This window comes from Kitasatospora sp. NPDC048296 (assembly GCF_043201815.1).
Taxonomy (GTDB): Bacteria; Actinomycetota; Actinomycetes; order Streptomycetales; family Streptomycetaceae; genus Kitasatospora.
In genome coordinates, this window is the sequence record NZ_JBICZB010000004.1 from 167560 (window position 1) to 250824 (window position 83265).

76 protein-coding genes and 1 pseudogene (1 of these 77 only partly in view) are annotated in these 83265 nt (G+C 72.0%); 39 read left to right on the forward strand and 38 right to left on the reverse strand.

The genetic code is table 11. The annotated features are described in order from the left end of the window. Positions 1 to 774, forward strand: partial view of a stealth conserved region 3 domain-containing protein gene (locus ACGF12_RS04940; protein ID WP_393025552.1) — the 3' portion only. 945 nt of this gene lie to the left of the window's left edge; only the last 774 of its 1719 coding nucleotides appear in the window; the start codon falls outside the window, past its left edge; the stop codon is at positions 772 to 774. A 156-nt stretch (positions 775 to 930) separates the two neighbouring features. Here ACGF12_RS04940 and ACGF12_RS04945 read toward each other — a convergent pair whose 3' ends face one another. Together ACGF12_RS04945 and ACGF12_RS04950 are read right to left on the reverse strand one after the other, a co-directional pair. Beyond that, positions 931 to 3441 (reverse strand): CDP-glycerol glycerophosphotransferase family protein, encoded by a 2511-nt coding sequence (locus tag ACGF12_RS04945; protein ID WP_393025555.1) that lies wholly within the window; start codon positions 3439 to 3441, stop codon positions 931 to 933. A gap of 280 nt (positions 3442 to 3721) precedes the next feature. Next, entirely contained in the window at positions 3722 to 7294 is a 3573-nt protein-coding gene (locus tag ACGF12_RS04950) for a CDP-glycerol glycerophosphotransferase family protein (protein WP_393025558.1), read from the reverse strand. Between the two features lie 135 nt (positions 7295 to 7429). Between ACGF12_RS04950 and ACGF12_RS04955 the strand changes: the two genes are divergently transcribed. Both ACGF12_RS04955 and ACGF12_RS04960 read left to right on the forward strand, forming a co-directional pair. Further along, positions 7430 to 8428 (forward strand): glycosyltransferase family 2 protein, encoded by a 999-nt coding sequence (locus ACGF12_RS04955; RefSeq protein WP_393025561.1) that lies wholly within the window; start codon positions 7430 to 7432, stop codon positions 8426 to 8428. Between the two features lie 100 nt (positions 8429 to 8528). Continuing rightward, entirely contained in the window at positions 8529 to 9452 is a 924-nt protein-coding gene (locus ACGF12_RS04960; protein ID WP_393025564.1) for a YihY/virulence factor BrkB family protein, read from the forward strand. Between the two features lie 39 nt (positions 9453 to 9491). Here ACGF12_RS04960 and ACGF12_RS04965 read toward each other — a convergent pair whose 3' ends face one another. Then, on the reverse strand, positions 9492 to 10682 hold the full coding sequence (locus tag ACGF12_RS04965; protein ID WP_393025567.1) for a D-alanyl-D-alanine carboxypeptidase family protein: 1191 nt from the start codon (positions 10680 to 10682) through the stop codon (positions 9492 to 9494). A gap of 144 nt (positions 10683 to 10826) precedes the next feature. Here ACGF12_RS04965 and ACGF12_RS04970 point away from each other — a divergent pair, with 144 nt between their 5' ends. Beyond that, positions 10827 to 11084: an SCO4848 family membrane protein gene (locus ACGF12_RS04970; RefSeq protein WP_393025570.1), complete on the forward strand. Its 258-nt coding sequence runs from the start codon at positions 10827 to 10829 to the stop codon at positions 11082 to 11084. Between the two features lie 94 nt (positions 11085 to 11178). Continuing rightward, entirely contained in the window at positions 11179 to 12792 is a 1614-nt protein-coding gene (locus tag ACGF12_RS04975) for a hypothetical protein (RefSeq protein WP_393025573.1), read from the forward strand. 67 nt (positions 12793 to 12859) lie between these two features. On the opposite strand, the gene ACGF12_RS04980 is transcribed toward ACGF12_RS04975, so the two are convergent. The 7 genes from ACGF12_RS04980 to ACGF12_RS05010 form a co-directional block, all read right to left on the reverse strand. Then, positions 12860 to 13630, reverse strand: a complete 771-nt coding sequence (locus ACGF12_RS04980) for a succinate dehydrogenase iron-sulfur subunit (RefSeq protein ID WP_393025576.1) — start codon at positions 13628 to 13630, stop codon at positions 12860 to 12862. Continuing rightward, entirely contained in the window at positions 13630 to 15372 is a 1743-nt protein-coding gene (gene sdhA / locus ACGF12_RS04985) for a succinate dehydrogenase flavoprotein subunit (RefSeq protein ID WP_393025579.1), read from the reverse strand. Before sdhA ends, ACGF12_RS04980 begins: the two co-directional genes overlap by 1 nt. A gap of 51 nt (positions 15373 to 15423) precedes the next feature. Beyond that, positions 15424 to 15915 (reverse strand): succinate dehydrogenase, hydrophobic membrane anchor protein, encoded by a 492-nt coding sequence (gene sdhD, locus ACGF12_RS04990; RefSeq protein WP_393025582.1) that lies wholly within the window; start codon positions 15913 to 15915, stop codon positions 15424 to 15426. Positions 15916 to 15923: 8 nt separating this feature from the next. Then, a complete protein-coding gene (sdhC, locus tag ACGF12_RS04995) occupies positions 15924 to 16304 on the reverse strand; it encodes a succinate dehydrogenase, cytochrome b556 subunit (protein WP_350503491.1) in 381 nt (126 codons plus the stop codon). Between the two features lie 623 nt (positions 16305 to 16927). Beyond that, positions 16928 to 17413 carry a 2-oxo-4-hydroxy-4-carboxy-5-ureidoimidazoline decarboxylase gene (locus ACGF12_RS05000; protein WP_393025586.1) on the reverse strand — a complete coding sequence of 162 codons (486 nt, stop codon included), beginning with the start codon at positions 17411 to 17413 and terminating at the stop codon, positions 16928 to 16930. A gap of 296 nt (positions 17414 to 17709) precedes the next feature. Then, positions 17710 to 19374, reverse strand: coding sequence for an alpha/beta hydrolase (locus ACGF12_RS05005; protein ID WP_393025589.1), 1665 nt, complete (start codon positions 19372 to 19374; stop codon positions 17710 to 17712). Positions 19375 to 19442: 68 nt separating this feature from the next. Beyond that, the gene (locus ACGF12_RS05010; protein WP_393025592.1) at positions 19443 to 20198 is read right to left on the reverse strand and encodes an SDR family oxidoreductase; all 756 of its coding nucleotides are present in this window, start codon (positions 20196 to 20198) and stop codon (positions 19443 to 19445) included. Between the two features lie 125 nt (positions 20199 to 20323). Here ACGF12_RS05010 and ACGF12_RS05015 point away from each other — a divergent pair, with 125 nt between their 5' ends. From ACGF12_RS05015 to ACGF12_RS05050, 8 genes are all read left to right on the forward strand, one after another. Further along, the gene (locus ACGF12_RS05015; protein ID WP_393025595.1) at positions 20324 to 21949 is read left to right on the forward strand and encodes a methylmalonyl-CoA mutase; all 1626 of its coding nucleotides are present in this window, start codon (positions 20324 to 20326) and stop codon (positions 21947 to 21949) included. A 219-nt stretch (positions 21950 to 22168) separates the two neighbouring features. Then, entirely contained in the window at positions 22169 to 23422 is a 1254-nt protein-coding gene (locus ACGF12_RS05020) for an amidohydrolase (RefSeq protein ID WP_393025598.1), read from the forward strand. 254 nt (positions 23423 to 23676) lie between these two features. After that, positions 23677 to 24735 (forward strand): BMP family protein, encoded by a 1059-nt coding sequence (locus tag ACGF12_RS05025; protein WP_393025601.1) that lies wholly within the window; start codon positions 23677 to 23679, stop codon positions 24733 to 24735. Positions 24736 to 24785: 50 nt separating this feature from the next. Continuing rightward, entirely contained in the window at positions 24786 to 26612 is a 1827-nt protein-coding gene (locus tag ACGF12_RS05030; protein ID WP_393025604.1) for an ABC transporter ATP-binding protein, read from the forward strand. Positions 26613 to 26615: 3 nt separating this feature from the next. Then, positions 26616 to 27779 carry an ABC transporter permease gene (locus ACGF12_RS05035; RefSeq protein WP_393025607.1) on the forward strand — a complete coding sequence of 388 codons (1164 nt, stop codon included), beginning with the start codon at positions 26616 to 26618 and terminating at the stop codon, positions 27777 to 27779. Then, positions 27776 to 29041, forward strand: a complete 1266-nt coding sequence (locus ACGF12_RS05040; protein WP_393025610.1) for an ABC transporter permease — start codon at positions 27776 to 27778, stop codon at positions 29039 to 29041. Before ACGF12_RS05035 ends, ACGF12_RS05040 begins: the two co-directional genes overlap by 4 nt. Beyond that, a complete protein-coding gene (locus ACGF12_RS05045; RefSeq protein ID WP_380610532.1) occupies positions 29038 to 29430 on the forward strand; it encodes a cytidine deaminase in 393 nt (130 codons plus the stop codon). Before ACGF12_RS05040 ends, ACGF12_RS05045 begins: the two co-directional genes overlap by 4 nt. A 119-nt stretch (positions 29431 to 29549) precedes the next feature. Then, positions 29550 to 30827: a thymidine phosphorylase gene (locus ACGF12_RS05050; RefSeq protein ID WP_393025613.1), complete on the forward strand. Its 1278-nt coding sequence runs from the start codon at positions 29550 to 29552 to the stop codon at positions 30825 to 30827. Positions 30828 to 30857: 30 nt separating this feature from the next. Here the strand turns inward: ACGF12_RS05050 and ACGF12_RS05055 are convergent, their stop codons facing one another. Both ACGF12_RS05055 and ACGF12_RS05060 read right to left on the reverse strand, forming a co-directional pair. After that, a complete protein-coding gene (locus ACGF12_RS05055) occupies positions 30858 to 31412 on the reverse strand; it encodes a Uma2 family endonuclease (protein WP_393025616.1) in 555 nt (184 codons plus the stop codon). Between the two features lie 25 nt (positions 31413 to 31437). After that, entirely contained in the window at positions 31438 to 32721 is a 1284-nt protein-coding gene (locus ACGF12_RS05060; RefSeq protein WP_393025619.1) for an MFS transporter, read from the reverse strand. A 92-nt stretch (positions 32722 to 32813) separates the two neighbouring features. Here ACGF12_RS05060 and ACGF12_RS05065 point away from each other — a divergent pair, with 92 nt between their 5' ends. The 3 genes from ACGF12_RS05065 (at position 32814) to ACGF12_RS05075 (ending at position 35631) form a co-directional block, all read left to right on the forward strand. Continuing rightward, on the forward strand, positions 32814 to 33782 hold the full coding sequence (locus tag ACGF12_RS05065; protein ID WP_387616829.1) for a LysR family transcriptional regulator: 969 nt from the start codon (positions 32814 to 32816) through the stop codon (positions 33780 to 33782). A gap of 105 nt (positions 33783 to 33887) precedes the next feature. Beyond that, the gene (locus tag ACGF12_RS05070; RefSeq protein ID WP_393025623.1) at positions 33888 to 35045 is read left to right on the forward strand and encodes an adenosine deaminase; all 1158 of its coding nucleotides are present in this window, start codon (positions 33888 to 33890) and stop codon (positions 35043 to 35045) included. Between the two features lie 217 nt (positions 35046 to 35262). Next, a complete protein-coding gene (locus tag ACGF12_RS05075) occupies positions 35263 to 35631 on the forward strand; it encodes an ATP-binding protein (protein WP_393025626.1) in 369 nt (122 codons plus the stop codon). Positions 35632 to 35716: 85 nt separating this feature from the next. On the opposite strand, the gene ACGF12_RS05080 is transcribed toward ACGF12_RS05075, so the two are convergent. Next, positions 35717 to 35902 (reverse strand): PspC domain-containing protein, encoded by a 186-nt coding sequence (locus ACGF12_RS05080; protein ID WP_393025629.1) that lies wholly within the window; start codon positions 35900 to 35902, stop codon positions 35717 to 35719. Positions 35903 to 36250: 348 nt separating this feature from the next. Here ACGF12_RS05080 and ACGF12_RS05085 point away from each other — a divergent pair, with 348 nt between their 5' ends. Then, the gene (locus tag ACGF12_RS05085) at positions 36251 to 37666 is read left to right on the forward strand and encodes an LPXTG cell wall anchor domain-containing protein (RefSeq protein ID WP_393025632.1); all 1416 of its coding nucleotides are present in this window, start codon (positions 36251 to 36253) and stop codon (positions 37664 to 37666) included. Between the two features lie 77 nt (positions 37667 to 37743). On the opposite strand, the gene ACGF12_RS05090 is transcribed toward ACGF12_RS05085, so the two are convergent. Then, on the reverse strand, positions 37744 to 38253 hold the full coding sequence (locus ACGF12_RS05090; protein WP_393025635.1) for a hypothetical protein: 510 nt from the start codon (positions 38251 to 38253) through the stop codon (positions 37744 to 37746). A gap of 145 nt (positions 38254 to 38398) precedes the next feature. Here ACGF12_RS05090 and ACGF12_RS05095 point away from each other — a divergent pair, with 145 nt between their 5' ends. Beyond that, entirely contained in the window at positions 38399 to 39073 is a 675-nt protein-coding gene (locus ACGF12_RS05095; RefSeq protein ID WP_393025638.1) for a PhzF family phenazine biosynthesis protein, read from the forward strand. Here the strand turns inward: ACGF12_RS05095 and ACGF12_RS05100 are convergent. From ACGF12_RS05100 to ACGF12_RS05115, 4 genes are all read right to left on the reverse strand, one after another. Continuing rightward, a complete protein-coding gene (locus tag ACGF12_RS05100) occupies positions 39043 to 39660 on the reverse strand; it encodes a VanZ family protein (RefSeq protein ID WP_393025641.1) in 618 nt (205 codons plus the stop codon). The genes ACGF12_RS05095 and ACGF12_RS05100 overlap by 31 nt on opposite strands. Positions 39661 to 39742: 82 nt before the next feature. Then, on the reverse strand, positions 39743 to 40066 hold the full coding sequence (locus tag ACGF12_RS05105) for a hypothetical protein (protein WP_393025644.1): 324 nt from the start codon (positions 40064 to 40066) through the stop codon (positions 39743 to 39745). Further along, a complete protein-coding gene (locus ACGF12_RS05110) occupies positions 40063 to 41607 on the reverse strand; it encodes an ATP-binding protein (protein WP_393025647.1) in 1545 nt (514 codons plus the stop codon). Before ACGF12_RS05110 ends, ACGF12_RS05105 begins: the two co-directional genes overlap by 4 nt. A 46-nt stretch (positions 41608 to 41653) precedes the next feature. Further along, on the reverse strand, positions 41654 to 42334 hold the full coding sequence (locus ACGF12_RS05115; protein ID WP_355669748.1) for a response regulator transcription factor: 681 nt from the start codon (positions 42332 to 42334) through the stop codon (positions 41654 to 41656). Positions 42335 to 42937: 603 nt separating this feature from the next. On the opposite strand from ACGF12_RS05115, the gene ACGF12_RS05120 reads away from it, so the two are divergent. Continuing rightward, entirely contained in the window at positions 42938 to 43600 is a 663-nt protein-coding gene (locus ACGF12_RS05120) for a SigE family RNA polymerase sigma factor (RefSeq protein ID WP_393025754.1), read from the forward strand. A gap of 236 nt (positions 43601 to 43836) precedes the next feature. Here the strand turns inward: ACGF12_RS05120 and ACGF12_RS05125 are convergent, their stop codons facing one another. The 4 genes from ACGF12_RS05125 to deoC all read right to left on the reverse strand — a co-directional run bounded on the left by ACGF12_RS05125 (position 43837) and on the right by deoC (position 48066). Further along, a complete protein-coding gene (locus ACGF12_RS05125; RefSeq protein ID WP_393025650.1) occupies positions 43837 to 44475 on the reverse strand; it encodes an ATP-binding protein in 639 nt (212 codons plus the stop codon). Between the two features lie 228 nt (positions 44476 to 44703). Further along, positions 44704 to 45606, reverse strand: a complete 903-nt coding sequence (locus ACGF12_RS05130; protein ID WP_393025653.1) for an aldehyde dehydrogenase family protein — start codon at positions 45604 to 45606, stop codon at positions 44704 to 44706. Then, the gene (locus tag ACGF12_RS05135) at positions 45599 to 47074 is read right to left on the reverse strand and encodes an aldehyde dehydrogenase family protein (RefSeq protein ID WP_387616851.1); all 1476 of its coding nucleotides are present in this window, start codon (positions 47072 to 47074) and stop codon (positions 45599 to 45601) included. Before ACGF12_RS05135 ends, ACGF12_RS05130 begins: the two co-directional genes overlap by 8 nt. A 5-nt stretch (positions 47075 to 47079) precedes the next feature. After that, the gene (gene deoC / locus ACGF12_RS05140) at positions 47080 to 48066 is read right to left on the reverse strand and encodes a deoxyribose-phosphate aldolase (RefSeq protein WP_393025657.1); all 987 of its coding nucleotides are present in this window, start codon (positions 48064 to 48066) and stop codon (positions 47080 to 47082) included. Positions 48067 to 48172: 106 nt separating this feature from the next. Between deoC and ACGF12_RS05145 the strand changes: the two genes are divergently transcribed. Further along, complete coding sequence (locus ACGF12_RS05145; protein WP_393025660.1) at positions 48173 to 48847, forward strand: PH domain-containing protein; 675 nt, start codon at positions 48173 to 48175, stop codon at positions 48845 to 48847. A gap of 65 nt (positions 48848 to 48912) precedes the next feature. On the opposite strand, the gene ACGF12_RS05150 is transcribed toward ACGF12_RS05145, so the two are convergent. The 3 genes from ACGF12_RS05150 to ACGF12_RS05160 all read right to left on the reverse strand — a co-directional run bounded on the left by ACGF12_RS05150 (position 48913) and on the right by ACGF12_RS05160 (position 52405). Beyond that, positions 48913 to 50631: a phospho-sugar mutase gene (locus ACGF12_RS05150; protein ID WP_393025663.1), complete on the reverse strand. Its 1719-nt coding sequence runs from the start codon at positions 50629 to 50631 to the stop codon at positions 48913 to 48915. Between the two features lie 365 nt (positions 50632 to 50996). Then, a complete protein-coding gene (locus tag ACGF12_RS05155; protein WP_350511221.1) occupies positions 50997 to 51818 on the reverse strand; it encodes a purine-nucleoside phosphorylase in 822 nt (273 codons plus the stop codon). 149 nt (positions 51819 to 51967) lie between these two features. Further along, the gene (locus ACGF12_RS05160) at positions 51968 to 52405 is read right to left on the reverse strand and encodes a gamma-glutamylcyclotransferase (protein ID WP_393025667.1); all 438 of its coding nucleotides are present in this window, start codon (positions 52403 to 52405) and stop codon (positions 51968 to 51970) included. 97 nt (positions 52406 to 52502) lie between these two features. Between ACGF12_RS05160 and ACGF12_RS05165 the strand changes: the two genes are divergently transcribed. Beyond that, on the forward strand, positions 52503 to 53957 hold the full coding sequence (locus ACGF12_RS05165; protein ID WP_393025670.1) for an NAD(P)H-quinone dehydrogenase: 1455 nt from the start codon (positions 52503 to 52505) through the stop codon (positions 53955 to 53957). A gap of 236 nt (positions 53958 to 54193) precedes the next feature. Further along, the gene (locus ACGF12_RS05170; protein ID WP_393025757.1) at positions 54194 to 55147 is read left to right on the forward strand and encodes a DeoR/GlpR family DNA-binding transcription regulator; all 954 of its coding nucleotides are present in this window, start codon (positions 54194 to 54196) and stop codon (positions 55145 to 55147) included. A 128-nt stretch (positions 55148 to 55275) separates the two neighbouring features. On the opposite strand, the gene ACGF12_RS05175 is transcribed toward ACGF12_RS05170, so the two are convergent. The 6 genes from ACGF12_RS05175 to ACGF12_RS05200 form a co-directional block, all read right to left on the reverse strand. Continuing rightward, positions 55276 to 57051 carry an acetyl/propionyl/methylcrotonyl-CoA carboxylase subunit alpha gene (locus ACGF12_RS05175; RefSeq protein WP_393025673.1) on the reverse strand — a complete coding sequence of 592 codons (1776 nt, stop codon included), beginning with the start codon at positions 57049 to 57051 and terminating at the stop codon, positions 55276 to 55278. Positions 57052 to 57287: 236 nt separating this feature from the next. Beyond that, the gene (locus ACGF12_RS05180; RefSeq protein WP_393025676.1) at positions 57288 to 58022 is read right to left on the reverse strand and encodes a hypothetical protein; all 735 of its coding nucleotides are present in this window, start codon (positions 58020 to 58022) and stop codon (positions 57288 to 57290) included. 93 nt (positions 58023 to 58115) lie between these two features. Beyond that, the gene (locus tag ACGF12_RS05185) at positions 58116 to 58715 is read right to left on the reverse strand and encodes a nucleoside triphosphate pyrophosphatase (protein ID WP_387616862.1); all 600 of its coding nucleotides are present in this window, start codon (positions 58713 to 58715) and stop codon (positions 58116 to 58118) included. A gap of 47 nt (positions 58716 to 58762) precedes the next feature. Further along, the gene (gene mmpB / locus ACGF12_RS05190; RefSeq protein ID WP_380610560.1) at positions 58763 to 58903 is read right to left on the reverse strand and encodes a morphogenic membrane protein MmpB; all 141 of its coding nucleotides are present in this window, start codon (positions 58901 to 58903) and stop codon (positions 58763 to 58765) included. Between the two features lie 342 nt (positions 58904 to 59245). Continuing rightward, positions 59246 to 59467, reverse strand: a complete 222-nt coding sequence (locus tag ACGF12_RS05195) for an acyl-CoA carboxylase subunit epsilon (protein WP_387616863.1) — start codon at positions 59465 to 59467, stop codon at positions 59246 to 59248. 29 nt (positions 59468 to 59496) lie between these two features. Continuing rightward, positions 59497 to 61086 carry an acyl-CoA carboxylase subunit beta gene (locus ACGF12_RS05200; RefSeq protein WP_393025681.1) on the reverse strand — a complete coding sequence of 530 codons (1590 nt, stop codon included), beginning with the start codon at positions 61084 to 61086 and terminating at the stop codon, positions 59497 to 59499. A gap of 222 nt (positions 61087 to 61308) precedes the next feature. Between ACGF12_RS05200 and ACGF12_RS05205 the strand changes: the two genes are divergently transcribed. The 4 genes and pseudogenes from ACGF12_RS05205 to ACGF12_RS05220 all read left to right on the forward strand — a co-directional run bounded on the left by ACGF12_RS05205 (position 61309) and on the right by ACGF12_RS05220 (position 66302). Then, a complete protein-coding gene (locus ACGF12_RS05205) occupies positions 61309 to 62202 on the forward strand; it encodes a biotin--[acetyl-CoA-carboxylase] ligase (RefSeq protein ID WP_393025684.1) in 894 nt (297 codons plus the stop codon). A 173-nt stretch (positions 62203 to 62375) separates the two neighbouring features. Further along, positions 62376 to 63497, forward strand: coding sequence for an adenylate/guanylate cyclase domain-containing protein (locus tag ACGF12_RS05210; protein WP_393025687.1), 1122 nt, complete (start codon positions 62376 to 62378; stop codon positions 63495 to 63497). 391 nt (positions 63498 to 63888) lie between these two features. Beyond that, positions 63889 to 65046 (forward strand): annotated as a pseudogene (locus ACGF12_RS05215) (diguanylate cyclase domain-containing protein); the annotation flags it as partial. An 854-nt stretch (positions 65047 to 65900) separates the two neighbouring features. Further along, positions 65901 to 66302, forward strand: a complete 402-nt coding sequence (locus ACGF12_RS05220; RefSeq protein ID WP_393025690.1) for a hypothetical protein — start codon at positions 65901 to 65903, stop codon at positions 66300 to 66302. On the opposite strand, the gene ACGF12_RS05225 is transcribed toward ACGF12_RS05220, so the two are convergent. After that, positions 66280 to 66900: a TetR/AcrR family transcriptional regulator gene (locus ACGF12_RS05225; RefSeq protein WP_393025693.1), complete on the reverse strand. Its 621-nt coding sequence runs from the start codon at positions 66898 to 66900 to the stop codon at positions 66280 to 66282. The genes ACGF12_RS05220 and ACGF12_RS05225 overlap by 23 nt on opposite strands. A gap of 123 nt (positions 66901 to 67023) precedes the next feature. Between ACGF12_RS05225 and ACGF12_RS05230 the strand changes: the two genes are divergently transcribed. Then, on the forward strand, positions 67024 to 68202 hold the full coding sequence (locus ACGF12_RS05230) for a macrolide family glycosyltransferase (RefSeq protein ID WP_393025760.1): 1179 nt from the start codon (positions 67024 to 67026) through the stop codon (positions 68200 to 68202). 97 nt (positions 68203 to 68299) lie between these two features. Next, a complete protein-coding gene (gene hutH / locus ACGF12_RS05235) occupies positions 68300 to 69892 on the forward strand; it encodes a histidine ammonia-lyase (RefSeq protein WP_393025695.1) in 1593 nt (530 codons plus the stop codon). Between the two features lie 28 nt (positions 69893 to 69920). Here hutH and ACGF12_RS05240 read toward each other — a convergent pair whose 3' ends face one another. Further along, positions 69921 to 70346: a hypothetical protein gene (locus ACGF12_RS05240; protein WP_393025698.1), complete on the reverse strand. Its 426-nt coding sequence runs from the start codon at positions 70344 to 70346 to the stop codon at positions 69921 to 69923. A gap of 230 nt (positions 70347 to 70576) precedes the next feature. On the opposite strand from ACGF12_RS05240, the gene ACGF12_RS05245 reads away from it, so the two are divergent. After that, on the forward strand, positions 70577 to 71446 hold the full coding sequence (locus ACGF12_RS05245; protein ID WP_393025701.1) for a MurR/RpiR family transcriptional regulator: 870 nt from the start codon (positions 70577 to 70579) through the stop codon (positions 71444 to 71446). Between the two features lie 55 nt (positions 71447 to 71501). Then, positions 71502 to 71825, forward strand: coding sequence for a hypothetical protein (locus ACGF12_RS05250; RefSeq protein WP_380610570.1), 324 nt, complete (start codon positions 71502 to 71504; stop codon positions 71823 to 71825). A gap of 1 nt (position 71826) precedes the next feature. On the opposite strand, the gene ACGF12_RS05255 is transcribed toward ACGF12_RS05250, so the two are convergent. Further along, complete coding sequence (locus tag ACGF12_RS05255) at positions 71827 to 72399, reverse strand: Uma2 family endonuclease (protein WP_393025704.1); 573 nt, start codon at positions 72397 to 72399, stop codon at positions 71827 to 71829. Positions 72400 to 72570: 171 nt separating this feature from the next. Here ACGF12_RS05255 and hutU point away from each other — a divergent pair, with 171 nt between their 5' ends. The 4 genes from hutU to hutI are packed head-to-tail and all read left to right on the forward strand — an operon-like array spanning position 72571 to position 78008. Next, a complete protein-coding gene (gene hutU / locus ACGF12_RS05260) occupies positions 72571 to 74241 on the forward strand; it encodes a urocanate hydratase (protein ID WP_393025707.1) in 1671 nt (556 codons plus the stop codon). A 17-nt stretch (positions 74242 to 74258) separates the two neighbouring features. Then, the gene (locus ACGF12_RS05265; protein ID WP_393025763.1) at positions 74259 to 75440 is read left to right on the forward strand and encodes an allantoate amidohydrolase; all 1182 of its coding nucleotides are present in this window, start codon (positions 74259 to 74261) and stop codon (positions 75438 to 75440) included. Beyond that, positions 75431 to 76798, forward strand: coding sequence for a formimidoylglutamate deiminase (locus tag ACGF12_RS05270; RefSeq protein WP_393025710.1), 1368 nt, complete (start codon positions 75431 to 75433; stop codon positions 76796 to 76798). Before ACGF12_RS05265 ends, ACGF12_RS05270 begins: the two co-directional genes overlap by 10 nt. A 34-nt stretch (positions 76799 to 76832) precedes the next feature. Next, entirely contained in the window at positions 76833 to 78008 is a 1176-nt protein-coding gene (hutI, locus tag ACGF12_RS05275; RefSeq protein ID WP_393025712.1) for an imidazolonepropionase, read from the forward strand. A 63-nt stretch (positions 78009 to 78071) separates the two neighbouring features. Here hutI and ACGF12_RS05280 read toward each other — a convergent pair whose 3' ends face one another. The 3 genes from ACGF12_RS05280 to ACGF12_RS05290 form a co-directional block, all read right to left on the reverse strand. Then, complete coding sequence (locus tag ACGF12_RS05280) at positions 78072 to 78272, reverse strand: DUF397 domain-containing protein (RefSeq protein WP_393025715.1); 201 nt, start codon at positions 78270 to 78272, stop codon at positions 78072 to 78074. A 62-nt stretch (positions 78273 to 78334) separates the two neighbouring features. Then, entirely contained in the window at positions 78335 to 78535 is a 201-nt protein-coding gene (locus tag ACGF12_RS05285; RefSeq protein WP_393025718.1) for a DUF397 domain-containing protein, read from the reverse strand. Further along, complete coding sequence (locus ACGF12_RS05290; protein ID WP_393025721.1) at positions 78528 to 79388, reverse strand: helix-turn-helix domain-containing protein; 861 nt, start codon at positions 79386 to 79388, stop codon at positions 78528 to 78530. Before ACGF12_RS05290 ends, ACGF12_RS05285 begins: the two co-directional genes overlap by 8 nt. A 294-nt stretch (positions 79389 to 79682) precedes the next feature. Here ACGF12_RS05290 and ACGF12_RS05295 point away from each other — a divergent pair, with 294 nt between their 5' ends. The 4 genes from ACGF12_RS05295 to ACGF12_RS05310 all read left to right on the forward strand — a co-directional run bounded on the left by ACGF12_RS05295 (position 79683) and on the right by ACGF12_RS05310 (position 81408). Next, a complete protein-coding gene (locus ACGF12_RS05295; RefSeq protein ID WP_393025724.1) occupies positions 79683 to 80045 on the forward strand; it encodes an ATP-binding protein in 363 nt (120 codons plus the stop codon). Next, positions 80042 to 80293: a hypothetical protein gene (locus ACGF12_RS05300; RefSeq protein WP_393025727.1), complete on the forward strand. Its 252-nt coding sequence runs from the start codon at positions 80042 to 80044 to the stop codon at positions 80291 to 80293. The genes ACGF12_RS05295 and ACGF12_RS05300 overlap by 4 nt, the downstream gene beginning before the upstream one ends. Continuing rightward, a complete protein-coding gene (locus ACGF12_RS05305) occupies positions 80290 to 80412 on the forward strand; it encodes a hypothetical protein (RefSeq protein ID WP_393025730.1) in 123 nt (40 codons plus the stop codon). Before ACGF12_RS05300 ends, ACGF12_RS05305 begins: the two co-directional genes overlap by 4 nt. 183 nt (positions 80413 to 80595) lie before the next feature. Beyond that, entirely contained in the window at positions 80596 to 81408 is an 813-nt protein-coding gene (locus ACGF12_RS05310) for an alpha/beta hydrolase (RefSeq protein ID WP_393025733.1), read from the forward strand. On the opposite strand, the gene ACGF12_RS05315 is transcribed toward ACGF12_RS05310, so the two are convergent. Further along, the gene (locus tag ACGF12_RS05315; RefSeq protein WP_393025736.1) at positions 81405 to 82727 is read right to left on the reverse strand and encodes an XRE family transcriptional regulator; all 1323 of its coding nucleotides are present in this window, start codon (positions 82725 to 82727) and stop codon (positions 81405 to 81407) included. The genes ACGF12_RS05310 and ACGF12_RS05315 overlap by 4 nt on opposite strands. Before the next feature lie 244 nt (positions 82728 to 82971). On the opposite strand from ACGF12_RS05315, the gene ACGF12_RS05320 reads away from it, so the two are divergent. Further along, complete coding sequence (locus ACGF12_RS05320; RefSeq protein WP_393025738.1) at positions 82972 to 83118, forward strand: hypothetical protein; 147 nt, start codon at positions 82972 to 82974, stop codon at positions 83116 to 83118. Positions 83119 to 83265 lie beyond the last annotated feature (147 nt).

Consider the following 83265-nt stretch of genomic DNA (forward strand, 5'->3'; position numbering starts at 1 on the left):
GCGCTCGCCTCACACGCTCCGTGGATCCGCCGGACCTTCCTGGTCACCGACAACCAGGTGCCGCACTGGCTGGACACCACGCAACCGGGCCTGACCGTGGTCTCGCACCGCCAGCTGTTCGCCGGCACCGACGCCGGACCGGTGTTCAACTCCCACGCCATCGAAACGCGGCTGCACCTGATCCCAGGGCTCGCCGAGCACTTCCTGTACCTCAACGACGACATGTTCCTCGGCCGCGCACTGGTGCCCGAAGACTTCTTCCTCGGCAACGGAATGCCCCGGTACTTCCCCGACAGCCGGATCATCCCGCCCGGCGGGGCCGAGCCCGGAGAATCGGTCTACGTCGCCGCCCAGAAGAACACCCGAGCCGCCCTGGCCGCCGCCGTCGGACGAACCTACCCGCGCACACTCAAGCATGCGCCGTACCCACTGTGCCGGAGCGTGCTGGCGGAGAGTGCGGAGCGGTTCGCCGCCGAACTCCACGGCACCGTCCGCTCGCCGTTCCGCTCGGCCACCGACCTCGCGCCGGTCACCCTGGCCGTCCACTACGCCCATGCCACCGCCCGCTCGGTGGAGGGGCACCTTTGTGACGGTTACTTCGTCACCGACAGTACCGAGGACCTCGCCCGGCTCACGGCGCTGCACGAGGAGCGCTGGGCGGACTGCTTCTGTCTGGCCGACGGTACCCACGACCTCCTGTCCCCCGCGGAACAGGAGGAAGCCGTCACCGGCTTCCTGAAGGCGTACTTCCCCGTTCCCTCGTCCTTCGAGTAGGCCGACGCGCAAGGGGCGCCTCGGAGGATGCCGGCGACCACTCCGGACGACGCCGAGGCCGGCGCCGAGACGTCCGAGAGCGCCGTGACCGACACCGGCACCGTGGTCTCCCGCGACGAGGAGGGCAAGCCGGGCGTCTCCAGCCTGCTGCGTCAACTACCGTGCACTACAGCCGAGTTCGAGCATCCGGTCGACCACCCGGCGGGCCGCGCCGCCGTCGTCCAGCGTGCAGTGCTCGGCCCGGAAGCGCCGGTAGCGCCCGGCGTACCCGGGCGGCAGGTCGGCGCCGCTGTCGGCGAGTTCGCGCAGCGCGCCGAGCAGTTCGGCCGAGGTCGGAACCAGCGGGCCGGGGGCGTTCGGCTCGAAGTCGAAGTAGAAGCCGCGCAGGGTGTCGCGGTAGTGCTCCAGGTCGTAGGCGAAGAAGTAGATCGGGCGGCCGGTGATCGCGAAGTCGAACATGATCGACGAGTAGTCGGTCACCAGGACGTCCGCGACCAGCAGCAGGTCCTGCGGGTCGGGGTAGTCCCCGCAGTCGTACAGGAAGCCGTCGCCGGCGCCCGGCAGCGGGTCGCGCACGTGCGAGTGCGGGCGGACCAGCAGGACGTGGTCCTCGCCGAGCAGCCGGCGGGCGCGGTCGAGCTCCAGCCGCAGGTCGAGCCGGAAGCCCTCGCCGTCGCCGCGCCGCTGGTCCTCGCGCCAGGTCGGCGCGTACAGCACGATCCGCTTGCCCTCCGGCACGCCGAGCCGGCGGCGCACGGCCGCGGCGGTGCGCGGGTCGGCCCGGGCCAGCACGTCGCCGCGCGGGTAGCCGGACTCCAGCAGCTCCCCGTCGTAGCGGAAGGCGCGCCGCAGGATCGGGGTGGCGAACGGGCTGGGGGAGAGCAGCAGGCTCCACTGGGGGGTCTCCCGGTCGAGTGCCTCCAGGTAGCCGTGGTCGGCCAGCCAGGGGTGGTCGACGTCGTGGGCGATCCGCTTCAGCAGTGAGCCGTGCCAGGTCTGCACCACGACCTGGCCCTCGCGGCGCTCCAGGAAGTCCGGGAAGTGGGTGTTGCCGACCAGGTACCGGCAGGTGGCCAGCGCGCGGTACCACTCCGGGCTCCAGACGCGTACCGGGCGGACCCCGGGCGGCAGCTCGGCCTGGCCGTCGTCGACCACCCACAGGTGCTCCAACTGTGCGCCGCGGCGGACGAGTTCGGCGTGCACCGCGCGCGGGGAGTCGGCGTAGCCGCGGCCGCCGAACACGTCGTACAGCACCGCCTCGCGCAGCGGCTCGCGGCGGGCGGCGGGGTAGTGCTCGGTGCGCAGCCGGGCCTGCGTCCAGGCGCTGCGCTCGGTGGCGTCGAGCACCGGGGTGGAGTCCACCAGCAGGGTGTCGTGCCAGCGGTGCTGCAGCAGCACCTGCTTGCCGCCGACCGCGGCGGTGGCGGGCAGCGCGGGCAGCGCGCCGGGGGCGGCGAGCAGTGGGCGGGCCGGGCCGGAGCGGTCGGCCGGCTCCAGCGCGGTCTCCCAGACGCCCTTGCGCAGCGGCAGCACGGCGCCGTCCGCGCTTGTGCGGGTGGCGGGCACCCGCACCCGGAAGCGGCCGCCCGGCTCGGGCTCCACCGAGGTGCGGACCTCGCCCGCGGTGCCGGTGTGCCGCAGCACCAGCTCCAGCCGGTCGGCGGCCGGGTCCGGGCAGTGGCCGGTCAGCTCGAAGCCGCCGAAGTGGACGGTGATCCGGTCGACCAGGCCGGCCGCCGGCTGGACGCAGACCTGGAGCCGGCCGTCGGCGAGGTGCTTGAGGTAGAGCACCCGGTCCGCCGAGTCCGGCAGCGGGTACTGGCCGGCCACCGGGCCGCCGCGCTCGTCCAGGCAGAGCTGCTCGGTGCTGCCGTCGGGGCGCAGCAGTTCGGCGTCCCAGTGCTCCAGCCGGCCGCGGCCGTGCCCGTCGGCGGTGAGCGGGCGGTACGGAAGGCCGACGGTGAAGGTGTTGCCGGCGCGGGCGAGCGGCCGTTCGAGCACCGCGTCGCTCTGCCGGTGGCGCAGCCGCAGTACGGTGCCGGCGGGGCAGCGGTCGGCGGTGCCGCCCAGTTCGACGCCGTCGGCGGTGGGGGTGGCGCGGTTGATCCGGACGCCCGGGCGCTCCAGTCGCAGGTGCAGCCGGTCGTCCTCGAAGAAGGGCTGGAGGCGGACGTCGTGGTCCACCCAGCGGGCCGGCGGGTATTCGCCCGAGCCGCACCAGTGGGGGGCGAGGGTGCCGTACTGGCGCCGCAGCCGGGTGGGGCGGGGGCGGGTGAAGAGGGTGGCCTCGATCCGCCAGTCGCCGAGCAGCCAGCGGCCGTCGGGGCGTAGTCGGCCAGGCTCGATGAGGGCGGTGAAGCCGGACCAGTCGTGGTTGTACTCGGGCTGGGCGCTGTCGTCGGTGACCTCGGGCATCCTGCGGGGGCGGGAGCGCAGGTGGACGGGCGGCCGGGCCTCGTCCTGGTGGCACAGGGTCAGCCAGGTCCAGGCCGAGCCGGGGCGGCCGGTGTCCAGGTCCAGTGGACGGCCGAAGCCGGTGAGCTCCAGGCCACGGCCGTGCCAGCGGGCGCGCAGCAGGCCGAAGGCCGCGTCCTCGTCGACGGCGGGCCGGGCGGCGGGCACCCCGCGGACGGCGTGCGGCAGGACGAGCCGGGTGAGCACGGGCATGACGGGAGGCCCTTCCGGGGACGGGATCCCGGCCGTGGCGGTGGACCGGGACGAACGCCGAACCGATAACGAAAGGTCCGGGGCCGAATCGACATCCGTGCCGGAATGTCACCCGAGGTCTATCGTGTTGTCCGTCGAAAATTCCTCAGGAATTCGTTAGTGAAACGTGAGTTCGACCGTGCCGTGGGTGAATCGGGGGAATTCCCCCAGGTGATTCCCAGGAAAAAGCGAGGCGCCCGACGCGGATCGCGTCGGGCGCCTCGGCAGGGGCGTGGGAGCGCTACTCCTTGCGGAGCATCGCGTCGACCACCCGGGCGGCGGCCTTGCCGTCGTCCAGGTCGCAGTACGCCTCGCGGAACGCGGCCGCCTTGTCGGCGTGCTCGGCCGCGACCTCGTCCACCCGGCCGAGGGCGGCGACCAGCTCCTCGGAGGTGGCCAGCAGCGGACCGGGCGCCTCGGCCTCGAAGTCCAGGCTGAAGCCGCGCAGGTTGTCCCGGTAGTGCTCCAGGTCGTGGGTGAAGAAGAGCATCGGCTTGCCGGTGACGGCGAAGTCGAACACGCTCGCCGAGTAGTCGGTGACCAGCACGTCCGCGATCAGCAGCAGCTCCGCCATGTCGGGGTAGCTGCCCACGTCCCAGATGTAGCCGTTGCCGGCGCCCGGGATCTGACCGCACATCATGTTGTGCCGGCGCACCAGCAGCACCTGGTCGTCGCCGAGCGCGGCCTTGGCCGCCGCCAGGTCGATCCGCAGGTCGATCTGGTAGCCGCCGTTGGGCCGGCGCCGGTCCTCGCGCCAGGTCGGCGCGTACAGCACGACCTTCTTGCCCTCGGGCAGACCGAGCCTTTCACGAACCTGTTCGGCCGTCTTCTCCCGGTCGGCCGCGAACAGCAGGTCGTTGCGGGGCGAACCGCTCTCCAGGATCTCGCCCTGGTAATCGAACGCGCGCCGCAGCACCGGGGCCGACCAGGTGTTCCCGGCGACCAGCAGGCTCCAGTTCGGGATCTCGCGGGCCAGGCCCTTGAGGTAGTTGGAGTCGGTGAACCAGACCTTCTCGAAGTCGAAGCCGACCTGCTTCAGCGGGGTGCCCTGCCAGGCCTGCAGGACCACCTGGCCGGGGCGGCGGACGAAGAAGTCGGGCAGGTGGGTGCTGGTGACGACGTACTTGGCGGTCGCCAGCGCCTCGAACCACTCCGGGCTCCAGAGCCGGATCGGGGCCGCCGACTGCGGCAGGTCGGCCTGCATGTCGTCGGTGCCCCACAGGTGCTCCAGCGGCAGGCCGCGGCGGACCAGCTCCTCGTGGATCGCCCGCGGCGAGTCGGCGTACATGCTGCCGTTGCCGGCGTTGTACAGCACCGTGTCGCGCACCGGCAGCCGGCGGGCGGCCGGGTAGTCGACGGTGCGCAGCTGGCGCTGGCGGTGGCCGGACCGCTCCTCGGGCAGCAGCACCGAGTGCGACTCCAGCGACAGGCCGTCGTGGTGGCGCCGCTCCAGCACGATGCGCTTGCCGCGGGACTCCACCTCCAGCGGCAGGGTGTCGAAGCAGTCCGGGGTGATCAGCGCGCAGGAGTCCGGGAGCTCCTCGACCGGCGCACCCACCGGGCGGAAGAAGACGTTCCAGGTGCCCTTGGCGAGCGGCACCCGGCCGGCGAAGCTGGCGGTCGGCACGGTGGGCAGCGCGGTGCGGAACCGGCCGTCCGCGATCTCCACCGGGTAGACGTGCTCCTCCTCGCGCCAGTTGTGCCGGACCACCAGCTCCCAGCGGTGCGCGCCGGGCAGCGGGAACGAGCCGCTGAGCAGGAAGCCGTCGGCGCCGCGCGCGGACACCTCGTCCACCAGCGGCTGCAGCAACTGGTCGGAGAGCTGCAGGAAGCCGCTGGGGGAGGGCTTCGAGTACAGCTCCCGGCGCAGGTCGGCCGGGGCCTCGGGGTTCAGCGGCAGGTGCAGCTGCTCCGGCGCGTTGCGCTCGTCCCAGGCCAGCATGACGACGCTGCCGTCGGCGAGCAGCAGCGAGGTGTCCCAGCGGTCGCGGCTGCGGTCGGCGGCCACCGGGTCCAGCTCGGCCCAGGCCTCGCGGACGGCGGTCAGCTCGGCCACCGGGAGGGAGGCGGTGAAGGGCTGCAGCGAGCCGACCGGCGCACCCAGCTCCAGCGGGAAGGTCAGCTCGCGGTCCGACTCGACGTGGGTGAGCCGCAGCCGGGCCCCGGCGAAGTTCAGGCCGGAGCGGGCCGCGCCCGAGACCTCCACCCGGCCGCCCTGCGCGGCCAGGCCGGTCACCCGGGCCTTGACCGTCTCCACCTTCAGGTAGACGAAGTTGTCCCGGATCCACGGCACGATCCGCACGTCCGGCTCGACCCAGTGCGCCGGAATGTACTGCGCCGTGTCGCTCCAGCCGGCCGAGACCCGGCCCTTGTACACCCCGCCCTTGCCCGCGCCGGCCACCAGGACGCGCCAGTGGCCGTCCTTCCACTGGCCGCGGTGCTTGAGCTTCTTCGGGTCGATGGCGACGTTGAAGCCGGACCAGTCGCAGCTGTACAGGTCGTGGCTGCAGCTCGCGGTGGCCTCGGGGCTGTACGTGGTCTTCATCGGCACCGCGATCACCCGGCGGCCCTTGGTCTCGCGCAGCACCAGGGTGCGGACCATGTCGTGCTTGTTCGCCGCGCCCAGCTGCTCGGGGTACGCGTGCCCGATCAGCTCCAGCTTCCCGCCCACCCAGGAGGTCTCGTACAGCCGGCTGCGCATGACCAGCGAGTTGTCCAGCTTGAGCACGCTCGACGGCACGCTCTTGCGCCCACCGCGCAGGAACGGGTAGTCGGCGTACGGGCGCAGCAGACCGCGGGCCTGGACACCGCCGTTGCTCTCGCCCTCGTACTTGATCTGCTCGACGAACTCGTCGATGCGGCCCTGCAGGGTCAGGTGGTACTTCAGCCGCAGCGGCGCGCGCAGCTTGCGGACCTGCTCGGGGCCGATCGCCCGGAGCAGCCGGCTGACGTTGGTCATGTAGGCGTCCCGGTACTCCTTGTCGCCGTCCACGACGGACCAGAAGAACATCGGGATCTCCTCGACGAGGGTGTTCTCGTCGTAGGTGCGCAGGTACTGCGCGAAGCGCGGCTCGGTCTGCTTCTTCAGCCAGCCGCGGACCAGCTCGACCGAGGCGACCCGGTCGATCAGGCCCTTGGGGTTGGTGCGCATCTGCGTGATCGACATCTCGCCGACCTCGCGCTCGCGCCAGTGGTAGATCGGCTCGGAGAGCACGTCCACGCTCTTGGCCAGGTAGTGGTGCGGCACGCTGACCGGCGCGTCCTCGTACAGGATGCCCTCGGGGTACAGCAGCCCGGCCGCGTCGAAGAACGAGCGGCGGTACACCTTGTTCCACGCGGTGCGGTCGGTGACCAGCGCCGGGATCTCGGTGATGTGGGTCTTGAGCCTGGTCTCCTTGAACGGCTTCACGTGGCCGCCGGACTGGTAGTAGCCCACCGCGCGGAAGCGCAGCACGTTGCCGGTGGCGAAGTCCGAGCCGGTCTCGTCCAGCGTGTTGATCATCAACTCGTACGCGCTGGGCGGCATCGAGTCGTCGCTGTCCACGAAGCACAGGAACTCGGCGTCCGGGTCGATGTGCCGGATGCCGGTGTTGCGGGCCGCGCCGAGGCCCTTGTTCACCTGGCGGACCAGCCGGAACCGCGAGTCCTTGGCCGCGTACGCCTCGGCGAGGGCCGCGCTGTCGTCCTTCGAACCGTCGTCGACCATGACGCACTCGAAGTCCGTGAAGGTCTGGGCGGCGATCGAGTCGAGACATTCGACGAGATAGCGCTCGACGTTGTAGATCGGAACGACGATGGAGAGGCGGGGAGCCATCGGCTACGCAGGCCTTTCTCGGTTAGGAGCGTGGCAGCCCGGTGGGGGCCTGACCGCACTTTGAATCGGTGCGTACGTGCGCCCCGATCCTACCTCCGGGCTCCGGAGCCTCCCCAGGCCACTACGCTGGGCGCCGTGCCCCGCTTCAGCGTGATCGTCCCCGTGTACCAGGTCCAGGACTACCTCGCCGAGTGCCTCGACTCGGTCCTCGGACAGGCCGGTCCCGACTTCGAGCTGATCGCGGTGGACGACCGCTCCCCGGACGGCTGCGGCGCGATGCTGGACGAAGCGGCCGCCGCCGACCCCCGTGTGCGGGTGCTGCACCTGCCGGAGAACGTCGGCCTCGGCCGGGCCCGCAACGCCGGCCTGGAGGTCGCCACCGGCGACTACGTGGTCTTCCTGGACAGTGACGACACCCTCACCCCCGGCCTGCTGAAGGCCGTCGACGACCGCCTCGCCGCCACCGGGGACCCGGACGTCCTGGTCTACGACTACGCCCGCACCTACGCCGACGGCCGGATCACCCGGGCCGCCTCCGGCCACGTCTTCGGCGCCGCCTCCCCGGACGTCTTCGACCTCGCCGCCCGCCCTGACCTGCTCGACCTGCTCCAGGTCGTCTGGAACAAGGCCTACCGCCGCGGCTTCGTCACCGAGCAGCAGCTGGTCTTCCCGGCCGGCTACTACGAGGACACCCCCTGGACGTACCCGGCGCTGCTCGCCGCCGCCAGCATCACCCTGCTCGACCAGGTCGGCGTGCACTACCGCCAGCGCCAGGAGGGCGGCAACATCCTGGCCACCGCCAGCCGCAAGCACTTCGACGTGTTCGCCCAGTACGACCTGGTCTTCGCCTTCCTCGACCGCCGCCCCGACCTGGACCGCTGGCGCCCGGTCGTCTACGGGAAGATGCTGCACCACCTCAACACCGTGGTCGCCAAGCCCGGCCGGGTCCCCTCCGGCGACCGCCGCGAGTACTTCCGCCGCGCCGCCGCGCACTGCGCCCGGCTGCGCCCGGAGGGCTACCGCCCGCCGGCCGGCGTGGAGGGCGTGCGCACCGAACTGCTCAGCCACGGCCGCTACGGCGCCTACCAGGCCGTACGCGCCCTCGCCCGGGCCCGCCGACTCGTCAAGCGCTGAGCCGGGTGCCCCGGCGCCGCCCCGCGGGCGCGCGTTCGCGGACGCGCCCTGGTTCGGCGCCTGACGGCCATTCGGGGGACGGGCCGGTATAACCGGTCGGGTGGACTTCCTGACTCGCCTTCCGGTCCTCGGCCCCCTGGTGGCCCGGGTGCTGCGCAGCCGCCCGTACCGGGTGTACGAGTACTTCACCGCGGCCCGCGGCAACCGGCTGGCCGGGGCCGTCACCTTCTTCGGCTTCCTCGCCCTCTTCCCGCTGCTCACGGTGGGCCTGGCGATCGCCGTCGCGACGCTCAACGGCAGCCAGGTGGCCGACCTGCAGAAGCGCATCTCCGACCAGCTGCCGGGCCTCTCGGACGCGCTCAACCTGTCGTCCCTGGTGGCCAACGCGGGCACCGTCGGGCTGGTCGGCGGGGCGCTGCTGCTGGTCTCCGGCCTCGGCTGGGTGAACACCATGCGCACCTCGATCCGGGACCTCTGGCAGCTGCCCGAGGAGAACGGCAACCTGGTGCTGCGCAAGGCCTGGGACATCGCGGTGCTGGCCGGCCTCGGCCTGGTGTCGCTGTTCTCGCTGGCCGCCTCCGCCGCCGGGACGACGCTCGCCGGGCGGATCGCCGAGGACATCGGCCTCGGCAGCGGCTACCTGCTCACCTGGGTCGGCGTGCTGATCGCCATAGCGTCCGACACCCTGCTCTTCGCCTACCTGCTGGCGCCCTTCCCCGGGATCACCGGCCAGCGCCGCCGGGACCTGCTGATCGGCGCGCTGATCGGCTCGGTCGGCTTCGAGCTGCTGAAGCTGCTGCTCGCCTCCTACATCGGCTCGGTCGCCGGGCGGAGCCTGTACGGGGCCTTCGCCACGCCGGTGGCGCTGCTGCTGTGGATCAACTTCGTCTGCCGGCTGCTGATGTACTGCGTCGCCTGGACGGCGACAGCCGACCCGGAGGCCGTCCGGGAACGGACCAGGGCGCACGGCCGGGCGCTGCTGGCGGCGGCCGACGAGATGGAAGCGGCCCGGCCTCCCACGTGAGGCCGGGCCGGGGTGGGGCGATCCTCAGCCGTTCGGGGGCTAGGCCGTTCGGCGCCGCAGAACCACCAGGGCCCACCCGCCCACCACGGCCCCGGCCGCGACGACCGCGAGCCAGCCACCGGCGCTGATCCAGTCGTTCCCGTCGTCCGATGCGGCCGATGCCGCCGGCGCGGGCGGTGACTGCGGCGGCGGCTCGGACAGTGCGGAGGACTCGCCCGCCTGGCCGGTCGGCTCGGCGGCGCCGGCCGACAGTTCGTCCGCCAGCCGGCCCACCGGCTGGACCTTGCCGGCCGCCGAGAAGCCCCAGTCCAGCAGTTCGGCCGTCTCGTCGTAGACCTTCTGGTACGACGCGGGGTGCATCACCGTCACCAGCAGCGTGCGGCCGTTCCGCTCGGCGGCGCCCACGAAGGTCGAGCCGGCATTGGTGGTGGTGCCGTTCTTCACGCCGATCAGGCCGGGGTACTTGCCCAGCAGCCGGTCGGTGTTGGCGATCCCGAAGCTGCCGCGCTGGCCGGTGTTGCGGTCCACCGCGCCCGGGAACATCGCGGACCGGGTCGCGCAGTACGTCCGGAAGTCGGGGTTGCGCAGCCCGGCCCGGGCGAACAGCGTCAGGTCGTAGGCCGAGGAGACCTGGCCGTCCATGTCGTAGCCGTCCGGGGAGATCACCTTGGTGTCCCGCGCCTGGAGGGCGTCCGCGCGCGCCTGCATGTCGGCGACGGTCCGCTGGATGCCGCCGTTCATGTGCGCGAGGACGTGCACGGCGTCGTTGCCCGAGCTGAGGAACACCCCGCGCCACAGGTCCTCGACGCGGTACTCCAGGTTTTCCTTGATCCCCACCAGGCTGCTGCCGGGCCCGATCCCCTGGATCTCCTCGTCCGCGACCTTGTGCACGGCGTTGCGGTCGAACTTGGGCAGCACGGTGTCGGCGAAGAGGATTTTCAGAGTGCTGGCCGGCGGCAGCTGCAGATGGGAGTTGTACGCCGCCAACACGTCCCCGGTGGCGGCGTCGGAGACTATCCAGGACTGACCGGTCAGATCCCCCGGCAGCACCGGCGCGCCGGCCAGCGGCGAGACCTGGACCCCGGACTGGCCGAGCCGAGCGCCCCCGACCACGGTCGACGGGGCCGGCTCGGACGGGGCCGCGACCGCCCCCGGGGCGGCGAGCAGCGCGGGGAGGACGGCGGTGGCGGCGACGAGCCGGTGCGCGAGCTTTCGATGGCGTGCAGTCACCCGCAGACCGTACCCACTCGGCGTCACCGCCGTTCGCCACGCCGCACCGATCGTCCGTTCGAGGGCCCCGCCGTACGCCGATCGGCGGTCCACGCATACTGGGGAGGCATACACCGCCTTCACACCCCCGGCGAGGACCACCCCATGAAGCTCAGCCGCCGCACCTCCTGGTTCCTGACCGCCTTCGGCGTCTGGTCGATCATCATCTGGACCACCTTCGTCAAGAACCTGTGGAAGGACTCCGGCGGCCAGGCCTTCGTGAACGGCGACCACTCCCAGCCCACCGCCTTCTTCTGGGTGCACCTGCTGCTCGCCATCACCTCCTTCGTGCTCGGCATCGCCGTCGGCGCCGTCGGCGTGCGCGGTCTGCGCGCCACCCGGCGCACCCCGGCCGTGGACTGAATTCCCGGTTGCCACTGTCGGTCCCCACTGGCAAGATCCTCACCGCTCTCACGCGCGTACCGGACGCGCTGATCACAAGGGGTGGGGAATCTCCATGACACTTTCGCGTGCCCGCAGACTCGGCGGAGTCACCGCGGCGGCGGTGGCCGCCGGGCTGCTCGCCCCGACGGCGGCCGTGGCCGACACCGCCCCGGCCGTCCTCGGCACCGGCCAGGGCGTCGACTCCTATCACGCCAACGCCTGCGACTCGACCGCCGACCCGACCTGGATCGGCCGGAGCATCAACGGTCCGGCGCTCAACGCCAAGGTCACCGGCACCAGCGCCCGGTTCGGTGTCTGGGACGTGACCACGGGCGCGGAGGAGCCGGTGTTCACCGGCGAGGCCCAGGCCTCCAACCAGCAGGCCGGTCTCAACGTCCCCGGCCTGCTGGACGGGCACAGCTACGCCTGGCACGCCTGGGCCCTGCAGGGCACGCAGACCTCCGCCCCGTCGGCGGATTGCCACTTCACGGTGGACACCACGAGTCCGACCGCCACGGTCAGCTCGACCGACTTCCCGGCGAGCGGCCCCGCCACCAAGTACGCGGGTCAGTTCGGCACCTTCGTGCTCAAGGGCGCCGACCCGGTGCCGTCCGGCGGCGAGGCCTCCGACGTCGCCTGCTTCCGGTACGGCTGGGGCGACCTCGGCGTCGGCGGCTGCGACTCGCCCGACGCCGTCACCCCGGAGAACGACGGCACCGCGACCGTCAACCTGCGGGTCCTCAACTGGGGCACCAACACCCTCAACGTTCAGGTGATCGACAACGCCGGCAACGTCGGCGGGGCGTCCTACACCTTCTACGCGCCGTGGAACCAGAACCCGCCCAAGGCGCTCGGGGACGTCGACGGGGACGGCATTCCGGACGTCCTGCTGCCGGACTCCGTCGGTAACCTCCAGATCATCAGCGGCAACTCGGGCGACACCACCCCGTCCGCCACGATCCGTGCCGTCGTGTCGCCGAACCAGAGCTCCTGGACCAACGTCCAGGTGGCCCACCGCGGTTGGGACGCCAACGCGCACGCGCCGATGGACGACCTGCTGATGCACCCGAGCGGCTCGCCGGCGCTGTACTTCTACAACAACCAGGACTACGCCTCGTTCACCCGCGGCGTGATGCCGATCTCCCGGCCGACCAGCTGCCAGGACGCCGCAGGCACGGCCACCGCCTGCCCGGCCGGATTCGCCGCCGACTGGCACAAGGCCGACCAGATCGCCCTGATCGGCTCGCTGGACACCCGGATGGTCTCGTCCCTCATGACCGTCGAGGACGGCAACCTCTGGCTGTTCGCCAACCCCGGCTTCTCCTACCGGCTGCGCACCGCCCGGCAGCTCGCCACCAACGGCGCCTGGGCCGGCTACGACCTGATCGCCCCGGGCCCGGACTCGGCCGGCAACCTCACCCTCTGGGCGCGCGAGCGGGCCACCGGTGACCTGCACGCCTACCCGATCGCGAAGAAGGCCGACGGCAGCTACGACTTCTCCGCCCTCGCCGACCCGAAGGCGAACGTCGTCGCGAGTGGCTTCACCGTGGACAAGTACCCGACGCTCGGCAGCTCGGGCGACGTGGACGGCGACGGCCAGCCCGACCTGTGGGCCGTCACGGCCGACCGGCACCTGGTGTACTTCAGCGGCTGGAGCGACCCGACCGACGTCGGCGCGCTGCGCTGACCCAACGGCGAAGGCCCCCGTCCGATCGGAGGATCGGACGGGGGCCTTCGCGTTCGTCAGGCGGGGATCAGAAGCGGCGGGTGACCAGCGCCCGCTTCACTTCCTGGATCGCCTTGGTGACCTCGATGCCACGCGGGCAGGCCTCGGAGCAGTTGAAGGTGGTGCGGCAGCGCCACACGCCCTCACGGTCGTTGAGGATCTCCAGGCGCTGCTCGGCACCCTCGTCGCGCGAGTCGAAGATGAAGCGGTGCGCGTTGACGATGGCGGCCGGGCCGAAGTACTGGCCGTCGTTCCAGAACACCGGGCAGGACGACGTGCACGCGGCGCACAGGATGCACTTGGTGGTGTCGTCGAAGCGCTCGCGGTCCTCGGCGGACTGCAGGCGCTCGCGGGTCGGGTCGTTCCCCTTGGTGATGAGGAACGGCATGACGTCCTTGTACGCCTGGAAGAACGGGTCCATGTCCACGACCAGGTCCTTGAGGACCGTCAGGCCCTTGATGGCCTCGATCGTGATCGGCTTCTCCGGGTTGACGTCCTTGATCAGGGTCTTGCACGCCAGCCGGTTGCGGCCGTTGATCCGCATGGCGTCGGAGCCGCAGATGCCGTGGGCGCAGGAACGGCGGTACGTGAGGGTGCCGTCCTGCTCCCACTTGATCTTGTTGAGCGCGTCCAGGACGCGCTCCTTCGGGTCCATCGTCAGCTGGTAGTCCACCCACACCGGGTCCGGGTGCTCCTCCGGGTTGAACCGGCGGATCCGGAAGGTGACGGTGATCAGCTTGGTGACACCGGCCTCGGCCGCGTCCAGAGCGGCCGAGTGCTCCACGGTCGGAGTGCTCATCAGTACTTACGCTCCATCGGCTGGTAGCGGGTCTGTACGACCGGCTTGTAGTCGAGGCGGATGGAGGTGCTGCCGTCGGCGGCGACCTCCTGGTACGCCATGGTGTGCTGCATGAACTTCACGTCGTCACGGGTCGGGAAGTCCTCGCGGTAGTGACCGCCGCGGGACTCCTCGCGGGCCAGCGCGGAGACGGCCAGCACCTCGGCCAGGTCGAGCAGGTTGCCCAGCTCGATCGCCTCCAGCAGGTCCGTGTTGTAACGGAAGCCCTTGTCCTGGATGGAGATGTTCTTGTAGCGCTCCTTCAGCGCGGCGATGTCCTCGACCGCCTGCTTCAGGGTGGCGCCGGTGCGGTAGACCATCGCGTTGGCGTCCATGGTCTCCTGCAGGGCCGTGCGGATCTGCCCCACGGACTCGGTGCCGGTCGACTCGCGCAGCTTGTCGACCATGTCCTGGACCAGCTCTTCCGGGTTCTCCGGCAGCGGGACGAACTCGTTCGCGTTGGCGTAGTCGGCGGCGGCGATGCCCGCGCGACGGCCGAACACGTTGATGTCCAGCAGCGAGTTGGTGCCCAGGCGGTTGGCGCCGTGGACGGACACGCAGGCGACCTCGCCGGCCGCGTACAGGCCCGGGACGACGTCGGTGTTGTTGCTCAGGACCTCACCCTCGACGTTGGTCGGGATGCCGCCCATGGCGTAGTGCGCGGTGGGCTGGATCGGGATCGGGTCCGTGTAGGGCTCGATGCCGAGGTAGGTGCGCGCGAACTCGGTGATGTCCGGGAGCTTGGCGTCCAGCTGCTCCGGCGGCAGGTGGGTCAGGTCCAGGTAGACGTGGTCGCCGTCCGGACCGCAGCCGCGACCCTCGCGGATCTCGGTGTAGATCGCGCGGGAGCAGACGTCACGGGACGCGAGGTCCTTCATGACCGGGGCGTAGCGCTCCATGAAGCGCTCGCCGTCCTTGTTGCGCAGGATGCCGCCCTCGCCGCGGGCGCCCTCGGTGAGCAGGATGCCCATGCGCCAGATGCCGGTCGGGTGGAACTGGAAGAACTCCATGTCCTCCAGCGGCAGGCCGCGGCGGTAGGCCACCGCCTGGCCGTCACCGGTGAGGGTGTGGGCGTTCGAGGAGACCTTGAACATCTTGCCGGTGCCGCCGGAGGCGAACACGACGGCCTTGGCCTGGAAGATGTGGATCTCGCCGGTGGCCAGCTCGTAGGCGACGACGCCGGCCGTCTTGCCCTCGTTGATCAGCAGGTCGAGGACGTAGAACTCGTTGAAGAACTCGACGCCGTGCTTGACGCAGTTCTGGAACAGCGTCTGGAGGATCATGTGGCCGGTGCGGTCGGCCGCGTAGCACGAGCGGCGGACCGGGGCCTCGCCGTGGTTGCGGGAGTGACCGCCGAAGCGGCGCTGGTCGATCCGGCCCTGCTCGGTGCGGGAGAAGGGCAGACCCATCTTCTCCAGGTCGAGGACGGCGTCGATGGCCTCCTTGCACATGATCTCGGCGGCGTCCTGGTCGACCAGGTAGTCACCACCCTTGACCGTGTCGAAGGTGTGCCACTCCCAGTTGTCCTCCTCGACGTTGGCCAGGGCGGCGCACATGCCGCCCTGGGCCGCGCCGGTGTGGGACCGGGTCGGGTAGAGCTTGGTCAGGACCGCGGTGCGGCTGCGCTGCGTGGACTCGATGGCCGCGCGCATGCCGGCGCCGCCGGCGCCGACGATGACGGTGTCGTACTGGTGAATCTGCATGGGGGGTTAACTCGCCTCTGGCCTCTGCCGATGGTCGATGGTGCTCGCGGCTCAGATGTTGGGGTCGAAGGTGAAGATCACCAGGGTGCCGAGCAGCACGGTGAAGACCGTGGCGGTACCCATGAGCCCCTTGAGCCAGAGCCGGGTCGAGTCCTTCTCGGCGTAGTCGTTGATGACCTGACGCATGCCGTTGGCGCCGTGCAGCATGGCGAGCCAGAGCATCAGGAGGTCCCAGCCCTGCCAGAACGGCGAGGCCCAGCGGCCGGCCACGAAGGCGAAGCCGATCTTGGAGACGCCGCCGTCGAGCACCAGCATGATCAGCAGGTGACCGAGGATCAGTACGACCAGGACGACACCGGACAGGCGCATGAAGAGCCAGGCCAGCATCTCGAAGTTGGTGCGGGTGCGGCGCGGGGTCTTCGTGGTCCGCTTGCGCGGCGGCTCGATGACGAAGGCGTCGGCCGGGTTACCGGTGCCGAGACCCTTGCCGGTGTGCGCCTGCTTCGACGGGACGACGATCGCGTCGGAGATTTCCGTGGACATCAGTCAGCTCACTTCCCGAACCAGGCGATCAGCGTGTGCTGCAGGATGCCGTAGAACGAGCCGGCCATCAGGACGACCCAGACTCCGACGACGGTCCAGAGCATCTGCTTCTGGTACTTCGGGCCCTTGGACCAGAAGTCCACGGCGACGACGCGCAGGCCGTTGAGCGCGTGGAACAGGATGGCGGCCACCAGGCCGTACTCCATCAGGTTCACGAGCGGAGTCTTGTACGTCTGAATGACGGTGTCGTAGGACTCCGGCGACACTCGCACCAGGGCGGTGTCCAGGACGTGGGCGAACAGGAAGAAGAAGATGAGGACGCCGGTGACTCGATGAGCCACCCAGCTCCACATGCCTTCCCGGCCGCGGTACAGCGTTCCAGCCGGCACGGAAAAACCCTCCGGAAGCGATTGGGGGCTCGGCCGGCTTCGGTGTCGGTCAGCCCGGCCGGGTCGGTCCACCGGCCGCCAGCATCCTATCGACGCCTTGTCGGGAACCGCCTCCGGGGCCCCCAGGTGTGATCAATCAGGCACTTCTGGCCTAGCGGCACGGGAACCGAGGCCGTTTTGGTCACGTTGAGTGATCGGGCGGCCGCGTTGTGGTGGCGGGACCCGCCCGCCGGCACCCAGTCGAGGCGTTCGTGCCGTTTCGCCCCGCCGATGACGCCCGGTCACGGCGACACCGGGGCGGGCGGCCACGCGGCGGACGGAGCTGGAGAAGCTGTTCGGCCCGTGCGCCTCGTTCACGTCGGCGGCCCCGGCGCCACCGGCGCCACCGGCCGGGAAGCCGGGCGGGAGGGTGGCCATCCGTGCCCTGCCGGCCGAGCCGGCAGGGCACGCCCACGCCCGAGGGAACGGACTCGGCGATCGGATTCACCCTCACGAATGAATCGGGTACCGCCGTGCCGGCTCAGCGTGCCGGACGAGCGGATCGTCCGGCAGCGGGTGGCCGAGCCGCGCGCCGCACAGGCGAGGGGCGCGCAGCCGAAAGACGTTCAGGCGAAGCGCCGGTCCTAGTGCGCCCCGGCCTCGGAGTGGGTGGCGACCAGGTGCTCCAGCCGGGTGAGGGCGATCCGCCGGAGCTCGTCCGCCGAGATCAGCCGCTCCTCGTCCGGGTCGTTGGCCAACCGGGTGCGGATCGAGGAGAGCACGGTGTCGAGCATCTCCTCCGGGTCGACGCCGTCCAGGCAGACCACGAACACGTGGCCGAACCGGGCCTCGTACGCGGCGTGCGCCGCCCGCAGCGCGGTGTGCGCGGCCTGGCTGCCGGGGGCCCGCATGCCGAGCAGCGGCTGCGGCATCCAGCTCTCGTCGGCCAGCGCCTCGGCCAGGTCCGCCGGGCGGAGGTCGTAGGAGGCCTCGCTGGCGGCGGCCAGCAGGGACTCTATGTCGGGGTACGGCCGGTGCGCGGTGAGCCGCAGGGCCCAGCGGTGGCTGCCGCAGCAGGCCAGCAGGGCCTCCTCGGCGGCGCCGGCGTCCGCCTCGTTGAAGCGGTGCAACCCGAGGAGGGTCGGCTCGGTGCTGGCGTCGAGCCGCTGTGGCGGGATGTCGCTGGCCAGCGGGTCCTCCTCGTGAGGGCGGGAAGGTGCCGGTGGAGTGGGGTGGTGAAGCAGGTGGAGTACGGGGCTGCGGGGGGCGCGCGGCGGCGCTCTGGCAGCGCTTCAACGGTAGTTGAGCCGCCATCAGTTGGGGAGGGCGCGCGCGGAATTCATCCGGACGAGCTATCAAGTTGTGACGTTGACACCTTCGCGTCATCGCCCTCCCCGCCTTCCTCCGTTGGTTCACCGCGGCCGGCTCAGGAGCAGCGGGTCCCCTCGGCCGGCATCGTGCCCTCGGTCAGGTAGGCCTCCATGGCCCGGTCGATGCAGGTGTTGCCCTTGCCGAAGGCGCCGTGGCCCTCGCCCACCCGGGTGAGCAGGGTGGCCTTGGCGAAGCCCTTGGCCAGGGACTCGGCCGCGGCGTACGGGGTGGCCGGGTCGCTGGTGGTGCCGATCACCAGGATCGGCGCGGCACCCTCGGCCCGGATGGTGTGCGGCTTCTCGGGGGACTGGTACGGCCAGCCCTCGCAGGCCGCGTCGGTGAAGTCCTCGGCGGTGACGCCCTTGGTCAGCAGCGGGGCCTTCTCCTGGAGCTCCTTGACCGCGGCCTGGGCGCGCTCGGGCGAGGGGGCCGGGGCGGACCCGTCGGCGCAGCCGATCGCGGTGTGGGCGGAGTCCATCGGGGAGTAGTGGCCGTTCTCGTCGCGCTCCGCGTAGCTGTCCGCGAAGGCGAGCAGGATGTCGCCGCGCTTCATGGTCATCGCCATGCCGAGGCCGGCCCGCAGGTACTTCCAGTCCTGGGTCTGGTCGCCGTAGAGGGCCGCGGTGACGCCGCTCCAGGCCAGGTCGCGGCCGACCTTGCGGCCGTCCTTGGTGGGCAGCGGGTGGTCGATCAGGCCGTCCAGGAAGTCGGCGGCCTTCTTGGCGGCCTGGTCCTTGTCCTGGCCGAGCGGGCACTCGTCGGCGTGGTTCTCGACGCAGTCGGCGGCGAAGTGCTCGAAGGAGGTCTCGAAGCCGATCCGCTGCTTGACCGCGGAGTCCAGGTCGTCGGCGGCCGGGTCGACCGCGCCGTCCAGGACCAGCCGGCCGGTGTTCTGCGGGAACTCCTCGGCGTAGAGCGAGCCCAGGTAGGTGCCGTACGAGACGCCCAGGTAGTTGAGCTTGCGGTCGCCGACGGCCGCGCGCAGCACGTCCAGGTCGCGGGCCGTGTTGCGGGTGCCGACGAAGGGCAGCAGCTTGCCGGACTTGGCCTTGCAGGCGGCGATGTACTCGGTGTTCTGCTTCTCCTCGGCGGCCCGGCGGGCGTCCGGGTCCAGCGGCGAGTCCACCTGGCTCTGGGCGTCGCGCTGCTTGTCGTCCAGGCAGAGGACGGGGGAGCTGCCGCCGGTGCCGCGCGGGTCGAAGCCGATCACGTCGAAGCGGTTGTGCAGGGTGCCGGCGAAGTCCTTGGCGCCGTACTCGACCATCTCGACGCCGGAGCCGCCGGGGCCGCCCGGGTTGACCATCAGCGAGCCGACCCGCTGGTCCTGGGTGCCGGCCGGGTACTTGATCAGCGCGAGGTCGATGGCGTCGGCGGTGGGGTTGGTGTAGTCGAGCGGGACGTGCAGCGTGCCGCACTTCATCGTGGAGACGTCGGCCTGGGCCTCCTCGGCCTTGGGGTCGGCCGGGCAGTCGGACCAGCTGATCTTCTGGCCGTAGAAGGACTTCAGGGCCGGGTCGGCCTCGCCGCTCGGCTTGGCGGTCGCGGCGGCCGACCGGCTCGCGGTGGCGCTGGCGCTGGCGGTGGCGCTGGTGCCGGTGGTGCCGGCGGCCTGGTCCTGGGCCGGCTTCGCGGTGTCGTCGCAGGCGGAGGTGAGCAGCAGGGTGCCTGCCGCCAGCGCGGTCAGCAGGACGCGTGGGCGGGCGGCCCGGAAGGTCTTCATCGCACGTGTGTACCACCCGGTGGTGACGTGTCCGACCTGCACCCCGCCGCTCCGCCCGCCCGTCCCGGTCAGCCGCGGTGGACCTTGTGGTTGGCGGCCTGGGCCCGGGGGCGGACCACCAGCAGGTCGATGTTCACGTGCGAGGGCCGGGTGACCGCCCAGGCCACGGTGTCCGCGATGTCCTCCGAGGTCAGCGGCTCGGCCACGCCCGCGTACACGGCGGCGGCCTTCTCCTCGTCGCCCCGGAAGCGGGTGACCGCGAAGCCCTCGGACTTCACCATGCCGGGCGCGATCTCGATCACCCGGATCGGCTCCCCGCACAGCTCCAGCCGCAGCGTGGCCGCGATGGTGTGCGCGGCGTGCTTGGCCGCGACGTACCCGCCGCCGCCCTCGTACGCGGCCAGCGCGGCGGTCGAGGAGAGCACCAGCACCGTGCCGTCGCCGGTGGCGCGCAGCGCGGGCAGCAGCGCCTGCGTCATGTGCAGCACGCCGAGCACGTTCACCTCGTACATCGCCCGCCAGTCGGCCGGGTCGCCGTGCTCGACCGTCTCGGCGCCGATCGCGCCGCCGGCGTTGTTCACCAGTACGTCCACCCGGCCGGCCTCGGCCGCGAAGGCGTCCACGGCGGCGCGGTCGGTGACGTCCAGCGTGACCGCCCTCGCCGAACCGCCCCGGCCGCCGATCTCCTTGGCCAGTGCCTCGATCCGGTCCGTCCGGCGGGCGGTCAGCACCACGTCGAAGCCCTCGGCGGCCAGCCGGCGGGCGGTCGCCGCGCCGATTCCGCTGCTGGCACCGGTGACCACGGCCACCTTCTGCTCGGTCATTGCCACTCCCTGGGGCTCATCGGTCGTTCACCCGATCATCTCAACCGCGTCTGCGCCCCCGCCGCCCGGCCAGGACCTAGATTGCGAGGACCGACCTGTGCCCCGCCGTTCCCGTGGAGGGACCCATGGCAGCCGAGCCGCGCCGCACCGAGTCCGCCCGACCTTCGGAATCCGCCCGTCTTTCCGAATCGGGCTTCCCGATCGAGCCCCTGTACGGCCCCGAGGCGCTGGCCGGCTGGGACCCGGACACCCGGCTGGGCCGACCGGGCGAGTACCCGTACACCCGGGGGGTCTACCCGACGATGTACACCGGCCGGCCGTGGACGATGCGCCAGTACGCGGGCTTCGGCACCGCCGCCGAGTCCAACGCCCGCTACCGGCAGCTGATCGCGGGCGGCGGTACCGGCCTCTCGGTGGCCTTCGACCTGCCCACCCAGATGGGCTACGACTCGGACGCGCCGCTCGCCGCCGGGGAGGTCGGCAAGGTGGGCGTGGCGGTGGACAGCGTCGAGGACATGGCGGTGCTCCTCGACGGCATCCCGCTCGGAGAGGTGTCGACCTCGATGACCATCAACGCGCCCGCCGCCCTGCTCCTGCTGCTCTACCAGCTGGTCGGCGAGGCCCAGGGGGTGGCGCCGTCCGCGCTCACCGGCACGGTCCAGAACGACGTGCTGAAGGAGTACATCGCCCGGGGCACCTACATCTTCCCGCCGCAGCCCTCGCTGCGGCTGGCCGCGGACGTGTTCCGGTACTGCCGGGCCGAGATCCCGCGCTGGAACACCATCTCCATCTCCGGCTACCACATGGCCGAGGCCGGGGCCGACCCGGCGCAGGAGATCGCCTTCACCCTGGCCAACGGCATCGCCTACGTCCGCACCGCGCTCGCCGCCGGGATGGCGGTGGACGACTTCGCGCCCCGGCTCTCCTTCTTCTTCGTGGCCCGCACCACGCTGCTGGAGGAGGTGGCGAAGTTCCGTGCCGCTCGCCGGATCTGGGCCGGGATCATGCGCGATGAGTTCGGCGCGAAGGACCCGCGCTCGCGGATGCTGCGCTTCCACACCCAGACCGCCGGGGTGCAGCTCACCGCCCAGCAGCCCGAGGTGAACCTGGTCCGGGTCTCGGTGCAGGCGCTGGCCGCGGTGTTCGGCGGCACCCAGTCGCTGCACACCAACAGCTTCGACGAGGCGATCGCGCTGCCCACCGAGAAGGCCGCCCGGCTGGCGCTGCGCACCCAGCAGGTGCTCGCCCACGAGACCGACGTGACCGCCACCGTCGACCCCTTCGCCGGTTCCTACGCGGTGGAGTCGCTCACCGATCGGGTGGAGGCCGCCGCGCTGGCCCTGATGGCCCGGATCGAGGAACGGGGCGGCGCGGTGGCCGCGATCGAACAGGGCTTCCAGAAGGGCGAGATCGAGCGAACCGCCTACCGCCTCCAGCAGGAGACCGACTCCGGCGAGCGGACGGTGGTCGGCGTGAACCGCTTCCGGCTGGACGAGGAGGAGCCGTACCAGCCGCTGCGGGTGGACCCGGCGATCGAACGGCGGCAGGCCGAACGGCTGGCCCGGCTGCGGGCCGACCGCTCCTCGACCGCCGTCACCCGGGCGCTGGACGCGCTGCGCCGCACCGCGGAGGGGCAGGAGAACGTGCTGTACCCGATGAAGGAGGCGCTGGCCGCTCGGGCCACCGTCGGCGAGGTCTGCGACGCGCTGCGCGGGGTGTGGGGGACGTACGTTCCGGTGGAGCGTTTCTGAGCAGAACGGATATTCTGAACAGCCGTCAATATCCCGCGCCCGTCAAGTGGGCGGTGGCCGTGACCACCGGCCCGGGTGATCGTTGCACAGGGCAAGCAACCCGGGGAAGGCGACTAAAACGAGATGTCATACCCACCTGTCCGGCCGGTATGCGCCCATCCGGGGACTAATTTTCTGGAAGTCGGGCCAAATCCCCCCAACGGGCCTAGTCTTGGGGAGATGAACCGTCCTGAGCCCGCTCAGTCGGGCGCCACCCTCGCCGCCGCACGCCCCACCGCCGAACTGCGCGCCCGGGTCAGCAGGCTGGAGCCCGAGCTGGTCGCCTTCCGCCGTGATCTGCACCGGCACCCGGAGCTGGGCCGCCAGGAGTTCCGCACCACCAACCTGCTGCGCGACCGGCTGGTGGCGGCGGGCCTGGACCCGCGGGTGCTGCCCGGCGGCACCGGTCTGCTGGTGGACATCGTCCCGGCCGGCACCCTCCCGGGCACCGAGTTCCTGGCCTTCCGCGCCGACATCGACGCGCTGCCGATCGACGACGCCAAGACCGACGTCCCGTACCGCTCGACCGTCCCCGGCCGGGCCCACGCCTGCGGCCACGACGTGCACACCTCGGTGGTGCTCGGCCTCGGCCTGGTGCTGGCCGAGGCCGCCCGCACCGGTGAGCTGCGCCGCCCCGTCCGGCTGGTGTTCCAGCCCGCCGAGGAGGTCATGCCCGGCGGCGCGCTGGACGTCATCAAGGCCGGCGGGATGGACGGTGTCGGCCGGATCTTCGCGGTGCACTGCGACCCGAAGGTGGAGGTCGGCCGGATCGCCCTGCGCACCGGGGCGATCACCTCGGCCTGCGACCGCCTGGTGCTGCACCTGGACGGGCCCGGCGGCCACACCGCCCGCCCGCACCTGACCACCGACCTGGTGACCGCGATCGCCAGGATGGCCGCCGACCTCCCGGGCGCGCTGGCCCGCCGGATGGACCCGCGCTGGGGCGTCAGCCTGGTCTGGGGCCGGATCGCCTCCGGCTCCGCGCCCAACGTCATCCCGCAGCACGCCGAGCTGGAGGGCACCGTCCGCTGCCTGGAGCTGGACGGCTGGCGCGAGGCGCCGGACCTGCTGCACGAGCTGATCGCCAAGCTCGCCGAGACCAATCGGGCCAAGTGGACGCTGGACTACCACCGCGGGGTGCCGCCGGTGGTCAACGAGGCGGTCTCGGTCGCCCGGCTGGACGCCGCGATGACCGCCCGCTTCGGGAGCGACGGCGCCCAGGTGGTGGAGAGCACCGAACAGAGCCTCGGTGGCGAGGACTTCTCCTGGTACCTGGAGCACGCCCCGGGCGCGCTGGCCCGGCTCGGCGTCCGCGCCCCCGGCGACCCCACGGTCCGCGACCTGCACCAGGGCCGCTTCGACGTGGACGAGCGGGCGATCGGCGTCGGTGTGGAACTGTTCGCGGTGCTGGCTCTGGAGGATGACCAGGACTGACCGTTTACCGGCGACTTGTGGTCGGTGCGTGATCGCGTTGGCGAGATCCGGAGTTTCGGGCGGTTCCGTAAACTGGACCGAACCAATCTCGGATCGCCGTCCGTGTACGGGAAAAGGAGCCTTCGGAGGGCCTTCAGACCACGGTTTGATAACAACCCGAACGCTCCGGCAGCCCGTAACCCAACCGTGTTCTACGCGCGTTACGGTGGCGTCCGACCACGCCAAACGGTTGCGTGTCAGAAGGAGAAACTCCCTTGCGCCGTTCAATGAAGCTCGCCGCGGTTGTGCTCTCGGGTTCCCTGGGCATGGCCTCGCTCGCCGCTTGCGGCGCAAAGAGCAATGACAACACCTCCTCCTCCGCGTCCGGTGACGGCTCGCTGAAGGTCGGTATGGCCTACGACATCGGTGGTCGTGGCGACCAGTCGTTCAACGACTCCGCCGCCCGCGGTCTGGACAAGGCCAAGGCCGACCTGGGCGTCTCCGTCACCGAGGCCGAGGCCAAGCAGGGCGAGGCCGAGGCCGACAAGGAGACCCGCCTCAAGAACCTGGTCGACGCCGGCTACAAGACCATCATCGCGGTCGGCTTCGTCTACCAGCCGGCGGTCGACAAGGTCGCCAAGGACAACCCGAACGTCAAGTTCGCGATCATCGACTCGAACGACAAGGACCAGCCGTCCAACGTCACCTCGCTGCTCTTCGCCGAGCAGGAGGGTTCGTACCTGGCCGGTGTCGCCGCCGCGAACAAGTCGAAGGCCCACCACATCGGCTTCATCGGTGGTGTGCAGTCCGAGCTGATCAAGAAGTTCGAGGCCGGTTACAAGGCGGGCGCCAAGTCCGTCGACCCGAACATCCAGGTCGAGACCACCTACCTGACGACCCCGCCGGACTTCAGCGGCTTCGCCTCGCCCGACAAGGGCAAGGAGGCCGCGCAGGGCCAGCTCGACAAGGGCGCGGACGTCATCTACTCCGCCGCCGGTTCGTCCGGCGCCGGCTCCATCGAGGCCGTCGCCAACGCGGGCAAGCTCGCCATCGGTGTCGACTCCGACCAGGCCAGCCAGCCGGCCCTGGCGAAGTTCAAGAACAGCATCCTGACCTCGATGGTCAAGAACGTCGACACCGCGGTGTACTCGTACATCGACTCGGTCAAGAAGGGCACGCCGTTCACCGGCATCAAGCTCTTCGACCTGAAGGCCAACGGTGTCTCGCTCGCCACCACCGGCGGCAAGATCGACGACATCCAGGACAAGCTGAAGGCCGCCGGCGACGCCATCACCAGCGGCGCCACCACCGTCCCGACCGCGCCGGCCCAGTAAGGCCCGCGCGTCTCGGACGCGACATGCGTCGCCGCCTGCCCGGCGGCGCGATGATCGACACGGTAAACGGGAGGGGCCCGGCAGGGTGCGCTCAACGCGTACCCCCGGGCCCCGTCCCGTCTCCACGTTTCCCCACCTTTTGGCCCTCCCAGCGCAACGACGCGCCTCCAGACCACCAGGAGATCGCCATCACCGCATCCGAACCCGTCCCCCTGCGCAAGGACGGCACCCCCAGCGCGGGGACGGCGACACCGGCCGTCGAACTGCGCGGCATCACCAAGCGCTTCCCGGGTGTCGTGGCCAACCACGACATCAACCTCACCGTCCGCACGGGCACCGTGCACGCCCTGATGGGTGAGAACGGCGCCGGCAAGTCGACGCTGATGAAGATCCTCTACGGCATGCAGAAGCCGGACGAGGGCACCATCGCGATCAACGGCGAGCAGTGCGAGTTCCACACCCCGGGCGACGCCATCTCCCGCGGCATCGGCATGGTGCACCAGCACTTCATGCTCGCCGACAACCTCACGGTGCTGGAGAACGTCGTCCTCGGCGGCGAGAAGCTCCACGGCATCGGCGCCAAGGCGAAGGCGAAGATCAAGGAGATCTCCGACCAGTACGGCCTGGGCGTGCGCCCGGACGCCCTGGTCGAGGACCTCGGCGTCGCCGACCGCCAGCGCGTCGAGATCCTCAAGGTGCTGTACCGCGGCGCCAAGATCCTCATCCTCGACGAGCCCACGGCCGTGCTGGTCCCGCAGGAGGTCGACGCGCTGTTCGACAACCTGCGCGAGCTCAAGTCCGAGGGCGTCACCGTCATCTTCATCTCGCACAAGCTGCACGAGGTGCTCGCGGTGGCCGACGCGATCAGCGTCATCCGGCGCGGCACCACGGTCGGCGACGCCGACCCGAAGGCCGTCACGGCCCGTCAGCTCGCCGAGATGATGGTCGGCGCCGAGCTGCCCTCCCCGGAGAGCCGCGAGTCGACCGTCACCACGACCGAGATGCTCAACGTCGAGGGCATGCGGATCGCCAAGACCGACGCCGAGGGCATCGAGCGCGTCGTCCTGGACGACATCTCGCTGCGCATCCACAAGGGTGAGATCCTCGGCATCGCCGGCGTCGAGGGCAACGGCCAGGCCGAACTGGTCGAGGCCATCATGGGCATGCTGCCGCTGGACGGCGGCACCGTCACCCTGGACGGCAAGGACCTCTCCGGCACCCAGACCCGGGCCCGCCGCGAGGCCGGCATCGGCTACATCCCCGAGGACCGCCACCGGCACGGCCTGCTGCTGGAGGCCCCGCTCTGGGAGAACCGCATCCTCGGCCACGTCACCGAGGAGCCCAACTCCAGCGGCCCGCTGCTCAAGCCGACCGCCGCCCGCGAGGACACCTGGCGGATCGTCGAGCAGTACGACGTCCGCACCCCCGGCATCGAGGTCACCGCGGCCTCGCTCTCCGGCGGCAACCAGCAGAAGCTGATCATCGGCCGCGAGATGAGCCACCAGCCCAAGCTGCTGATCGCCGCGCACCCGACCCGTGGTGTGGACGTCGGCGCGCAGGCCCAGATCTGGGAGCACATCCGGACCGCGCAGCGCGAGGGCCTGGCCGTCCTGCTGATCTCTGCCGACCTGGACGAGCTGATCGGCCTCTCGGACACCATCCGGGTCATCTACCGCGGCCGCCTGGTCGCCGACGCCGACCCGGCCACCGTCACCGCCGAGGACCTCGGCACCGCGATGACCGGTGCCGCCGCCGGCCACATCGAGTCCGAGCCGGAGGCCGTCGCCGAGGCGCAGGCCGTCGCGGCCGAGGGCACCGAGGCCGAGAGTGAGCACCCGCACACCGACACCGCCGACGACCCGCAGGCGGGGGAGTAACCCATGACCAGTCCCAATCCCGCCGCCAAGCGCAGCCTGGCGCAGCGGATCAGCGGTGAGCGGATCGTGCTCGCACTGGCGGCGCCGGTGCTCGCGGTCGTGCTGTCCGTCGCGATCTGCTCCGTCCTGCTGGCGACCTCGGGCAAGAACCCGTTCGACGCGTGGAACGTGATGATCACGTTCGCCACCAAGTCGGACGGCCAGGTGCTGATCCTCAACCGGACCACCACCTACTACCTGGCCGCCGCGGCCGCCGCGTTCGGGTTCCGGATGAACCTGTTCAACATCGGCGTCGAGGGCCAGTACAAGGTCGCGGCGCTGTTCGCGGCCTTCGTCGGCGCCAAGCTCGACCTGCCGTCGTTCATCCAGATCCCGCTGCTGCTGATCACCGCCATGCTGGTCGGTGGCCTGTACGCGAGCATCGCCGGTCTGCTGAAGGTCTACCGCGGTGTCAGCGAGGTCATCTCGACCATCATGCTGAACTCGATCGCGGTCGCGATCGTCGGTCTGCTGCTCGTCCCGGGCGTCTTCGCCCCGAAGGTGAGCGGCACCAGCAACTCGATCCAGACCGACCCGGTCTCGCAGTCCAGCCACTTCTTCTCCATGGACACGGCCGGCGGCCAGCTCTGGGGCTTCATCTTCATCGCCGCCCTGGTCGGTGTGGTCTTCCAGTTCGTGCTGACCCGCACCCGGTTCGGCTTCGACCTGCGCGCCACCGGCCGCTCGGAGTCCGCCGCGACCGCCTCCGGCGTGAACGTCAAGCGCATGGTGATCATCTCGATGGCGACCTCCGGTGCGATCGCCGGTCTGATCGGCCTGCCCGAGCTGCTCCAGAACTCGTTCTACTACGGGCAGACCTTCCAGCAGAACCTGGGCTTCCTGGGCATCTCGATCGCCCTGCTCGGCCGCAACAGCCCGATCGGCATGGCCTTCGCGGCGCTGCTGTTCGCTTTCCTGGACGTCACCGGTTCGCTGCTGCCACTGCCCCAGAACGGCGAGTTCCCCTCCGAGATCGTCGACGTCATGAAGGGCACCATCGTCATCTGCGTCGTCGTCGCGTACGAGCTGGTGCGCCGCTACGGCCTGGTCCGCCAGCAGAAGCGGGTCGGCGCCCAGCTCGCCGCCCAGGCTGCGGCGGCCAACGAGAACAAGGAGGTGTCCGCGTGAGCACGGCCACTGCTGCTCGTCCGAAGGCGTCGGGCGCGCCCGCGAAGAAGCGCAAGCTGTCCTGGCCGGTGGTCCTGCTCCTGATCGCGGGCGCCCTGGTCCTGGTCGCCGCCGTGGGCATGGCCACCGGCAACCACTCGCTGACCTCCTCCGGTCAGATCACCGCCGCGCTCAGTGCCGCGGTGCCGATCGGCATGGCCGGTCTGGGCGGTCTCTGGTCCGAGCGGGCCGGCGTGGTCAACATCGGCCTCGAAGGCATGATGGTCGCCGGTACCTTCTGCGGCGCCTGGGCGGGCTACCTGGTCAACCCGTGGGTCGGTCTGCTGGCCGGCATGCTCGGCGGTGCGCTCGGCGGCCTGCTGCACGCGGTCATCACCGTCACCTTCGGCGTCGACCACATCGTCTCCGGCGTCGGTATCAACCTGCTGATCCCCGGCATCTGCGCGTACATCAACCGGATCTACTACAAGGACTACGTCGCGTTCGGCGCCGGGCAGAACCAGTCCCCGCCGGCGGACCCGCTGCCGTACATCACCGTCCCGGGCCTGTCCTCGGGTCTGAAGAGCATCGAGAACCACCACTGGTTCCTCGTCTCGGACGTGGCCGGCGTGCTCGGCGGTCTGGTCACCAACCTCTCGGTGGTCGTGGTGCTGGCCGCCGCGCTGATCGTGGCCAGCTACTTCCTGCTCTGGCGCACGGTGTTCGGCCTGCGGCTGCGCTCCTGCGGCGAGAACCCGACCGCGGCCGAGTCGCTGGGCGTCAACGTCTACAAGTACAAGTACATGGCGGTCATCGCCTCCGGCGCCTTCGCGGGCCTCGGCGGTGCGTACCTCTCGCTGGTCGCCGCGCACTTCTACAAGGACGGCCAGACCCTGGGCCGAGGCTTCATCGGCCTCGCGGCGATGATCTTCGGCAACTGGATGCCCGGCGGTCTCGCCATGGGCGCCGGCCTGTTCGGCTTCACCGACAGCCTCCAGCTGCGCGACCCGGAGTCGGTCCACGTGCTGATCCTGATCGTCTCGATCGCGATGGCGCTGCTCGCCCTGTGGCAGCTGTACCGCCGCAAGTTCACCGCGACGGTGATCTCCTTCGTGGTGGCCGGCGGCCTGGGTGCCTGGTACGCGCTGACCGATGAGGTGCAGCGTCCGCTGATCGTCGCCACGCCGTACCTGATCACCCTGGTGGTGCTCTCGCTGGCCTCGCAACGACTGCGGATGCCCAAGGCCGACGGCCAGATCTACCGCAAGGGCCAGGGCAAGTGACCGCCCCCGCGATCGACTGGGAGCGGCTGCGCGCGGCGGCGCGCGAGGCGATGGGCCACGCGTACGCCCCGTACAGCAAGTTCCCGGTCGGCGCGGCCGCGCTGGTCGACGACGGCCGGCTGGTCAGCGGCTGCAACGTGGAGAACGCCTCGTACGGGCTCGGGCTGTGCGCCGAGTGCGGGCTGGTGTCCGCGCTGCACGCCTCCGGCGGCGGCCGGCTGGTCGCCTTCACCTGCGTCGACGGCGCGGGCGAGCTGCTGATGCCGTGCGGGCGCTGCCGCCAGCTGCTGTACGAGCACGGCGGTCCCGAGCTGCTGATCGACCTGGCCTCCGGCGTGAAGCCGATGAGCGAGGTTCTGCCCGACGCGTTCGGGCCGGAGCGGCTCTAGCATCCCTTCTTGTTACGCGCGTAGAGTGTCGCGAGTCGGCCGTAACCCGGTCATCTCGCGGCACTCTTCGCTTTTCGACGCATCTGTTCGACGCATCTGAAACCCCTCTTGGAGCACGCATGGACGCCATCTCCGTCATCAGGACCAAGCGCGACCGCGGAGAGCTGAGCGACGCTCAGATCGACTGGGTCATCGACGCCTACACCCGCGGCGAGGTCGCCGACGAGCAGATGTCCGCGCTGGCCATGGCGATCCTGCTGAACGGCATGCAGCCGCGCGAGATCAGCCGCTGGACCGACGCCATGATCCGCTCCGGCGTCCGGATGGACTTCTCCTCGCTGCCGCTGCCCACCAGCGACAAGCACTCCACCGGCGGCGTCGGCGACAAGATCACCCTCCCGCTCGCCCCGCTGGTCGCCGCCTGCGGCGCGGCCGTCCCGCAGCTGTCCGGCCGCGGCCTCGGCCACACCGGCGGCACCCTGGACAAGCTGGAGTCCATCCCCGGCTGGCGAGCCCTGCTCTCCAACGACGAGATGATGGACGTGCTGCGCGACGCGGGCGCGGTCATCTGCGCGGCCGGCGACGGCCTCGCGCCCGCCGACAAGAAGCTGTACGCGCTGCGCGACGTCACCGGCACCGTCGAGGCCATCCCGCTGATCGCCTCCTCGATCATGTCCAAGAAGATCGCCGAGGGCACCGGCGCGCTGGTCCTGGACGTCAAGGTCGGCTCCGGCGCCTTCATGAAGAACCTGGACGACGCCCGCGAACTCGCCCGCACCATGGTCGGCCTGGGCACCACCGCCGGGGTCAACACCGTCGCCCTGCTCACCGACATGTCCACCCCGCTCGGCCTCACCGCGGGCAACGCGCTGGAGGTCCGTGAGTCCGTCGAGGTCCTGGCGGGCGGCGGCCCGGCCGACGTCGTCGAGCTCACCCTCGCGCTCGCCCGCGAGATGCTCGCCGCGGCCGGCGTGCACGGCAAGGACCCGGCCGACGCCCTGCGCGACGGCTCCGCGATGGACCACTGGCGCCGCATGATCGCCGCCCAGGGCGGCGACGTCGACGCCCCGCTCCCGGTCGCCCGCGAGCAGCACGTCATCCCCGCCCCCGCCTCCGGCGTCCTCACCACGCTGGACGCCTACGCCGTCGGCGTCTGCGCCTGGCGCCTGGGCGCCGGTCGCGCCCGCAAGGAGGACCCGGTCCAGGCCGGCGCCGGCGTCGAGATGCACGCCAAGCCCGGCGACACCGTCGTGGCCGGCCAGCCCCTGCTGACCCTCCACACCGACACCCCGGAGCGCTACGACTACGCCATCGAGGCGCTGGCGGGCGGCATCGAGGTCGCCCCGGCCGGCACGGCGTTCACCCCGAACCCGATCGTGCTCGACCGCATCGCCTGAGTGATGTGAGGGCTGCTCACGTACGCCGGGTCAGGCGTACGTGAGCAGCCCGCTGGTGTCGAGGGTCCAGGGGCCGACGGCGATCTTGTCGCCGAAGACGAACTTCTCGCGGGACTCGTAGCCCAGCTCGGAATGCACGATGCCGGTGCCGGTGCGGGGATCGACGATCAGGTAGAACGGGATACCCATGGCCGAGTAGTCGCGGACCTTGTTGTGGTAGTCGTTCTCGGGATTGGAGGCGGACACGATCTCCACCACGAGCACTACCTCGTGCGGGAGAACCGCTCGCTGCTCGCCCTCCAAGGTCGCCTCGGGGAAGACCATCAGATCCGGGTTGCGCAGCTGACCGAGTCCGGCGTCCTGCAAGTCCGCACCGTGGTAAGCGATGTGACCCGGGTGAGTGGACGGCAGCTGGGCGTTGAGCTGTCGGGCGATGCGCAGCACGGCGAGCTCGTGGCGTTTCACCGGCGACATCATCATGACAATCTGACCGTCGGCGATCTCAATCTTCCCTATCCCCGGCACCTTCGGCAGCTGATCCGCGATTTCAAGCAGCCTGGTGTACGCAGCAGGATCGATGCTCATACCCGGAGTGTATCGGCGTCCACTGTCAAGCGTCCGCGACCGCTCGCCTCGTGGTATGCGCCCGGCGGGTGGCGTAGAGGGTGACGGCGGCGGCGAGGGTCATGGCGGTGAGGCCGACGGTGGCGGCGCCGGGCCAGCCGGTGGCGTGGTAGGCGTCGGCGCCGAGGGTGCCGCCGAGGCTGTTGCCGAGGTAGTAGGCGATCAGGTAGAGGGCGGAGGCCTGGGCACGGCCCTCGGTGGCGGTGCGGCCGACGGCGGAGGAAGCCGTGGCGTGGCCGGCGAAGAAGCCGGCGGTGATCAGCACCAGGCCGAGCAGCGCGCAGAGCAGCGAGTCGGCGAGGGAGAGCAGCAGGCCGGCGGCGGTGACGCCGATGGAGACGTAGAGGGCGCCGCGGCGGCCGAGGCGGCGGGAGAGGCGGCCGGCCGCGGCGGAGGTGCCGGTGCCGACCAGGTAGACCACGAAGATCGAGGCGGCGACCGACTCCGGCAGGTGGAACGGTGCGGAGATCAGCCGGTAGCCGACGGTGTTGTAGACCGCGCCGAACACGGCCATGAACAGCGTGCCGAGCGCGTACAGCCGCACCAGCAGCGGGTTGCGCAGGTGCCGCCCGACCGTCCGGGCGAGCGCGCGGGCGTCCACCGGGGTCGGGGTGAAGTGCCGGGCGGCGGGGATCAGCAGCCGGAAGGCGAGCGCGGCCAGCAGCGCGAGGGCGGCGGAGGCGGCCATGCCCCAGCGCCAGCCGAAGGCGGCGGCGGTCCAGCCGGAGAGCAGTCGGCCGCCCATGCCGCCGATGCTGTTGCCGGCCACGTACAGGCCCATCGCGGAGGCCAGCGCGCTGGGGTGGACCTCCTCGGCGAGGTAGGCCATCGCGGTGGCGGGCAGTCCGGCGAGGGCGGCGCCCTGCAGGACGCGCAGCGCGACGAGGGTGGTGAGGTCGGGCGCGAAGGGCAGGGCGACGGCGAGGGCGGTGGCGGCGAGGGTGGAGGCCGTCATCACCGCGGTGCGGCCGTACTTGTCGGACAGCGCGCTGGCCGGGAGCAGCCCGAGGGCGAGGCCGAGGGTGGCGGCGGAGGCCGTCCAGCTGGCCTGACCGGGGGTGAGGTCGAGGTCGGCCGAGAGGATCGGCAGCAGGCCCTGGGTGGAGTAGAGCAGGACGAAGGTCGCGATCCCGGCGGCGAACAGGGCGAGGTTGGCGCGGCGGAAGTCGCGCTGGCCGGGGCGGTGGCGGTCGTCCGGGGCGGGGGCGGTGGGGGCGGCGGCGCGGGCATCCGGAGCGGTCGCGGATGCCCTGGTATCGGAGGGCTGCATGTCGTCGACCGTAGGCCCGGCGCGGTTGATGCGTCCAATGCATGAAGGGCGGATGATTGATGCACTGGCGTATGAGTCGAGGTGGTGGCGCGATGGCGGTGCCGGATGTGTCGGACGGTACGGAGCAGCGGTACCGGGCAGCAGAGTTGGGGCCGGACGAGCCGGCCGTCCTGCTGGCGCCCCGGCTGGCGCAGTTCGCCGCGGTGGCCCGGCTGGAGCACGTGACGCAGGCGGCGGCGCTGCTCGGGGTGCCGCAGCCGACGCTGTCGCGCGCGGTGGCCCGGCTGGAGGAGGAGCTGGGGGTGGACCTGCTGGCCCGTCAGGGCCGGACGGTCCGGCTGACCAGGGCGGGCCGGCTGCTGCTGGCCTCGGTGGAGCGGGCGCTGGCGGAAGTGGAGCGCGGTGCGGAGGCGGCCCGGGCGGAGGCGGATCCGGCGGCGGGGCGGGTGGCCTTCGGCTTCCTGCACACGATGGGGCCGGACGCCGTCCCGGCGCTGCTGCGCGGCTTCCGGGCGGCGCACCCGCAGGTGCGCTTCCAGCTGGTGCAGGACTACGGCATGGCGATGCTGGAGCGGTTGCGAGCCGGGGAGTTGGACCTGTGCCTGGTCGCGCCGCTGCCGGACGACCCGGCCTTCACCGCCCGGCCGCTGGACGAGCAGCGGCTGCACCTGGCGGTCCCGGCCGACCACCGGCTGGCCGGCCGGCGGCGGATCCGGCTGGCGGAGGTGGCCGAGGAGCCGTTCGTCGGGCTGGAGCAGGGGTACGGGCTGCGCATGATCACGGACGGCTTCTGCGCACAGGCCGGGTTCGTGCCCCGGCTGGCCTTCGAGGGCGAGGAGACCGAGACGCTGCGCGGGCTGGTGGCGGCCGGGCTGGGGGTGGCGCTGCTGCCGCCGGCGCTGGTGCCGCGGCCCGGGGTGGTGGAACTGGAGGTGACCGCGCCGCGGACCCGGCGGGCGATCGGCCTGGCCTGGGCGGCGGGGCGACCGCTGACCCCGCCGGTGGCGGCGTTCCGGGACTTCGTGCTGTCCCGGCGGGGGCGGCTGCTGCACCACGACTGATTTGGCGGATCGTATGGACCGGTCGGAGGAATTCCGGGTGGAGTTTGGACCATTCGGTACTGTCCCCGGTGGTAGGTCTACGCGCGTAGGGGCTATATTTCCGCAATGGAGAAGCAGATCCCCGTCACCACCGCGGGCACCGGCCCGCGCATCCCCACCCCCGACCAGATCCGCCGCGCGCCGAAGGTCCTGCTGCACGACCACCTGGACGGCGGGCTGCGTCCGGAGACCGTCGTCGAGCTGGCCGCCGCGACCGGCTACGAAGGCCTCCCGACCACCGACGTCAAGGAACTCGGCGAGTGGTTCCGCGAGGCCGCCGACTCCGGCTCGCTGGTCCGCTACCTGGAGACGTTCGCGCACACCTGCGCCGTCATGCAGACCCGTGACGCCCTGATCAAGGTCGCCGCCGACTGCGCCGAGGACCTGGCCGCCGACGGCGTCGTGTACGCCGAGGTCCGCTACGCCCCCGAGCAGCACCTGGAGGGTGGCCTGAGCCTGGACGAGGTCGTCGAGGCCGTCCAGGAGGGCTTCCGCCTCGGCGAGGCCAACGCCCGCGCGGCAGGCAACCGGATCCGCATCGGCACCCTGATCACCGCGATGCGGCACGCCGCCCGCTCGCAGGAGATCGCCGAGCTGGCCAACCGCCACCGGGACCGGGGCGTCGTCGGCTTCGACATCGCGGGCGCCGAGGCCGGCTACCCCCCCACCCGCCACCAGGCCGCCTTCGACTACCTCAAGGGCGAGAACAACCACTTCACCATCCACGCGGGCGAGGCCTTCGGCCTGCCGTCGATCTGGGAGGCCCTGCAGTGCTGCGGTGCCGACCGGCTCGGCCACGGCGTGCGGATCGTCGACGACATCACGGTGAACGAGGACGGCAGCGTCGAGCTCGGCCGGCTTGCCGCGTACGTGCGCGACAAGCGCATCCCGCTGGAGATGTGCCCCACCTCCAACCTCCAGACGGCGGCGGCCGCCTCGTACGCCGAGCACCCGATCGGGCTGCTCAGCCGGCTGAAGTTCCGGGTCACCGTGAACACCGACAACCGGCTGATGAGCGGCACCAGCATGAGCCAGGAGTTCGGCCACCTGGTGGACGCCTTCGGCTACACGCTGGGCGACATGGAGTGGTTCACGGTGAACGCGATGAAGTCCGCGTTCCTGCCCTTCGACGAGCGGCTGGCGATGATCAACGACGTGATCAAGCCGGGCTACGCCGAGCTCAAGGCGGAGTGGCTGTTCAGCGCGGGCGTCGCCAACAGCTGAGCCGGCGCCCCGCTCTGTGTCGGATGAACGCGACTTCCCCGTAGGGAAGTTGGCGTTCATCCGACTACTCACTCGGGTGAGTGAACGCCCTTTGGTTCTCGCGCGAGCCTCTCACTACGGTGTGCCAGTCACCGCTGACAGGCCGTGGCGGCGGTCGCCCGTCCGCCGGTTTCGTGCGCGATGTCGGCCACCGACGAGGATCCAAGGGGAACGAACCATGAAGCAGGCTCTCAAGGCCGCCGGTACCGCGGCGCTCGGCATCGCGATCGCGGCGGTCGGCGCCGGCACGGCCTCCGCGGCCGCCGGGCAGGCGACCGGCGGCCTCGGGCTGCCCACCGGCGCGGTGACGAACCCCGCGGTGACCGGCGCGCTCGCCGACACCGCCGCCAAGCTGCCCGGCGGCGACAAGGTCGCCGGCACGCTCGGCACCCTGGCTCCGACCGCCGGCCAGGCCGCGCCCGCCGCGGAGGCCGCCCCGGTCGCCGGCATCACCCAGCAGCGCGGGGCCCTTCCGGGCATCCCCGGCCTGGACAAGACCCCCGTCGGTGGGCTGGCCAACACCCTGCCGGGCCTGCCGCTGGGCTGATCCGCCCAGCCCGCACGACGACGGGCCGCCCGCCCCCGGAGACCCCGGGAGCGGGCGGCCCGTCGTCGTGCCCGCCCGTACGGCATCACGGCTCCTGGGGGAGCAGCACCCACAGGGCGAGGTAGATCAGGAACTGCGGGCCGGGGAGCAGGCAGGAGAGCAGGAAGATCAGTCGGACGGTCCACGGGGCCAGGCCGAAGCGCTCGGCGATCCCGGCGCAGACGCCGGCGATGACGCGGTTGTGACGGGGGCGGGCGAGACGGGCACTCATGTCGGCTCCTCGGCGGTGGCGACCCGGTCCGGCCGGTCCGGCGGGCGTACTTCCATGCTCCGCCGCCGCCGGGCCGGAAACCTCCGCCCACCAGGCGATTCTTCACCCCGACGGGTCACCGGGGAGGCGTAGGCCGGAGTCGGGGTCCGCCTCAGGGACACCCCTGAGGCAAAGGTCGCGCGGGTGTGGAAAAACCCGTTCGCAAAGCTGTACGGACAGAGAGATATGATTCCGCGGTAGCCGATGGTGGGGGGCGATTCGGCGGCGCCTTCACGGCCTCAAGCGGCCCCTCACGCCTGCGATTTCGCACTCTCTCGGGTTTCCACCCGATTCCTCCGTGAGGTTCCATTGCGCAGTCAGTCCCGCGGATTCCTCGCCGCAGCCGCCACCGCCGCCCTGGTCTCCGGTCTCGCCCTGACCTCGGCTCCGGCCGCCGTCGCGACCCCGACGACCGAGCCCACCACCCCCGCCGCCGTCGCGACCCCGACGGCCGAGCCCACCACCCCGGCCACCAGCGTTCCCACCCAGGCACCGCACGGTTGGGCCTCGCCCGTCGTGATCACCACCAGTGGCTTCCCGACCACGGTGACGGCGGGCAGCGCGGTCGAGTTCACCTCGACCCTCAAGAACACCGCGGACCACCAGCTGGACGTGACGACCGGGTTCAGCGTCGCGGCCGCCGGCAGCGGCCTCAAGCCGAGCCAGCTCAAGCTGGAGTACCAGCGTCCCGGCAGCACCCAGTGGCAGGACGGCAAGGCGAGCAACGTCGACACCGGCGGATTCTGGCAGCTGGACGAGGTCGCCACCCAGCTGCACCTGGCGGCCGGCGCCGAGGCCACCTACCGGCTGCGGCTGACCTTCACCGCCGACGCCGCCCCCGGCTGGACCTCCGCGGGTCTCACCGCGACGGTCTCGGACCCGACCCTGCCTCCGGAGCAGCGCTTCACCCAGGCCTCCGGTGGCGCCCCGAATTTCACCGTCGTCAGCAGCACCCCGACCACCCCGGCCCCGGTCGGGCTCCCGGACGTGAAGGTCGAGGGCGTGCCCGCCTCCTTCATCGCGGGCGGCGAGGCGAGGCCGTTCAAGGTGGTCTACGGCAACCACACCGGCAAGGACCTTCGGATCGTCCCGACGATCGTGTTCCAGGGTGAGGGCCTGCTCCGCGCGGACATGGTGAGGATCGAATTCCAGACCCAGGCGGGCGACTGGATCGCCGGCACGCCGGAATGGCACGACCTCCCCGGCAGCCAGCTGGGCGTGCGGCTGCTCACCGGCTCGAACGACGCCGACGTCATCGCGCTGCCGAACGGCGAGACCCGTACGGTCAACCTGCGCCTCGCCTGGACCACGGCCGCACCGGCGGCGGCCGAGTCGGTGTTCGCCAACGGCTGGAGCCTGGGCGGCCCGGGCCGGCCCGAGCGGGCCGCCACCAGCCCGAAGGCCGCCTTCCGGATCGAGGCCGCCGCGGGCTCCACCGGCACCCCGGCCCCGGCCTCCCCGGCCACCGACGCGGACGCGGCGCCGGCCACCCCGGCCGCCACCACCGACCCGTCCGCTGCCCCGGCCGCCCTGGTCACCACCGCCGCACCGAACCCGACGGCAGGCTCCGCCCCGGCCGCCGCGACCAGCACTCGGCTGGCCTCCACCGGCGACGACTCCTCCTCCGCCCCGATGGCGATCACCGGCGCGATGGCGATCGCCCTCGGCATCGGAACCCTGGTCGTCGCGCGCCGCCGCAACGCCGCGCAGGGCGCGAGGAAGTGACCTGATACGTCCGAAGGCCCGCCCGTCACCCGCTGCGAAGCGGGGACGGACGGGCCTTCGGCCTTCGTGCGGCGGGATCAGCCGGCCGGCTGCTGCGGCGGCTGCGGCTGGGCGTACGGGTTGTCCGCCACCGGCTGCGACGGGACACCCGGCTGGTACGGCGCGGCAGGCGCGGCACCCTGCGGCGGGACGGGCTGGCCCGGCTGGTACGGGGCGTTCGGGTTGAACGGAGCCTGCTGCGCGTTGGGGTTGTACGGCGCGTTGGGGCCGTACGCCCCGACGGGCGGGGCCGTCGGCCGGTTCTTCGCGTTGTTGCGCTCGACGATCGCCTTCACCGAGGCCACGATCATCGCGACCGGCAGGATGAACGCCTTGAAGAAGAGGATGTACTCGGTGCCCTTGAAGACGAACGCGAGGTAGTAGGCGTAGCCCAGGAACCCGAGGCCGAAGAGCACGTTGAGGATCCGCAGGCCGGCCTTCGTTCCGCCGCCGATGGCGCCGAGGACCAGCATGATGGCGCCGCTGAGCGCCAGCAGGACGACGTACCAGGAGAACAGCGGCTCGGCGCTGAAGTCGAGATTGTTCAAGGGGGGTTTCCTGTGAGAGGAAGAAAAACGGCGAGAACCGTTCGGGGACGAGAGCGCACAGTACTGGAGGCGACCGACATCCGTCGTCGTCTTTTCATCACGGTGTCGTTGCGCTGCGCCGGAACGGCAATTGACGAGGTGGCAAATGACTGACTATGAGGTGCTGCGGGTCTTTTGCGGGCCCGACGGGCGGTACGGCAACGAACTCGGGGTGGTGCGCGACGGCTCCGCCGTGCCGGAACGGGCGGAGCGGCAGGCCCTCGCCCGCGAACTCGGCTTCAGCGAGACGGTGTTCGTCGACGACCCGGAGCGCGGGGAGATCGACATCTACACCCCGACGCTGCGGCTGCCCTTCGCCGGTCACCCCTGCGTCGGCACGGCCTGGCTGCTCGGCGTGGACCGACTGGTCACCCCCGCCGGGGTGGTGGCCGTCCGGCGCGACGGCGGGCTGACCCGGATCGAGGCCCGGCCGGAGTGGGCCCCGGGACGCACCCTGCGGCAGTACGGCTCGGCGGCCGAGGTGGACGGGCTCCGGGTGCCGCCACCCGGGGAGTGGATCTACGCCTGGGCCTGGCAGGACGAGGCGGCCGGTACGGTCCGGGCGCGGGCCTTCCCCGGTCGGGGCGACGGGATCGACGAGGACGAGGCGACCGGCGCGGCCGCCCTGCTGCTGACCGCCCGGCTCGGGCGGGCGCTGACCATCACCCAGGGCCGGGGCTCGCAGCTGCTGACCGGGCCGCGCCCGGGCGGGCTGATCGAGGTCGGCGGCCGGGTGATGAGGGCGGAACCTCAGCCCGCCGGCGGCGTCGGCTCCGCGTAGGCCCGCGGACGGACCACGGGCGCGACCGCCACCGTCGGGGCGACGGCGGCGGTCACCGGCGGGCCGGCCAGGACGGCGACCCGCGGTGCCCGCGGCTCGGGCCGGCGCTCCCGCAGCAGGTGGCGCAGGCCGGGGACGAGGGCGAGGTGGGCGATCACCACGCCGATCACGGCGAACAGTATGTGGTCCACGTTGAGGACGTGCCCGGGCGTCCAGGAGGAGAGGAACTCCAGGCCGGTCGCCAGCAGGGCGGAGACGCCGGTGGTGCGCAGGAAGGACGGCAGCCAGGGGGCGCGGATCCGGCCGCCGGCCAGCGGGAGCAGGACGCCGAGCGGGGCGAGCAGCAGGAACTCGCCGACCACCTGCCAGGTGGTGGAGGAGCGGAGCGAGGCGAGCGGCGTCAGGTTGGCGTCGTACACCCAGGCCACCGGCAGGGGTCTGAGCACCAGCCAGAGCGCCAGCGTCAGGTGGAGGGCCAGGCCCGCCAGCCCGGCCAGCCGGAGGGGACGGTGGACGACCGCCGCCGGCCTCGTCTCGGTCCGCGCGCCGGAACGCTCGTAGCGTGTCCTGGTGCCATCTCGCTGCACGGGGGGAAGGACGTGCCCCGGTGGCGCAGCGGTTCCACGCCGGGCGTGAACATTCCCGGACACGCCCCTTCGCGCGGCCTCCTCACTTGCACGGGGAGGCCGTCGGCACCGCGCTGAACACGTTGTCCGGCGGCGGCGAGCCCGGCGTCACCGGGGTGGGCGAGGGGCTCGGACTCGCGCTCGCCTTGGCGGCCGTGCCGCGGGCCGGGGTCGCGGCGGACACCGGGCCGGACGGCGTGGCCAGGGCGGTCGGTATGTGCGGGGTGGCCGGGCAGGCGGTCCGGCTGGCGGGCGCGCCGGCGTCGACCGGGACGGCGGTCGGCCGGATGCCGCAGCCGGAGGCCAGCACGAGCAGGAGCAGCACGCCGGCGGTGCGGCGCACGGTGGTGCGGGTGGGGGAGGTCACGTGGCGTCCTTGTGCTCGGCGGCGTCGCCGACGGGGCCGTCCTCGGCCTCGCCGGCGGACGGCGGAGGCGGCGGGGTCAGCGGCAGCGTCAGGGTGAACACCGCGCCGACCTCCCCGTTCGCCGCGGTGATCGTCCCCCCGTGGATCTGGGCGTTGGCCATCGCGATGGACAGCCCCAGGCCGCTGCCCTCGGAGCGGGCCCGCCCGCGGTCGGCCTTGTAGAAGCGGTCGAAGACGTGCGGCAGCACGTCCTCCGGGATGCCGGGGCCGCTGTCGGAGACCTCGATCACGACCGAGTCGTCGGTCTGCCGGACCTTGACCCGCACCGGCGAGCCGCCGTGCTTGAGCGCGTTGCCGATCAGGTTGGCGAAGACCACGTCCAGTCGGCGCGGGTCGACCACGGCCAGGATGCCGCGCGGGGCGTCCAGTTCGACCGCGTCGTACCAGGCCCGGCCGTCGATGCAGGACATGATCAGGTCGGCGATGTCCACCTCGTCGGCGACCAGCTTGGCGGTGCCGGCGTCGAAGCGGGTCACCTCCATCAGGTTCTCCACCAGGTCGGACAGCCGGCGGGTCTCGCTCACCACGAGCCGTACGGCCGGCTCGATCATCGGGTCCAGGGACTCGGCCTCGTCCTCCAGGATGTCCGTCACCGCGGTCATCGCGGTCAGCGGGGTGCGCAGTTCGTGCGACATGTCGGCGACGAACCGCCGGCTCTGCGCCTCGCGCGCGCTCAGCTCCTCGACCTGCTCGTGCAGCGACTCCGCGGCCCGGTTGAACGTCCGCGCCAGGTCAGCGAGTTCGTCCGAGCCCTCGACCTCCAGCCGGGTGTCCAGGTGTCCCTGGCCGAGCCGTCGGGCCGCCTCACCGAGCCGCTTGACCGGCCGCAGCACGGTCGCCGAGGCGGCCTGGGCGAGCAGCGCCGAGCCGATCAGTGCGAGCAGTGTCGCGATGGCCAGCGACCAGCCCAGCGTGTTGAGATCGGCCCGCTCGTTCTCCAGCGACTTGAACACGTAGGCCGTCGGGCCGTTCGGCACCACCTTGGTGCCGCCGATCACGAACGGGTGGCCCTCCAGGTTCTGCCGCTGCCAGTACAGGTGGTACGGGTACGGGTTGCTCTCGCTGACCTCGCGCGGCTTGGCGACGGTGGACTGCAGCGCCGCCGGCACGTCGGCCAGCGTGTAGTGCTGCGGGTCCGAGGAGGCCGGGCACTCCGGGTGCGCCGGGTCGACCACCACCACGTCGTAACTCAGACCGGAACTCGCCACGTTGGAGGCCAGCGTGGCGAGCTCCGGGCAGCTGGCGTTCAGTGGCAGGTCGGAGACGTTTCGGCTGAGCGAGACCCGGAAGTCGTTCAGCGCGGTGTCCTGGGCGCGCTTGAGCACCGCGTCGCGGTTCAACCAGTACGCGATGCCGGAGGCCGAGACGGCGGCGAGCAGCGCGACCGCCGCGAACACCGCGATCAGCCGCACCCGCAGGGAGCGCAGCTTCCGCCACCGGCCCGCGGAGAACCGTCGGGCAGTCTGCTGATGGTCAGTCACGAGAGCCTGTCGTCGTACGGGAGTTCAGAATTCCTGGGATGAGCGGTCAGACCGTCGGCGGGTCCAGTCGGTAGCCGACGCCGCGCACGGTGCGGATCAGCGTCGGCGCGGACGGCACGTCCTCGACCTTCGCCCGCAGCCGCTGCACACAGGCGTCCACCAGGCGCGAGTCGCCGAGGTAGTCGTGCTCCCAGACCAGCCGCAGCAGCTGCTGGCGGGAGAGCGCCTGGCCGGGGCGGCGGCTGAGCTCCAGCAGCAGCCGCAGCTCGGTCGGGGTGAGCTGGAGGTCCTGGCCGTCCTTGGTGACGGTCATCGCGGCCCGGTCGATCACCACGCTGCCGTACGCGGAGGAGTCCGAGCTCTCCCGCTCCCCGCGCCGCAGCACCGCCCGGATCCGGGCATCCAGGACGCGCGGCTGCACCGGCTTCACCACGTAGTCGTCCGCGCCGGACTCCAGGCCCACGACCACGTCGATGTCGTCCGAACGCGCGGTGAGCAGGATGATCGGCAACTGGTCGGTGCGGCGGATCCGACGGCACACCTCGAAGCCGTCGATCCCGGGCAGCATCACGTCCAGCACGATCAGGTCGGGCCGCTGCTCCTTGAAGAGCTTCAGACCGTCCTCGCCGGAGGCGGCGGTGGCCACGCGGTGGCCCTGGCGGGTGAGGGCGAGTTCGAGGCCGGTCCGGATGGCGTCGTCGTCCTCGATCAGTAGGAGGAAAGGCACGGCCCCATTTTGGCCCACCGGGAGCGTCGAATCACCCCCAGCACCGGTCACCGACCGTACGGGAACCGGAAGAGCGGCTACCGGCGTCCGGTACGGAGGGAGGCGGACCGGGACGAAAGGCCCACCCCTGTGACACCCCTGTGACAGTCGACGGACAGCGCCATCACAACCGCCGGGCAGGATTTTCCATGTCGCCGCAGGACAGCGGGCCGCAAGGGCCGGCTGGAGGGCGGCAACAGGAACCGCTCGTACCGACAAAGGGGGCGCACGATGAACGCCACGCTTCAGACCCGGACCAACCCGGCTCTCCGCACCGCGCGTTCCTCAGCGACCACCCATCGGACCCGGTACGAGATCAGGACCGACGAGAACTCCGGTGCCGTGACCGTACGGGGGTGCGCGCACAGCACCGGTGGAAACCCTGTCGCACGCCGGGTGAGCGGCGGCGGCAGGACGGGGGAGCTGTACGGAGTCGGCCGACTGGGGAGTGCGGTCGACTCCGCCAACACCCTCACGCTGCGGGGGATCCTCCCCGTCCGCGTCGAGGGCAAGGACGCCCTGGGGGGTACCGGGGGGACCAGGGGAACCGGGGGGAACAACGGCCTGCGGACGATCGGTTCGGGGGAGCCGACCGGCCGCGAGGCCGCCGGTGCGACGCTGCTGCGGCTGAACCCCGCACCGGCCCGCACCACCGAGGCGGGACAGGGAGACGCGCAGGGGGAGCACCCGGCCGTCGCGGAGGACCACATCACGGAGTTCACCGCGTACGTGCGCGAGCGCCGCGCCTCCCTGTACGCCACGGCGTACCACCTCACCGGTGACCGCTACGAGGCCGAGGACCTGCTGCAGAGCGCGCTCTTCAGCACCTACCGGGCCTGGGGCCGGATCACCGACAAGGCCGCGGTCGGCGGGTACCTCCGCCGCACCATGACCAACCTGCACATCTCCGCCTGGCGGCGCCGCAAGGTCAACGAGTACCCGACCGAGGAGCTGCCGGAGACGGCTGGCGACACCGACGCGATGGGCGGCACCGAGCTGCGCACCGTGCTCTGGCAGGCGCTGGCGAAGCTGCCGGAGAACCAGCGGACCATGCTGGTGCTGCGGTACTACGAGGGCAAGACCGACCCGGAGATCGCCGACGTGCTGGGGATCAGCGTCGGCACGGTCAAGAGCAGCATCTGGCGCGCCCTGCGCCGGCTGCGCGACGACGAGCACCTGAACAAGTCGGGCGACACCGTCCGGGCGTTCGGCGAGCTGGTCGCGTAGGACTCACAGAGGACTCCCGTCGGGGGACGGGTAGCGGACGGTTGCGGTTCGGGGACGCCGGCTCGGGGGAGCGGCGCCCGTGGGGAGCCGAGAGCCGTTCGGGGGAAGGCGACGGGCCCGGTGCGGGGGAGACGCACCGGGCCCGTCGTCCTTTTCGTTCCAGGGACCCGGGGCCGCCGTCAGGGGTGGCCCCAGGGGCCGCTGCGGGGACTGCTCCGGGCGGCCCCTCCGGCGGCTCAGACCGCTGAGAGCTCCCGCCGCCCGGTCGCGGCGCGGACCCGCCGCTCGGCCTCCGGCCCGGCGCACGGGTGCGAGCCCAGCGAGACCTGCCGCCCGACGATGGAGCGCTCGGCCCGCATCAGCCGGTAGCCCCGGCGCAGCAGCACCGGCAGCGACTTGCGGCCCTCGCGGACGTCCCGGCGCAGTCGGCGCCAGGCCGTGGTGAGCGCGCCGTTGCGCAGGCACAGGGCGTCGCCGAGCAGGCCCTCGGCGGCGCACCGCGCGACGATCTCGGCGGCGAAGATGCCCTCCGCGATGAACGCGGCCGCGCCGCCCAGGTCCAGGGTGCGGGTGTCGATCCGGCCGTTGTCCGGGATCGAGTACACCGGCACGTCCGCGCGACCGTGCTCGTACAGCGCGCGGATCGCGGCGACGGCCTGGTCGCTGTGCCAGGCGAGCGGGGAGTCCCAGTCCACGGCGCCGTCCGGCAGCCGGGGCAGGGTCGGGTCGTCCCCGTCCTTGTAGAAGTCGTCGAGCTGGAGCACCGGCAGACCGCTGCGCTCGGCGAGCGAGGACTTCCCCGATCCGGAGGGCCCGGAGAGCAGGATCACCCGGGCACGGGCCGGCGGGGCGGGATTCATGGGGGAGTCACTCACGGGACACCAGTCTGACGCATCCGGGCCGGTTGCCGAAACCGGTGTGCGCAGAACTTCCGGCTCCGGGCGGCTCGTAGGCGGTGGCGGGACGCAAGTCGCCGGAACACCGACGGACCCGCACCAGGGGGGGAGAGGTGCGGGTCCGTCCAATGACCGTCCGGGCCCTGGGGGGGAGAGGGCGCTGGGGACGGCCAGTCTGTGGAGTTGTGACGAAGCGGCGACGGAGGGTCAGATCCCCATCGGGTGCCAGACCGTCTTCGTCTCCAGGAACGAGAGTAGCCGGTCCGTACCGGGCGCATTCGTCCAGTCCTGGGCGAACGGGTCCAGCTCCGGACGGACCACCCGCTTCAGGGTATCCGCGGCGGCGGCCTCCAGGGCGGGCGCCGCGCCGGGGCCCTCGGCGGCGATGGCGCCGGTGAGGTCCAGCGCGTTGACGTCCTGGTGCGAGGCCAGCGTCGGGGCGATGTCCGCGGTCCGGCCCGAGATGATGTTGACCACGCCGCCCGGGACGTCCGAGGTGGCCAGCACCTCGCCCAGCGACAGCGCGGGCAGCGGGGCGTCCGCGGCGGCCGCGACCACGACCGTGTTGCCGGTGGCGATCGCCGGGGCGATCACCGAGACCAGGCCGAGCAGCGAGTGCCCGTACCCGGCCTGCGGCGCGACGATCCCGACCACGCCGGTCGGCTCCGGGGTGGAGAGGTTGAAGTACGGCCCGGCCACCGGGTTGGCGCCGCCCGCGATCTGGGCGACCTTGTCCGTCCAGCCCGCGTACCAGACCCAGCGGTCGATCGCGGCGTCCACCAGCGCGGCGGCCTTCTTCGGGCCGATGCCCTCGGAGACGGCCACCTCGGCGGCGAACTGCTCGCGCCGGCCCTGCAGCATCTCGGCCACCCGGTACAGCACCTGGCCGCGGTTGTACGCGGTGGTGCCGGCCCAGCCCTTGACCGCCGCGCGGGCGGCCAGGACGGCGTCGCGGGTGTCCTTGCGGGTGCCCAGCGGGACGTTGGCGAGCCACTCGCCCTTGGAGTCGGTCACCTCGTACACCCGCCCGCTCTCGGAGCGCGGGAACTTCCCGCCGACGTACAGCTTGTAGGTCTTGAAGACGTCAAGACGCGTCGCGACATCAGACATCGAGGTAGGCCTCCAGACCGTGGCGGCCACCCTCGCGGCCGTAACCCGACTCCTTGTAGCCGCCGAACGGCGAGGTCGGGTCGAACTTGTTGAAGGTGTTGGCCCAGACCACACCGGCCTTGAGCTTGTTGGCCATCCAGAGGATGCGCGAGCCCTTCTCCGTCCAGATGCCGGCGGAGAGGCCGTACGGGGTGTTGTTGGCCTTCGCGACCGCCTCTTCGGGGGTGCGGAAGGTCAGCACCGACAGCACCGGGCCGAAGATCTCCTCCTGGGCGATCCGGTGGGCCTGGCTGACGCCGGTGAACAGGGTCGGCTTGAACCAGAAACCGGTGCCCGGCAGCTCGCAGGCCGGCGACCAGCGCTCGGCGCCCTCGGCCTCGCCGGCCTCGGTCAGCGCGGTGATCCGGGCCAGCTGCTCGGCCGAGTTGATGGCGCCGATGTCGGTGTTCTTGTCCAGCGGGTCGCCGACCCGCAGGGTGCCCATCCGGCGCTTCAGGGCGTCCAGCAGCTCGTCCTGGATCGACTCCTGGACCAGCAGGCGCGAGCCCGCGCAGCAGACGTGGCCCTGGTTGAAGAAGATGCCGTTGACGATGCCCTCGACCGCCTGGTCGAGCGGCGCGTCGTCGAAGACGATGTTGGCGGCCTTGCCGCCCAGCTCCAGCGACAGCTTCTTGCGGGTGCCGGCCAGCTGCTTGGCGATCGCCCGGCCGACCGGGGTGGAGCCGGTGAAGGCGACCTTGTTGACGTCCGGGTGGGAGGTCAGCGCGGCGCCGGTGCGGCCGTCACCGGTGACGATGTTGACGACGCCCTTCGGCAGACCGGCCTGGCGGCAGATCTCGGCGAAGCGCAGGGCCGTCAGCGGGGTGGTCTCGGCCGGCTTCAGGACGACCGTGTTGCCGGTCGCCAGTGCGGGCGCGATCTTCCACGCCAGCATCAGCAGCGGGAAGTTCCACGGGATGACCTGGCCGGCCACGCCCAGCGGCTTCGGGTTCGGGCCGAAGCCGGCGTAGTCCAGCTTGTCCGCCCAGCCGGCGTAGTAGAAGAAGTGCGCGGCGACCAGCGGCAGGTCGACGTCACGGGTCTCGCGGATCGGCTTGCCGTTGTCGATCGACTCCAGCACGGCCAGCTCGCGGCTGCGCTCCTGGATGATCCGGGCGATCCGGAACAGGTACTTGGCGCGCTCGCTGCCGGGCAGCGCCGACCAGTCGGCGAAGGCCTTGCGGGCGGCGGCGACGGCGCGGTCCACGTCCTCGTCGGTGCCCTGGGCGAACTCGGCGAGCACCTGCTCGGTGGCCGGGTTGACCGTCTTCAGGGCCTCGCTGCCGGAGGAGTCGACGAACTCGCCGCCGATGAAGTGGCCGTAGGAGGTGGCGATGTCACCCGCGGCGGCGGGGGACTCGGGGGCCGGGGCGTACTCGAAGAGGCCGGCCTTGCGCACGGGCTCCTCGATGTTCTTCTTCTTGGCCATGGTGATCAGTCCACCGTCACGTAGTCGGGGCCGGAGTAGCGTCCGGTGGTGAGCTTCTGGCGCTGCATCAGCAGGTCGTTGAGCAGGCTGGAGGCGCCGAAGCGGAACCAGTGCGGGGTCAGCCAGTCGTCGCCGAGGGTCTCGTTGACCATCACCAGGTACTTCATGGCGTCCTTGGTGGTCTTGATGCCACCGGCGGGCTTCACGCCGACCTGGACGCCGGTCTGCGCGCGGAAGTCGCGGACCGCCTCCAGCATCAGCAGGGTGACCGGCGGGGTCGCGTTGACGGCGACCTTGCCGGTGGAGGTCTTGATGAAGTCGGCGCCGGCCAGCATCGCCAGCCAGGAGACGCGGCGCACGTTGTCGTAGGTCTGCAGCTCGCCGGTCTCGAAGATCACCTTGAGGTGGGCGTAGCTGCCGTCGGCGCGCTTGCACGCCTCCTTGACGGCGACGATCTCGTTGAAGACGTCGAGGTAGCGGCCGGAGAGGAAGGCGCCGCGGTCGATCACCATGTCGATCTCGTCGGCGCCCGCGGCCACCGCGTCGGCGGTGTCGGCGAGCTTGACCGGGAGGGCGGCGCGGCCGGCCGGGAAGGCGGTGGCCACGGAGGCGACCTGGACGTCGGTGCCGCGCAGGGCGTCCTTCGCGGTGGCGACCATGTCGGGATAGACACAGATGGCGGCGACGCGCGGGGTGGTCGGGTCGGTCGGGTCGGGGGTCCTGCCCTTCGCGCACAGGGCGCGCACCTTGCCGACCGTGTCCGCGCCCTCCAGCGTGGTCAGGTCGATCATGGAGATCGCCAGGTCGATGGCATTGGCCTTCGCCGTGGCCTTGATCGAGCGGGTACCGAGGGCGGCGGCACGCGCCTCCAGGCCGACCTGGTCGACGCCGGGCAGGCCGTGCAGAAAGCGGCGGAGCGAGGCCTCGGACGCCGCAACGTCCGCGAGGCCGCTGCCCGCAACGCCGGGGGCATTGGCTGCAACAGTGGACATAGTCACCAGACCAGCATATCTACGCGCGTAGTCGACCGCTAGGGTGCCTGCCATTCGTGGCCGGACCGAGACCTGCTGGTGAGGGGCATGGGGCAGAATCGACGCCATGACCGATTCCGACGGCAAGCCCCACCAGGGCTCGGCCGCCCCCGACGGGGAGCCCGAGTACGCGGACCGCGTGTACCGCTCCGTCCCCGGCGTCATCTCCGGCGTGTTCCTGCTGGCCGTCGCCGCCTGGCTGATCGGCGACGCCGTGGTGACCGGCAGCGGGAAGACCCCGTACGTCGCCCTCGCGGCCGTACCGGTGTTCGCCCTCCCGGTGATCGCCTACACCCTGCGCCCGGCGGTGCGGGCCAACAACAGCCGCCTGCTCGTCCGCAACCCGTGGCGGACCATCACCGCCCCCTGGGCCTCGGTGGACGCCCTGCGCGCGGGCTACTCGGTGGAGCTCCTCGCCGGCGACAAGAAGTACCAGGTCTGGGCCGTCCCGGTCTCCCTGCGCCAGCGCAAGCGCGCCACCCGCGCCCAGACCCGCGGCGCCGCCGAGCACGCCTCCCGGATGGGCATGGTCTTCGGCCGCCAGACCAACCCGGCCGTCCAGGGCGCCCCGGACCCCACCCGCGCCTGGTCCGACCAGATCACCGACCTCCTCCAGGAGATGGCCGAACGCAACGCCACCCGCCCGGAAGCCGCCGGCCCCGTCGTCGTCCGCTGGTGCTGGTGGGTCATCGCCCCCACCCTGGTGGGCCTCGTCGCCCTGATCACGGTGATCACGGTCTGACCCGAGCGACACGTACGAAAGGGCCCGCCGGTCGCGCACCGGCGGGCCCTTTCGTACGGGGTGGGTCAGATGCCCGCGGCCTGGGCGAGGTCCTGCTTGATGGTGTCGAGGAGTTCGGCGGCGCGGGTGCGGGTGGGGGCGAGGTCGGCGGCGCTGGCGACCGGGAGGACGACCTCCAGGTAGCACTTGAGCTTGGGCTCGGTGCCGGAGGGGCGGACCACGATGCGCGCGGAGCGGACGGACTCGCCGGCGAGGTAGTAGCGCAGACCGTCGGTGGGGGGCAGGTCGGCGGAGCCGGCCGAGAGGTCGTCGGCGCGGGTGACGGTCAGGCCGGCCAGGACGGTCGGGGGCTGCTCGCGCAGGCGGCGCATCGCGTCGGCGATCAGCGAGAGGTCCTGGACCCGGACGGAGAGCTGGTCGGTGGCGTGCAGGCCGTGCTCCAGCGCCAGGTCGTCCAGCAGGTCGGTCAGGGTGCGGCCGGACTTCTTGAGGGTCGCGGCGAGTTCGGCGACCAGCAGGGCGGCGGTGATGCCGTCCTTGTCCCGGACGCCCTGCGGGTCGACGCAGTAGCCGAGCGCCTCCTCGTAGCCGTAGCGCAGGCCCTCGGCGCGGGAGATCCACTTGAAGCCGGTCAGCGTCTCGGCGTAGTCCAGGCCCGCGGCCTCGGCGATCCGGCCGAGCAGGGTGGCGGAGACGATGGTGGTGGCGAAGGTGCCCTCGGCCTTCTTCGCGACCAGGGCGGAGCCGAGCAGCGCGCCGACCTCGTCGCCGCGCAGCATCCGCCAGCCGGAGGTGCCGTTGCCGCTGCCGGCCGCGTTGGCGTTGGCGGGGACGGCCACCGCGCAGCGGTCCGCGTCCGGGTCGTTGGCGATCACGATGTCCGGGCCGACCGCGGCGGCGGTGCGGAAGGCGAGGTCCATCGCCCCCGGCTCCTCCGGGTTGGGGAAGGCCACGGTCGGGAAGTCCGGGTCGGGCTCGGCCTGCTCGGCGACCACGGTGGGCGCCGCGAAGCCGGCCCGGCGGAAGGCGGCGACCAGGGTGTCGCGGCCGACGCCGTGCATCGGGGTGTAGACCACGTCCAGCTCGCGCGGGCTGTGCTCGTCGACGATGGAGACGGCCCGGGCCAGGTAGGCCTCGATGACGTCCTCGCCGAGCACCTCCCAGCCCTCCTCGGCGCGCGGGACGTCGTTCAGCGAGCCGATCGCGTCGATCTCGGCGGCGATGCCGGCGTCGGCCGGCGGGACGATCTGCGAGCCGTCGCCCAGGTAGACCTTGTAGCCGTTGTCCTGCGGCGGGTTGTGGCTGGCGGTGACGGTCACACCGGCGGCCGCGCCCAGGTGGCGGACGGCGAAGGCGAGCACCGGGGTCGGCAGCGGGCGCGGCAGCAGCGCGGCCCGCAGGCCCGCCCCGACCACCACGGCGGCGGTGTCGCGGGCGAAGTCGTAGGACTTGTGCCGGGCGTCGTAGCCGATGACGACCAGGTCGCCCAGGTTCTCCTTCTTGACGTACGCGACCAGGCCGGCGGCGGCCCGGATCACCACGGCGCGGTTCATCCGCATGGGGCCGGCGCCCAGTTCGCCGCGCAGGCCGGCGGTGCCGAACTGGAGGCGGTCGGCGAAGCGCTCGGCGAGCTCGGCCCAGGCGAGCTTGCCGTCCTCCTCGCCCTCCGGCGCCTCGGCCCGGGCCAGCAGGGCGGTCAGCTCCTCGCGGGTCTGCGGGTCGGGGTCCTCGGCCAGCCAGGTGCGGGCCCGGGCGAGGAGGTCGGTGGTGGGTGCCTGCGTCATCCCAACTCCTTGAGTGGATACCCGGGACACGGCCCGGAGCGTCTGAACGGGTGATACTCTCTGTGTCGCCTCGGTTGCGATAAGTATTCACCGAGGTCTACCGCCGGGCTGGCGGGAAGTCAGGTCTGTGGAGCTGGTGCAAGACCGATGGGCGGCACACCGTCCCCCGCTGGTGATCCAGGTCGGCAACCGGCAGTGAAGCAGAAATGCCCGCTCGCGAGAGAGGGCGGTCGCGACTTCGGGCGCGGCGAGGTCAAGTTGCCTGCTCCATCGGGGCGGCATGCGGACGGGGCCCGCAGGAAGGCGTGATCAGCGGATCACGCCGCCCGTGGGCCCCGTCACTCATGATTCTGCGCCGGGAGGCGTCAGATCCGCTCCAGGACCTTCGCCAGCAGCTCGCCCATGCGCTCGGCGGAGGCCTTGCCGGCCTCCAGCACCTCTTCGTGGTTGAGCGGCTCGCCGGTCATGCCGGCGGCCAGGTTGGTGACCAGGGAGATGCCGAGCACCTCGGCGCCGGCCTCGCGGGCGGCGATGGCCTCCAGGGTGGTGGACATGCCGACCAGCTCGCCGCCGATCACCCGGGCCATGTTGACCTCGGCCGGGGTCTCGTAGTGCGGGCCGCGGAACTGGACGTAGACGGCCTCGTCCAGGCTCGGGTCGACCTCGTGGCACAGCGCGCGCAGGCGCTTGGAGTACAGGTCGGTGAGGTCGACGAAGTTGGCGCCGACGATCGGGGAGTCCGCGGTCAGGTTGATGTGGTCGCTGATCAGGACCGGCTGGCCGGGGGTCCAGCCCTGGCGCAGGCCGCCACAGCCGTTGGTCAGCACGATGATGCCGCAGCCAGCCGCGGCGGCGGTGCGCACGCCGTGGACGACGGTGGCCACGCCGTGGCCCTCGTAGTAGTGGTTGCGCCCGAGGAAGATCAGGGCGCGCTTGTCGCCGATCTTCACCGAGCGGATCTTGCCGGCGTGGCCGGCCACGGCGGGGGCGGGGAAGCCCGGGAGTTCGGTGACCGGGAACTCGGCCACGGTCTCGCCCAGGGCGTCGGCGGCCGGCACCCAGCCGGAGCCCATCACCAGGGCGACGTCGTGCCGCTCGGCACCGGTCAGCTCGCGCAGGCGCTCGGCGGCGGCCTGGGCGGCGGCGTAGGGGTCGGCGGAGACGACCGACTGAGGAGAAGCGTTCACGGGTCCGAGGATAGACGGCTTTCGGCTACGCGCGTAGAAATTCGGACGCGGCGTGCCGGATCGTTACCCGGTTGACCCGAAAACACAGCTCGGCGGCGCCTTTCGGGTGACCGGGTCGTTGATACGTACAGAAAGAAGGAGGCGCGCGTTCAGCAGGGTCGGCGGCGCAGATCCATCACGTAGTCGTGCGGGGCGCCGGCGCTTTCCGCGGCGTCGGCGATCAGCCCGAGGTAGCGGGCCGCGGGCAGGCCGCCCTCGTAGTCGTTGAGTACGTACGTCCAGACCTGGATGTCGCCGTCCAGGGTCTGCGCGCGCAGCTTGGTCTTGCGGTAGATGCCGAGCTGGACGCCCTCCCAGCGGTCCAGGCCCTCCTCGTCCATCGGCGCGATGTCATAGAGCGAGACGAAGACCTGGTGCTTCTCGTCCTCGACGACGGTGGCCAGCGAGCCCTCCCAGCCGAGCTGCTCGCCGCCGAAGGTGAGCCGCCAGCCGTCCAGCCACCCCGTGCCGCGCAGCGGGGAGTGCGGGGCTCGGCGGGTCATCTGCCGGGCATCGAGGTTGGTGGCATACGCGGCGTAAAGGGGCATGGGGGCCAGCGTAGCCCGGTCGGCGCACGCGGCGGGCGGTTGTGCGTCCGTACGGAGCCCGGACCCCGTTGTGGCGGCGCTCTCGGCGTGCGGGACAATGGTGAGCGTGACTCGGATCGTGATCATCGGTGGCGGACCCGGCGGCTACGAGGCGGCGCTGGTGGCCGCTCAGCTCGGCGCGGAGGTGACCGTCGTCGACCGCGACGGTCTGGGCGGATCGGCGGTGCTCACGGACTGCGTGCCGTCGAAGACCCTGATCGCGACCGCGGAGGTGATGACCACCTTCGACAGCTCGTACGAGGAGCTGGGCATCACGGTCGCCCGGGACGGCGCCGGCGAGGCGCCGGAGAGCAAGGTCATCGGCGTGGACCTGGGCAAGGTCAACCGCCGTGTGAAGCGCCTGGCGATCGCGCAGTCCCACGACATCACCCAGTCCGTCACCCGCGCCGGGGTCACCGTGCTGCGCGGCCGGGGCCGGCTCGGCGCCGGCGGGCAGGCCGTGGACGGCTCCCGCGAGGTGCTGGTGGACGGGCCCGACGGCAGCGTCCAGTCGCTGCGCGCCGACGCCGTGCTGATCGCCACCGGCGCCCACCCGCGCGAGCTGCCGGACGCCCAGCCGGACGGCGAGCGGATCCTCACCTGGACCCAGGTGTACGACCTGGAGGAGCTGCCCCGCGAGCTGATCGTGGTCGGCTCCGGTGTGACCGGCGCCGAGTTCGCCGGCGCCTACCAGGCGATCGGCTCCAAGGTCACGCTGGTGTCCAGCCGTGACCGGGTGCTGCCGGGCGAGGACCCGGACGCCGCCGAGGTGCTGGAGGACGTCTTCCGGCGCCGCGGCATGAACGTGATGAGCCGCTCGCGCGCCGAGAGCGCCAAGCGCATCGGCGACCGGGTCGAGGTGACCCTCTCCAACGGCAAGGTGATCGAGGGCACCCACTGCCTGATGGCGGTCGGCTCGATCCCCAACACGGCCGGCATGGGCCTGGAGGAGGCCGGGGTCAAGCTCAACGACTGGGGTCAGATCCAGGTCGACCGGGTCTCCCGCACCAGCGCCCCGGGCGTGTACGCGGCGGGCGACTGCACCGGCGTCTTCATGCTCGCCTCGGTGGCGGCCATGCAGGGCCGGATCGCGATGTACCACGCGCTCGGCGACGCGGTGCAGCCGCTGAACCTCAAGACCGTGGCCTCCAACGTCTTCACCGACCCGGAGATCGCCACCGTCGGCTACACCGCCGCCGACGTGGAGTGCGGCAAGATGGACGCCGTCGTGGTCAAGCTCCCGCTGCGCGGCAACCCGCGGGCGAAGATGCAGGGCATCCGGGACGGCTTCGTGAAGCTGTTCTGCCGCCCGGGCACCGGCATCGTGGTCGGCGGCGTGGTCGTCGCCCCGCGGGCCAGCGAGCTGATCCACTCGATCTCGCTCGCGGTGGACGCCAATCTGACCGTCGAACAGGTGGCCAGCGCCTTCACCGTCTACCCGTCGGTCTCCGGCTCGACCGCCGAGGCCGCGCGGCAGCTGCACATCCGCAAGCGGGCCGACGGCGAATCCTGAGCCCGAGGCGTGAAGTTGGGGGCGGCTGCCGATCGGCGGCCGCCCTTCGCGCATGAGTGATCGTCACCCGGACGGCGGGCGCGGTCCCGGGCTATTGACGGCGCGTATTGTACGGTCACGCGCCGCTCGTGCGCGAGCAATTCCCGCTACTAGCTGCAAACGCCTGAAAGCAGACGGTCACGCGGGTTACCGTCGGTTCTGTGTTTGCAGCAGAACGTCGCCAGTTGATCCTCGAAATGGTGCGCGCCAACGGAGCCGTCTCGCTCCGGGAGTTGGCCCGCGTCGTCCAGACCTCCGAAGTGACCGTGCGCCGCGACGTGCGGGCGCTGGAGGCAGAAGGGCTCCTCGACCGCCGGCACGGCGGCGCGGTGCTCCCCGGCGGCTTCAGCCGCGAACCCGGCTACCCGCAGAAGACCCACCTGTCCGCGGCGGAGAAGAGCGCCATCGCGGACCTCGCCGCCGGGCTGGTGGAGGAGGGCGACGCGGTGGTGGTCGGCGCCGGCACCACCACCCAGGAGCTGGCCCGCAGGCTGGCCAGGGTGCCCGGCCTGACGGTGGTCACCAACTCGCTGCTGGTCGCCCAGGCGCTGGCGCACGCCAACCGGGTCGAGGTGGTGATGACCGGTGGCACCCTGCGCGGCTCCAACTACGCGCTGGTGGGCAGCGGCGCCGAGCAGTCGCTGCAGGGGCTGCGGGTCACCAAGGCCTTCATCTCAGGCAGCGGGCTGACCGCCGAGCGTGGGCTGTCGACCGCGAACATGCTGTCCGCGAGCGTGGACCGGGCAATGGTGCTGGCGGCCGCCGAGGTCATCGTCCTCGCCGACCACACCAAGCTCGGCGCGGCCGGCATGTTCCAGACCGTGGCCACCGAGACCATCACCCGGCTGGTCACCGACGAGCAGGCCACCGCCGACGACGCCACCGCCCGCGAGCTGGACGCGCTGGCCGACTGCGGGGTGCAGATCGACCTGGCGCCGATCGGCGTGGTCCCCGGCGACGCCCCGGTGCACGGCACGGGCAGCGGCCCGGTCCACCAGACCCAGCCCGGCCCGATGGGCCGCCGCCCCGCCCAGGGCCCCGGCGGCGCCCCGCTGCCCGGCCAGCGCCGCCCCGGGGCGCACGGCGGGCCGGTCGGCCCGGGCGGGATGCCGGTCCGGCTGGCCGAGCTGGGCCTGCCGCGGGGGCGCTGAGGCCGTCGCTCGTACGACCGGGAAACACGACCGGTCCGCACCCCCGAAGGGAGTACGGACCGGTCGAAGGATTGACGACCGCGGGTCGGCCCCCGATTCCGCCGGGGCCCGAACCGCTACGGCCTCGGTCAGTCCTTGATCTCGCAGAGCGCGGCGCCGCTGCTGACGCTCGCGCCCACCTCGGCCTTGAGGCCGACGACGGTGCCCGACTTGTGGGCGTTCAGCGGCTGCTCCATCTTCATCGCCTCCAGGACCACGATCAGCTCGCCCTCGGCGACGACCTGGCCCTCCTCGACGGCGACCTTGACGATGGTGCCCTGCATCGGCGAGGCCAGGGTGTCACCGCTGACGGCCGAGCCGGCCTTCTTGGCGCCCACCCGGCGCTTGGCCTTGGCGGCACCCGCCGCACCGGCCGCCGGCGCCGTCGATACGCCCAGCGAGGACGGCAGCGAGACCTCGATCCGCTTGCCACCGACCTCGACGACCACGGTCTCCCGGGTCTCGGCCTCCTCGGCCTCGCCGGCCGAGCCCGCGAACGCCGGGATGGTGTTGTTGAACTCGGTCTCGATCCAGCGGGTGTAGATCGTGAACGGCTCGTCGCTGCCGTGCACCTCGGGCGCGAACGCCGGGTCGGTGACGACCGCCTGGTGGAACGGGATGGCGGTGGCCATGCCCTCCACCTTGAACTCGTTCAGCGCGCGCTTGGCCCGCTCCAGAGCCTGCTTGCGGTCACGGCCGGAGACGATCAGCTTGGCCAGCAGCGAGTCCCAGGCCGGGCCGATGACCGAGCCGGTCTCCACGCCGGAGTCCAGGCGCACGCCCGGGCCGGACGGCGGGGCGAACAGCGTCACGGTGCCGGGCGCGGGCAGGAAGTTGCGGCCCGGGTCCTCGCCGTTGATGCGGAACTCGAAGGAGTGGCCGCGCACCTCCGGGTCGCCGTAGCCGAGTTCCTCGCCGTCGGCGATCCGGAACATCTCGCGGACCAGGTCGATCCCGGTGACCTCCTCGGTGACCGGGTGCTCCACCTGCAGACGGGTGTTGACCTCCAGGAAGGAGATCGTGCCGTCCGTCGCCACCAGGAACTCGCAGGTCCCGGCGCCCTCGTAGCCGGCCTCCTTCAGGATGGCCTTCGACGCGCGGTACAGCTCGGCGTTCTGCTCCGGGGTCAGGAACGGCGCGGGCGCCTCCTCGACCAGCTTCTGGTGCCGGCGCTGCAGCGAGCAGTCACGGGTGGAGACGACCACCACGTTGCCGTGCTTGTCCGCGAGGCACTGGGTCTCCACGTGCCGCGGGTTGTCCAGGTAGCGCTCGACGAAGCACTCGCCGCGACCGAAGGCGGCGACCGCCTCGCGCACCGCGGACTCGTACAGCTCCGGGATCTCCTCCAGGGTGCGGGCGACCTTGAGGCCGCGGCCGCCGCCGCCGAACGCCGCCTTGATGGCGACCGGCAGGCCGTGCTCCTGCGCGAACGCGACGACCTCGTCCGCACCCGAGACCGGGTCCGGGGTGCCGGCCACCAGCGGGGCGCCGGCGCGCTGGGCGACGTGACGGGCGGTGACCTTGTCACCGAGGTCGCGGATGGCCTGCGGCGGCGGGCCGATCCAGGTCAGACCCGCGTCGATGACGGCCTGGGCGAAGTCGGCGTTCTCCGACAGGAACCCGTAGCCGGGGTGGACGGCGTCCGCGCCGGCGTCCTCGGCGGCCTTGAGGACCTTGGCGATGTCGAGGTAACTGGTGCCGGGGGTGTCACCACCCAGCGCGTAAGCCTCGTCGGCCGCGCGGACGTGCAGCGCATCCCGGTCCGGCTCGGCGTAGACGGCGACGCTGGCGATACCGGCGTCCGAGCAGGCCCGGGCGACGCGGACGGCGATTTCCCCGCGGTTGGCGATGAGCACCTTGCGCACTGTGGCTCCCTTCTTGAACCTCGTTGAGTTTATGGATTCCTGGGCAGTACCGGCGAGTAGCCCCAGGTTGTGAACTATCCCACACGCTCGGTGATGGGAATTCGGGCCCCGGACACCGCCCTTGTGGCGACTTCGCAGGTCGAGGCCGGTGCGGTGGGACCGAGGCGGTCGACGGTGGGTGACCGGCGGGCGGCGTGGCGGGACGGTGTCATGGGACACACCTTCCCGCAGCCCGCTTAAGCCGTGGTCGAGGCGGCGGCGGGGCGCCGCAGCGCCTCGGCCGTCACGTCGGCGACGAGCTCCACCATGTCCGGCCCGTACGCCTCCGGGTTGACCACCCGCAGGACGAGCGCGAACGTTCCGTTCCGGCCGTACTTACGGGCGAGTTCGCGGTGGTGGGAGACCAGGTAGCGCACCCCGGCCTGGTTGGCGGTGCCGGTCTGGCCGGAGATCAGGAACACCGGCCGGCCGTCGTCCGGGGTGGCGATCCGGGCCAGCAGGGTGTGCGCCTGGTCCTGGTCGGCGCGGAAGTCGCGGTCGCCCACCACGAGCACGTTGCTGCCCGGACCGGGGCCGGAGGTGACCAGCACCCCCGGCAGGCCCCAGGCCAGGTGGGCGGCCATCCGGTCGTTGCTGACCGGACCGCCCAGGCACAGCTCGGTCTTGGTGCCCAGGCCGCGGTGCGCGGCGTCGTGGGCGACCAGTTCGGGCCGGGCGCCGCACTCCTCGACCAGCCCGGCCAGCCACATCAGCGCGTAGGCGTCCCGGCGGGTCACGGTGTGCGCGTGCGAGCCCGTCCCGATGCTGCGGGGCACCACGATCAGGCACTCGCTGCCGGACGGCAGCCCGAGGAATCCCCGCACCCGTTCGATCCTGCGGCGCCGCCGCAGGGCCTGGGCCAGCCAGCCCAGGCCGGCGCTGATGGCGCTGGCCACCAGGCCGAGCACCACGTTGAGCACGCTGTCGGTCATCGCCGCGTTCCCTCCCCGTTCGAACGCCGCTCAGCTTAGGGGTGCACCGGCCGGGTGCGGCAGGCTGCTCGGTCCACGGATCGGCCCCGGCCTTCAGGCCCAGAGATCGACCAGCCGGACGTCCAGGTCGGCGAGCAGCCGGCGCAGCAGCGGCAGGGACAGGCCGATGACGTTGCCCGGGTCGCCGTCGATGCCGTCGATGAACGGCGCCGAGCGGCCGTCCAGGGTGAACGCCCCGGCCACGTGCAGCGGTTCGCCGGAGGCCACGTAGGCCGCGATCTCCTCGTCGTCCGGGGTGCCGAAGCGGACGGTGGTGGAGGCGGTCGCCGAGGACTGCCGACCGGTGACGGTGTCGATCACGCAGTGGCCGGTGCGCAGCACGCCGGCGCGGCCGCGCATCGACTGCCAGCGGGCCAGCGCCTCGGCGGCGTCGGCGGGCTTGCCGAGGGCCTCGCCGTCCAGCTCCAGGACGGAGTCGCAGCCGATCACCAGCTCGCCGGCGGTCAGTTCGGCGGCGACGGCCTTCGCCTTGGCCTCGGCCAGGACGAGGGCGAGCTCGGCGGGGGAGGCGGCGCTGATCGCGTCCTCGTCGACACCGCTGACCACTACGCGGGGGTCGAGCCCCGCCTGGCGCAGCAGCCCGAGGCGGGCGGGGGAGGCGGAGGCGAGGACGAGGGGGCGCTGGTCGGTCATGCCCACCAGGGTAGGGGGTGCCGGTGTCCGCCGTTCGGGTGAACGGCTCAGGTGAACGACCGGGCGATCATGATCAGGACGGCGCCCACCAGCACCAGGGCGGCGAGCACCTTGCCGGCCCGCTGCATCCGTTCCTGCATGCGGCGGGCCTCGGGCGAGGGCTCATCGCGGGGGTCTGACCAGAGCACCTGTCCAGAGTGCGCCGCGCGGGGGCCGGGCGCCTGAGTATCCGTACTCAGGTTTCGGGCGACGCCGGCGGTCGGACGGGAAGGCAACCGTCCTGAGCCGAGCCGAAGGGGCGCGCTGGGATTCCCGCCCCGAGCCGAAGGGCCCGCCCCGAGCCGAAGGGGCGCGCCGGTGCCGAAAGGGAGAAGCGACAAGCGAGGCACGAGCGCCGGAGCGCCGACCGTCGGCACCGGGTCCAAGCGCCCCGGAGGCGAGCGGGCGAAAAAACAGCCCCGGAGGCGAGCGGGCGACTAGCACAGCGCAGGAAGTCGGACGGGCCGACTTCCTGCGCTGCGCGCGTCAACTCAGTGCGCCCAGCCCGACGTCCGCCAGGCGTTGACGCCCGGGTGGACGGCGGGGCGGAGCAGGCGGGAGCGGTCGTTCCAGGGGGAGGCCGGGCCGACGCCGGCCTGGCGCGCCGCCTCGGCGGCGGCCTGCGCGGCGGCTGCCCGGGCCTGGACCACCGCCAGGACGGTGGCGAGCTCCTCGGGGGTCGGCTGCCCGTGCAGCACGTGGATCGGGGACATGGCGTGTTCTCTCCCGACAGGGATGGGGCCTACAGGGGGATGTTGCCGTGCTTCTTGGGCGGCAGCACCTCGCGCTTGCCGCGCAGGGCCCGCAGACCCCGGACGATGTGCCGACGGGTCTCGCTCGGGGCGATCACCGCATCGACGTAGCCGCGCTCGGCGGCCAGGTACGGGTTCAGCAGGGTGTCCTCGTACGAGGCGATCAGCTCGGCCCGCTTCTCCTCGACGGCGCCGGCCGCCTCGGCCTCGGCGATCTCCCGGCGGTGCAGGATGTTGACCGCGCCCTGCGCGCCCATCACCGCGATCTGGGCGGTCGGCCAGGCCAGGTTGAGGTCGGCGCCCAGGTGCTTGGAGCCCATGACGTCGTACGCGCCGCCGAAGGCCTTGCGGGTGATCACGGTGACCAGCGGGACGGTGGCCTCGGCGTAGGCGTAGATCAGCTTGGCGCCGCGGCGGATGATGCCGTCCCACTCCTGCTCGGTGCCGGGCAGGAAGCCGGGCACGTCGACGAAGGTCAGCACCGGGATGTTGAAGGAGTCGCAGGTGCGGATGAAGCGCGCGGCCTTCTCGCTGGCGTTGATGTCCAGGCAGCCGGCCAGGTCCATCGGCTGGTTGCCGACGATGCCGACCGGGTGGCCCTCGACCCGGCCGAAGCCGGTGATGATGTTGCCCGCGTACAGCGGCTGGGTCTCCAGGAACTCGCCGTCGTCGACGATGTGCTCGATCACCTTGCGCATGTCGTACGGCTGGTTCGCCGAGTCCGGCACGATCGTGTCGAGTTCGAGGTCCTCGTCGGTGATCGACAGGTCGGCCTGCTCGGGGTAGGACGGCGGGTCGCTCAGGTTGTTGGAGGGCAGGTACGAGAGCAGGCTCTTGACGTACTCGACCGCCTCCTTCTCGTCCGTGGCCAGGTAGTGGGCGTTGCCGGACTTGGTGTTGTGGGTGCGGGCGCCGCCCAGCTCCTCCATGCCGACGTCCTCGCCGGTCACGGTCTTGATCACGTCCGGGCCGGTGATGAACATGTGCGAGGTCTGGTCGGCCATCACCACGAAGTCGGTGATCGCGGGGGAGTAGACCGCGCCGCCGGCGCAGGGGCCCATGATCAGCGAGATCTGCGGGATGACGCCCGAGGCGTGCACGTTGCGGCGGAAGATCTCGCCGTACAGGCCGAGCGAGACCACGCCCTCCTGGATCCGGGCGCCGCCGGAGTCGTTGATGCCGATGACCGGGCAGCCGGTCTTCAGCGCGAAGTCCATCACCTTGACGATCTTCTCTCCGAAGACCTCGCCGAGCGAACCGCCGAAGACGGTGAAGTCCTGGGCGAAGACCGCGACCTGGCGGCCGTCGACGGTGCCGTAGCCGGTCACCACGCCGTCGCCGTACGGGCGGTTCTTCTCCTGGCCGAAGTTGGTCGAGCGGTGCCGTGCGAACTCGTCGAACTCGACGAAGGAGTCCTCGTCCAGCAGCTCCACGACCCGCTCGCGGGCGGTCAGCTTGCCCTTGGCGTGCTGCTTCTCCACGGCCTTGGCCGAGCCGGAGTGCACCGCCTCGTCCAGCCTGCGCCGCAGGTCGGCGAGCTTGCCTGCGGTGGTGTGGGGGTCGTACGGGGCCTCGGTCATGCGGTGGCTCTCCCTGATCATGGGCCGCGGCCTGTTCGATTGCGTGCGGGCCGGCGTTGGGGGCTCGCGCATGAGGGCAGGGCGGCGCTGCGAACTACCGTTGGGTAGCGTAGCCAGCGCGCAGGGCGATGTGGCATGTCCTGGCGTTATGGCCATCGACACAGTGTGTTAACGCGCGTCATGCGGGACGATAAGGCGGACTACGCCTCTAGTCTGCTGCCCATGACCGCACCCGACACCCCCCGCCGCAGCGGACTGCGCGGCTTCGGCCGTACCGGACCGTCCCCCTGGACCGACCTGGACCGGCCGCCGCTGGACGAGGAGGCGCTGCGCCGGGACCTGGTCGTCCCGGGCGGGCTCTGGACCTCGCTGGACGTCGTCGCCGAGACCGGCTCCACCAACACCGACCTCGCCGAGCGGGCCCGGGCCGGTGCCCCGCAGGGCGCGGTGCTGGTCGCCGAGGCGCAGAGCGCCGCGCGCGGGCGGCTGGACCGGCAGTGGAGCGCCCCGGCCCGCTCCGGGCTGTTCCTGTCCTTCCTGCTGCGCCCCGAGGAGGTGCCGGTCGAGCGGTACGGCTGGCTGCCGATCCTGGTCGGGGTGGCCGCCGCCAGCACGCTCGGCCGGGTGGCCGGGGTCGAGGCCGGGTTGAAGTGGCCCAATGACCTGCAGGTGGAGATCGACGGCGCGGAGCGCAAGCTCGGCGGCATCCTCACCGAGCTCAGCGGCGGCGCGGTGGTGGCCGGGATGGGGCTGAACGTCTCGCTGCGCGCGGAGGAGCTGCCCGTCCCCACCGCCGCCTCGCTCGCGCTGGCGGGCGCCGAGACCACCGACCGCTCCGTCCTGCTGCGCGCCCTGCTGCGCGAGTTCGCCGAGCTGTACCGCGAGTGGACGGCCGCGGCGGGGGACCCGCACGCGAGCGACCTGATGCGCGCGTACGTGGACCGCTGCACCACCCTGGGCCGCCGGGTGAAGGTGCACCTGCCGGGCGACCGCGAGCTGGTCGGCGAGGCGGTGGCGATCGACGGGGACGGCCGCCTGGTGGTCCGTACCGCCGACGGCGCGCGCCGGGCGGTCGGCGCGGGGGACGTGGTGCACGTCCGCCCCGAAGCCCCCTGAACGGCAGTCTTCACCTCCCCTTGACTCGGGCGGATGCCCCGGATCACGGGATTCCGTGCGAACATTCCACCTGGCAGCGGTGTGAGGCGCGCCACTGCCCGCCCGGGTGGCGGGCGGCGCGCCCGGACAGGTAGGAAACGAGGCAAGTGCGGCAACCGCACGGGGACGGACCGGTGGCAGAGGACGGCGGCGGCGGGACGGCGGGCAACCACGACCAAACGGTCGCGCTCGAACTGGAACGCCTGATCCTGGACGCGCCACGCCGCTACACCCCGTACCAGGCCGCGCGTGCCGCCGACGTCCCGATGGAGCTGGCCACCCGCTTCTGGCGGGCGATGGGCTTCCCCGACATCGGCCAGTCCCGGGCGCTCACCGACGGCGACGTGATCGCGCTGCGGCGCCTCGCCGGCCTGGTCGAGTCCGGTCTGCTCAGCGAGTCGATGGCGATCCAGGTGGCCCGTTCCACCGGCCAGACCACGGCCCGGCTGGCCGGCTGGCAGATGGACACCTTCCTGGAGAACCTCACCCAGTCCGCCGAGCCGGGGCTGACCCGCGCCGACGTCGCGTACCCGCTGGTCGAGCTGCTGCTGCCGGAGCTGGAGCAGTTCCTGGTGTACGTCTGGCGGCGCCAGCTGGCCGCCGTCACCGGCCGGGTGGTGCAGGCCGCCGAGGACAACGAGATCACCAGCGGCCGGCTCGCGGTCGGCTTCGCGGACCTGGTCGGCTTCACCCGGCTGTCGCGGCGGCTGGAGGAGGAGGAACTCGGCGAGCTGGTCGAGACCTTCGAGAACACCTGCTCCGACCTGATCGCCGGGCAGGGCGGCCGGGTGATCAAGACCCTCGGCGACGAGATCCTCTACGTCTCGGAGGACCCGGCGACCGCCGCCGAGATCGCGCTGAGCCTGATCGAGGCGCTGGCCGAGGACGAGACCATCCCGGCGCTGCGGGTCGGCATGGCCTTCGGGACGGTCACCCAGCGGATGGGCGACGTCTTCGGCACCACGGTGAACCTGGCCAGCCGGCTCACCTCGATCGCGCCCAAGGACGCGGTGCTGATCGACGGGCAGTTCGCCGCCGCGCTGGAGCAGAACGGCAGCGTCGCCCCGGCCGACTCGGAGGGGCCGGGTCTGGCGGAGGCGCTGTCGGTGGCCGCCGGGATGCCCGCCTCCGGGCTGCCGGTGCCGGGGCCGGAGGCGGGGGCTCGGTTCCACCTGCAGCCGATGTGGCGGCGGCCGGTGCGGGGGCTGGGGCTGGTCGAGCCGTGGCTGCTGTCGCGGCGGCTGAAGCCGGAGTAGCGGCGGGTGCCTCCTCCTGGGGCCTCCTCCCGGGGCTCTTCCCGGGCTCCTCGGGCGGCCGAGTCGGGGAGGGGCTCCGGGGGTGCTCCGAGGGGTACCCGAGTCCGGGAGGGGCCTCCGAGTGGCCGAACGGTTGAAAGCCGTACGGTCCGCTGCGGGTCCATCCGGGCAAACGGGGCATAACCGAACGAAATCGCCATAGTCTTGGTGCAAGCGGCCGGACGGGTGCGATCGGCTTCGGGGGTCTGGCAGGACCGAGCACAGGGAGCGAGGCGAGCCGGTGAGCAGTGAGGCGATCATGACGGACCGCGGCTGCGACTGCGATGGCCCGCGCCGCCCCGACCCGCTGCCCGACCTGCGGCTGCAGTCGGTGGTCGAACTCGCCCAGGACATGGCCGGCGCGCTCACCCCGCTGGAGGCCGTCCGGGCCGCCGCCGCCCGGGCCACCGAGGCGCTCGGCGCCACCATGGCCGCCGTCTCGGTGTGGGACCGCGAGTCCGGCCGGCTGCGGGTCCTGGTCAACCACGGAGCGCTCGCCCCCGGCGAGGAGGAGCTGCCGGAGGACGAGTCGTACCCGGTCGCGGACTTCCCGGAGATCGTGACCTACCTGGAGGAGCGCTGGACCACCGGGCGCCTGCCCCGCGCCTGGCTGCAGACCGCCGAGAACGTCGAACCGCACGCCGGACACACGCACCCGACCGCCGGCGCGTACTGCCGGGAACGCGCCGCGGCGCTGCGCCGGCGCGGACGGGCCTGCTGCGTGGTCGCGCCGATCGTGCTGCACGGGCAGGCCTGGGGCGAGCTCTACCTCGCCCGGTCGATCGGGACGCCCGAGTTCACCCAGGCCGACGCCGACTACGCGACCCTGCTCGCCGCCCAGGTCTCGGCCGGACTCGCCCAGACCGAGCGCCTCGCCGACCTGCGCAAGCTCGCCTTCTCCGACCCGCTCACCGGCCTGGCCAACCGGCGCGCCGTCGACGCCCGGCTGGAGAGCGCGCTGGAGGCGCACAACCGGGACAACACCGTGGTCTCGCTGGTGGTCTGCGACGTCAACGGGCTGAAGCGGGTCAACGACCAGCTCGGCCACGAGATGGGTGACCGGCTGCTGGAACGCTTCGCCCACCAGCTGTCGCTGGCCGCCGCCAAGCTGCCCGGCAGCCTCGCCGCCCGGCTCGGCGGGGACGAGTTCTGCCTGCTGGCGGAGGGGCAGAAGGCCGACGAGGTGGTCACCGTCGCCGAGGAGCTGTGCGCGCGGGCGCTGGCGCTGTCCGAGGGCGAGGGGGTCGCCTGCGGCGTCGCCTCCACCGGGGACTCCATCGGGCCGGTCACCACCCCCGACCGGCTCTTCCGGCTCGCCGACGCCGCCCAGTACCGGGCCAAGGCCGCCCGCGCCGCCCACCCCGTCGTCGCCGGGCGCAGCCACGGCCCCGGCTTCTCGCCCGACCCCACCGTGCTGCTCGCCGACGCCGCCGACCCGCACCACCGCGCCGACGGCCGCCGCGGCCCCGGTGGGCGGGCCGGTGCGGCGGACCGGCGGCGCTTCCGCGGCGCCGCCCACAGCGCCGACCCCGGGCAGCTGCTCACCGCCGTCCTCGCCGCCCTCGACCAGGCCGCGGCCGCCCGGGCCGTCCACCCGGCCGACACCCTCGCCAAACTGGTCGTGGTCGCCGAGACCTCCGCCCGGCTGCTCGACGCGGTCGGCTGGTGGGTCTCCTACGTCTCGCCCGGCTCCCAGCTGATGCGCACCTCCCAGCACGCCGTCTACCGGATGACCAGCGGGCCCAGCAGCACCCGCGCCGAGACCCAGCGCGCGCAGATCGAGGCCCCGGACGCCGTTTTCGACCTCCGCCACTACCCGATGACCCGTCGCGCCGTCCGGGGCGGTGCCTTCGCGCTCCGCGCGGGCGCGGCGGGGAACGATCCGGCGGAGGAGGCGATGCTGGTCGTCTCCGGTTACCGGGGGATGGTCGCGGCCGGTGGGCAGAACGCGGCGGGGGGCTGGCTGGTGGAGCTCTTCGCCGACGACGCGACGCTGCCGTTGGGGCAGGTCGCCTGCGCGATGCGGGCGGTGGTGGCGGTGGCGTTGGCGGGGGCGGCTTCGCCGCCGGCGATGTGAGGGGACGGGAGATCGCGGTGGGGGTGGGGGCCTGGTGGAGTTCTTCGCCGAGGATGCCGCTGAGCTGATCGGCGACCCGCTCGTGCCGTAGGGCGTGATCCGCGTTGCGCCGGCTGCCCCTTGACGTCCGGGCGTCGCCTGCCGGTGCCCCGTCCGGCGGCGGGGCGGCGCCGCTTTGTGCCGGTTCGGTGACCGGGGTGTCGCGGGTGGGTCGCGGTTGGGGGCGAGGGCTGCCGCGGGTGGGCGGGGCGGTGGGATGGTGGCGGCGGTGGACCGGGGAGTGGGGGTTGGCGGTGGGCGGACGGCTGGTGGGCGCGGCGGTGGCCGGGGCGCTGGTGCTCGGCGGCGGGGTGGCGACGGCCGCCCCGGCATCGGCGGCGTCGGTGGTCCTGCCGGCGGCCCCGGCGGGCCCGGCGGGCCTGGCGGGCCAGACGGGCCAGACGGGCCCGACGCCGATCCGGGCCACACCCGTACGGACGGCCCCTGAGCGGGCGCCGCAACTGCGGGTGGGCCTGCGGGCGCACCGGATCACGGACCATGCCGCGTCGCGGCGCACCCGGAAGGCCCGCCGCAGCGTGGTCGGGCGGGCGCTGGACGCGGTGTTCGGCTGGTTCGCGGTCGCGGCGCTGGTGGTCCTGCTGGTCGTCGTGCTGCTGGTGTACGCGGTCAGACGTCGGAACGGTCGTTAGCGACAGGTGGGTTGAGGGCCCGTAGGGCGGCGTCGACCAGGCGGTCGGCGTGCTCGTGGGTGAGCGGGCCGAGCCGGTACTGCCAGCGGTAGTAGAGCGGGCCGTAGACCAGTTCGACGGCCAGGTCGAGGTCGGCGTCGGGGGCGAGCTGGCCGGCCTCGCGGGCGGTGCGGAGGCGGTCGCGGGTGATCTCCAGCAGCGGGTCCAGCAGGCGGGTGCGGTACTCGGCGTGCAGCGCCGGGTCGTTGAGGATCTCGGCGATGATGGCGCGGTAGGTGCGGTCGGCGCCCGGGTCGGTGAGCTCGTCGCTGGTGGGGCGCAGGACGGCCCGCAGGTCGGCGGCGAGGTCGCCGGTGTCGGGGAGCGCGAGGCCGCCCTCGTGCTCGTTGACGGCGAGGAAGGCGTCGAAGACGACGGCACCCTTGGAGGGCCACCACCGGTAGATGGTCTGCTTGCCGACGCCGGCCCGGGCGGCGATCGCCTCGATGGTCAGCTTGCTGTAGCCGACTTCGGCGACGAGTTCGGTGGCGGCGGCGAGGACGGCGGCGCGTGCGCGCTCGCTGCGGCGGGCGGGGTCGGGGGCGGTTCTGGAAGCCATGGGAAAAATTCTATGCGCAATGACGAGACGAGACGTATTGTCTCTCCAGACATCGCGAGACGGTACGTCTCGTCTCCATCGCCACCCCCGGAGGTGCCCGTGAATCGCCCCGCACACATCCTGATGGTCTCCGTTCCGGCCCATGGGCACGTCAACCCCAGCCTCGCCGTGATCACCGAGCTGGTCGCCCGGGGCCACCGGGTCAGCTACATCAACGACCCGTCCTTCCGCGGGATCGTCGAGTCCACCGGCGCGGCCTTCGTCCCGTACCCGACCAGGCTGCCGCTCGCCGACGACCCCGCCGGCTGGCCGGAGGACCCGGTGGCGATCCAGGACGTGTTCCTGGACGACACGCTGTCGATGTGGTCCGCCCTGCTGGAGGCCTTCGAGGGTGACCGCCCCGACCTGGTGCTCTACGACATCGCGGGCTTCGCCGGACGGGCGCTCGGCGAACGGCTGGGCGTGCCGGTGGTGCAGCTGTCCTCCAGCTTCGTCGGCTGGGACGGCATCGAGGAGGACGTGGCCGCGGTCTTCGAGGCGATCCGCAACGGCCCCGGCGGCCCCGAGCACTACCGCCGGTTCGCCGACTGGCTGGCCGAGGCCGGCGCGGTGGAGCGCGACGTGGAGGCCTTCAAGAACCGCCCCGTCCGGTGCGTCGCGCTCGTCCCGCGCGCGCTCCAGCCCCACGCGGACCGGGTCGACGAGCGGCGCTTCAGTTTCGTCGGACCCTGCTTCGGCGACCGCGCCCACCAGGGGCGGTGGGAGCGCCCGGCGGACGCCGAGAAGGTGCTGCTGGTCTCGTTGGGCTCGGCCTTCACCCACCAGCCCGCCTTCTACCGGGCCTGCGTCGAGGCCTTCGGGGACCTGCCGGGCTGGCGCGTCGTGCTCCAGATCGGCAAGCACGCCGAACTGGCCGAGCTCGGCGAGGTGCCGGACAGCGTCGAGGTGCACCGGTGGGTGCCGCAGCTGTCGGTGCTCTCCCAGGCGGACGCCTTCGTCACCCACGCGGGCATGGGCGGCTCCAGCGAGGGGCTGTTCCACGCCGTGCCGATGATCGCGGTACCGCAGGCCGCCGACCAGTTCGCCAACGCGGACGCCCTGGTGGGCCTCGGTGTCGCCCGTCGGCTGGACACCGGGCAGGCCACCGCGGAGGCGCTGCGTGCCGCGCTGCTGGAGCTGGTCGGAGACCCGGCGGTGGCCGAACGGCTGAGGGCGCTGTCCGCCGCCGGCCGTGCCGAGGGTGGCACCCGGCGGGCTGCGGACCTGATCGAGGCCGAGCTGAAGGGTCGGTCGATGGGGTAGCGGAGACCCCCGGGGTGCGGCGCGGACCGGGGCGTCGGAGAATCCGGATGGTGAGCAGCTGTTGTCATATCTTCATTCACCTGCTGTGATTGTGTATATGGATATGCACAGTGCTGTGGCCCCCGACGCTCCGCTGGTCCAGGTCGGCAAGGCCGACGTCAGTGCGGAGGACGTGCTGGCCGTCGCCCGGGGCAATGCCCGGGTCGAGATCGGTCCCGACGCGCTCGCCGAGATGGCGTCCGCCCGAGCGCGGATCGACGCCCTCGCGGCCGAGCCGCGCCCCGTCTACGGCGTGTCGACCGGCTTCGGCGCGCTCGCCGTCCGGCACATCAGCCCCGAGCTGCGCGCCCAGCTGCAGCGCTCGCTGGTGCGCTCGCACGCGGCCGGCATGGGCCCGGCGGTCGAGCGCGAGGTGGTCCGCGCGCTGATGTTCCTGCGGATGAAGACGCTGGCCTCCGGCCGTACCGGCGTACGGCCGCTGGTCGCGCAGACCATGGCCGCCCTGCTCAACGCGGGCATCACCCCGGTGGTCCGCGAGTTCGGCTCGCTCGGCTGCTCCGGAGACCTCGCACCGCTGTCGCACTGCGCGCTGGTGCTGATGGGCGAAGGCACCGCCACCGGCCCGGACGGGGAGGAGAAGCCCGTAGCCGAGCTGCTCGCCGCCGCCGGCATCGAGCCGGTCGAGCTGCTGGAGAAGGAGGGCCTGGCCCTCATCAACGGCACCGACGGCATGCTCGGCATGCTGGTGATGGCCATCGCCGACCTCGGCCGCCTGTTCACCACCGCCGACATCACCGCCGCGATGAGCCTGGAGGCGCTGCTCGGCACCGACAAGGTGCTCGCCCCCGAGCTGCACGCCCCGATCCGCCCGCACCCCGGCCAGGCGCTCAGCGCCGCCAACATGCTGGCCGTGCTCAAGGACTCCGGCCTCACCGGCCACCACCAGGACGACGCGCCGCGGGTCCAGGACGCCTACTCGATCCGCTGCGCCCCGCAGGTGGCCGGGGCCGGCCGGGACACCCTGGCGCACGCCCAGCTGGTCGCCTCGCGCGAGCTGGCCGCCTCGGTGGACAACCCGGTGGTGCTGCCGGACGGCCGGGTGGAGTCCAACGGCAACTTCCACGGCGCGCCGGTCGCCTACGTGCTGGACTTCCTCGCCATCGCGGCCGCCGACCTCGGCTCGATCTCCGAGCGCCGTACCGACCGGCTGCTCGACAAGGCCCGCTCGCACGGCCTGCCGGCCTTCCTGGCCGACGACCCGGGCGTGGACTCCGGCCTGATGATCGCCCAGTACACCCAGGCGGCGCTGGTCAGCGAGAACAAGCGGCTCGCCGTCCCGGCCTCGGTCGACTCGATCCCGTCCTCCGCGATGCAGGAGGACCACGTGTCGATGGGCTGGTCGGCGGCCCGCAAGCTGCGCCAGGCGGTGGAGAACCTCGGCCGGATCCTGGCCGTCGAACTGACCGCCGCGGCCCGCGCGCTGGAGATCCGCCAGCAGGCCGACCCGGCCGACTCGGCCGGCCGACTGGCGCCGGCCACCGCGGCCGCGCTGGCCGCCGCCCGCGCGGCGGGGGTCGGCGGTGCCGGCCGGGACCGCTTCCTCTCGCCGGACCTGGAGGCCGCCGCGGCGTTCGTCGCCTCCGGTGACCTGGTGCGCGCGGTGGAGCGGGTCACCGGACCGCTGGCCTGAGATGGACGCGCTGCGGGGCGGCCGGGGTTCAGTCCCAGTCGCCCCGCGGTCGGCGGTCGGCGCGGTTCAGCCGGTTGCCCAGGGCGGCGGCGAAGTTGACCCCGACGATGCCGGCCCAGGTGACCAGCAGGGCGGGGAAGCCGGCCCCGCCGGGGCTGCTGTTAATCGCGGTCAGCGGGATGCCGAGGGCCATCGAGACCACCGCCAGCCCGGCGGGGGAGCGCCGGGCGCCCCACCCGCCGCGGCGGTCGCGGCCCCGGTCCCGGTCCCGGTAGGAGGGCGCGTAGTCGTCCATCCGCTCGGCGGCCGAGCGCTCGGCCCGGGCGTCCAGGCGGGCGTCGAGGCGCTTCATGAAGGAGTCGACGAGTTCCTCCTCGTACTCCTTGCCGAGTTCCTTGCGGGCCTGCAGGGTGGCGTCGAGGTCGCGCCGCAGGTCGTCCTGGCGAGTGTCCATGCCCATAGCCTGGGGCCGCCGTAGAGCCCGGTCCATCCGTTCGCGGGGGGAATCCGGGCGGGGTCAGGGAGAAATCAGGGTTACCCCGAGCCCCGCCGGTCCGGGCGGGACCGCTGTCCGAACTCCGGGACGTCTCAAGGGCCGTTCCGCCGTACGAGACGGCTTTGCCAGGCGCGCCGCGCTGCTGCACAGTCGTCGTCCGAACCGCTCGCATCCGGAGGTACCCGCTGATGACCGCCACCGACGAGGCCGGCACCGTCGGCGCCTCCGCCCGGCTGCTGCAGCTCTTCGAAGGGCATCGGCTGACGCCGACCCAGCGGCGGATCGCGCACTCGCTGGTCCGGCACGCCACCGAGGCGCCGTTCCTGTCCAGCGTCGAGGTGGCCGAGCTCGCCGGGGTCAGCCAGCCCTCCGTCACCCGCTTCGCGGTCGCGCTCGGGTACGACGGCTACCCGGCACTGCGCAAGCAGCTGCGCGAACTCGGGGCCGGCGAGCCGGCCGCGCCGGAGACCCCGGCCGACGCGGTGCGCAACGAGCACCAGCAGGCCGTGCTCGCCGAGATCGAGCACCTGCGCCACCTCGCCGAACTGCTCGCCGACCCCGAACCGATCACCCGGGCCGCCCGGCTGCTCGCCGCCTCCCGCCCGCTGCCGGTGCTCGGTCTGCGGGCCGCCTCCGCGCAGGCGGGCGGCTTCGCGTACTTCGCGTCCAAGGTGCACCCGGACGTCCGGCTGCTGGACGAGGGCGGCAGCATGCTCGCCGACCGGCTGGAACAGGCCGCCGCGGCGGGTGCCACCGCGCTGCTCTGCTTCGCGTTGCCGCGCTACCCGCGGGAGTTGATGGACGCGCTGGCGGTGGCCCGGGAGTGCGGACTGACCGTGCTCACGGTGGCCGACAGCGCCTTCTCGCCGGTCGCCAAGCTCTCCGACCTGATGCTGCCGGCGGCCGTCGGCACCGGACTGGTCTTCGACACCGCCTGCGCGCCGATGATGCTCGGCCGGGTGCTGCTGCAGACCATGTGTGACGAACTCCCGGGCGCGGAGGCGCGGTTGGAGGCGATCGAGCAGTCGGCGGCGGCCCGGGGTTTGTTCCTCGAATAAGCGGGAGAGTACTCGGCGCGAACCCGGGCATCCCCTACTGCAGGGGGTGCCGCCCATGCGCGTGATCCACGAGATGAAGTTCGTCGCCCGCCTGGCCTCGGGTGCTGACGAATGGTCCTGCCCCGCCTGCGGACGCCGTGTCACCCTGCGGCGCCTGCCCGATCCCGAACTGACCGTCCTCGACCCGGGCGACGAGTCCGCCGTGCACGTCGGCGTCATCGAACCCGACGCCCGTGCCGCCGCGGCCGCCGAGAGGTACGGCCTCGGGCCCGTCCAGAACATCCCCCGCCCGCCGTCCCCGCCCGCCCCCGACGCCGCCGACCGCCGCTGGCTGGCCGAGATCGGCATCGACTGGGACGGCGGTGACGCCGCCGCGTGAGTCAGCGGCGGGGGGCGTACAGCGGAAGACCGGAGGTGTCCAGCTCGGCGGGTAGCGGCGAGGGCAGCGGGACGGCCTCGCCGTACTTGCCGTGCAGGACGCCTTGGTACTCGCCGTCGCGGGGGTGGGTGTGGAGTGTCCAGGCGCCCTTGCGGGGGTCGACCGCGAGGAGGACCGGCACGCCTGCGATCGCGTACCAGCTGGTCTTCGTCGCGATGTGGGTGACGCGCGAGGGGGTGGGGGTCACCTCGACAGCCAGAACGACGCCACGGCTGTCAGCCAGCCAGTCGTCCTCGCCCGCCCACTCGGTGGGTAGGACGAGCAGGTCCGGGGTCGCGTAGTCGTCCTGGTCGTCCGGCAGGGCGATGGATGACGACTCGTAGACGTCGAGGTCGGTCGGCAGTTGTGGTCCGATCCGTTCGCGCAGGCATCGCACCGTCCCCGCGTGCTTGCCTCGGCGCGGCGGCGACATCAGCAGAGCGCCACCGATGATCTGGACCCGCAGCCCCGTGTGCTGCTCGATCTCCTCTGCGGCGCGACGCAGCTTGCCGGGCCGTACCGGGATGGTGGCCATGGCGTCCTCCACTGGGCTGAGTGGCTGGTCTTTTCAGCCTGAGCGTATGGCTGGCAGGCGTCCCGACTTGGGCATTGATCGGATGGTTCCGGGGTCTGGTCGAAAGCTGGTTGTTTAGATATATTCAGCCGAACCAAGCTTGAATGAATCCATCCGCAGGGAGGCCGGGACATGGTGCAGCAGCAGGCGAGCGGACCGCGAGAGGTGCGTGCGGCGCGCGGGACGGGACTCACGACGCAGGGGTGGCAGCAGGAGGCCGCCCTGCGGATGCTGATGAACAACCTCGACCCCGAGGTGGCCGAGCACCCGTCGAAGCTGGTGGTCTACGGCGGCACCGGCAAGGCCGCCCGCGACTGGCGCTCCTTCGACGCCATGGTGAAGACGCTGCAGGGGCTGAAGCAGGACGAGACCATGCTGGTCCAGTCCGGCCGGCCGGTCGGCGTGATGCAGACCCACGAGTGGGCGCCGCGCGTGCTCATCGCCAACTCCAACCTGGTCGGCGACTGGGCCAACTGGGAGGAGTTCCGCCGCCTGGAGAGCCTCGGGCTCACCATGTACGGCCAGATGACCGCCGGCTCCTGGATCTACATCGGCACCCAGGGCATCCTCCAGGGCACCTACGAGACCTTCGCCGCCGTCGCCAACAAGCGCTTCAACGGCACGCTGGAGGGCACCATCACCCTCACCGCCGGCCTCGGCGGGATGGGCGGCGCCCAGCCGCTGGCCGTCACCATGAACGGCGGCGTGGCGATCTGCATCGACTGCGACCCGTCCCGCATCTCCCGCCGGATCGAGCACCGCTACCTGGACGTCGACGCCAAGGACCTCTCCCACGCGCTGGAGCTCGCCACCGCCGCCCGCGACAAGCGCCAGCCGCTCTCCATCGGCGTGCTGGGCAACGCCGCCGAGCTGGTCCCGCAGCTGCTCGCGATGGACGCGCCGATCGACATCGTCACCGACCAGACCAGCGCCCACGACCCGCTCAGCTACCTGCCGGTCGGCGTCGCCTTCGACGACATGGCCGACTACGCGGCCGCCAAGCCCGCCGAGTTCACCCAGCGCTCGCGCGAGTCGATGGCCCGGCACGTCGAGGCGATGGTCGGCTTCCTGGACCGCGGCGCCGAGGTCTTCGACTACGGCAACTCGATCCGCGGCGAGGCCCAGCTGGCCGGCTACGACCGCGCCTTCGCCTTCCCCGGCTTCGTCCCGGCGTACATCCGCCCGCTGTTCTGCGAGGGCAAGGGCCCGTTCCGCTGGGCGGCGCTGTCCGGCGACCCGCAGGACATCCACAAGACCGACAAGGCCGTCCTCGACCTCTTCCCGGAGAACGAGTCGCTGGCCCGCTGGATCAAGATGGCCCAGGAGAAGGTGCACTTCCAGGGCCTGCCCGCGCGCATCTGCTGGCTCGGCTACGGCGAGCGCGACAAGGCCGGCGAGCGCTTCAACGACATGGTCGCCTCCGGTGAGCTGTCCGCCCCGATCGTGATCGGCCGCGACCACCTGGACTGCGGCTCGGTGGCCTCCCCGTACCGGGAGACCGAGGCGATGCTGGACGGCTCGGACGCGATCGCCGACTGGCCGCTGCTCAACGCCATGGTCAACGTGGCCTCCGGCGCCTCCTGGGTGTCCATCCACCACGGCGGCGGCGTCGGCATCGGCCGCTCGATCCACGCCGGCCAGGTCACCGTCGCCGACGGCACCGCGCTGGCCGGGGAGAAGATCCGCCGGGTGCTCACCAACGACCCGGGCATGGGCGTCATCCGGCACGTGGACGCCGGCTACGACCGGGCCACCGAGGTCGCCGCTGAGCGCGGGGTCCGCGTCCCGATGGGCGAACTGTGACCTCGACGTTCAACGAGATGTGGGCGGAGCTGCTCCCCGTGGGCCGCTCCGCCTCCTCCGGCGGCTACCGCCGCTTCGCCTGGAACTCCGCCGACGCCGAGTGCCGCGCCTGGTTCGAGCAGCAGGCCCGCGGTCGCGGCCTGACGTACGAGCTGGACCGCAACGGCAACCAGTGGGCCTGGCTGGGCGACCCGACCGCGCACGGGGCGGTCGTCACCGGCTCGCACCTGGACTCCGTCCCGGACGGCGGTGCCTTCGACGGGCCGCTCGGGGTGGTCTCCTCCTTCGCCGCGCTGGACGAACTCCGGGCCAGGGGAACCGAGTTCACCCGGCCGCTGGCGATCGTCAACTTCGGTGACGAGGAGGGCGCCCGGTTCGGCGTGGCCTGCATCGGCTCCCGGCTGACCGCCGGGGTGCTCTCCCGCGAGGACGCGTACGAGCTGCGCGACGCCGACGGCCTGCGGCTGCCCGACGCGATGGAGAAGGCCGGCTACGACCCGACCGCGATCGGCGCGGACGACGAGCGGCTGGCCCGGATCGGCGCCTTCGTCGAACTCCACGTCGAGCAGGGCCGCCACCTCACCGAGGAGCAGCCGGTCGGCGTGGCCAGCGCGATCTGGCCGCACGGCCGGTGGCGGTTCGACTTCCACGGCGAGGCCAACCACGCCGGCACCACCCGGATCGAGGACCGCCGCGACCCGATGCTGACCTTCGCCAACACCGTGCTCGCCGCCCGCAAGAAGGCGAAGCTCGCGGGTGCGCTGGCCACCTTCGGCAAGGTCGCGGTCGAGCCCAACGGCACCAACGCGATCGCCTCGCTGGTGCGCGGCTGGCTGGACTCCCGGGCCGCGGACGAGGCCACCCTCACCGAGCTGGTCGCCGAGATCGAGCGGGCCGCCGCCGAGCGCGGCGGGCGCGACGGCGTCCGGGTCGAGCTGACCCGCGAGTCCTACACCCCGGTGGTGGACTTCGACGGCCCGCTGCGCGACCGGCTCGCCAAGCTGCTGGACGCCCCGGTGCTGCCCACCGGCGCGGGACACGACGCCGGCATCCTGGCGTCCGCGGTCCCGACCGCCATGCTGTTCGTGCGCAACCCCACCGGCGTCTCGCACTCCCCGGCCGAACACGCCGAGGAGGCCGACTGCCTGTCCGGGGTCGCCGCCCTCGCCGACGCACTGGAGGACCTGGCGTGCCACTGACCGCATCGACCCCGGTGACCTACTGGGCGCAGTACGCCTGGCTGCCGCACGACGACGGGCCGGTGGTCGGGCAGGACGTGCTGATCGCCACCGGCCCCGGCGGCCGGATCACCTCCGTGACCCCGGACGGCGGTCCCTGCCCGCCCGGCGCCGTCCGCCTCGACGGCCTGCTGGTGCCCGGCCAGGCGAATGCTCACTCGCACGCCTTCCACCGGGCGCTGCGCGGGCACGTCCAGGTCGGCTCCGGGACGTTCTGGACCTGGCGCGACACCATGTACCGGTTCGCCGGCGCGCTCGACCCGGACACCTACCTGGAGCTCGCCACCGCCGTCTATGCCGAGATGGCGCTCGCCGGGATCACCGCCGTCGGCGAGTTCCACTACCTGCACCACGCGCCCGGCGGCGCCCGCTACACCGACCCGAACGCGATGGGCGAGGCGCTGATCGAGGCCGCCGCCCGGGCCGGCATCCGGATCACCCTGCTGGACACCTGCTACCTGTCCTCCGGCTTCGGCGCCGAACCGACGCACCCGCAGCTGCGGTTCAGCGACGGCGACGCCGAGGCCTGGGCGGTACGGGCGGACGCGCTCAAGCCCCGCGAGCACGCCCGGATCGGCGCCGCCATCCACTCGGTCCGGGCCGTCCCGGCCGAGCAGCTGGGCACCGTCGCGCACTGGGCGGCGATGCGCAAGGCCCCGCTGCACGTCCACCTGTCCGAGCAGACCGCCGAGAACGACGCCTGTCTCGCCGCGCACGGCGTCACCCCGACCCGGCTGCTCGCCGACCACGGCGCGCTCGGCCCGCGCACCTCGGCCGTGCACGCCACCCACCTCACCGACGAGGACATCCGGCTCCTCACCGACTCCTCCACCACCGTCTGCATGTGCCCCACCACCGAACGGGACCTCGCGGACGGCATCGGCCCGGCCCGCCGGCTGGCCTCGGCGGGCAGCCCGATCACCCTGGGCAGCGACAGCCACGCGGTGATCGACCCGTTCGAGGAGGCCCGGGCGCTGGAGCTGAACGAGCGGCTGCGCACGCAGACCCGCGGCCACTGGACGGCGGGCGCCCTGCTGCGGGCCGGCGGCGAGGACGGGCACGCCTCGCTGGGCTGGTCCGAGGCCGGGCGGATCGAGGCCGGGGCGCTCGCCGACTTCACGGCGATCGCGCTGGACACCGTCCGTACGGCGGGCCCGCCGCCCCGGCTCGGCGCCGAGATCGCCGTCTTCGCGGCCTCGGCAGCGGACGTGCGGCACGTGGTGGTCGGCGGGCGGCACGTCGTCCGGGACGGCGTGCACCAGCTGGTGGCCGACGTGCCGGGGGCGCTGCGCGCCGCGATCGGCGCGCTGGACTGCTGATTCCTTTGTCCAACTCCCTTCGGAAGGCGTTGTCTTGAGTACCAGGACCACCTTGATCACGGGCATCGGCAGCCTGGTCACCAACGACCCCGGGCACGGCACCGGGCCGCTCGGCCTGCTGACCGACGCGGCCGTGGTGGTCGACGGCGACACCGTCGCCTGGGTCGGCCCGGCGGCGCAGGCCCCGGCGGCGGACGAGCGCTTCGACGCCGGGGGCCGGGCGCTGCTGCCCGGCTTCGTCGACTCGCACGCCCACCTGGTGTTCGCGGGCGACCGCACCGCCGAGTTCAACGCCCGGATGTCCGGGCAGGCCTACTCGGCGGGCGGCATCCGCACCACGGTGGCGGCGACCCGGGCCGCGAGCGACGCCGAACTGGAGGCGAACCTGGCGGGGTTCGTCCGGGAGGCGCTGCGCCAGGGCACCACCACCATCGAGTGCAAGTCCGGCTACGGACTGACGGTCGAGGACGAGGCCCGGGCGCTGCGGATCGCCGCGAAGCACACCCCGGAGACCACCTACCTGGGTGCCCACATCGTGGCCCCCGAGTACGCCGAGGACCCGGCCGGCTACGTCGACCTGGTCACCGGCGAGATGCTGGACGCCTGCGCCCCGCACGCCCGTTGGGTGGACGTGTTCTGCGAGAAGGGCGCCTTCGACGGCGACCAGGCGCGGGCCGTCCTCACCGCCGGCATCGAGCGCGGCCTCACCCCCCGGGTGCACGCCAACCAGCTCACGTACGGGCCGGGCGTGCAGCTCGCCGTCGAGCTGGGGGCCGCCTCGGCGGACCACTGCACCCATCTGACGGACGAGGACGTGGCGGCGCTGGCCGGCTCGGCGACGGTCGCGACCCTGCTGCCGGGGGCGGAGTTCTCCACCCGCGCCGAGTACCCGAGCGGGCGCCGGCTGCTGGACGCGGGCGCGGTGGTGGCGCTGTCCACGGACTGCAACCCGGGCTCCAGCTTCACCAGTTCGATGGCGTTCTGCATCGCGGTGGCGGTACGGGAGATGGGGATGACCCCGGACGAGGCCGTCTGGGCGGCCACGGCCGGTGGCGCGCACGCGCTGCGGCGCAGCGACGTGGGGTCGGTCGCGGTCGGCTCGCGGGCGGACCTGCTGCTGCTGGACGCGCCCTCGCACGTGCACCTCGCGTACCGGCCGGGCGTGCCGCTGACGGCGGCGGTCTGGCGAGCAGGCGTCCGGGAGGTCTAGGACCTGGTCCGGACGGCGGGAGGCCCCCGCGCCCCCGGGGTGGCGGGCGCGGGGGCTTCTTGCTTAGGGGTTGGCGGTCAGGTGGTCGAACTCGCCTGCCTTGGCAGCCTGGAGGAACTTGGCGAACTTGAGGTGCGTGGTGCGGACGATGACGTCGCCCTCGTCGGACTCGCGGAGCTCGATGACCCCTTCACGTGCGCGCACCTCGACGCAGTTGCTGGCTGCTTCGCTGAAGCTGGATTTCTGCCACGCAGAGCTGGTCATGAGAGTCAGGCTAGCCACCGGCGGCCTCTTGCGGGAAGCAAGCGGCCGCCGGAACTATTCGCTCAGGCGTTGGTGATGAGGTAGTCGAACTCGCCGACCTTGGCGCCCTGGAGGAACGCGGCGAAGATGGGACGGGTGGTGCGGACGGTGATGCCGGCGTCATCGGACTCGCGGAGCTCGATCAGCCCTTCGAGTGCGCGTACCTCGACGCAGTTGTTGTTCGCTTCGCTGAAGCTGGATTTCTGCCACTCGGTGCTATTCATACTTGTCGTTCATTTCCTTCGCGATCGAGCGGATATGATCTCGCGACTCGCTCTCCGGGAGCGCGACGGCTTCGATGCGCTCAAAGATTGCGCGATAGCCCGCCAGCTGGGCAGGTGAGTCGAAGATGTGGGAGCCGTGAGACGAGTCGGTCTGGACCGTATCCAGCTCCGGCACTGGCCCTGCCGCGTAGAGCAGGTTCTCGCTGGGGCCAGGGAAGTCGGCTGTATCGAACGGCACGACCCGCAGTGAGACTCCCGGAAGCTCGGAGTCCTTGACGAGGGAATCAAGCTGTTCCCTGAGCGCCGTAGGCCCGCCGTACTGAATGCGTAGCGCCGCCTCGTGGACCAGTGCCACGTACGGTGTTTCACGGGACCGAATGGCCTGCTGTCTCCGCAGGCGAAAGTTCATCCTGCGATCGACCTCGTGATCGGGGAGAGGGGTGAAGCCTCTCGCGAACACGGCAGTGGCATAGGTGCGCGTCTGAAGTAGTCCCGGGATGATGCTGATGGTGAAGCTTTTGAGCCTCGTCGCGTGACCTTCGATCTCGGCCACATCGATTGGGGCAGCCGCGAGTGCCCCTCGATACTCATCCCACCAGGACGAGTCTCGCTCCCTGGCCATGTTGGCGAGCGCCTCGACCAAGGGTGCGTTGACGCACATACAGGCCTCCGCGATCTCGTGCAGGCGCTCCACGCTGACGGCCGACTTCCCGATCTCCATCTGGCTCACCAGGGCGGGAGTCACCCCGAGTAGACGGGCAAGGTGGCTGCCGCCGAAGCCGGCTTGCTCTCTCATCCTTCGCATTTCGGCGCCGAGGCGTCGCTGACGAAGGGTGGGGATTCGAAGGGCCATGGCGTCCTCTCTGCTGGCACAGAGGCCAGTGTGCCGCGCCGGTCGCTGGCAGATCCATCCGGGCTCGGCGGGCACGCGTCCCCCCTGCGGGGGAACCTTTTCCCGTTTGGATTTAATTAAAGAGCCGATGGGCTATCGTCGTTCACAGCTCGATCCGACGGATCGTCAGTAATGCCTGCACCCCGGGCAGTAGGCGCCTGCTGCCCCGGCACCGAAGAGCAGCCATACGTGGCCTGGCTCACGGCGACGTATCCGTTGTCACCTCTCCCACACCACAGCCTCACGGAGGTTCCCGTGTGCACCCGTAACACCCCCTCGCTCACCCTCTCCAAGCAGGCCCTGCGGGACGCCATGACCCGCAGCGGCTGGGACGCCGAGGCCATCTTCAACGCCGAACTCGCCCTGATGGAGCTCATCACCAACGCCTGGCGGCACGGCGACACCCCCGCGCCCGTCGTCTGGTTCTCCATCCTCGACCGCACCCTCCGGGTCGCCGTCTCCGACGAGAGTGACGCCCTTCCCCAGCCGCGAACGGCCTCCGACCTCGCCGAGACCGGTCGGGGCCTCCAGCTCGTGGAGGGCCTCACCCACCGCTGGGGCGTCGACCCGCAGAAGCGCGGCAAAACCACCTGGTACGAGCTGGACTCCATCGCGTGACCCGCGACCCCGTCCCGCCGGACGACCCTCGGATGCGCGACTACACCGAGGCCCAGATCACGACCCTCCTGGGCGAGTTGCACCGGCGCGGCCTGCCGTACGGGCTCCTCTGGGGCTCCGCCTCGCCCGGCGAAACGACCCTCGACGGCCGCATCCTCGTCGACTTCGGCAACGCTCCCGTGAGCACCATGCTCAACCTCCTCCACCTCCTCCGCGACCTGGACCGGAACGAGGCCTGGACCCCGTGAAGTTCTTCGTCGGCGCGATCCTCGTCGCCCTGCTCGCCCTCGCGATCGCCACCGTGACCCTCGGCGTCATCGCGACCCTCAGGATGTCCCGCCCCGAGGAACGCGACGAGCCACACTGAGAACACGCGAAGCCCCTCGCCCGCCCAGGGCGAGGGCCTCGCAGGTGCCCGTACACCCTCGACGTCTCCGTCGGCGTCGGCGCCAACTGGGAGGCCCCCGCGCGCTGATGCGGCGGCTCGCCAACGGTTACGAGTCACGCCGTATGGATCCGCGATTGCACGGCCGGTGGCTACCATCAGTGCATGGTGGATCACGAGACGGCATTCCGATCCCTCGACGGCACCGCGCTCTACGGGACGATCGGCATCCCACCAGCGCCCATTGGGGCGCTCGCGGTCATGGTCCACGGCTCGGGCGTCACCCGTGAAGAAGGCGGATTTTTCACCCGCCTCGCTGCTGGGCTTGCTGAGACCGGCATCGCCAGCCTGCGTTTCGATCTGCGCGCGCACGGGGAGAGCGCGGGTCGCGAAGCGGACCTCACCATCGCGTCCGTCGCCAACGACATTCGTGCCGCAGGCGATCATCTGCGAGCACACACGGGCGCCGCCGGGGCCGTCCATGTCATCGCGGCTTCCTTCTCCGGCGGCGCGGCGGCCCTGCATGCTGCCCACCGGCCCGACGACGTCCATCGCCTGGTGCTCCTGAACCCACGTCTGGACTATCGCGAGCGCTACGTCACCAGTCGCCCCGGCTGGAGCGACGACTACCTGTCCCCTGCCGCCGCGACGCTCCTCGACCGCCAGGGCTACACCGAGAAGTCGCCGTTCCAGCTGAACCGAGCGCTGCTGAACGAAGTCTTCTACCTCGACACCCCCGCGATGCTCGCAGTCGTCCGTGCCCCCGTGCTGATGGTCCACGGAACCAAGGACACGTTCGTCCCGATTGAGTCCACGTACCGCCACCGGCCGATGTTCGGCGGTCCGACAGAACTCCTCGAACTCGACGGCGCGCAGCACGGGTTCGCAGTCCATGACGACCCTGGCTATCTCGACCCCCAGTCGCAGGCGTGGCAGCGACAGGTGATTGACCGGGTGCGAGAGTTCCTGGCTGCCTAACCGGCGGTAAAAACCAGGAGCCGCTCCTGGAAGTCCCGGACCGCCGGTCGCCGGGACCAGCGACGCAGCGTATCGGCGGTGCGGCTCAGCTCGGCCAGCGCTTGGCCGAAGCGAGCGCCAGCGGCGAGTCCAAGGGCTTGGAGAGCGACGATGGCAGCTTCGTCAGGTTCACCGGCCTCGGCGAGGGTGCCGGCCAGTTGGGCGGTGAAGAACGCGCGGTCGCGTGGGGCGAAGATGCCGTCGGCCAGGTGTCGCTCAAAGAGTACGACGGCGCGGTCGGGTTGGTGGGCTTCGCGATAGCAGATCGCGCTTTGCACCATGAGCCGGTCGGCGGTGTAGCTCTCGCCGAGCGGCCCGGTGCAGCTGGGTGGTGCCTGGACCGGGTCTGCCTGGTCGAGGGCGGCGTGGGCGAGGTCGAGAACGCGAGTGACCTGGCCGGTGTCGGCGCCGGTCAAGGCGAGGGCCCGGGCTTCCTGCTGGTACGCCTCCGCGCGGGGCCGGGGTGGGAGCGTCCAGGGGCCGTTGGTGGCGGCGCGGGCGAGGCCGAGCATCCGGGCGGCGTCGGAGCGGTCCGTAGCCTGGGCCTGCCTGAGCAGGACGTAAGCGTGCATCGCACCGTCGCCGGTGAGCGTCGCCCATTCCTTCGCCTGTGCGTGCCAGTAGGCGATGGTGTGGGCGGGCGCCCTGGCATCGTGGTAGATCCAGGCCACAAGTTCCGAGGCGCGGGCGCCGACGTTGAGGAGCTGGTGGCGTACGGCCGGGTCGGCTTCTCGGGCGCTGGAGTCGATCGCGGCGATCAGACCGAGCGCGGTCGGCAGGGCGATGTGAGGGCCTGCCAAGCCGTCGGTGCGGGCGGTCTCGTCGAGGGCGGTCCGTAGGTGCGTGACGAGCTGATCGTCGCTGTAGCGGCGCGCATCGCGGTTTGCCGCAATGAGGTGGTCCAGGGCGGCGAGGTCGAGGACTGGTGCTGCTGCGGCGAGCACTCCCCCCAGGAAGGTGCGGCGAAGGACGTTCGTCTCCACGTCTCGGCTCTGCTCGGTACCGGATGCTCGCCGTCCTGCCGGACGAGGTGGGCGGACGAACCCGAGGTCTTCCAGCGGCGTGCCGAACATCGCGTCCAGAACTCGCCGAGCGTCCCGGTTGGGCCAGGCGGGCTGTCTTGATTCCCAGCGTCGGACCTGACGCACCGAGATCCTGGCTTTTTCGCCGAGCGACTCCGCCTTGGCGTCGTACGCGTCCGCGAAGTCCTGCTGCGTGTGCCATCCCCGTTCGACGCGCGCTGTAACGAAGCGCGTATTCCCTTGTGCTGGTTCGGACATGGGCGCTCCCAGGACATCCACGGCAGTCAATTTTCCCGGCCTGGAGTGAGAGGCCACAACCACTCGCTGATGTGTCCGGTGAAGTGTCCTGCGGTACGGCCTCGTCACTCAATGCTGCCAGGAGTTGACTGAATGTGCGCCCCCTTTGGCAGGGGGCGGCACCTGGCTCAGATGGCCGATGTGGGCTACCTCCCAAAGTTCCTCCCCGCCGGGGAGGCATCCATCCAGTGAAAGGAGATCGCAGATGTCCGTGATCACCAGCGACACCGACAACACCGAGGTGACCGAGGTCGTGACGCTCGATGAGGGCGCAGCGGACACCATCCGGGGCAACGTCCGGGCGTTCCTGGGCGAGGACAACACCTCGATGATGGGCGGCTGGACCAACTGACGGTCGGCCTGAGCGCCTGAAAGCAGTCGCGCGCCCGGCCCCACCTCAATTGGGGCTCTTCTGACGTACCTGTGGGTGTGATCACGCGGGTTGGCGGCCGGGCAGGGTGGGTCGGTTGCCGCCGAGGCAGAGCATGACGAGGGCGAT

Coding starts and splice junctions, on each gene's coding strand:
- ACGF12_RS04945 (WP_393025555.1), bottom strand. CDS start 3,441: ATGCCCGTGCTCACCCGGCTCGTCCTGCCGCACGCCGTCCGCGGGGTG.
- ACGF12_RS04950 (WP_393025558.1), bottom strand. CDS start 7,294: ATGGCTCCCCGCCTCTCCATCGTCGTTCCGATCTACAACGTCGAGCGC.
- ACGF12_RS04970 (WP_393025570.1), top strand. CDS start 10,827: ATGAAGCTCAGCCGCCGCACCTCCTGGTTCCTGACCGCCTTCGGCGTC.
- ACGF12_RS04975 (WP_393025573.1), top strand. CDS start 11,179: ATGACACTTTCGCGTGCCCGCAGACTCGGCGGAGTCACCGCGGCGGCG.
- ACGF12_RS04980 (WP_393025576.1), bottom strand. CDS start 13,630: ATGAGCACTCCGACCGTGGAGCACTCGGCCGCTCTGGACGCGGCCGAG.
- sdhA (WP_393025579.1), bottom strand. CDS start 15,372: ATGCAGATTCACCAGTACGACACCGTCATCGTCGGCGCCGGCGGCGCC.
- sdhD (WP_393025582.1), bottom strand. CDS start 15,915: ATGTCCACGGAAATCTCCGACGCGATCGTCGTCCCGTCGAAGCAGGCG.
- ACGF12_RS05005 (WP_393025589.1), bottom strand. CDS start 19,374: ATGAAGACCTTCCGGGCCGCCCGCCCACGCGTCCTGCTGACCGCGCTG.
- ACGF12_RS05010 (WP_393025592.1), bottom strand. CDS start 20,198: ATGACCGAGCAGAAGGTGGCCGTGGTCACCGGTGCCAGCAGCGGAATC.
- ACGF12_RS05015 (WP_393025595.1), top strand. CDS start 20,324: ATGGCAGCCGAGCCGCGCCGCACCGAGTCCGCCCGACCTTCGGAATCC.
- ACGF12_RS05020 (WP_393025598.1), top strand. CDS start 22,169: ATGAACCGTCCTGAGCCCGCTCAGTCGGGCGCCACCCTCGCCGCCGCA.
- ACGF12_RS05030 (WP_393025604.1), top strand. CDS start 24,786: ATGATCGACACGGTAAACGGGAGGGGCCCGGCAGGGTGCGCTCAACGC.
- ACGF12_RS05035 (WP_393025607.1), top strand. CDS start 26,616: ATGACCAGTCCCAATCCCGCCGCCAAGCGCAGCCTGGCGCAGCGGATC.
- ACGF12_RS05050 (WP_393025613.1), top strand. CDS start 29,550: ATGGACGCCATCTCCGTCATCAGGACCAAGCGCGACCGCGGAGAGCTG.
- ACGF12_RS05055 (WP_393025616.1), bottom strand. CDS start 31,412: ATGAGCATCGATCCTGCTGCGTACACCAGGCTGCTTGAAATCGCGGAT.
- ACGF12_RS05060 (WP_393025619.1), bottom strand. CDS start 32,721: ATGCAGCCCTCCGATACCAGGGCATCCGCGACCGCTCCGGATGCCCGC.
- ACGF12_RS05065 (WP_387616829.1), top strand. CDS start 32,814: ATGGCGGTGCCGGATGTGTCGGACGGTACGGAGCAGCGGTACCGGGCA.
- ACGF12_RS05070 (WP_393025623.1), top strand. CDS start 33,888: ATGGAGAAGCAGATCCCCGTCACCACCGCGGGCACCGGCCCGCGCATC.
- ACGF12_RS05075 (WP_393025626.1), top strand. CDS start 35,263: ATGAAGCAGGCTCTCAAGGCCGCCGGTACCGCGGCGCTCGGCATCGCG.
- ACGF12_RS05080 (WP_393025629.1), bottom strand. CDS start 35,902: ATGAGTGCCCGTCTCGCCCGCCCCCGTCACAACCGCGTCATCGCCGGC.
- ACGF12_RS05095 (WP_393025638.1), top strand. CDS start 38,399: ATGACTGACTATGAGGTGCTGCGGGTCTTTTGCGGGCCCGACGGGCGG.
- ACGF12_RS05130 (WP_393025653.1), bottom strand. CDS start 45,606: ATGTCTGATGTCGCGACGCGTCTTGACGTCTTCAAGACCTACAAGCTG.
- ACGF12_RS05135 (WP_387616851.1), bottom strand. CDS start 47,074: ATGGCCAAGAAGAAGAACATCGAGGAGCCCGTGCGCAAGGCCGGCCTC.
- deoC (WP_393025657.1), bottom strand. CDS start 48,066: ATGTCCACTGTTGCAGCCAATGCCCCCGGCGTTGCGGGCAGCGGCCTC.
- ACGF12_RS05145 (WP_393025660.1), top strand. CDS start 48,173: ATGACCGATTCCGACGGCAAGCCCCACCAGGGCTCGGCCGCCCCCGAC.
- ACGF12_RS05150 (WP_393025663.1), bottom strand. CDS start 50,631: ATGACGCAGGCACCCACCACCGACCTCCTCGCCCGGGCCCGCACCTGG.
- ACGF12_RS05160 (WP_393025667.1), bottom strand. CDS start 52,405: ATGCCCCTTTACGCCGCGTATGCCACCAACCTCGATGCCCGGCAGATG.
- ACGF12_RS05165 (WP_393025670.1), top strand. CDS start 52,503: ATGGTGAGCGTGACTCGGATCGTGATCATCGGTGGCGGACCCGGCGGC.
- ACGF12_RS05170 (WP_393025757.1), top strand. CDS start 54,194: ATGGTGCGCGCCAACGGAGCCGTCTCGCTCCGGGAGTTGGCCCGCGTC.
- ACGF12_RS05180 (WP_393025676.1), bottom strand. CDS start 58,022: ATGACCGACAGCGTGCTCAACGTGGTGCTCGGCCTGGTGGCCAGCGCC.
- ACGF12_RS05185 (WP_387616862.1), bottom strand. CDS start 58,715: ATGACCGACCAGCGCCCCCTCGTCCTCGCCTCCGCCTCCCCCGCCCGC.
- ACGF12_RS05195 (WP_387616863.1), bottom strand. CDS start 59,467: ATGTCCCCGATCCACGTGCTGCACGGGCAGCCGACCCCCGAGGAGCTC.
- ACGF12_RS05200 (WP_393025681.1), bottom strand. CDS start 61,086: ATGACCGAGGCCCCGTACGACCCCCACACCACCGCAGGCAAGCTCGCC.
- ACGF12_RS05205 (WP_393025684.1), top strand. CDS start 61,309: ATGACCGCACCCGACACCCCCCGCCGCAGCGGACTGCGCGGCTTCGGC.
- ACGF12_RS05225 (WP_393025693.1), bottom strand. CDS start 66,900: ATGGCTTCCAGAACCGCCCCCGACCCCGCCCGCCGCAGCGAGCGCGCA.
- ACGF12_RS05230 (WP_393025760.1), top strand. CDS start 67,024: ATGGTCTCCGTTCCGGCCCATGGGCACGTCAACCCCAGCCTCGCCGTG.
- hutH (WP_393025695.1), top strand. CDS start 68,300: ATGGATATGCACAGTGCTGTGGCCCCCGACGCTCCGCTGGTCCAGGTC.
- ACGF12_RS05240 (WP_393025698.1), bottom strand. CDS start 70,346: ATGGACACTCGCCAGGACGACCTGCGGCGCGACCTCGACGCCACCCTG.
- ACGF12_RS05245 (WP_393025701.1), top strand. CDS start 70,577: ATGACCGCCACCGACGAGGCCGGCACCGTCGGCGCCTCCGCCCGGCTG.
- ACGF12_RS05250 (WP_380610570.1), top strand. CDS start 71,502: ATGCGCGTGATCCACGAGATGAAGTTCGTCGCCCGCCTGGCCTCGGGT.
- ACGF12_RS05255 (WP_393025704.1), bottom strand. CDS start 72,399: ATGGCCACCATCCCGGTACGGCCCGGCAAGCTGCGTCGCGCCGCAGAG.
- hutU (WP_393025707.1), top strand. CDS start 72,571: ATGGTGCAGCAGCAGGCGAGCGGACCGCGAGAGGTGCGTGCGGCGCGC.
- ACGF12_RS05265 (WP_393025763.1), top strand. CDS start 74,259: ATGTGGGCGGAGCTGCTCCCCGTGGGCCGCTCCGCCTCCTCCGGCGGC.
- ACGF12_RS05280 (WP_393025715.1), bottom strand. CDS start 78,272: ATGACCAGCTCTGCGTGGCAGAAATCCAGCTTCAGCGAAGCAGCCAGC.
- ACGF12_RS05285 (WP_393025718.1), bottom strand. CDS start 78,535: ATGAATAGCACCGAGTGGCAGAAATCCAGCTTCAGCGAAGCGAACAAC.
- ACGF12_RS05290 (WP_393025721.1), bottom strand. CDS start 79,388: ATGGCCCTTCGAATCCCCACCCTTCGTCAGCGACGCCTCGGCGCCGAA.
- ACGF12_RS05310 (WP_393025733.1), top strand. CDS start 80,596: ATGGTGGATCACGAGACGGCATTCCGATCCCTCGACGGCACCGCGCTC.
- ACGF12_RS05315 (WP_393025736.1), bottom strand. CDS start 82,727: ATGTCCGAACCAGCACAAGGGAATACGCGCTTCGTTACAGCGCGCGTC.
- ACGF12_RS05320 (WP_393025738.1), top strand. CDS start 82,972: ATGTCCGTGATCACCAGCGACACCGACAACACCGAGGTGACCGAGGTC.